The sequence below is a fragment of the Bradyrhizobium sp. USDA 4510 genome, assembly GCF_054059095.1.
Map to the genome: position 1 here is coordinate 6,747,988 of NZ_JBSSBT010000001.1, position 109,929 is coordinate 6,857,916.

Sequence of the window (109,929 nt, forward strand, 5' to 3'; positions counted from 1 at the left end):
GTGACCGGCTTGATGCCGTAGGCCTGCCGCTTCAACGCGACCTCGACCACCGGCACCGACAGGCCGATGCTCGGCGCCAGCTGCTCGGCAACGGCGTGGATATCGCCCTTGGCCCAGTCATCGACCTCGCTCAGCTGCGCCAGCACGAGCTCGACGATATTCGGATCGGCCTGCAGGAATTTCTTCGAGGCGAAGTAGAACTGATAGTTCGCAACGATGCCGGTGCCGTCGGCGACGGTGCGGGCGCCGGTCGCAGCCTCCGCCGCGGCCTGGAACGGATCCCAGATCACCCAGGCATCGACGGCGCCGCGCTCGAACGCCGCGCGCGCATCGGCCGGCGCCAGGAACACCGGCTCGATCTCGGAATATTTGACGCCGGCCTTCTCCAGCGCCTTCACCAGCAGATAGTGGACGTTGGAGCCCTTGTTCAGCGCGACCTTCTTGCCCTTCAGGTCAGCGACCGACTTGATCGCGCTGTCCTTCGGCACCAGGATCGCCTCGCCCTTCGGCGCCGGCGGCTCATAGGCGACATACTGGATCGGCGCGCTGGCGGCCTGCGCGAAGATCGGCGGCGCCTCGCCGGTGTTGCCGAAATCGATCGCGCCGACATTGAGCGCCTCGAGCAGCGGCGGCCCGGACGGAAACTCGGTCCACACCACCTTGGTGCCGACCACCTTCAGCTTTTCCTCGAGCGAGCCCTTGCTCTTGAGCAGCACCAGCTTGCCGTATTTCTGGTAACCGATGCGGACGACCTTCTCCTGGCCGTAGGAGGCGCTGACGGTTGCGGCGACGATGCTGAGCGACAGCACCGCGCGAGCGACCCAGCGTCGAAATAAACGCGTCATGGGACTATCCTCTGCATTGAAATGACCAAACGCGCGCCGATCAGGTCTGGGGATTGCGCCAGACGATGTCGCGGATCGCGATCTGCTTCGGGATCAGGCCGAGCTTGAAGAAGCGGTCGGCGACGCCCTGCTGGGTCGCGATGATGTCGTCGGTCACGGGTCCGACCGAGAAGCCCGCCCGCTTCGCCGCGATGGTCTGGATATCGAGCGGCACGCCGGTGACGGCGGCGAGCGATTTGGCGACCTCATCGGGATGCGCCTGCGCCCATGCCGCGCTCGACGTCGTGACATCGACGATCTGCTGCAGGATCGCGCCGCGATTGCGGGCGAAGTCGCGGTTGGCGATGTAGAACGAATTGGTCTTGGTGATGTCGCGCGTCTTGACCAGAATGCGACCGTTCTGCCTGGTCTCGGCGATCGCGAAATACGGGTCCCAGATCGCCCAGGCATCGATGCCGCCATTGGCGAAGGCGGGACCGGCGTCCGGCGGCGTCAGATAGACCGGCGTGATGTCGTCATAGGTGAGCCCGGCCTTCTCCAGCGTCTGGATCACGACATTATGCGCGCTCGATCCCTTGGTGAAGCCGACGCGCTTGCCCTTGAGATCGGCAATTGACGCGATCGCCGAATTCTGCGGCACCAGGATGCCGGAGCCATTGATGATGGGCTGAGCCGCGGCATAGACGATGGCCGCGCCCGCGGCCTGCGCGAAGATCGGCGGGGAATCGCCGACCGCGCCGTAATCGACGCTGCCGACATTCATCGCTTCCATCATCGGCGGACCCGAGGAGAACTCGACCCATTTCACGCCGATGCCCTGCGGCTTGAAATGATTTTCCAAAGCCTCGCGCTGCCGCGTGATAACGAGCACGCCGTTCTTCTGGTAGCCGATACGAATTTCCTTCGCGTCCGCCTGCGCCTTCGCACCGCGTGACAGCGCGGCGGCGGCTGTGACGAGCGACAGCTGGAGGAACTCACGACGCTTCATTCCAAACTCTCCTGACGATCAAGCGCGCTATCGCGCTGCACGATCATGCGATGTCAGGATGATGGGGCGCGCGAATGAAGCTGTCGAGCACCGCACAAAAATAGCGATGCCCGCACTTCGGTGCAGGCATCGCGCGTGCCGTTTCTTTTAAAGCTCCGAGCGCGTGTAGCGAATTATTTTCTTCACGCGATCGCGAGGCGGCTGCGCATTAATTGATCAGCCCGCAGCTGCTGCCTTCGAGCCGACATTGACAGCGAGTTTACCATAGCGGTCGGTGAACGCCTGGGTGTCGATCTCCTCGAGCTGGATCGAGCCGTCGAGCACGCCCTTCTTCCAGGCCTCGTGCTCGGGATCGTGCTGGAACTCCGGCATCACTTCCTTCGCGAACAGCTCGAGCGACTCGCAGATGTGCTCATGGGTGTTCTTGCCGGCCTGGTTGAGCAGGATCACCTGATCGATATGCGAGGCGCGGAAGCGCCGCAGCTTCTTGCGCAAGGTCTCCGGCGAGCCGATCAGGCCGCCGCGCAGCGCGGCCTCCTGCGCCTCCGGATTGTCGCGCTTCCACTTGTTATACTCGTCCCACATGTTGACGGTGCCGGGCGCCGGCCGCTGCCGGTTCTGTGCCTGGCCGTAATAGCGCAGCGCGAACTGGAAGAAGGTTGCGCCGTCGGCGCGCCGGCGCGCTTCCTCGTCGGTCTTCGCGCACATGAAGAACGAGACCAGCGCCATGTTCGGATTGATCTCGTAGTCGGCCAGCTTGTTCAGCCGCTTGGTGATCGCGTTGTAATAGGCGTGCACCCAGGCATGCGCCGCCTCGGCGCTGACGAACTGAAAGCCGAGCGCGCCAAACCCGTTCTGCCCGGCGCGTTCGATGGTCGGCAATTGCGAGCATGCCATCCAGAGCGGCGGATGCGGCTTCTGCACCGGCTTCGGCACGACATTGCGCAGCGGGATATCGAAATACTTGCCGTGATGCTCGGTGCCGACCTTGTTGAACATCGGGAAGATCGCTTGCACGGCTTCCTCGAACACCTCGCGCTTGGTCTCCATGTCGCGGCCGAACGGCGTCAGCTCGGTGATCGAGGCGCTCTCGCCCATGCCGAACTCGCAGCGGCCGTTGCTCAGGAGATCGAGCACCGCGACCCGCTCGGCGACGCGGGCGGGATGATTGGTGGTGAGCTGGAAGATGCCGTGGCCGAGCCGGATGTTTTTGGTGCGCTGGCTCGCGGCGGCAAGGAAGGATTCCGGCGCCGGCGAGTGCGAATATTCCTCGAGGAAGTGGTGCTCCACGACCCAGGCGTAGTCGTAAGCGAGCCGGTCGGCGGTTTCCAATTGCGTCAGCGCGTTCTGGTAGAGCCTGAGCTCGTCGCCGTCGTTCCAGGGGCGCGGCAGTTGCAGCTCGTAAAAGATGCCGAATTTCATGGAGTCACTCCCAAGGTCGCTTGCTCGACCACTTGTCGTGGTCTCGACCGCTTGTTGTTTTGGGGCAGTCTAGTGGCGCTCCGGATCAAGTCTAGCCTTGGGGGCGAAACCCCAATTCCGCGCAGCGGGAGACGGCTTGATCGGAACGCATGAATGTTTAGCTTGTGCTGGCCTGAGTCGCGGCGCTATCGGTCGCGCGCTCACTCTTCCGAAAGCCCATGACCACCTTCACGCCGCATCAGGACACTGCGCTGAAAGCCGTCGCCGACTGGCTGAAGGCCAAGCCCGGCCAGAACGGCACGCCGCCGGTGTTCCGCCTGTTCGGCTATGCCGGAACCGGCAAGACCACGCTCGCCCGCCACATCGCCGAAGGCGTCGACGGCGAGGTGAAGTTCGCGGCCTTCACCGGCAAGGCGGCGCTCGTCATGCGCAACAAGGGCTGCGACAGCGCCTCCACGATCCATTCCCTGATCTACCGCGCCCGCGAGTCCGGCGTCGAGCAGCCGAGCTTCGAGCTCTGGGACGATGCGCCGGCATCAAAGGCCAAGCTGATCGTGATCGACGAGTGCTCGATGGTCGACGCCGAACTCGGCCGCGATTTGATGTCGTTCGACTGCCCGCTGCTGGTGCTCGGCGATCCCGCGCAATTGCCGCCGATCCAGGGCGGCGGCTTCTTCACCGATGCCGAGCCCGACGCGATGCTGACCGAGGTGCACCGCCAGGCGCAGGACGATCCGATCGTGCGGATGTCGATGGACATCCGCGAGGGCCGCGAGCTCGAGATCGGCCGCCATGGCGAGAGCGAGGTGGTGTCGCGCAAGGAGCTCGATCCGGACCGCGTGATGAGCGCCGACCAGGTGCTGGTCGGCCGCAACAACACCCGCCGCGCCTACAACATGCGGGTGCGGCAGCGGCAGAACATCGAGGATCCGCTGCCGGTCGCCGGCGACAAACTGGTCTGCCTGCGCAACAACCGCAAGAAGGGCCTGTTCAACGGCGGCCTGTGGCGGGTCAAGGCGCGCGCGCAGTCCAAATCCAGGATCATCACCATGCGCGTGATGCCGGACGAGGATTTCGGCTACAAGGTCACCAAGGTCTCGGTGCGCGGCGAGTGCTTCGACGGCGGCGTCGAGGGCGTGCCGTGGGAGCAGCGCAAGCCCTATGACGAGTTCGACTACGGCTATGTGCTGACCGTGCACAAGTCGCAGGGCTCGCAATGGGACGACGTCGTGCTGTTCGACGAGAGCTTTGCCTTCCAGGACTCGCGCGCGCGGTGGCTGTATACGGGGATCACGCGGGCGGCGAAGCGGCTGAGCGTGGTGGTGTGACGTGCCGCGCACTTGTAGACCCGTCATCCTGAGAGACCGTGAATGTATGACTCTCGATGACGCAACATACCCGATGTCGTCCCGGCGAAAGCCGGGACGACGGGAGGAGAATCCCCAGCATTTCCCTCACGAAACCGTGTGGCCGGCGCCGTAACAAAACGCCTCCTCGCCCGTATTTTGAAGCGTCGGAGCCACCCGGCCTGATTGGCCAATGCCGGCTCCCGCTCTAGACTGGCCCCAATTGCGATCCCACGAGGAACCCATGCCCAAAAGCTCCCTCAGCCGCCTCTCGCTGTGCGCCGCCGCGATCGGCGCGCTGGCCGTCACAGCTTTTGCCGTTGCGCCCTCGCTTGCCGCCGAGGACGCCGTGATCATCCCGGCGCCGGCCGCGAGCGCGCCGGAATCCGGCATCAAGACCGCAGTGCTGGCCGGCGGCTGCTTCTGGGGTGTGCAGGGCGTATTCCAGCACACCGCCGGCATCGTCAGCGCGGTGTCCGGCTACTCCGGCGGCAGCAAGGCAAGCGCCGATTACGAGAAGGTCTCGACCGGCACCACCGGCCATGCGGAATCGGTCGAGATCAAGTACGACCCGCAGAAGATCTCCTACGGCAAGATCCTGCAGATCTTCTTTTCCGTCGTGCACGACCCGACCCAGCTGAACCGGCAGGGCCCGGATTCCGGCACGCAATATCGCTCGGCGATCTTCACCACCAGCGACGAGCAGAAGAAGGTCGCGGACGCCTATATCGTCCAGCTCAACGCGGCCAAGGTCTACAAGAAGCCGATCGTCACCAAGGTCGGCGCGCTCGAGGCTTTCTATCCGGCGGAGGGCTACCACCAGGACTATCTGACGCTGCACCCGAACCAGCCCTATATTGCGTATAACGACATCCCGAAGGTCGAGAACCTGAAGAAGATCTTCGCGGAGAACTACGTCGAGAAGCCGACGCTGGTGGGCAGCACCAAGGTCACCAACTGAGCATCTCGCAAAGGAGGTTGAATGTCCGATACCAAGACCGACGGCAAGGTCCGCAAGAGCGAGGCCGAGTGGCGCAAGGAATTGACGCCGATGCAGTACGCCGTGCTGCGCGAGAAAGCGACCGAGCGGCCCTTCACCGGCGAATACGAGCATGATCCCCGCAAGGGCACCTATGTCTGTGCCGGCTGCGGGCAGACGCTGTTCGAATCCGACCAGAAGTTCGATTCCGGCTGCGGCTGGCCGAGCTTCTCCAAGCCCGCGGTCGAGAGCCATGTCGACGAGGAGCGCGACATGAGCCACGGCATGATCCGCACCGAGGTGCTGTGCTCGAAATGCGACGGCCATCTCGGCCACGTCTTCAACGATGGCCCCGGCCCGACCGGCCTGCGCTACTGCATCAACTCGGCGGCGCTGAAGCTCGACGAGAAGAAGTGACGGCGCCCACCACGCCGCGCCCCACGCGACCAACAGGCCGGTCGCGTGGGGCTTTGTTTTGGCTCCGGCCCCAGCAACATCCTCGTGGATCGGCAAACGGCCTTAACGACTCGCAGGCCGGAATGTGCTTTGCTCGGTGTTCGCGGGGCCGTAGGCGTCTCGCCGTGCGGCTGCCGCCTGTTCTGAGGAGGGCGCCATGTCGCTTGGACTGATCCTCATCATCCTTTTGCTGATTATCCTGCTGGGCGGCTATAGCGGCCGAATTCGCGGCTATGGCTATGGCCTCGGCCACTCCGGAATGGGCCTTTTCGGGGTGATTTTGATCGTGGTCGCGATCCTGGCCTGGCTCGACAAGATTTGAGAGCCGTAAGTCATTGAAACAAAATGACTTATCTGGCCGGTGCCGGTGCTATGCGCGGATTCAGCATGTGCCCTGTCAGGGGCTCTTCTGGGGTCGCATTTTTGTCAAAGAGGCCTATATTAGGGGTCGAAATGACATGTACGGCGCGCCGCCGATAATAGGCCGCCGTCCCCCAAAATCCCTTTCGCAACGCCAACTGAAAAGAACACAAGAGGTCGTCGACCATGCGTCCCCTGCGTCCGTTCAACTATAACACATCCGCCGAACTGTTCCCCGCCGCGATCCGCAAGAAGAAGCGGGCGGGTTTCGCCTACCGCCGTTTCGGCACCGCTGCCGAGGCCGTGCAGTTCGCGATGGAGCAGCTGCCGGCGGACTCGCTGAACGGCGCCTATCTCCAGGTCGAGGAAGCCCGTTTCGACCAGAACGGCATCCGCTCGCTCTATGAGAGCGAGGCCTTCCCGCTGCCGCGTCGTCCGCGCCCGGCCGCCAGCCAGACCGACGCTGACGCCGCATAAGCTTTCTGCTCTTCGCTCAACGAAAAGCCCTCGGATCGATCCGGGGGCTTTTGTTTTTGAGGGTCACAATCTCGGCTGCTTGTCGAGCCAGCGCCGCAGCATCCGCACATTGCGGATATTGGCGCGGAACATGACGTCGAAGGCATCGCCCGCCACCGGCACCATGCCGATCACGCCGTCGACGGCGACGTTGGCGAGCATCCGCGCAGTGATGTGCCAGGGCGCGCCCAGCAACCGGGCCTCGCGCACCAGCCATAGCGAGATCGCGGTGGTGATGATATCGCCGACCACCGGGATCAGGCCGATCAGCCCGTCGATGCCGTAGCGCACATTGGTGCCCGGCACGATGAAGGCGACGTCGAGCAACTTTGCGATCGACTCCAGCCGCTGCAGCCGCTGCTCGCGAGTCAGATTGCCGAACGGGTTGGCGGTGGAGTTGCGGAAGTCGAACTGAAAGCCTTCCTGAAAACCTTGGAACTGCGGATGCAGCGGGCCATCGGCGAGCTCGCGCCCGTCCTGGTCGATGACCTTGCCGCGCGCCTGCGCGCCGCCAAAGGGCGGCCGCGATCGCGCGGCGTGGGGCGTGAAGATGTCGTCCTCGGTCATGGCCATCACATGGTAACGCAGGCAGGCGGTTCAAGTTGCGTCACATTACCACTGTGTCACCTTCAAGGCCTGTTACCTCGACGCTCTGCCGTGCTCGCTTCAGTAGACGCCCTTGTTCATCGTTCTGAGCCGCTGCGCCAGCGTCCTCATCACCTTCAGGGCAAAATGCGGCGTCTGGCTCACGAGGAAGAGAAACTGCTTTTCCGAGACCGGGACGAGTTCGACATCCGTGAGCGCCGTGGCGGTCGCACTCCTTGGCCCATTGTCGATCAACGCCATCTCGCCAAAGATCGTGTCAGGCGCGAGGTCCGCCATGGTCTTGTTGCCGACCTGAATGCGCACATAGCCGCTCTTGATCACGAAGAGCTCGTTGGCCTGCTCCCCCTCGCGAAAAATAATGCCGCCGGCTCGGACCAGGCGCGTTTCGATACTGTTGCCCGTCAGAAGGCTGAAGCTTGCATCTGCCACTCGAAATTCCTTTCCCCGAATCCGAAACGCAGATCCCGTACGTCCCGGTCGTCTGCAGCAACGGCTGAAATAAATGCGCGAACACAGAATGGAGCAGGCCCGGGATCGGCATCGCCACTGCCCCGGGCGGCCGCGGGTCGCGAGGACGAACGCGGACATGACATTGGGACTACGTTTGCATGACGATGATGTGACAGTTGTGTGAAGGTAGCCGGACCTCCGGCGTCTCGCGCGCTGATACGATTACTGCAAGGGGCGATCTATTCCGCGCCGGGCGTTGAGCGCGGCCCTTGTCCGATCGCGACGTGCTCATTTCGCGGTTGGGTCAGAAGTCGCCGAACGCGACTTCTGCTTTTCCCTTGGTACTGAGCACCTGCCCTAATGCTGGGAAGCCGGCTGCGCCGGCGCGTGCAGCTCTTCGGCATATTTGTGCGCCAGCCAGGACGTGATCACGCCCGGGATGAAGCCGACCATTCCGTACAGGATGAACTGCACCGCGCCGCTTTCGGAGCCGTGCGAGGCGTAGGTCAACGCCGCGCCGACGAACGCCACCGCACCAACGAGCAGCATCCGCACCACCGGCGCGATCCGCCTCACATGCATCAGGATGTCGTCGATCGCACCGAACATCAGCGACGGCACGATGCCGAACAGATAATTGTATTGCAGCGACTTCACGAACACGACGAGCAGCTTGGTCACCTCGCCGCCGCTGGTCTCGGTCCAGTAGCCGGACTGATAGGTGGTCATGAGCAGCAGCAGGAAGCCGCCGATGAACGGCCCGATGGCTGCGAAGATCAGATAGCGTTTCATGGCGTGCCCTTGCCCGACGTCAACCAAGTGTAACGCGGTCGCGCGACGGTTCTAGGGAAAAATCGAAAGTCGCGGCGATGTTCCGGAGCTCTGCACGTCGATGCGCTGCAACAGCCGCTGATCTTGCTGCGATACGGAATCGCCCGGACGAAGCCGGGCGACGACATTGCTGGCGACCGGGGCGAGAGCTAGGGCCGCTACTCACCCCACGCCGCGAACGCCTCGTTGAAGGCTCGCTCGCCGGGGGCGCCCTTTTCGATCGCGATGATGGCGCGGCGCTGGTTGGTGTAGACCAGCGGCACGTCGAACCACGAGCGCTCCTTCAAGAGTTGCAGATTGCGCGAGCGGTCGGCGTCGACATTGGAAAGGCCGACCAGGAAGAAGCCGTCGGTGACCTTGACCGCGAGCCCGGCCAGCGGCGTGCCGCGCGCCTGCTCGTTGGACTTCATCAGGATGCCCGGCACGTTGCCGACGCCGCCATTGGCGAAGTCCTGCGGCAGGATGAAGGTCAATTCCGCGGTATGGCTCGCCGGCAGCGATGAATCGGTGTTGCGGCGGAACGACATCGTCATCTTGAACTTGCGATCGGGAATGTCGATGTCGGCGCGCACGGCGATGTCGGGCTTCTGGTTGCCCGATCCCTTGACCTGCTCGGTGCGCCAGACCACCGAACCGACATACTGCTTGCCCTTCGGATCCGACGGGTCTTCGTCATACAGCACCACGCGCTGCGCCACCGGGGCGACCGTCTCGCCCGACGACGAGGGCTGGCCGACGCGGTCGGTGATCTTCTTGCTCGCAGGCGTCGACGCGGCATCCTTCGGCGCCTCGACCGGGGCCGAGGATTTGAACAGGCTGCTGACAAGGGTCATGGCCTGCTGCCGGAACAGGATGCCGGTGCCGACCAGGATCAGCAGGATGCCGATCACGATCGCGGTCTTGAACGGGAACATCGACCCGACGCGCGGCGGCTTCTTCGGCTCGCGCTCGCCGTTGCCGGCCCGCGACCGCTGCGGCGGCGGACCTTGCGGCGGCTGCGGGGTGTAGCGCTCGGCCTCCTCGATCGACTCGTCGTAGGAATACGGCGCCTCGGGATCGCCGCCGCGATTCTCAAGGCTCGGCTCGAGCCGATCGAATTCCGGCGAGGGCGACGGCACGTTGGCGTAGGTCTTGCGCGCGTTGCGGCTGGCTTGCGCCGCGGCACGGCCGAGATCGTCAGCATCGGCGGTGATGTCGCGGAAGCCGCGCACGCCCGGCGCGGCCGGCGGCACCGGCGGCGGCGCGCCTTCCGGACCGCGGCGGGGCGGGCCCGGCCGGGCCGGCGGCGCCTGGGTCTCGGGCGGGACCGGCGGGTTTTGCGGCCGCGGCGGGGCCGGCGGCGGCGCGTCGGGGCGCAGATTGCGCGGCGGACGGGGTTCGGCCGGGGGCCGCGGGCGCGCGGCAGTGTCGGCGGGACCGGGCTCGGGCGGCCGGGCATTGGCGCGGCTGCCGCGGACAGCGGCAGCGCCACCGGGACGCGAGGCCTCGCGGGCGCGCTGCGCGGCCTCGGACTCGACCTTGCGAACCGCCTCTTCCAGCGACAGCCGTTCGCGGGTGATCTCGGACTCGGAGAGCGGCGGCTGCACGCCGCGGAGCTGCTGGATCAACGCCGTTCGCGCCCGCGCATACAGCGCACGGCGGGCTTCGCCGGGGGCGTTGGGGTCCAATCCGGCGATGGCACGGGCGATCAGCGGGTAGTAGTCAGCCATTTCCACACAATTGGAGGGATATAGGTAATATCCCGTTAAGCCTCGAACGGATTCTGTACCAGAATAGTATCTTCACGCTCCGGGCTGGTGGACAGCAGGGCGATCGGACACCCCACCAGTTCCTCGACCCGGCGAACGTACTTGATGGCCTGGGCCGGCAGGTCCGCCCAGGACCGCGCATTGGCGGTCGGCTGTTTCCAGCCCTCGATGATCTCATAGATCGGCTCGACCCGGGCCTGCGCGCCCTCGCCCGCCGGCAGATGGTCGATTTCCTTGCCGTCGAGCTTGTAGCCGATGCAGACCTTGATGCTGTCGAACCCGTCGAGAATATCGAGCTTGGTCAGCGCCAGCCCGGCAATTCCGCAGGTGCGGACAGTCTGTCGCACCAGCATGGCATCGAACCAGCCGACCCGGCGCTTGCGCCCGGTATTGACGCCGAATTCCTTGCCGCGACGGCCGATTTCCTCGCCGATCTCGTCGTTCAGCTCGGTCGGGAACGGACCCTGGCCGACCCGGGTGGTGTAGGCCTTGCAGATGCCCAGCACATAGCCGACCGCGCCCGGGCCGAGGCCGGTGCCGGTCGCGGCCTGCGCCGCCACCGTGTTGGACGACGTCACATAGGGATAGGTGCCGTGGTCGACGTCGAGCAGCGCGCCCTGCGCGCCCTCGAACAGGATGCGCTTGCCCTCGCGGCGCTTGAGGTCCAGCAGCCGCCACACCGTCTCGGCATAGGGCAATAGCTTCGGCGCCATCGCCGACAGCTCGCTCAGGATGCTCTTGCCGTCGATCTCCGCGAGGTTGAGGCCGCGGCGCAGCGCATTGTGATGCGCCAGCAGGCGTTCGATCTTGTGCGGCAGGGTGTCGAGGTCGGCGAGATCCATCAGGCGGATGGCGCGGCGGCCGACCTTGTCCTCATAGGCCGGGCCGATGCCGCGGCGGGTCGTGCCGATCGAGGTGATGGCGTTGGACGATTCGCGCAAGGCGTCGAGCTCGCGATGCAGCGGCAGGATCAGCGTGACGTTCTCGGCGATCCGCAGATTGTCCGGTCCGACCGCGACGCCCTGCCCCTTCAGCTTGGCGACTTCGTCGAGGAAGGCCTGCGGATCGAACACCACGCCATTGCCGATCACCGCGAGCTTGTTCGCCCGCAGCACGCCGGAGGGCAGCAGCGCCAGCTTGTAGGTCTCGCCATTGATCACGAGCGTATGGCCGGCATTGTGGCCGCCCTGGAAGCGCACGACGATGTCGGCCTGTTCCGACAGCCAGTCGACGATCTTGCCCTTCCCTTCGTCACCCCATTGGGCGCCGACGACGACAACATTGGCCATTGCGAAGATGTTCCCTTCAGGTGTTTCAGACCATGATCGCGGCGAAAACGCGTCCGCCCACAGCGACCTGCATTGATATGCCCAGCCTAAATCGCGGCGCCCGGCCGCGCGCACGCAAGGCGCCTACCGGATAAAGGAAGCGGCTCGGCTGCGCAAGCAAGAAGGGGCTCGTTTACGCCTTTTAGACGACCTACAACCCTTTGATATCCCCATTAAATTCCATGCTGCGCCCGGCTGCGCCGGGCTGGCGGGAATTTAATGTTACGGCAACGTGACGCTGGATCTGCTGTGGATTGATCGCAGCTCCTATTACGGCGATCATTCACCTAGATTAACCGGCAGGGTCCATGCCCAATTCCACCCAAGCGACGATGGCGCTGCGCAAGCTCGGCATTGCCTTCAAGCTTCACACCTATGTCTACGATTCCAGCGCCGAGAGCATCGGGCTGCAGGCGGCCGAGGCGCTCGGCGTCGACCCGAATCGCATGCTCAAGACGCTGATGGCGGAGGTCGACGGCAAACCGGTCTGCGCCGTGGTGCCGTCCGACTGCGAGGTCAGCATGAAGAAACTTGCCGCCGCCCTCGGCGGCAAGTCGGCCAGGATGATGCGCCCGGCCGATGCCGAGCGGCTGACCGGCTATCATGTCGGCGGCATCAGCCCGTTCGGCCAGAAGAAGAAGGTGCCGACCGCGATCGACGAGACCGCCCTCACCCACGTCACGGTCTTCGTCAATGGCGGCCAGCGCGGCCTGCAGATCGAGATCGATCCGAACGACGCCGCGCTTGCCGCCGGCGCCACGATGAAGCCGCTGGTGGCGACGCAGGACTGAACCTACGCGAGACCGATCCTGCGCAAGACTGATCCGAAGACCGGTCGCCGCGATCAATGCGAGGATTTGTCCCTCATGAACTCCGCGCCGACGAAGTCGGACAGACCGGATAATTCCTCCGCCGTAATATCGTTGACGTTGAGCCGCAGCTGCATGATCGCGAGGTCGAGCAGATGCGCGGCGAAGCTTGCGCCGGCCGCCCTCACGATGCTGCGCTGCTCGATCAAGACAGCGATGACGTCGCGCAAACTGCGCATTTGCACTTGATCCATGGCCCTTTGCCCGGCGCTGGCCGTTGTTAGCTGAGTTGTCATTGGGATACCGATTGTAGTGTGCTGATGGACGCCGCACCCACGGTTGGGATGTACGGCAGATGCTCGGCTTCGTCGCCGAGATGCGGGATGCGCGGGCGCATCTCGCGGATTTCGATGTCGATGGTCATCGGCGGGGGAATCAGCGTCACCGAGGCTTTCGGCCACGGCGCCGGATTCGGGCTGACGCCGGTGAAGCGATAGGCCGCGGCGATCTCGAGCGCGAGCAGTTGCAGCTCGAGCATCGCAACCCCCATCCCGGCGCAGGCGCGCGGACCGGCGCCGAACGGGATGTAGGCGTCGGTGTTGTAGCGCCGCGTCAGCAGGAAGCGGTCCGGATCCTCGAAATGCCTGCCATCGCGCTGCAGCTGCCAGGGGCAGATCAACAGCGAGGTGCCGACCTTGAGATCGCGCCCACCGATCGTCACCGGCTGCATCACCTCGCGCGAGAACCACCAGGCGCTGGGGTAGAGCCGGCAGACCTCCTTGACCAACGTCGCGCTCAGATTGGCGCGCTTCACCGCCTCGAGCCGCAGCTCGCCGTCGTCGCCGAGGCACTCCGCCGCCTCGTCGGCAATCTCGTCCATCAGGGCGGGATTGGTGGCCATCTGGTAGAACATCCACGCCGCAGTCGAACCTGTGGTGTGATGGCCGGCCAGCAGCAATGTCAGGATCTCGTCCTCGAGATCGCGATCGGTCAGGCCGAGCGCCTCGAGATCGCGCAGCGCGCTGCTCGAGCCGGCCTTGCGGCGCAGGCGCTGCACCACCGTCGACATCGCAAGCTTGGCGCAGATCCGGTTCTTGCGCCGCCGATACCAGGCCACCGGACCGAACGGCAACGCGCGGAACATCTCTTCCGCAAGATCGTCCTCGATCGCGCCCACCGCCTGAACCAGGGCTTCCTCGTCGCCGGACGACATCACCTGGGAGCCGAAGATCGCGACGCAGATCGTCCGCAGCGCCAGCATCGCGGTGACATGGTGCGGATCGAACGATCCGAGCCGCGCCAGGCTGGCGCCGACCGCGCGGATCTCGGCGCACATATGCGGCAGGAATTTCTCGACGCTGCCCTTGGCCATGTGCTTCTGCAGCACCGCTCGGCGCCGCTTGTGCTCCTCGCCGCTCAGCATCAGCGAGCTGCGGCCGAGCACCGGCGTCAGCTTCTTGATCAGCTTGCCCTTTCCGATGTCGGTCTCCGGCGCCTTGAGAATCGGGCGCAGCAGATCCGGATCGTTCACCAGGAACACCGGCGCGGGACCGAGCTGCAACGGCACCAGCCCCAGCGCGGACTCGTTGCCGCGCGTCAGCAGCAGACGCAGCGGATCACGCTGGAATGCTCGAACGTCCGAGAACATGTGAAGCATCGTGGATCTCCAATTGCCGTCCAAGATCGAGGAATTTGGTCAGGCCGGGATTGGCGGCGAGACCGAGCGGAATTTCTCCGGCGAGCGCCGTCAGCGGGCGGCCCATGCGATCATTGCCGATCACCTGCGGCGGGCCGTAGCGGCGGGTGCGGATGTCCATGCGGGTGAGAAAACGCTCATAGGAGAGGTCGGCCAGCGCCACCAGCGCCTTCGCTCCGCGCAGCTCGGCGAAGCGGAACATCAGCGCGTAGGTCACGCGTGCGGCCTGCGACCTCGCAACGTTCGGCAGCACGCCGAAACGGCTGATCTCCCAGGCGTCGCGGCTGCTCGGAAAGCGACGCAGCGCAAGCTGCGGGAACACCGACCTGGTGAGATAGGGATAATCGGTGCGGATGGCCCGGAAGCCGCCGACGAGCTCGACGCCGGAGAACAACAGGCAGTGCTCGGTATACCAGCAGTCGAACTGATCGCGTTCGACATCCCCGACCGTGGTCAGAAGCCAGCCGCAATGGTCGACGAACAGGCGCTTGCGCAGCCGCAACATCGCCCCGACATGCGCCGGATCAAGCTCTTCCCTGGTAATGAGGGCGTGGTAGCCGTCCAATGAATGAAGCATTTGTCCCTTCCTCCAAATGCGGGAACATCTGGAACAAAAGGGGTTAACTGTGGTACCCCCTAAAACCGGGGGTTTTCGTCAATGGGCCTGGTAGACGCGATTTCGACCATCGAGGCGTCGGATACCATCGACGAGCTCAGCTCGTCATTGCATCGCGTTGTCCAGAATTACGGCTTCTCGGGCTTTGCCTTTGTCGATGCCGGCCGGCCCGACCTTGATCTGCCCTATCATATCGGCACATTTCCCGATGCCTGGAAGCGAGCGTATGTGCAGAACGAGTTCGTTCATGCCGATCCGGCGCTGGCGCGGTCACGACGTACCAACACGCCGTTCAGCTGGAGCAGCCTGAAGCTGCCGGAGCGAAGCGGACGCAAGCGACCGCCCGAGGTCAAGACGATGGATGCCGCCCGGGAGTTCGGATTCAAGGACGGCTTCGTCGTTCCCTTCCACTATCGCGACCGGCTCGGCGCGGTGCATTCGAGCTCGACGGTGTTCTTCTGGGAAGACGAGCCGCGCGACTTCGACAAGCTGTTCGTCTGCCATCGCCATGAACTGCATCTGTTGATGATCTACTGGGTGCAGCGGGCGATGGACATCGTCAACCGCGACCAGCGCAACGCGCCGACCATCCTCAAGCCCGCGGACGCCGCCGAAACCATCAAGCTCACCGGGCGGGAAAAGGAAGTGATCGCCTGGGCGGCGCGCGGCAAGACCGTGGCCGACACCGCGCAGATCCTCGGCATTTCACCGGAGACGGTGGAAGGCTTCATCAAGCAGGCGCTGCGCAAGCTCGAGGCATCCAACAAGACCCATGGGGTGGCCAAGAGCATCGCGCTCGGAATCATCGATTTGTGAGCGGCGCCGCGCAGCCATGGCGGCGCTCCCGGGGCTGCCGCCATGCCGACCGCATCGCCCTGCCAGGACCAGACACCGCGATATGTGGCGCGGTCACACATCCGGTTGGGTTCATCTTCCCGATCGCCCCCTGATTGCATTCGCGCACGGTCTTGATAATAAGGGCCGTGGCCGGATGACGCTGATGCGAGCATCCCAGACCAGGGTGCGCACTCCGGTGCCCGTCCGGCGCGACTGCCCGGCCGGCGTCGAGGCGCGGATCATCCTGCACGTTGCCCGGTACGGCAGGACCCGTTGTCCAGCCGCTTGATCCGTAGAAGTCCCATCGCGACGAACCGCCGGTTCATTTGCTACCAACTTTTGTAGCGGAAATGCTGTCCACGGACCTAGCTGGAGATGGTCTGAACGCATCATGAGCACATCACAGGACGACCAGATCGACCAATTGGTGCAGGCGCGCTGGCGCGCCATCGGGCTGTCGCAGGCGGATCTCGCCGAGATCCTGTGCGCAGGGGCCTCCCTGCAAAAGAACGGCGTCGACGGCACGGTGAAGATCGATACCGGTCGCCTGGCGACGGTCGCCGAGATGCTCGGAATCGCCGCCGACATCCTCAATCGCCGGCCGGTCACGGCAGTGCCGACGCAAGCCGGCCAGACAGCGGAATCGCTGCAGTCCCTGCTCGAACTGCGCATGCTGCGGGTGTTTCGCGACGTGCAGGACCCCGACACCAAGCGGATCCTGATCGAGCTCGCCGAGCAGATCGTCAAGCGCCAGACCACGCCGCCGGAGACCGGCTAGGACCAAGCGTTCGATTCCCTGCGCGACCGGCCCGGGGCTGGCCCGGCCAGGCGCCGTCAGGCTGCCTTGGTGAGGGGGCCTTCGCGCATGGTCGCGATGCGTCTATCCCCATTGATGGAATGACGAAATCCGTGTCTGTGATCCGAGCCGGGGAGATCCATACCGGCCCGGCGGTGCCAGCCGGGCAGGCCGCGGCGTCGTGAACCCGGGCCCTCTTCATGTCTGCCTCCGATTCCACCACATCAACGCCTGCGGCCGGCTCCTGGATCGCCAACCAGCCCTATCTGCTGCTCTGCATCACCGCGACGTGCTGGGCCGGCAATGCGATCGTCGGCCGCCTCGCCGCCGGCCACATTCCGCCGGTGACGCTGTCGTTCCTGCGCTGGTCGGCGGCATTCCTGATCATCCTGCCGTTTGCCTGGAAGCACCTCGTCCGCGACTGGCCGGTGATCCGCAACAATCTCGGCATCATGGTGCTGATGTCGATCACCGGCATCAGCGCCTTCAACACGCTGCAATACTGGGCGCTCGAGCACACCCAGGCGCTCAACACGCTGCTGCTGCAATCCGCGGCACCGCTGGTGGTCGCGCTGTGGTCGCTGATCCTGCTCGGCGCACGGCTGACGCTGGCGCAATTGTTCGGCGTGCTGCTGTCGCTCGCCGGCGTGCTGGTGATCCTGCTGCACGGTGATCTCACGACGCTGTCGAAGATCGAGTTCAACAAGGGCGATCTGATCTTCATCGTCGCATTGGTGATCTTCGCGCTGTATTCGGTGCTGACCCTGAAGCGGCCCAAGATCCACGGCCTGTCGGTCGCCGCCTTCACCTTCGGCTGCGGCGCGCTGGTCCTGATCCCGCTCTACATCTGGGAACTCGGCACGCGTCCGGTGATGCAGCTTACGATCAACAACCTGCTGTCGCTGTTCTATGTCGCGGTGTTCCCCTCGACACTGGCCTATCTGTGCTTCAACCGCGGTGTGCAGCTGATCGGCGCCAACCGGGCCGCACCGTTCTTCCACATGGTTCCGGTGTTCGGCACCATCATGTCGATCGTGTTCATCGGCGAGCATCCGCAGGCCTTCCACTTCATCGGCTTCGCGCTGGTGCTGGCCGGCGTGTTCGCGGCGTCGCGGAAGCAGTCGGCCTGATCCCCCGCGGAGCGCGGTGACTATCGGCGGCAAATCCGCTATCTCCTAGGGTCTGCTTCGCAGACGGGTTTTACGCATGGCGCGCGCCAGCAATCTCTTGATCGGCACCCTGACGCTGGCCCTGATCGCCGGCTCGCTCGGCGGCTGGCTCGGCTATCAGCGCTATGCCGGCATCAAGCGGATGGTGCCGTTCCGCGTCATCTTCGAGGGCTCGGCCTCCGGCCTGCGCCGCGGCGGCAGCGTCAACTTCGCCGGCGTGCGGATCGGCGAGGTGGTCTCGATCAGGCTCGACCGGCACCGCGTGGTGGCGATGACGCGGATCGAAGGCAACGCCCCGATCAAGAAGGATACCCAGGCCGGCCTCGAATTCCAGGGCCTGACCGGGATCGCCTCGATCTCCTTCACCGGCGGCACCGACGATGCGCCGCCGCCGACGCTCGGCGCCGACGGCATTCCCGAACTGACGGCCGACGCCGAAGGCACGATGGGGATCCAGGAGAAGCTGCGGGTCGCGCTGCGCAATGTCGACCGCGTCATCAGCGAGAACGAGGCCGACATCAAGGACTCGCTGCTCGGGCTCGAGAACTTCACCAACTCGCTGTCCGGCAATGGCGAGCTGATCGCCGGCTTCATCGACGCCGCCGACGACGGCATCAGCGCGGTCGACGCCAAGATGAACTCGGCCGACAAGTTCCTGAAAAGCTTCGGCAGCGACAAATATGGCGGCGAGCTACTGCCGACCGTGATCTCGCTGCGCGAGCTGATCCAGAGCTTCGACAAGAAATCCGGCGCCATGATCGCCGAGACCCGCAAGACGCTCAGCGACGTCAGCCAGTCCGTCAACAAGTTCAACGAGAAATTTGTCGGGCCCGCCGGCAGGCGCTAGATCATGATGCGTTTCCATGGAATCGCATCATGATCTCATCTCTTTGTTTGAGCATGATCTTTTCGGAAAACCGGTATCCACTTTTCCGGATCATGCTCTAGTCTGGCCTTCCGACCAAGAACCAAGAACAACGGAAACGCTCAACGTGCACGACCGGACCGCAGCCCCCTCTCCGCCTCCCGTAACCGTCAACCGCGCAGCACCCGCCGTACCGCGGCATCTGCGGCGCTATCTCACGCTCGACGATTTCGAGCCGCAGGCGCGCCGGCTGCTGCCGAAATTCCTCTACGGCTACATCTCCGGCGGCGCCGAGACCGATATGGCCCGCACCGACAATCGCCGGGCGTTCGAGGAATACGGCTTCGTGCCGCGGGTGCTGCAGGACGTCTCCGGCCGCGACCAGACGACGACGCTGTTCGGCAAGACCTACGCCTCGCCGTTCGGCATTCCGCCGATGGGCTCGTCCGCGCTTTGCGCCTATCGCGGCGACATCGTGCTGACGCGCGCCGCTTCTGCCGCCAACATCCCGATGATCCTGTCGGCCTCCTCGCTGATCACGCTGGAGGACGTTCGCGCCGCCAATCCTTCGGCCTGGTACCAGGCCTATCTCGCCGGCCTTCCCGAGCGGATCGAGCCGCTGGTCGACCGTGTCGCAGCCGCCGGCTACGACACCTTCGTCGTCACCGCCGACGTGCCGGTGCCGCCCAACCGCGAGAACAATATCCGCAACGGCTTCCAGGTGCCGCTCGAGATCACGCCGCGGGTGTTCTGGGACACCATCACCCATCCCGACTGGCTGCTCAACACCTGGGCGCGCACCGTGTTCAACCACGGCATGCCGCATTTCGAGAACATGGACGCCAAGCAGGGCCCGCCGGTGCTGTCCAAGAATTTGATGCGCAACATCGGCAGCCGCGACCAGCTGGCCTGGAAGCATGTCGAGCTGATCCGCAAGCGCTGGCGCGGCAAGCTCGTGGTCAAAGGACTGATCTCGCCGGAAGACGCCCGGCTGGCGCGCGAGCATGGCTGCGACGGCGTCATGGTCTCCAACCATGGCGGCCGCCAGCTCGACTACACCGTCTCCGGCTTGCGCACGCTGCCGGAGATCGCGGCGCAGAAGGGCAACATGACCGTGATGGTCGACGGCGGCATCCGCCGCGGCACCGACGTGATCAAGGCGCTGGCGCTCGGTGCGGATTTCGTCTGGGTCGGGCGGCCGTTCCTCTATGCCGCCGTGGTCGCCGGCGAGGCCGGCGTGGCGCGCGCGATCTCGCTGCTGCATGCCGAGATCGACCGCGACCTCGCGTTGCTCGGCATCCGCAGCCTGAAAGAGATCACCCCGGACCTGGTGCGGAAGTTCTAGAGCGTTTTCGAGCGAAGTGGATACCGGTTCGCGTGAAGAAAACGCGTCACAACAAGAGTCCAAAGCATGATCCGGAAAAGTGCGAAGCGGTTTTCCGAAAAGATCATGCTCAAACAAGGAGCTAAAGCGCGATGATGATTCAACCCAATCTCATCGCGCTTTAGAGCCCCGTTGCGATTCTACCGGAACGGGAAAGGCTCCAGGCTCACGCATAGCGCGCCGCGCCCATGCAGAGCGCGGTGATCGCGAGCAGCCCGGCGGCGATGCGCTGGGCGACCGCCAGGCGCGAGCGCGCGGCTGAGGTATCGCCCGCGCTGCTGCGCAGCTGCCGGACCGCGCCGCCGCCGACGATGACCTGCACGGCGATCGCGGCCAGCGCCGCGATCGCGCCGCCCGCCAGAATCTGCTCCGACAGCCCGAACGAGCCTTCGTGGACCAGGCGCCAGAGCGTGCCGCCGGTCACGATCGCGACCGTCGCGGCGCCGATTTGCGGAAACAGCAGCTTTTCGCCGCCGAGGCCGCCGGTGCGCGCCAGAGTGAAGCTCGAGCCGGCCCAAAACACCGATGACAGGACGTGAAGGGACAGCGCTATGATGAGGGCGGTCTGCATGATGTCGCTCCGGATGGGCATTGGAAATTAGATATACATAATGTATAGTCAATCTGACGAAAGCAAGGCAAACCGATGCCGCCGCGCAGCTATGTGAGCCCGGCGCGCAGCGCCGCCGCCGCCGAGACCCGCGAGCGCGTGATCGAGGCCGCCTCGCGCACATTGCGCGACGAGAGCATCGCGCGCTTCTCGCTGGATACGGTGGCCAAGGCGGCCGGCGTGACCCGGCTGACCGTCTACAACCAGTTCGGCTCGCGGCGCGGGCTGCTCGAGGCGGTGTTCGACGAGATCGCGCGCCATGGCGGGCTGCACCAGCTCGCCGACGCCATGACGATGGCCGATCCGCGCGCCGCGCTCGACCGGATGGTCGAGATCTTCTGCGGATTCTGGAGTCGGGATTCCGCGGTCGGCCGGCTGCACGACGCGATGGCGACCGATCCCGAATTCGCCGAGGCCGTGCGCGAGCGCAACGAGCGCCGCCGCCGCGGCGTCACCGCATTGATCGACCGCATCGCGGGCAAGAGCGCGTCACAGCAGGCCCGCAGCGACGCGGTCGACCTGATCTTCGCGCTGACGAGCTATCCGACCTTCGCCTCGCTGAGCGCGGGGCGGTCGAGCGATGATGTCTGCCGTGTCGTGCAGAGCGCCTGCCACGCGGCGCTGCAGCCGCTCGCAAACCCGTCATCCTGAGGGTCGCTGTCCATCAACCGTCATTGCGAGGAGCGTTAGCGACGAAGCAATCCATCGTTCCACTACGCAGTGAAATGAATTGCTTCGCTACGCTCGCAATGACGGGATGGGAGCCGGCTCGTCGGCTACCCCATCTTGAACTTGCTGTAGGCCTCGCGCGTCGCGATGATGACGTGCTCCTCGCAGCCGTTGCGGCGATGCGGGTCGCAGCGGTCTTCGTAGTCGGCCGAGGTCATCATGTCGATGAAGGCGGCGACGCTCGGGTAGTAGACCAGCGCGAGATAATCCCAGCTCTGGCCGGCCGGCTCGCCGAGGGCGACAGTCTCGGCGCTGCCGGTCCACAACAGCGTGCCGCCGCGCGCCTTGATCATCGGGACGGTGAGCGCGCTGTAGCGCAAATAGGCATCCCAGCCCGAGCCGTCGCCGTCGAGCGACCGCGCGCGAAACCGCATCAGATTGACCATCACGACCGGCGCCTCGCGGTCCAGCTCGTTCAAGCCTTTGACGTTCAAGAGATCGACACCCATCACCCGCTCCCGCCCAAAGCCCGTCACTCCCGCCACATCGGTCCGGCCGCAACGATTATGTCACATCGCGGGACTAGCCTGAAATACCGCCGCGCCGTAAGCTCAGGTCAGCTCTCGGAGGTCAAGGCCGTGATGACCCTTCCAGAACTAGCGGCCGACGCGCTCGGCAAGTTCCTCGGCGAATACATGCAGCGCCGGTTCGGCTCTTCGCAGACCCAGCTGGTGGAAATGGTGCCCTCGATCGCCCGGATCGCGCTCGAATGCATCGGCAACAGCGACGCGCTCTATCACAATGTCGAGCACACCATGCTGGTGACGCTGGCCGGCCACGACATCCTGCGCGGCCGCGCGCTGCACTCGCATATGAGCGCCGAAGACTATGCCCATGTCATCATCGCCTGCCTCACCCATGACATCGGCTATGTGCGCGGGCTGTTCGAGGCCGACGGCCAGGACGGCTATCTGGTCGAGGCCGACGGCCGCAAGATCATCCTGCCGCGCGGGTCGTCGGATGCGGCGCTGATGTCCTACCACGTCGACCGCTCCAAGATCTTCGTGATAGAGCGGCTCAAGGGCGTCACCCTGCTCGACAAGGAGCGCATTGTGCGTGCCATCGAAGGCACCCGCTTTCCGCTGAGCGCCCCTGATGACGACGAGGATTTCGGTGAAGAGGCCACCCTGCTGCGGGCCGCCGATTTGATCGGCCAGCTCGGCGATCCCCACTACATCCGCAAGGCCAACGCGCTGTACATCGAATTCGAGGAGGCCGGACTGAACCGCCAGCTCGGCTACGATTCGCCGGCCGATCTCGTCGACCGCTATCCGCGGTTCTACTGGGACAGCGTCGCCCCGCATGTGCAGAAGGCGATCCGCTACCTCAACATCACCTCGAGCGGACGGCAATGGATCGCCAATCTCTACAGCAACGTGTTTCGCGCCGAGCGCGACATCTCGCTGTCGGGGCCGCAGAAATAGGCAGGGATGCAGCGCAATCTCTCCGCTCGTCGTCCCGGCTTTCGCCGGGACGACATCGAGTATGTTGCGGCATCGAGAGGCATTCATTCACGGTCTCTCAGGATGACGGGTTCTGTTATTCCGCGGCAGTGTGGCTTCCGCGTCAGATTGAGCGCCCGCGCATGGCTCCAATCCGCTCTTTCGTCTTGTCGCGGCGCCGGATTCGGGCACAACATCCGCCCGATAATGACCGCCTTGCCCGCACCTGCCACAACCCCACGCCGCTCGCCGCTCAGCTGGCTCAATAACCAGCCCTATCTGCTGCTCAGCCTGACATCGCTGTTCTGGGCCGCCAACATCGTGCTGGCGCGGCATGTCGGCAGCCATGTGCCGCCGGTCACGCTGACCACGATCCGCTGGTTCGGCGTCTTCCTGATCCTGTTGCCGTTCGCCTGGCCGCATCTGAAGCTGGACTGGCCGAAGCTGCGCGGCGCCCTGCCGCTGATGCTGCTGCTGTCCGCGGTCGGCTTCGCCTTCAACAACGCGATCTCCTACTGGGCGATGCAGTATACCGAGGCGCTCAACGCGCTCTTGATCCAGTCGGCGGGGCCGCTGTTCGTGGCGCTGTGGTCACTGATCCTGTTCGGCGTGCGGCTGACGCCGGCGCAGCTGGCCGGCATCGCGATCTCGCTGGCCGGCGTGCTGACCATCATCCTGCGCGGCGACTTCTCCGCGCTCGCCGGCATCAGCTTCAACCGTGGCGACATCATGTTCGGCGCCTCGCTGGTGTCGTTCGGACTCTATTCGGCGCTGATCCCGCGGCGGCCGAAAATCCACCAGCTCTCGCTGATCTCGTTCACCACCTGCTGCGGTGCGCTGATGCTGCTGCCGGTGGCGGCCTGGGAGTTCGCCAACGGCGTGACGCTGAAGTTCGACTTGCTGACCGGCGCAACGCTCGCCTATGTGCTGATCTTCCCGTCCACGCTCGCCTATCTGTTCTTCAACCGCGGCGTCGCGCTGATCGGTCCGAACCGCGCCGCGCCGTTCTTCCATCTGGTGCCGGTGTTCGGCTCGGCGATGGCGATCCTGCTGCTCGGCGAGACGCTCGCGCCGTTCCATCTGATCGGCTACGCGCTGGTGCTCGCCGGCGTCATCATCGCCTCGCGGCAAGGATCGGCCAAGACGTCGGCGAAGCGCGAGGCCGTGAACCCATAAATCTGCCGGGCGGACAGCTTGCCAAAGTCTGCTATAGCACCGATAGCGACCAAATTCTGCAGCGCAGCTAAATGACGCGATGGGCCAATAGGCAACTTCGGTACATTTTGACGTACCGCCCAAAGGAACGACATCTCCGTGGACGCGTTTGAAGATGGGCGTCGTGGAGCTAAAACATGGATCGACAAGCCGAAGTCGAACACCTTGCGCAGTCCGACAGGCATATCGCGACCGCCGAGCAACACATCACGAAGCAACGACTTTTACTTGATAATTTGCGGGCGGAAGGTCACGACACCAAAGTTGCGGAGGAGATGCTCACGGGCTTTGAGCACAATCTAAAGACGCTGCGTGAGCATCGAGCGATAATTGTCAAAACGATTGAGCAGATCGACGAGGGGCTGGCTTGATCACCGGACGTTACGGTTCGGCCGAATCGGCTCCCTGTTTTCCCCATGCGGGAGCTGGCCAACTAACAAGGTTGCCTTGAAGCCCTTCCTCGGTCTCCTCGATGGCCCTAACGATAAGCTCGCGGTGTTCTTGCATTACCTGTAGATTGGCCTCGAATACCCGCAACGTTTCCTCCGCGAGCTTCGTGTCTTGGCCGCTGCATCGTAGGTTCTCGATCAAGGCCACTTGCTCCCTGATCACGCATTCAGCCTTTGCTACGTGTTTATTGGCAATAGATAGCTGTTGCCGCTCAAAAGAGCGCCGCTCCTGCGCCTTCCTTTTTCTATCGATAGCTGCTTGCATCCGAAAGCCGTGAGGCTGCTGAGGTAATGGTTTTTTGATCTCGCGCTGCTTGGTTTTTGGAATGTTTGGTCGAGGATTTTCCGAAAGCACTTTGCGGCCCAGCGCAATGGCTGCGCGTCCCGACGCCAGGTGACGAGCGTCGTGCTCTCTGTCGAGCGACGAGAGACGGAAAAAGCGGAAACCTGGCAACACCATCCCGGCGCTCCCTGTCGTAGGCGGAAGCGCGACCGGCCCCAGTCGGGGGGACGCGGAACCGCCGCCGACGACAAGGGCACTTTACTGGAATTAGGGCACTGAATACAGCGAAGCGGGCGGCAGTTCACTTGAGGCGCCTTCGCCGGAACGGCGCCCCCCCCCCCCGCGTTATCTGGCATGGCACAGGACCTTGAGACACTGTTCGCGCGTGCCGACGCCGCTATACAGCGTTCCAGACAGCTGGCGGAGGCTGTTTCTGCAGCGCATAAACGCCTGCTGGACCAAATATCCGCGCGACGACTATTGGGCTTCAGTCCCGCTGATCGGAAGGTGAGGTACCCGCAGGATTTTCCTGAAACGCGCCCTGCCTCTCAGCCGTTTCCAGCCCAAGCTGACGATAGCGGGACCTAGCGCTTTCGGCACGAACGATAGTAGCTCTCACCTCCCGGGCTACCCTTTGGGCCCGTATAAGGTGCTCTATCGCTTCTTCCTTGACGCGATAGCTATCCTCAATAGCGCGGTCGGCGCGCTTGAGCAGATCGTCCATCGCACGTAAAAGCCATGCGGAATGGATTGTTCCTATCGGCCCGGGGCGTTCCTAAAGTCCGTTGCGGGTCATCCGCGACCGGGTCGAGCCAGTAGCAAGTCCGGCCCAGTCCGCTGTGCCGCCGAAAGCGGAAGTCAATTCAGAGCATTAGCGACACGGCACGGGGCGTTGCCAGTTGATGGCGCTGCCCGAGACGTGATTCAAGCTCCGAAAACCGGAGCCTCGGAGCATGCGCGGCGAACTCAGCGACTACGAGTGGACCGCCATCAAACCGATGCCGAACAAGCCGCGCGGTGTTCGGCGTGCAAATGACCGTCGCGGGCATACGGCAAGTAAGACCGCCTCAGCTGGCGGCCTATTCTCATCCAGCGCACGATTAATTTCCTAGCAGTGGCACAAACTGCACTTCGGTCGCCAGTCATCCCGAGCTAGATTTCAACCCCACGCAGGGGTTGTATCATGACTAGTGAGCTACTTTATAGGGCGAGCATTGTAGCGTTGGGGCTGAGCCCCATCGCTCTGGTTGCCATCGTTCTATTTGTTTGAGATCGAGACCGCCCCAGTTTGATGGCCTCTTTCACTTTGCGCGTAACGCGCAACTTCACCGTAATCGACGGTGGGCGCTCTTGGGAGCGCTCCAAAGAAGCAGCCCCAGCGAGGCGACTGGCTGGGGCCGATTTCCCGTGGATTCGTCCATGCGCTGTGGGCAGGTAGTCAGCAATGGACGTTGCGGTAACCGGGATCCACGTCGGCCGTTCCTATCCAAAGAAATGGCCCCGGCGAGGGGGTACACGCTGAGGCCAAGGCGGTTGGATCAATCCATGAGATGACAGGTTCATCACATAAACAGGACGCCGACAACAGGACGCCGACGCCTACGATGAGCGCTACGAACGATATCGCCGCCAACGCCATAAAGGTGTACTCGACGCCATCGTAGTGACTGAGCCTGAACATGGCGCCCAGTCTGCGCCCGGTTCCGAGCCACCGCATTCGCATAGGCAAGTCAGCGAACTGCCTAACGGCAAAAGAAACGGCCCCAGCACCCTTGGAGGTGATGCTGAGGCCGCTCCTCATTCCATTGCTTGCCGAGCCGCCGCGTCGGTAATCGGGCTAGCCCCTCTGGGCCTGAAAAAATTGTCCTTAATGAAACCGCCTTGCCCAGTGCGGGAATGATCGAATCAAAGCGTGTGCCAGTCAATTAACTTGAGTGAATCAAAGGTAAACAAATCGTCCGGATGCTTAACGGTCGGGGTGTCCTGGTCCGCGCTGCGTGCTAGGACAGCACCATCTATCGAGAGAGCAAGAGCCCTCACCCGGATTGCACTGGACGATGCTTCGCATCGCCAGGCGCAATCCGACCTCTCCCCAACGGGATAGGTGAACCGAGAGCGCGCCAAGCCAATCCAACCAAACCCATCCCGCTCTAGCAGACGCCGAGGAGATGGCTAGCTGACCTTGCGCAAGCCGGCGGATTTGCGTGGCGAATATGGCTTTGCCGCCAGCGTGTCCGTGATGAAGTCGATAAACCGCCTCACCTTCGCCGGCACGTGGTTACGCGAGGCGTAATAGACGTAGAGCGGAAAACACTCGTCGGGCCAGTCCGGAAACAGCTCGATCAGCGCGCCGCTCCTCAGGTGATCGTCGAGGCCGAGATCGATCACCTGCGCGATGCCGAAGCCGGCCAGGCAAGCGCCGAGCTTGGTTCCTGAATCGGTTACGGTGAGCCGCCCGTTGACCGCGACCGGCACGACCTCGTTGCCGCGCCGAAACTCCCAATCGAAGGGACGCCCGGTCGCCGCATCGATTGCATGGATGCACTGATGGTCGCGGCTTGCCAGCTCGCGCGGATCAAGCGGCCGGCCGTGTCGTTCGAGATAGATCGGCGAGGCCACGGTGAGCACGCGCGCATCGAGCACGCGGCGCGCAATCAGCGCCGACGGCACCGGCTCGCCGAAACGCACCGCCAGATCAAAACCGTCGCTGACCAGATCCGCGATCCGGTCGCGGGTCTCGATACGCAGCTCCATGCCTGGATTCTGCAGCAGGAACTCGCTCAGCTTCGGCGACAGCACCATGCGGGAGAACAGCGGGTCGACATTGACCCGCAACCTGCCGCGGACCGCATCGCGCGATTTCGAGGTCTCCGCCGCCGCTTCGCCGATCCCGGCCAGATGCGCAGCAACCCGCTCGCACAGCGCGCGTCCTTCCTCGGTGAGCTCGACGGCGCGGCTCGTGCGGTGAACCAACCTGGCATCGAGGCGCGCCTCGAGCTTGGCGATCGCCTTGCTGACCCCGGATTGCGTCATGCCGAGCCGTTCGGCGGCCCGGCCAAAACTGCGCGCATCCGCCAGCGCCGCGAGGACCACCAGGCCGCCAACCAGCCGACCGTCAACTTCGTCCATGCCGATGCCCTTCAGTCATCCAAGAGATGACCGCCCAGTCGTAGCACTCCGCCGCCATATCGGCCACTGTCGGCGCAGATCACCGGTTCGATCCGGTGCGGTCACCGCCACATCAACCGCCAAGGAGATTTTGCAATGAGCGACATCCAGGCCATCGCATCCGCGATCGATGGATATTTCAACCTGATGTACGACGTCGACGATAGCCGGTTCCGCGACGTCTTCTCCGATGCCTGCATCGTGCACGGCATCCGGGACGGCAGGCACACGGTGCGGTCGGCCGCCGAATTCCGCGACTTCATCCGCAGCCGTCCCTCGCCGGCGTCGATGAAATCGCCGCGCGAGGAGGCCATCATCAGCATCGACCAGACCGCGTCCGACCTGGCCATCGCCAAGGTGCGCGTCAGGGCCGGCCAAACCGGCTTCATCGATCATCTGGTGTTTCATCGGATCGACGGCCGGTGGCTCATCACCACCAAGGCGTTTCACGTCGCGCAGGTCTTTCCGGCGGGATCGTAACGCACTCACGGCCGACTTTCGGAATATTAGAAATATGACACTGATTTGCCCGACGTGTCAAGCTGCCTGGTCGAGCGCCGGCCGCCACCGGCTCCTTTGCATGGGGTTGTTTTCGATATTTTTGGCAGCGCGCCCCTGCGAGGCCCGGGAGTAGCCATGCGGCGAAAGGCTGCTCCCGGCACGGCTTCCGCGGCCATGGCGGCCGGGTTAGCTTCGGCCGCAATGGGCCTGTTCAGGGCCTGCGCGGGGGGACGACGACATGATCATGGGATTGAGACGATACTGCTGCCTGGCGGCCGCAGCCACCGCCGCGCTTGCGGCGATATCCGGGGCGGCACTTGCCCAGACCTATCCCACCCGCAACATCACGCTGGTGCTGCCGTTTGCCGCCGGCAGCGGCACCGACACCACGACGCGGCTGATCTCCAAGGAGCTCGGCGTTGCGCTCGGCGTCGGCATGGTGATCGACAACCGGGCCGGCGCCAACGGCTCGATCGCGGCGAACTATGTCGCCCGCTCCGCCCCCGACGGCTACACGCTGTTCGTCACCACGAACACGACGCACTCGGCCAATCCGTATCTGCTCAAGACCATGAACTACGATCCGATCAAGGATTTCACGCCGATCGCGCGCACCGGCGACCTGCCCTTCATGCTGGTGATCCATCCGGACATCCCGGCGAACTCGGTCGCCGAGCTGATCGCGCTCGCCAAGAAGGAGCCGGGCAAGTACAGCTACGCCAGTGGCTCGTCATCGGCGAGCGTCTCCGGCGCGACCTTCGCGCGCCTCGCCGGCATCGACCTGCTGCATGTGCCCTACAAGAGCTCACCGCCGGCACTGACCGACGTCATCGCCGGCCGCATCTCGATGATGTTCATCGACGTGCCGACCGGGCTGCCGCACGTCAACGCCAAGGTGCTGAAGCCGCTCGCCGTCACCACCAAACGGAAGTCGGCACTGCTGCCGGACCTGCCGACGATGGACGACACCGTGAAGGGCTTCGATATCACCTCCTGGCAGGGCTATCTCGGCCCCGCCAACATGCCGAAGGACGTCGTGGTCAGGCTGAATGCGGAGATCCGCAAGATCGTCGAGCGGCCGGACATCAAGAGCCAGCTCGCCGAGCGCGGCATGGAGGCATTCTCCGGCACGCCCGAGGAGTTTGAGGCATTCCTCAAGGAGCAGCTCGTGCTGTGGGAGAAGCTGATCGCCGACGCCGGAATCGAGAAGCAGTAGGCCCCGGTCGTTGCGAGCGAAGCGACGCGACGAAGTCTGCCAACTCCGTCATCCTGAGGAGGCCGCAACGCGGCCGTCTCGAAGGATCGACGGCCCCACTGGTGGCCGTGCATCCTTCGAGACGCGCGCAAGAGCGCGCTCCTCAGGATGACGGGGGATGCGGAATCGTAGGGTGGCGTAGCGTCGCTACCCCACCCTACGCGGCTCGCTTACGCCGCGCGCACCTTTTGCAGGAACTCGTCGACCGCGTTGCGCAGCATGCCCGATTGCGTGTCGAGCTCGCGGGCATTCGACAGCACGTCGCCGGCCGCGGTGCCGGTGGCGGCGGCCGCTGACGTGACGCCGCCGATATGGGCGGAGATCTCGCTCGAGCCGGCCGCGACCTGCTGGATGTTGCGCGCGATCTCGCGCGTCGCATCGCCCTGCTGGTCGATCGCGGTCGAGATCGAGGCGGTGATCTCGCTCATCTGCGCGATCGTCGCTGTGATGCCGCCGATCGAGGTCACCGCCTCGCCGGTGGACGCCTGCATCGCGGCGACCTGCGCCGAGATCTCCTCGGTCGCCTTCGCGGTCTGGTTGGCCAGCGCCTTCACTTCGGAGGCGACCACCGCGAAACCGCGGCCGGATTCGCCGGCGCGTGCCGCCTCGATGGTGGCGTTGAGCGCGAGCAGGTTGGTTTGGGCTGCGATCGAGTGAATCAGCTTGACCACCTCGCCGATCTTCTCGGCGCCGGTGGAGAGCGCCTGCACGGTCGCGTTGGTGCGCTCGGCATCGGCCACCGCCTGGCTCGCGACCTCGCTGGAGCGCGCCACCTGGCGGGAGATCTCCGCAACCGAGCTGGAGAGCTCCTCGGCGGCAGCGGCGACGGTGCCGACATTGTTGGAGGCGCTGTCGGACGCAGCGCCGACGGTCGCGGCCCGCGCGCTGGCGTCGCTTGCGGTCGCGGTCATCGACTGCGCCGTGGTCTGCATGCCGGCGGCGGCGGAGGCCACCGTGCGGACGATGCCGTTCACGCTGCGCTCGAAATCGTTGGCGATATTCTCCATCGCACCACGGCGCTCGGCCTCCGCGCGTGCTTTGGTCTCGGCCTCGGCCTGTTCCAGGCCGCGGATGCGAACCGCGTTGTCCTTGAAGACCTGAACCGTGGCCGCCATTCCGCCGACCTCGTCACCGCGGCCGACGCCGGGGATGTCACCGTCGAGCTTGCCGTCGGCGATGTCGCGCATGCGAGCGCCGAGGAGGTTGAGCGGACGGGAGATGCTGCGGCCGATCAGCCAGGCGACCGAGCCGGAAACGATGCCGATGCCGAGGATCGCGAGGCCGAGCAGCCAGGCAATCGGCCGCATCTTGGCATCGATATCGTCGAGATAGGCGCCGGTGCCGAGATACATATCGAAGCCGGGGACCGCGACGGCGTAGCCGAGCTTGCGGATCGGCGTCTCCTGGCCGGGCTTCACATAATCATAGAACAGCAGGATCTCGCCCTTGGCCTTCACGCCGTCCATCAGTTCCTGCGAGAGCTTGCGACCATTGGTCACGATGTCCATGCGATTGGTTCCGACCTGCTTCGGATCGGGCGCCAGCACCGTGATGCCGCTGTAGTCGGTGCCGAACAGATAGCCGGCGCCGTTGTCGTAGGTCAGGGTGTTGGCGCGCTTGCCGAACTCGGCCAGTGCCGCTTCCTTGGTCAGCTTGCCGGCGTCGACATCCTTCTTCAGGCCCGCCGCCATGTTCTTCGCCATCTCGACGATGGCCTTGGCCTGGTCGATGCGCGCATTCATCATCTCCCGCTGCATCAGGTGACCGGCGAGGATGCCGGCCGTGCACAGGCCAAGGAGGGTCACCCCCACCAGAATGCCGAGCTTGGGGGTGATCTTCAGATTTGACAGCTTCACGGGGGTCTCCAGAAGAGGCGGGGAACGCGACGCGATTGGCGGATTGATTCCGCGCACCGTAATGTGAGACCCTTTACCTGATGGTTACGGAGGTTCCCCGTAGAAGCCCGGAGAATCAGGCCGCGGACCAACCGGCAATTGTGGAGAGAACAGCGCGGCTCGCGTACAAGCATGGGAAGGCGGCGACCCAGCCGCGCTCCAAGAAGCAAGAAGAATCAAGATCAAGAAGCAAACCAGCAAGAAGCAAGAACAGCAGACTCACATCGGGAGCAGACAATGTCGAAATTCAGGGTGGTCACGCCGAAGGGCGCGAGCTTCACGGTCGCCGGCGGCGGCTACGATTATGAGCGCGAGGCGCTCGATCCGATCGGCGCCGAGATCGTCGAGGCGCCGGCCAACGAGGCCGAATTCATCGCGGCGGCACGCACCGCGGACGCGATCTACGCCAAGGGCATGCCGATCACCAAGGCGGTCATCGACGCGCTCGAGAACTGCAAGGTGATCACGCTCGGCAGCGTCGGCGTCGACTCGGTCGACGTCAAGGCCGCGACCGCCCGCGGCATTCCTGTCACCAACATCCCCGACACCTTCATCGAGGAGGTCGCCGATCACGCCATGATGCTGCTGCTCGCCGGCTTCCGCCGCCTGATCGAGCAGGACAAGATGGTGCGCACCGGCCGCTGGGCCGAGGGCCGCCCGGCGCTTTTGAAGATTCCGCGGCTGATGGGCCAGACGCTCGGCTTCATCTCGTTCGGCCGGGTCGCTCGCGCTGTGGCCAAGCGCGCCGCGCCGTTCGGCCTCAGGATGGTGGCTTACGATCCCTTCATCCAGGAAACCCTGATGTACGACCACGGCGTGATCCCCTCGACGCTGTCGGAGGTGCTGTCTCAGTCGGATTTCGTCTCGATGCACGCCCCGGCGCGGCCCGAAGTGCACCACATGCTGACCGAGAAGCATTTTCGCCAGATGAAAAAGTCGGCGATCTTCATCAACACCGGCCGCGGCGCCACGGTCGACGAGGAATCGCTGATCAAGGCGCTGCAGGAGGGCTGGATCGCCCACGCCGCGCTCGACGTGCTGGAAAAGGAGCCGCCGTCGCACAACAATCCGATGCTCGGGATGGACAATGTTACCTTGACCGCCCATGTCGCGTCGGCGTCGGCACGTTTTGACGAGGCGCGCAAGCGCCGGGTGGGCTACGAATTGTCACTAGTGCTGCAAGGCATGTGGCCGGTAAGCTGCGTCAACCCGTCGGTGCTGCAAAACACCGCGTTGCGCCGCTGGCAGCCCGTCAGCATGGATCGCGGTCCGAACAGCTAGGGCGGGAATGCGTTTTTCGTGCGGGGCCCGTCTCTTGCGGGCCCTTTGCGCGGCAGGCGCCGAGACCAAGACACCTTCACCGGCGGCCAAACGCCGGGAAGGAAAAAACAACGAAACAATAAGAACGGGAGTGCGAACGACATGAAGTACGAGATCACGCGTCGCGACGCGCTGGTGCTGGGGGCTTCCGCGGCGGCGCTGGCGGTTACCGGCGCTTCGGCGCAGGAGGCGTCGAAGGTGAAGGCAGCCGACGTGGCGGCGCCGTCGCTGCCGATCGAAAAGGACGCCACCTTACGCATGCTGCGGCCGGTGCGCTTCGTCCAGGCCGACGAGGACGTGTTCCGCGCCAATGCCAAGAAATTCACCGACAAGACCGGCGTCGACATCAAGGTCGACTTCGTCGGCTGGGAGGACATCAACCAGCAGACCGCCGTGACCTCGAACTCCGGCGCCGGCCCCGACATCATCATCGGCTTCGGCGACGCGCCGCACATCTATATCGACAAGCTGATCGAGCTGACCGATGTCGCCGACTATCTCGACAAGCGCTATGGCGGATGGCTCACGCTGGCGCGCCGATACGGCATGCGCTCGAAGTCGAAGAGCTGGGTCGGCCTGCCGTTCGGCGCCTCGGGCGGCCCGCTGGTCTACCGCAAGTCGCTGGTCAACGCCGCCGGCTTCGACAAGGTGCCGGAGGACCACGCCGGCTTCCTCGAACTCTGCAAGAAGCTGAAGGCGGCCGGCAAGCCCGCGGGCTTCGCACTCGGCAACGCGGTCGGCGACGGCAACGGCTTCGCCAACTGGCTGTTGTGGTCGCACAACGCCGCGCTGCTCGATGAGGAAGGCAACATCATCATCAACAGCAAGGAGACGATCGCGGCGCTGAAATATCTGAAGGAACTCTATCCGACCTTCATCGCCGGCACCCCGTCCTGGAACGACGTCTCCAACAACCGCGCTTACTCGTCGCAGGAGATCGGCCTGACCGCAAACGGCGTCTCGCTGTATTTCTCGCTGAAGAACGATCCCGCGACCAAGGCGATCGCCGACGACACCGCGCATCAGTTCCTGATCAAGGGGTTGGCTCCCACCTCTCCGATGTCCGGCCTGACCTTGAACGCAATGGTGTTCAAGCACAGCAAGTATCCCAACGCCGCGAAGGCGTTCTTGCAGTTCATGCTCGAGCACGAACAGTACGAGCCGTGGCTCAACGCCAACTCCGGCTACTGGTCGCAGCCGCTGGCGGCCTATGCCGACGCCGCGGTGTGGTCGAGCGACCCCAAGGTCGCGATCTTCAAGGACACGATGCGGAGCCCCTACTACAACGGCTACAAGGGGCCGATCTCGACCGCGACCGGCGCCGTCAACGCCGACTATGTGCTGGTGCAGATGTGCGCCTCGGTCGCGACCGATGCCGCAACGCCCGAAGCCGCAGCCGCCGAAGCCGAACAGCGCGCCAAGCGGTACTTCCGGCGGCAGGGCCGGTAAGATCGACCTCAAGCCGCTGTCATTCCGGGGCGATGCGTAGCGTCGAATCCGGAATCTCGAGATTCCGGGTCTGGTGCTAACGCACCATCCCGGAATGCCCCTGGAAGTCGGACCGAGACAAGAACCTGATGTCTGTCACCACCCTCCCCTCACGCAGCGCGGCGCTGCACCAGCCGGGCTGGCTCGCGCGCCTGTTCGACTACAAGCCGTTCCTGATCGTGATGTGCCTTGCGCCCGCGATCGGCCTGCTGCTGGTGTTCCTCACCTATCCGCTGGGCCTCGGCATCTGGCTTGCCTTCACCGACACCACGATCGGCCAGCGCGGCATCTACATCGGACTTGAGAACTTCCAGTATCTGCTCAAGGATCCGTTGTGGTGGAACGCGGTGTTCTATTCGATCTTCTACACCGCGATCGCAACTTTCGGAAAGTTCGCGCTCGGCTTCTGGCTGGCGCTGCTGCTCAACAACCATTTCCCGTTCAAGAGCCTGATCCGCGCCATCGTGCTGCTGCCGTGGATCGTGCCGACGGTGCTCTCCGCGCTGGCGTTCTGGTGGATCTACGATCCGCAGTTCTCGATCATCTCCTATCTCCTGGTCGACGTGCTGCACTGGCGCGACAGCAATGTCGACTTCCTCGGCTCGCCCTGGCCGGCGCGGTTCTCGCTGATCGCCGCCAATATCTGGCGCGGCATCCCGTTCGTCGCGATCTCGCTGCTGGCGGGGCTGCAGACCATCTCGCCCTCGCTCTACGAGGCGGCGATGCTCGACGGCGCCACCTCCTGGCAGCGCTTCCGCTACATCACCTTCCCGATGATGATGCCGATCCTGGCGATCGTGATGACGTTCTCGATCATCTTCACCTTCACCGACTTCCAGCTGGTCTACGCCATCACCCGCGGCGGCCCGGTCAACTCGACCCATCTGCTCGCGACACTGGCGTTCCAGCGCGGCATCGCCGGCGGCGAACTCGGCGAGGGTGCCGCGATCGCCGTCTCGATGATCCCGTTCCTGGTGTTCGCAACATTGTTCAGCTACTTCGGCCTCGCGCGCCGCAAATGGCAGCAGGGAGAAGCCAATGACTGACGTTGCAGCCCAATCCTCCAACGTCGCCAGCGCCACGCCCGATACGATGGCGTGGGACTCCCGCGCCCGGCGCGTGGTGATGATCTATCTGCCGCTCGCCTGCTTCATCCTGATCCTGCTGTTTCCGTTCTACTGGATGGCGGTCACCTCGTTCAAACCGAACGCCGAGCTGCTGAACTACAAGGAGCACAATCCGTTCTGGATCACCTCGCCGACGCTCGCGCATATCAAGCATCTGTTGTTCGACACGGCCTATCCGCGCTGGCTGAAGACCACCATGCTGGTCGCGATCGGCTCGACCTTCCTGTCGCTGTTCGCCTCGACGCTCGCCGCCTACGCGATCGAGCGGCTGCGCTTCCGCGGCAGTCCCTATGTCGGCCTCGGCATCTACCTCGCCTATCTGGTGCCGCCGTCGATCCTGTTCATTCCGCTCGCCACCGTGATCGTGCAGTTCGGCCTGTTCGACTCGCCGCTGGCGCTGATCCTGGTCTATCCGACCTTCCTGGTGCCGTTCTGCACCTGGCTGTTGATCGGCTATTTCAAGTCGATCCCCTACGAGCTCGAGGAATGCGCGCTGGTCGACGGTGCGACGCGGTTGCAGATCCTGTGGCGGATCACGCTGCCGCTCGCGGTGCCCGGCCTGATCTCGGCCGGCATCTTCTCCTTCACGCTGTCCTGGAACGAGTTCATCTACGCGCTCGCCTTCATCCAGAGCGGCGCCAACAAGACGGTGCCGGTCGCGATCCTGACCGAGCTCGTCACCGGCGACGTCTACCAGTGGGGCGCGCTGATGGCCGGCTCGCTGCTCGGCTCGCTGCCGGTCGCGCTGTTCTACTCGCTGTTCGTCGACTACTACGTGTCGTCGCTGACGGGGGCGGTGAAGGAGTAACTGGGCACAGGTACGCGCAATTCGCTCTATCTCCGTCATCCTGAGGTGCGAGCTTTTTCGGCGACCCTCGAAGGATGCACGGCCCCGCCGGTGGCCGATTCATCCTTCGAGGCTCGCTCCGCTCGCACCTCAGGATGACGGGGAAGGAAGCGCGGCCTGGATCAACAAGAATCTGACACTACCGCAGCACAAACGCGACCGGCACGGAAAAACCCATCGAGCCTTGCGTGATCTCGGACGGAAACGCCGGAAACGGCTGGGCCTGGCGCACCATCGCCAGCGCGCGCGCGTCGAAGGTCGGATTGCCGGAGGAGCCGCCGAGATGGCTCGACAGCACCTGCCCGCCGCGGCCGAGCGTGAACACCAGGCGGACCACCCCGCGCTGGCCGTTGCCGCCTGCGGGATAGGAATGGAAGCGCAACAGATGCGCGCGGACGCGGGCGTTATAAGCGGCGATCGCTGACGCGGCCGCGCCGGCACTGATCGCGGACGCAGCCGGCGCCTGCCGTTCGGCGCGGCTTGGTGCGATGGTGCGCGGTGCCGGGGTTGCCTCGGACGGCTGCTTTGCTTCCCGACGAACCACTTTCGGCTTGACCGGTTCGACCTTCGTCTCCGGAACGACTTTCGCGGGCTCGGGTTTCGGCGGCGTGATCTGCTGCTTCTGTTCCGGCGGCGCGACGACGTCGGGCTTCTCCTGCATCGGCGTCGGCGCGATCTCCTGCGGCACTGGCTGCGCGGCGGCAGGCTCCGGCGGCGACGCGTCGGCCTCCTGCATCGCCGGCCCCGGCGGCAGCTCGGTCTCCGAAATCTCCGGCGCCGAGGTGATCGGCGTCAGATCGACCAGCACCGCCGGCACCGCAACGCCGGGCGGCGGCGCCGGGACCCAGCTCGTGCCAACCGCGAGCACTGCCGCATGCGCCGCCAGGATCGCAGCCACCGACAGGCCCCAGCGCCGCAGCCAGATCTCGTCGCCCGCATCATGAAGCGCGTACGCATTCATGGATCAGCTACGCCCGTCGAGGCCAACCAGCGCAATCTTGAGATAGCCGGCGTTGCGCAGCAGGTTCATCACCTCCATCAGATCGCCATAGCTGACCGCCTTGTCGGCGCGCAGGAAGATGCGCTCGTCCTTCCTGCCTTGTGTGGCGCCATCGAGCGTCGACGTCAGCGTCTCGCGCGCGATCACGTCCTCGCCGACCGCGACGGAGAGATCGGACTTCACGGTGACGAACACCGGCTTGTCCGGCCGCGGCTGCGGCTCGGCGGTCGAGGCCGGCAGATCGACGCCGAGATCGACGGTCGCGAGCGGCGCCGCCACCATGAAGATGATCAGCAGCACCAACATCACGTCGATGAACGGGGTGACGTTGATCTCATGCGCCTCGACCAGATCGTCGTCGCCACGACGCCGGCCGCCGAATGCGCCGCCAGTGCCAAGCTTCGCGCCCATCGCCTACTCCGCAGCGCGTGCCAGCCGGAACAGGCTGCGATCGCCCTCGCGGCTGACCAGCAGCATCACCATGGCGGAGGCGTCGCCGAGCAATGCGCGGTAGGACGCGATCGAACGGGTCAGGTGATTGTAGATCACGACCGCCGGGATCGCGGCGACCAGGCCGAGCGCGGTCGCAAGCAGCGCCTCGGCGATGCCGGGCGCGACCACCGCGAGATTGGTGGTGTGGGCCTCGGAGATGCCGATGAAGGCGTTCATGATGCCCCATACCGTGCCGAACAGGCCGACGAACGGCGCGGTGGCGCCGATCGTCGCCAATACGCCGGTGCCGCGCGCGATCTGCCGCGACATCGCCGCCTCGACCCGCTCCAGCCGCAGCGCGGTGCGCTCCTTGAAGCCGTCGTCGAACATCCCGCCGGACAGCGCAGCCTCGCGCGAGGCCGATTGCACGATCTGCGCTACCGCATCGCTGCCGTCGCGGCTCGCCTGCTCGACCTCGGCAAGCTGGGTGTCGCGCTCAAGGAGGCCGATCCGCTGCCGGGCGAGCGCGGTCTTGCGGCGGATCTCGACGGTCTTGGCGAGCCAGACCGTCCAGGTGACGAGCGAGGCGAAGGCGAGCCCAACCATCACCGCCTTCACGACGATGTCGGCGCTTTCGAACATGCCCCAGGGCGAGAGGTTGCGCGGCAGCAGTGCGGCGTCGGATGCGGCAAGGCTACTGCTTGGGAGAGATGCAGTCACGACCGCAATCAACTGGACGACGATTGATAGCTGGCTACTTCTGCCAAACGTGCGAATTAGCATACTCACCTCCAACCGCATCTCACCTCGCCCCGCCTGCGGGGAGAGGTCGGATCGCATCGCAAGTTGCGAGCCGGGTGAGGGGGACTCTCCACGAGCACGGTGCCCGGAGGGTCCCCTCACCCCGACCCTCTCCCCGCAAGCGGGAGAGGGAGAAGAAATCTTCAGCCCGCGTTCGGTGCGAGGCGGTCCGCCAGCGCATGAAAGCGCACCAGCTGATCGCTACGCAGCGCGCGCGTCTCGTCGCGGCCGACGAACACCTTGAACATGATGCCGCCGTCGCGATTGATGAAGGCGATGAACGCCGACACCTTGCCCATGAAAGGCCGCTCGACGAACGCGATCGCCGCGCAGCGATCGTGCCTCAGATGGCCGTGCAAGCCCTTCGGCTGCATCAGGTTGAAATAGCCGCGACCGACCGCGCCGTTCGGAATGGCGCCGGTGAACTCGAAGATCGCGTCATCGGTATGCACGATCAGCGTCACCTCGCCCCACTCCGCGATGTCCTGCATCGCGGCGGCAAATTCACCGGCGCCGATCCGCACCATGCTCTCGGGGAGCGCCTCGAGCACCGCGCGCGGCGTCACCTTGCGCTCGCGCGCGACGTCCTCGATGACCGTGCCGGGATTGTCGGCCATATAGGCCTTCAATCCCGCAAGCTCCGCGTTCTGCACGGCCGTCTCCGTCATGCCGGGCTCTTCGCGCGCTCGGTGATCAGCACCTCAAAACCCTCGAATTTGGGATGGCCGAGATAGAGGCTGCCGCCGGTCTCGTTGCCGGCGCGCGAATGGGCGCGGCGGAACGCATCGGATTTCGTCCAGTCCTCGAACGCCGCCTTGCTGGCCCAGACGGTATGGGTCGCATAGAGCGTGTGGTCCTCGGCCTCGGGTCCCTTCACCAGATGAAATTCGATGAAGCCCGGCAGATCGCCGAGATAGGATTCGCGCGTCTTCCAGACCGTCTCGAACGCCTGCTCCTTGCCCTTGATCACCTGGAACCGGTTCATTGCGATGAACATGAAAACTCTCTCCTGTTTGACGGCGGATGCCCGGATCCTGCCGGTTGATCTCGTTAATAACATGAACGCGCCAAGGAATACGCCAAGGCCGCGCTGGGGGCACCAGCGCGGCCGGAGCAACCTGGATGGAATGATCGGCGTCTCGCGTTACGCTCCACCTAGGTGAATCCTGAGTCCGGCCTTGTAAACGGTGCCCGGACCGGGGCTCGAGAACAGCACGTCGTTCTGCGTCGTGCCGTCGGTCGAGGAGCCCGGGATCGCATAAGGCCGGTAGTACTGGTTCAAGAGGTTGTCGACCGATGCCGTGAAGGTGATGTCCTTGGTGGCGTTCCAGGTCAGATAGAGGTTGACGAGCTCGTAGCCGGTCGAGGGCAGATAGCCCGCCGGCAGGTCGTTGTTGGCGCCGAACGAGGACCATTGCGCGGCAACGATCAGCGAACGGTCGAGCAGGCGGACGCCGCCCGTCGTCGTCACCTTGCGCGGCGTGATGGTGGCGAGCCCGACATTGGTCTGGGTGTTCCGGCCGCGCATCAGATGGCCGGCGACGCCGACGAACCAGTCGCCTGCATCATACATCGTCTCGAGCTCGAAGCCCTCGATGCGGGCGTGGGCGATGTTCTGGTACTGGTAGAACTGGCTGAACCGCCCGAACGGCGTCAGGGTCGGCGCCGAGGCGACGAGGTCGATATAGCCGTCGACGTCGTTACGGAACACGTTGACCTTGCCGCGGAACGAGTCGCTCGCGGTGAAGATGCCGTCATATTTCAGGTTGATGCCGGCTTCCTTGTTCTTGCCGACCTCCGGCCGCAGCGCTGCATTGGGCAGGAAGCAGAACAGGCCGCTGGTGCCGTCAGGGCAGTTGAACAGCGCCGGCCCGCCGCCGGTGGCGTGGCCGCCCGCGATCAGCGTCTCGGTGATGGACGGCGCGCGATAGCCTTCGGCATAGCTCGCATAGGGCGTGAAGCCGGCAACCGGCGTGACGCCGAGCGTGATCTTCGGCGACAGCCGGTCGCCGCTGGTCGTGGTGTTGATCGAATTGAGTTCGTAATGGTCGTAGCGGACAGCGCTGATCAGCTCGAGCCAGGTCGAATAGTTCTGCTTCAGCTGCACGAAGCCGCCGGACACGGTGCGCTGGCCGCCCGGCGTCGTGATGTTGGAATTGCCGCGCGAATCGAACGTCTCGACATCGTCGCGGAAGGCGTCGAAACCGTAGGTCACGGCGTTGCGCCAGTCGCCGAAATTGAAGCGCGAGGTGTTGTTGACGTCGACACCAACCGTATCCAGCAAATAGCCGCGCTTGTCGCCGACGCAGCCGGAGATGTTGTTGCCGGGATTGGCGAGCGTGCAGACCCCGCCGCCGGTGGTGATGCGGTTGCTGTAGGTCTTGACCTGGTCGTTGTCGGTGCGGTTGCCGTAGACCGAGATATTCCAGTCGAACAGCATGTCGTCGGGCTTGGAATATCGCCAGCTCAAGGTGCCCGTGTAGTTCTTGGCGTCGGAGGCATAGACCGAGGAGCCCGCGATCGCGGCGAGCGGTGCCGCCGCCGTGGTCGGGCCGCGGTTCGGCTGACCGATATTGTATTGGTAGTCCTGGAAGATGCCGCCGATCTTGAACTCGTGGCCTTCGGCCGGGCGGAACGTCACCTTCATCAGGCCGGCCGCGATATCGTTGCCGGTGTTACCGATCTCGGTGCCCGCGCCGTCCTTGTAATTGCCCTGGGTGCGATAAACCGCGCCGCCGAACACATCGACATTCGGATCGACGCGTACACCGCCGAACACGGAGCCCATGCCGCGGTCCTTGTTGGTGCCGTAGGACCCCGACATGTCGACACCCCAGCGCTCACCGGGACGCACTACGTCGTCGATGTCCTTGGTGCGGAATGAGACCACGCCGCCGATCGCGCCGGAGCCGTAGATGTTCGCGGTCGGGCCGCGCACCACGTCGACGCCGCCGATCAATTCGGGATCGAGGAAGAACGAGCCGTTGGCGTTGTGGCCGGTGCGCTGATAGTTCTGCCGCGCGCCGTCAACGACAACAGCGACACGGCCGAAATCCTGCAAGCCGCGGATGTTGATGACGGTTGCCGGATCGTCGCCGCGCTCCTGAACCGAGACGCCGGGCACGTTATAGAAAATATCGGAGAGCCGGTTCGGCTGCAGGCCCTGGATCTTCTCCAGCGTGACGGAGCTGACCGGCGCCAGCGCATCGATCGCGCGCTCCTCGGTCTTGGAGGCCACCGCCGTGATGGTGTCGAGCGATTGCACCGGCACCGCGCCGATCTGCGCGCGCGCATTCATCGCCGCCGACGCCGCCTGAGCTTCGGCCGCCGGCTTCGGCTTCCGCTTGGCCTGCTTCAGCCGCTCGGTAGAAGGATGCGCAGCCGACGGATCGGCGGTCTGCGCGAAACCGCGTTCCGGCAGTGCTGCCGCAAATGAAAACACCGACGCGCCCAAAATCAGGGCGCGCGAAACCCTAGCCCCATCAGCCATTCTAGCCCCAGCCTGATCATCGCTTTTCTGGTTTGGCTGGCGTGCGCTCCGACGAGCGGCTTGCTGGCTACATCGCGATGCAAGTCACCCGCCTGCATCGCGTGAGGATTGGTTACGAGCCGGCAACAAAACGGTCAAGAATGCGGCAGCGCTGTTTATATCGATTGTAAAGTGCCGCCGTTGGAATGCGCCTTCGTCCGCTTATACAAGCAAACACCATTTGAAAATTTTCGCAGGCGCAGCACCACAATATGTCCGCAGCTTCCGAAGACAATATCGACGCAGCCGGAAAGCAGACCGAGCCTGCATCCGGCGCGGCCAAAACGCTGATCATGCGCGGTAATCGTCTCGACAGCCGCGACCTGTTCGCTGCGGAGCGCGAGATCATCATCACGCACGGCGAAGAACATTACCGGTTGCGGCTGACCTCGCAGAACAAGCTGATCCTGACCAAGTGACGGCCCCGATGACAATTTGTCGCACGCTCGCTTTGCTCGCCTTCTCCTGCCTGCTGCCGATCGAAGCCGTGACGGCCGAGGGCATCACCGTGCATGACGCGCGCGACCGCGACGTCGTGATCGACAATCCGTCGCGGATCGTCTCGATCGGCGGCGCGATCACCGAGATCCTCTACGCCCTCGGCTTCGAGGACCGCATCGCCGGCGTCGATGCGACCAGCCTCTACCCGCCGGCTGCGCTGCGCGAGAAGCCCGACGTCGGCTACATGCGTCAGCTGTCGCCGGAGGGCGTGCTTGGCCTGCACCCGTCGCTGGTGCTCGCGGTGCAGGGCTCAGGGCCGAAGGAGACCATGGACGTGCTCGAGGCGGCCAAGGTGCCGCTGGTGCTGGTGCCGGAGACGTTCTCGGAGGCCGGGCTGGTCGAGAAGATCAGACTGGTGGGCCACGCCATGGGCGCCGATCCGCGCGCCGCCTGCCTGACCACGGCGGTGGAGAGCGATCTCGCGCAACTGCGCGCGCTGCGTGCCAAGGTAACGAAGCCGGTGCGCGTGATGTTCGTGATGTCGCTGTTGAACGGCCGGGCGATGGCGGCGGGCCACAAGACCGCGGCGGACGAGATCATCCGGCTTGCCGGCGGCGTCAACGCCATCGATGGTTACGACGGCTACAAGCCGGTCAATGACGAGGCCATCGTGGCGGCGAAACCGGATGTCGTGCTGTCGATCGATCGCGGCAAGGATTCGCTGACGTCGGATGCCGTGTTCGCGCATCCGGCCTTCGCGCTGACGCCGGTCGCGGCCAACAAGGCCTTCATCTCGATGGAAGGCCTTTATCTGCTCGGCTTCGGACCGCGCACCGCGGCCGCGGCACGCGACCTCTCGGTCAAGCTTTATCCGGCGCTGGCGCCGGAGGCCGACTACTTCAAGCCGGCAGCGCTGACCGCGAATTGCCGGCAATGAGCGTGCTGGCCGAACGCCGCCGGCGTGCGAAACGACGGCGCGCCGGCATGTCGCTGCGGCCGGCCGCGACACTCACCCTGCTCTGCCTGCTTGCGGCGCTCGCAGGCACCGCCCTCGTCGCCCTGACGGTCGGGGCTGCCGGCATTCCAATGGCTCGGCTTCCGGCGGCGCTTGGGCTTTGGGCTGATCGTGTCGCCAACCCGCTGCTCGCACGCGACCAGCTCGTGGTGTGGTCGATCCGCATCCCGCGGATCGCGGCGGCGGCGATGGTCGGCGGCCTCCTTGCCGTATCAGGCTCGATCATGCAGGGCCTGTTCCGCAATCCCCTTGCCGACCCCGCGCTGGTCGGCGTCTCCTCCGGCGGCGCGTTTGCCGCGGCGGCCGCGATCGTGTTCACCGACAGCCATCTCGGCGAAAGCCTGCGCTTCCTGCAACACCAGCTGCTGCCGATCGCGGCCTTTGCCGGCTCGCTGATCACGACCGTCGTGCTTTACGGCATCGCCAGCCGCGGCGGCCGGACATCGATCGCGATCTTCCTGCTGGCCGGGCTTGCGATCGCCGCGATCGCCAATGCCGGCATCGGCCTTCTGGTGTTCGTCGCCGACGATCGCCAGCTTCGCGACATCACCTTCTGGCTGCTCGGCTCGCTCAGCGGTGCGACCTGGAGCAAGCTCACGGCGCTGGCGCCGGTGCTGGCGGTCGCGCTGGTCGCCTGCCTCTCGATCTCGCGCGGGCTCGACGTGCTGGTGCTCGGCGAGGCGGAGGCGTTCCACAGCGGCGTCGACGTCGAACGGCTGAAGCGGATCTCGATCGTGCTGGTGTCGGCGATGACCGGGGTCGCGGTCTCGGTCTGCGGCGTGGTCGGTTTCGTCGGCATCGTGGTGCCGCATCTGTTGCGGCTGGTGATCGGGCCCGCGCATCGGCTGCTGCTGCCGGCCTCCGCGCTGCTCGGCGCCATCCTCCTGGTCGGCGCCGACACCGTGGCGCGCACCATCGTGGCACCCGCGGAAATGCCGATCGGCATCCTGACGGCAGCGATCGGCGCGCCGTTCTTCCTCGCTATGCTGCTGCGGCAGCGCGGGCTGGTGTCGCTATGACGGCCCTGCTCGAAGCACAGTCGGTATCGATGACGGTCGGCGGCGCGACGCTGGTCGATGCGGTGTCGCTGCAGATCGGTGCCGGCGAGATGGTCGCGATCGTCGGTCCCAACGGCGCCGGCAAATCGACCCTGCTGCGGATGCTGTCGGGCGACCTGCGCCCGTCGCGCGGAGCGATCAGGCTGAGGCAGCGCGACCTGCAGGTTTACGGCCCGCGCGCGCTGGCGCAGCACCGCGCGATGCTGTCGCAGCACGTCAACGTCACCTTCCCGTTCACCGTCGAGGAAATCGTCAGCATGGGCGCCGGCGAAAGCCCGCGCGCGGTGGCGCGCGCGCTGGTCGAGGCGGCGCTCGACGAGGTCGGGCTCGCGCGTTTCCGTTTCAGGCAATTGCCGACGCTGTCGGGCGGCGAGCAGCAGCGGGCGCATTTCGCCCGCGTGCTGGTGCAGCTCGCCTGCGGCGAAGCGCTGCATGGACCGGGACTGTTGCTGCTGGACGAGCCGACCTCGAGCCTCGATCTGCGGCACCAGATCGACCTGGTCGAAACGGCCCGGCGGCGCGCCGCCCGCGGCACCGCGGTGATCGCGATCCTGCACGACCTCAACCTCGCGATGCGGTTCGCCGACCGCATCCTGCTGCTGCACCGCGGCCGGCTTGCCGTCGACGGCGACCGTACGGCGGCGATGAAGGCCGAGACGCTGCGCGAGATCTTCGAGATCGACGCTGCGATCGCCTATACCGGAGGTGGCGTGCCGTTCCTGCTGCCGCAGACGATGCAGCCGGCGGGCAAGGCGACGTAACGCCGCAAGCCTTATCCCGCCGCAACATCCGCGGTTCACAAAACTGTCAGCCGGCTGTAACAGGCGGCTCGGAGAACACCGCATCGTTTATCCTTTGGGAGATCAACCATGCGCCTGTCCCTGCTCTGCTCCGTCGCCTCGATCCTGCTCGCCACATCGGCATTCGCGCAGGGTGAGGGCGAATTCCCGGCGACGCTGGCGGGACACGCCGTGATGCCGGCGGAGAGCTTCATCGACGCGCCCGCCGACGCCCCTGATGATCTGAAGACCTCGGGCAAATACACCACCGGCAAGCGCGTCGACGCCATCGGCACCGTGATGGGCAAATCGTACGAGCGGCCGACCGGCGTGTCGCTGCCGTTCAAAGGCCAGCCGCTGCAGGGCCATTCCGGCATCAAGGTGATGCCCGACGGCTCGTTCTGGGTGATCACCGACAACGGCATGGGCTCGCGCTACAACTCGGCAGACTCGATGCTGTACCTGAACCGGCACAAGATCGACTGGGCGAGCGGCAAGATCGAGCGTCAGGAGACCGTGTTCCTGCACGATCCCGACAGGAAGGTGCCGTTCCGCATCGTCCACGAGGACACCGCCAAGCGCTATTTGACCGGTGCCGATTTCGACACCGAAGGCTTCCAGATCATCAACGACATTTTCTGGATCGGCGATGAATTCGGGCCCTACATCCTCAAGGCCGACAAGACCGGCAAGATCCTCGCCGTGTTCGAGACCGTCGCCGACGGCAAGCCGGTGCGCTCGCCGGATCACTGGGCGGTGCAGTCGCCCGGCGCGCCCGGCGCCAGCTACACCAACGTCAACCTGCGCCGCTCCAAGGGCTATGAAGGTTTTGCTTCCTCCAAGGACGGCAAGTTCCTTTACGGCCTGCTCGAGGGGCCGCTGTGGGATGCCGACAAGAAGGATTGGGAGAAGGTCGACGGCAAGGAAGCCTCGCGCATCCTGGAATTCGACGTCGCGGCGGAGAAGTTCACTGGACGCTACTGGCAATATGCGTTCGAGCAGAACGGCAATGCGATCGGCGACTTCAACATGATCGATCCGGCCCAGGGCCTCGTGATCGAGCGCGACAATGGCGAAGGCACCGCCGACAAGGCCTGCCCGCAAGGCCAGCGCGGCGAGAACTGTTTTCCTGACCTCGCCAAGTTCAAGCGCGTCTACAAGATCGAGCTGTCCGATGCCAATGTCGGCAAGCCGGTGCGCAAGATCGCCTATATCGACCTGATGAAGATCCGCGATCCGAACAAGAAGGCGCGCAAGCCGCTCAACGACGGCGTCTACACCTTCCCGTTCTTCACCATCGAGAATGTCGACCGGGTCGACGAGACCCACATCATCGTCGGCAACGACAACAACCTGCCGTTCTCCTCCAGCCGCGACCCGAACAAGGCCGATGACGACGAGTTCGTGCTGCTCGAGGTCGGCGAGTTCCTGAAGGCGAAGTGAAGGGCTGCTTTCGCCGATCACACGCGTGTCGTTGCCCGGCTCGGCCGGGCGACCCGGTATTGCAGAGACGTCCGAACTTAGTGGATGGGCCGCGGCGTACTGGATGCCCCGCTCAAGGCGGGGCATGACAGCGAATATGCGGATAGCGTGATGCTCATCCCGGCACGACAGCCATTCCGTCCTCCCCGCGCAAAGGCTACGCCTTTGTCGCTGGAGGTGCGAGCCTTGCGGCGCAATTGCGCCGCTGGGTGAGCCTCGAAGGATGCACGGCCCCCGATGCAGCCGCGCGGAGAGCCGGGCTGCCGCCCTTCGAGACGGCCGCTTTGCGGCCTCCTCAGGGTGACGGTGATACAGCTCAGCGCGCGGCTTGCGTGATCGTCACTCCTTCTTCGTCCGGTAATCTCCGAACGTCGTGTCGCGCTGGTCGAGCTGGGCCTTCACGCTGCCGCCGTCGCGTCGGAAGCCTGCCATGTAGGCCTTGCTGGCCTCGGTGGTGAAGGCCAGCGCCTGGATCTCGGTGCCGGCCCGCATCGCGGCGCGGGCACCCATGATTTCCATCGCGCGGTGGACGCTACGCTTGTTGAGCTGCTGAAGCTCGATCGGCACCTTCGCCGCGCGCTCGGCGAAATCCAGCGTCTTCGCCTCCAGTTCGGTGAGCGGAAACGACCGGGTCGCATAGCCCCATTCGGCGGCCTCGCGGCCGGACATCGCGTCGCCCGTCAGCATCAATTCCATCGCGCGTCGCATGCCGACCAGCCACGGGTGATACTGCATGTCGGGCGGGCTCATCAGCCGCACCGGCGGATAGCCGATCTGGGCGTCGTCGGCGACATAAACCACGTCGCAGGCGGTCGCGAGCTCGGTGCCACCGGCGAGGCAATAGCCGTGCACCTGCGCGATCACGGGCTTTGCGAGATCCCAGATCGAGAACCAGCCCTCGACGACATGGCGCGACCACTGGCCGGGGCCGGATGCCGAATGATAGGGCTGGTCGACGCGGTTGTCGGCGGAGAGATCGTAGCCCGCCGAGAAGCAGGGTCCGGCGCCGCGCAGGATCGAGATCGAAATTTCGGGATCGCGGTCGGCCTGCTCCAGCACCTCGAAGATCTCGCCGCGCAGGCGATTGTTCAGCGCGTTGCGCTTCTCGGGTCGGTTCAGCGTGATGCGGCGGACGCGCGGACGCGGATCATCGACGATGATGTGCTGGTAGCTCATGGATCCTCCCGATCTCAGGCTTTGTTGCCTTTGGCAAAGTGATGCCCGAGATCGGGAGGGTTGTCATCGGCAGATGACGCAGGTCCTCAAAGCGTTTTCAAGCGAAGTGGGTTCCGGTTCGTGTGAAGAAAACGCGTCAAGCAACAACGCTAGAGCCCCGGCACGGGCTCTAGCCCGCCGGCACCATCACGACGCCCTTGTCCTTGGGCCAGCGCATTCGCCAGGCGAAATTGATGTCCCTGATATCACCGGCCTTGGCCTCGAACGCCCATTCCAGCACGCCGCGCTTGTCGCGCAGATTGGTGGTCGTGGCAGGCGTCGACGACGGCAGCATCTCCACCACGATATCGTCGTTCTCGCTGACCGGGAGCTGATCCTGGACCGCGACCTTGATCGGGAAGTCGTGGCCGTTGCGCACCGTGGTCTTGAAGGCGCGCTCGTCGGTCTTCGACGTGGTCACGATCAGGCCGGCGGAGCCCTCGTTGCGCTTCACCACCGTGCGTTCGATCTTGACCTTGTCGTCGGCGCCGAAGCCGAGCCGCACGGTCTCGTCCTTGGCGGCGGTGGCCATCCGGCTGCGGCCGACAAAGATACCGTCGCGGTAGATCGAGATTTGCCCCGGCAGCAACGGCGCATCGTCGGCCTGCACGAAGCTCGCTTCCAGGAACGCGGTCGGGTCGATCACCGGAACGGCGCGAACCGCGAGATCGGGGGTGATGGTCGCCGTCGAGATGCGCAGGCTCTTCGCGCCCTCATTGGCGGCAACGCTGACGCGGCCGGGAATCTTGAAGGTGGCCTGGAAGGCGCCGACCTCGGCGGTGGCTTCCAGTTCGTCCATGCGTCCCCCACCAAAGCGGAATTGCTGAACCGCGTCGGCGGCCGGCGCGGGTGCCAGCGCCTCGCGCGACCGCATGCTGGCCTCTCCCGAAAGCTTCGCCAGCGGCCGCGGCGGCTGCGGATATTGCACGATCAGCGAGCGGAGGTCGGGCGCATTGCCGCCGCGCGCGACCCGCACGGTGGAGACGACGAGCGCCACGCTCGACCAGTCCTCGCCGGTCGACTGGGTGATCTCGGCGCGGCGGACCAGTTCGATCGCGGGCTTGCGGTCTTTGGCGCCGGTGTCGAGCCGGGCGTCATAGAGCGGCGTCCAGCGCGCGTTGGGAACCGCATAGGTGACCCGCAAGGTCGCCTTGGTCGCCGCCTGCGAGGCGACATCGATCCGCACCTCGACCTTGCTCGGCGGCTTGCTGGTGCGATCGGCTGCGAGCTGCGCAAGATCGCGGTCGATCACGCGGATCTTGCGCTCGGCGTCACGGATCGCGCTGTCGGCGGTTGCGACCTCGTCGGCCACCGCCGAGAACGCCGCGCGCCACTCGCTGAGCGGACGCGCCTCGCCCTTTTCGCCGAGGCCCGCGGGTGACGCCTCGGCAAACCGCTCGGCAAATTTGCGCCGCGCCTCGGCCGCGCTGATCAGTCCCTGCAAATCGGCGCGCTGATCGTTCAGCGCCTCGATGCGCTTGTCGATCTCGGAGAGATTTTGCGGCAGCAGCGGCCCCGGCAGCTTGGTGTCGATCGCGCCTATCGTGAGCTTCGCTCCGCCCTCGCCTTCGACCCGCAGCGAGGACGGATCGAGCCCGATCGGGAAATCCCTAGCGATGAGGGTGTTGTCGCCGGCAGGCAGATCCAGCGTGATGACGCGGGTGACGCTCGCGCCATCGGGATAGACGGTCACGGCATCGACCTGCGAGGCCGCATCGAGATTGGCCGCTTGCAGCGGCCCGGCAACCAGCGCACCCGCCAGCACCAGGCTGGTGGTCACAAGATAATTCGCAATCCTACACATGACATCCCTCCAGAAAAAAACGCCGCATCGCGCGCGAGACGAACGGCGCGCCGGGCTCGACTGCGCGCCGTTTCTCGTGGTGAGACGCAGCGAGGAAGGGACTGGTTCGATTGAGGTTTCCCTGCGGCGCGACGATGGCGCCGCCGCGGCTGCCGCATGGCGCGGCGATGTCTTTCGGGCGTTAGCGATCTGCCTTGCGCCGGATGAACAGATAATTCGGCACGAAGCCGGCCAAGGTGATCGCGATCATGATCCACCAGCCGCGCTGAAACGCTGCGATCCGCTCGGTCATCGAGACCGGCGTTGCAAGGATCGCCACAAAGATCGCGACGCCGATCGCCAGTGCCGCCTGCCGGATCATGTTGATGACGCCGGAGCCGGTGGCAAACGACGACGGCGGCAGCGCGCCGGCGCCGACGCCCATCAGGGTCGGAAAGGTCAGCCCGACGCCGATACCGATCAGCATCACGCCCGCGACGACGGCAGGCGCATTCGGGTCGGCCCCGAGCAGCGTCGCCCAGATCGCGAGGCCGGCCGCGAACAGTAGGATTCCGGCGGAGACGACGGCCGCGGCGCCAAACCGCGCAATCAGCCGGCCGGCAAACAGCAGCGAGGTGATCGGCACCATCAGCGGGCCGGGAGCGATCGCAAGGCCGGTCTTCAACGCCGACCAGCCCCATACCGTCTGCTCCCACAAGACGCAGGACAGCAGCATGGCGCCGAAGGCCGCCGAATAAGGCGCCATCACCAACGACGCGCCGGTGAACGGCCTGACCGCGAACAGCGCAGGATCGACGAAGGGATTCCTCGATCTGAGGCAATGCCACGCGAAGGCCGCGAGCGAGACGGTCGCGACGGCAAAGCCAAGCACGACGCCGCGCGAACTCCATCCCCAATCGTTCGCCTTCACGATCGCAAATGTCAGCGCACCGATACCGGAGGTCACCAGCAGCGCAGCCCATGAACTCGGACGCGGCACGTCGTGACCGGGCACTTCGGGCAATTTTAGCCAGCCGACGATCAGCGCGACGACGCCGATCGGGACATTGACGATGAAGATCCAGCGCCAGTCGAAGGTGACCAGCACGCCTCCCGCGAGCGGGCCCAGTGCGGCGGCAAGGCCGCCGATCGCCGTCCAGGTGCGCACCGCCCCGGCGCGTTGCTCGGGCGGAAACGACGCCAGCAGCAGGCCGATCGAGGTTGGCGTCATCAATGCCGCACCGGCCGCTTGCGCCACGCGGGAGACGACCAGGAACTCGACACTGGAGGCCAGCGCACATGCCGCCGACGCGGCCGTGAACAGCGCGACGCCGAGCAGGAAGCTGAGATTGCGGCTGTGGCGTTCGGCGAGCCGGCCGAAGAACACCAGCAACGCCGCGTAGGCAATGGCGTAGGCATTGAGGATCCAGGACAAATCCTCAAGCGAGGCGGCGCGAAATTCCTGCGCGATGTTCGACAGCCCGACATTGACGATGAACAGATCGAGATTGGCGAGGCAAATTCCGACCGACACGATCGCAAGCACCTGGCGCGGGGTTGCGGTGGCGACGCAGGACCGCGGCCGCGCATCAGGTTCGACGACCAGATCGATGGTCTCCGCCTCTACCTCCGACATCACACCCTCCGAAATACGTGCATATGCATCTATTGCCATTAGGTGCATATGCATGTATCTGTCAAGTCCTCGGAGGCAGCGATGGCGAAAACGGAACCCAGCCGGTGTAATCTCACGGCGTTGCGCAAGGCGACGCGGCGGGTGTCGCAGCTCTACGATCAGGTCCTTGCGACATCCGGCCTGCGCGGCACGCAACGGGCGATTCTGGTCTATGTCAGGCGGTCGGGCGCGCCGACGATGGGCGAGCTTGCCGCAGCCCTGGTGCTCGACCGCACCGCGCTGAACCACAACCTCAAGCCGCTCGAGCGCGACGGTCTGTTGACCATCACCGTCGACAAGAGCGACCGGCGCAGCCGGCTGGTGCGGCTCACCAAGCGCGGCGAAGCCAGGCTCGAGGAATCACAGGCCGCATGGCTCAAGGCGCAGGAGCGCTTCGAGACCGCCTTCGGCGCAAGGCAGGCCGCCGATCTCCGGCAGACGCTCGAACTGATTGCCTCGCTCGAGTTTGACGAGCGCGCGCTTACCTCACCGGCGAGCTAGCCGGCTCCAAATGAAAAGCGGCCCGGCGTTGCCGCCGGGCCGCTCGTTCGCACACGATCAGTGTCGATCGCGCTTAGCTGTAGATCTCGAACAGGCCGGCGCCGCCCTGGCCGCCGCCGATGCACATGGTCACGACGCCCCACTTGGCCTTGCGGCGACGGCCCTCCTGCAGCAGGTGGCCGGTGAGCCGGGCGCCGGTCATGCCGAAGGGATGGCCGATCGCGATCGAACCGCCATTGACGTTATACTTCTCGGGATCGATGCCGAGCTGGTCGCGCGAATAGAGGCACTGGCTGGCGAACGCCTCGTTGAGCTCCCAGAGATCGATGTCGTCCACCTTCAGGCCGTGGCGCTTGAGCAGCTTCGGCACCGCAAACACCGGACCGATGCCCATCTCGTCGGGCTCGCAGCCGGCCGAGGCCCAGGCCACGAAGCGGCCGAGCGGATTGAGGCCGCGCTTCTCGGCGTCCTTGGCCTCCATCAGCACCACGGCGGCGGCGCCATCGGAGAGCTGGCTGGCATTGCCGGCGGTGATGAACTTGCCCGGGCCCTTGACCGGCTCGAGCTTGGCGAGGCCTTCCAGCGTGGTCTCGGGGCGGTTGCACTCGTCGCGATCGACCACGTAGTCGACGATCGACTCGGCCTTGGTCGCCTTGTCGACCACCTTCATCTTCGTCTTCATCGGGACGATTTCGTCCTTGAACTTGTTGGCCTGCTGCGCGGCGGCCATGCGGCGCTGCGACTCCAGCGAATACTCGTCCTGGTATTCGCGGCTGAGCTTGTAGCGCTCGGCCACGATGTCGGCGGTATCGATCATCGCCATGAAGATGTCGGGCGCGGTCTTGAGCAGCTCGGGATCGATCGATTCCTTCGGCGAGCCGCCGCCGGGAATCGAGATGCTCTCGACGCCGCCGGCGACGATGCAATCGGAGCCGTCGGAACGGATCGAGTTGGCGGCCATCGCGATGGTCTGCAGGCCCGACGAGCAGAAGCGGTTCACGGAGACGCCCGCGGTCGACTTCGGCAGGCCGGCGAGCAGCGCCGCCTGGCGGCCGATGTTCGGCGCGCCATGCGCGCAATTGCCGAGATAGCAATCCTCGACATATTCCTTGTCGACGCCGGCGCGGTCGACCGCGTGCTTGATGGCGTGCGCGGCGAGCGACATCGGCGGGGTGATGTTGAATCCGCCACGGCCGGACTTTGCCAGGCCGGTGCGCGCGTAGGAAACGATTACGGCTTCACGCATTGTTTTCTCCCTCTGAGATGACGGTCATTGTGGCGCGTCGTGGCCCGTTCGTACACATTTTTCGGCGGGCGCAACAGCAATACCGGACGCCCCGGAACGACAAACGCCGCCTCCGGGACCGGAGACGGCGTCATGTTCCGCAGATCGGAATATGGACTGCTTGAGCGGTATCTTCCTTCCGTCATGCCGGGCGTTCCGGGCGATGACGAGGACCGCTCAAACAGCGTTTGAAACGCCAGCGCCTTTAAAACGTCAGCGGCTCAGAACGTCAGTGCCTTGGCCTGCTTCACCTGCGGCAGTGTCTGTACCTTGGCGAGCAGCTCCGCCGGCACCGCGCCGTCGACCTCGACCAGCGCAATGGCATCGCCGCCCTGCTTGACGCGGCCGAGATGGAAGGTCGCGATATTGATTTTCGCATCACCCAAGAGGCTCGCGAACGCGCCGATGAAGCCCGGCTTGTCCTCGTTGGTCACGTAGATCATCGACTTGCCGAACTCGGCGTCGACACGGATGCCCTTGATGTCGACGAGACGCGGCTTGCCGTCGGCGTAGACGGTGCCGGACACCGAACGCTCCTGACGCTCGGTGGTGACTGTGACCGTGATCAGGCTTTCATAGTCGCTCTGCGCGGCGCGGACGACCTCGTCCACCACCATGCCGCGCTCCTTGGCGACGACCGGCGCCGAGACCACGTTGACCTCGCCCAGCATCGGCCGCAGCAGGCCCGACAGCACCGCCGAGGTGATCGCCTTGATCTTCATCTCGGCGACGTGGCCCTCATAGGTGATCTCAGTCTTGAGGATGCCGCTCTCGGTGAGCTGGCCGGCGAACGAGCCGAGCTTCTCGGCGAGCTCGATGAACGGCTTCAGCTTCGGCGCCTCTTCCGCGGTGATCGAGGGGAAGTTGACCGCGTTGGAAATCGCGCCCGACAACAGATAGTCCGACATCTGCTCGGCGACCTGCAGCGCGACGTTTTCCTGCGCTTCGGTGGTGGAGGCGCCTAGATGCGGGGTGCAGATCACGTTGGGATGGCCGAACAGCACGTTCGAGGTCGCCGGCTCCTCGACGAACACGTCGAAGGCGGCGCCCGCGACATGCTTGGAATTCAGCGCGTCGACCAGCGCCTGCTCGTCGACCAGGCCGCCACGCGCGCAGTTGATGATGCGCACGCCCTTCTTCATCTTGGCGATCGCGGCCGCATCGATCACGTTGCGGGTCTTCTCGGTCAGCGGCGTATGCAGCGTGATGAAGTCGGCGCGCTTCAAGAGATCGTCGAGCTCGACCTTCTCGACGCCGATGTCCTTGGCGCGCTCCGGCGACAGGAACGGATCGAACGCGATCACCTTCATGCGCAGGCCGAGCGCGCGGTCGGCGACGATCGTGCCGATATTGCCGCAGCCGATCACGCCGATGGTCTTGGCGGTGATTTCGACGCCCATGAAGCGGTTCTTCTCCCACTTGCCGGCCTGGGTCGAGGCGTCGGCCTGCGGAATCTCGCGCGCCAGCGCCAGCATCAGCGTGATCGCGTGCTCGGCGGTCGTGATCGAATTGCCGAACGGCGTATTCATCACGATGATGCCCTTGGCGGTCGCGGCCGGGATCTCGACATTGTCGACGCCGATGCCGGCGCGGCCGATCACCTTGAGCCTCGTCGCCTTCTCGATGAGCTTGGCGGTCGCCTTGGTGGCCGAGCGGATCGCGAGGCCGTCGTAATTGCCGATGATCTCGGCGAGCTTTTCCTTGTCCTTGCCGAGGTTGGGCTGGAAGTCGACCTCGACGCCGCGATCCTTGAAGATCTGGACGGCGGCGGGAGACAGCGCGTCGGAAATCAGAACTTTGGGTTTTGTCATCTCGATTGTTCCTTTGCCCTGCCGCGGGCGGGTCTCCTGGACCGATCTGGTGAAGTCTCTGATCACTTCTCCCTCTCCCGCTCTTGCGGGGGAGGGTTGGGGTGACGGCAGCCACGGGCGAGGAACAAGCCGAAAGGGCCCCTCACCCGGATCGCTCAGGCGCGCAATTGCGCTGCCGAGCAATCCGACCTCTCCCCGCAAGAACGGGAAGAGGTGACAAGAGAAAGCTTATGCCGCCTTGGGCAACGCTGCCTTGGTCTCGGCAAACGCCCAGTCGATCCACTGCGTCAGCAGCTCGACATCCTTGGCCTCGACGGTGGCGCCGCACCAGATCCGCAGACCCGCCGGCGCATCGCGGTAATACGCGAAGTCGAAGCCGGCGTTCTCCTTCTCCACCAGCGCGACCAGCTTCTTGCAGAAGTCGGCCTGTGCGTCCGATGGAAGCGAGGTGATCGCGGGATCGGTGAACTTGAGGCACACCGAGGTGTTGGAGCGGATCGCGGGATCCTTGGCCAGGAAGTCGATCCACGGCGTCTTCGCCTTCCAGTCGGCGAGCGCCTTGGTGTTGGCATCGGCGCGGGCGATCAGCGCCTTCAGGCCGCCGATCGACTTCGCCCAGTTCAACGCATCGAGATAGTCCTCGACGCAGAGCATCGACGGCGTGTTGATGGTCTCGCCTTCAAAGATGCCCTGGTTGAGCTTGCCGCCCTTGGTGAGGCGGAAGATCTTCGGCAGCGGCCAGGCCGGCTTGTAGGTCTCGAGCCGTTCCACCGCGCGCGGCGACAGGATCAGCATCCCGTGCGCGGCTTCACCGCCGAGCGCCTTCTGCCAGGAGAAGGTGACGACATCGAGCTTGGCGAAATCGAGCGGCTGCGCGAAGGCGGCCGAGGTCGCGTCGCAAATCGTCAGGCCTTCGCGATCCGCGCTGATCCAGTCAGCGTTCGGCACGCGCACACCCGAGGTGGTGCCGTTCCAGGTGAAGACGATATCCGACTTCGGATCGACCTTGGAGAGATCGGGGATTTCACCATAAGCCGCGTTGAGCTTGGTGACGTCCTTCAGCTTCAATTCCTTGACGATATCGCTGACCCAGCCCTCGCCGAAGGATTCCCAGGCGAGCGTGGTGACGGGCCGCGCGCCGAGCAGCGACCACAGCGCCATCTCGACCGCGCCGGTGTCCGACGCCGGCACGATGCCGATCTTGTAATCGGCGGGCACCTCAAGCACCTCGCGCGTCAGTTCGATCGCGAGCTTGAGCTTGAGCTTGCCGACTTTCGCGCGATGCGAGCGGCCGAGGGCAGCGTCCTTGAGATTGTTGGGGTTCCAGCCGGGGCGCTTGGCACAGGGGCCGGAGGAAAAATGCGGCACTTCAGGCCGCGAAGCGGGCTTCGCTGCAGTCATAATCTACCCTTCCAGATAGCTGCCTCTCGGTGGGGAGAGGTTTCCCGCAGTCGGGGATAGTGGAAAGGTACCCAAACGTCAAGAAAGTTCGGACTCGTCTGGAACAATCCGGGCATCACGGCTGATTGATGGGGCGTCCTCGACCTGCTGGATCGTCTCCTGATCGAGCAAATCTGCCGCCAGAGTCATGATCTTAACTGCCCTGCGCCGGCTCGATACTTTCAGAATGCGCTTCTCGCCGGCCTGCACGATGTATTCGTTGCCGACCCGCACGATCGAATAATCCGACATTCCAATCCCCAGTTGCCCGCCGCCCCGTGGGAGACGTCCGACATACCGGACTCGTTCCGACCCGTAAAATCACAGAGACCGGCTTAGTTTATTGGCTGTTAACCGGATCGCAGACTATCCGCTGCTGCAGGTATTGCCTGGTAGATGGCACAACTTCTTGCACGCGTTTCAAAAGCGAATCGTCATCCCGACATGGCTGCGCGCGAACCCGAGCCTTTCATAGAAGCGCTGCGCATCGACCGGCGTCTGATGCGTCAGCAACTCGACGAGCATGCAGCCTCGCGCGCGCGCCTCCATGACTGCCCACTGCACGAGCTTCTCGCCGATGCCGCGGCTGCGGCAATGCTTTGCAACGCGAACGTCCTCGAGCAGGCCGCGCGAGCCGCCTTGCGAGCTGATGCCCGGCAGAACCGCGAGTTGCAGACAGCCGACGACGACGCCGTCCCCGTCGACGGCGACGACGAGCTGCAAATTGGGATCGCGCTCGACCCGCGCGAAGGCCTCGTAATAGCTTTGCGGCAGCGGATCCTCGATCCGCTCGCGCGCACTGCCGAGCGGATCGTCCGCAAGCATGCCGACGATGGCGGCGACGTCTTCGCGGCGAGCGCGGCGGATCGTGATGGATGAAGCTTCAGTCATGGCGGCATTCACCTGAGGTCAGCGGACCGGCGGCAGCGCGAGCACGCGCTCGGCATCGGCGATCCAGCGACGGATCACGGGATAGCGCGCGAGCTCGAGGCCGCCATCCTCCGCGACACGCGTATAGGCGAGCAGCGAGACGTCGGCGAGCGAGAACGCGTCTCCGACCAAAAATTGCGTCCCCGCAAGATGCCGCTCCAGATGATCGAGCGCGACATAGCCGCGCTTGACGAGGTTCGGATCGATCTCCGAGATGGCCTTGCCGAGATACACGGCCTGAAAGCGGCAGACGGCCACATAAGGCTCGTGGCTGTTCTGCTCCCAGAACATCCAGGCATCCATCTGCGCCGCGCGATAGGGATCGCTCGGGATCAGGTCGCTGCCGCGCGCGAGATAGCGGATGATGGCGTTGGATTGTGCCAGCGTGCGGCCGTCATCCAGCTCCATCGTCGGCACTTGGCCCCAGCCGTTTCGCTTGAGGAATTCCGCGGTCCGGCTGCCGCCCTTCATGGTGTCGATCTCGACCCATGTGTACGGCAGCGCCAGCCTGTCGCACACCCATTTCACCTTCAGGCAGTTGCCTGAATTGGCGTCGCCGTAGATTTTCATGTGATCGCGCTCCGCACCGTGTGGCGACAGAGCAGCAGTCGCTCCCCGGTCTGTCAACCGTCGCCGGCTACGGCAGCGGCGATCAGAACTTGTAGCCGGCGCCGACCCGGAAGCTGTTCATGTCGACGGCGATATTCTTGACCGCCGCGAAGCGCACATATTCCCACTCGCCGCGGAGAAACAACCCGCCGACCACGCAATATTCAAGCCCGAGGCCCGCGGTCCAGCCGACCGCATAGTTGTTCACCCGCTGCTCCGTCTGGGCGGCGCTGCCTGAGCCCAGGTAGTCGTTATGCTGAATTGTAACGGTGTTGTTGCCGACCGTCTGGGTCTCGGCCCAGGCATCGTACTTGTCAAACGACACCGTCGCCGAACGCGACACGGACATGCGTCCCACCGCAACACCGCCGAACATGTAAGGCAAGAAGTTGCCTGCCGCCCATCCGGCGCGTCCACGGAAGGTCGTGACGTCCTTGACCTGCAAGGCGGCGCTCCCCGACAACGTGGTGTTGTAGGTGTAGGTGTGCCCGCTCGGAGGAGTCTCGCCCTTGGGATTCACGATCTGCCGCGTCATCGAGTCGCCCGCCGAACTTTCGAGGCCGTTCAGGTAATTGTAGTTGGCCTCGACGCCGAGCACGACGTCGTCCCATTGCCAGTTGCGGCCGACGAACGCGCCGAACCCGTTGCTCTGCGCATGGTTCTTCGGCAGCAGGGCCCAACCCGAAACCGGGTCGGCCAGAACGCTCTCGCGCAGCATGAAGGAGGTCATCGCGCTTGGCGCGTGGCTGAAATCGATGTCGCCGGAGGAATAGCCGATCTGGCCGCCGACGTACCATCCTTCCCAGTTCCCGCTCCTGCTCGGTGCATCGACATAGGAGCCGCGCAGGATCGGAAAGTCCGGCAGGTCGGCAGCCTGCGCGCCGGTCACCGTTCCAATCATCATCGCCGCCAGCACCAACCTACGCATTGCAACGCTCCATCCACCGCACCGATTTCGCGCTGATCATCGCCTGTTAACCTTAACCAATCGTTGTCGCCGCCCGTTTTCGAGCATGCAAGTTGCAGAAGTGCGCGACATGACGCGGCAAGTTCGCGACATGACGCGGCAAAGAAAAACGGCGCGGGATGGTCCCGCGCCGTTGCAATCGTTAACCGTGAAGGCCCGAAATTAACCCTTGCGGATCAGCGGCGGCGGAGGCGGCGGCACGTCGCAGCACGGCAAGTTGAAGCGCACGCCGAGCTTCACGTCCTGCGAGGTGATGTCGCGGTACTGGAAGCTCGAGGGACCGGCCGGCGTGCCGTCGAAGAAGTGACCTTGGCCGTGGGCGGCAGTGCCCATGTCGAGGTAGCGATAGGCCAGTTCAACCGTGAAGTTGTTGGTGACCTTGTAGGCGACACCGGCATGCAGCGCCCAGGCGAAGTTGGTCTTGGTGGCGCCATCGGCGATGAAGGAGCTGGTGAGGCCCGACCCGCTCGGGAACGTCGCGACGTCGGAGAAGGCCGAGGTCTTGATCGTCGCGGCACCGACACCGGCACCGATGAACGGGGTCAAACAGCCCCAGGTGCCGAGATCAGCGTAGACGTTGACGAGGCCAACCCAGCTCTGGATGCCGCCATGATAGGCGTCGCTCAGCGGGCTGGGCCCGGGGAACGTGAAGAAATCGGTGCCGTTGAAGCTCACCTTCGAGCGATACTCACCGGTGATGTCGGCGCGGAACCAGCTGTTGAACTGATAGCCGACGCCGATGCCGTAGAGCACGCCGCCGTCGAAACCGTGGCCATACTGGTTGAAGGCAGTGCCGGCCGGCAGTGTGTCGTAGGCGTTGACGTGCAGCTTGGCCTGGGTGTTGGTCATGCCGATGTCGCCGCGCAGATACCAGCCGCCGAAATCCTGGACCGGCGGAGGAGCATACGCCATCGGAGGTGGCGGCATGATGGGCATGTCGGCGGCGAACGCCGCCGAGGACAACAGAGATGCCGCACCGGCGGCAATCAGGGTCTTTACGCTACGCATTGGCTTCGTCCTTTTGGGCCAAGTGAGGCGACACGAAAGCCCCACGTCTGAAACTCACGGCCCGGACGATGGCAGGAAATGTTTAAGCGGCACTTAACCCTAATTTTTAAGGTTGATTTTCTCTCACCTTTCTCTGCGGCTGTCGCTTATGGGTCCATAAATGACGCAGGTTGGCGACGAAACATCGCGATCCCGCCAAAAGTGCTAATGAAGCGTTGACGCATCCGCGCCGTTCGCAAGGCACGCGGGCCGGGTGTGTTAGCGAATGCTTAACGCGGGCGTCGCGTCCGCGGCCGGGCGTTCAGCGCACGGCCCGCGGCATCCTCGGCAGGAACACCGCGAGCAGGCCGATCGCCGGCAGGAAGGCGCACAGCTGATAGACGAAGGCGATCGAGGTGTGGTCGGCGAGCTTGCCGAGCACGGCGGCGCCGAGACCGCCGATCCCGAAGGCGACGCCGAAGAACACGCCAGAGATCATGCCGAAGCGATGCGGCATCAATTCCTGCGCGAACACGATGATCGCCGACGTCGCCGACGAGATGATCAAACCGATCACCACCGTCAGCACGGCGCTGGCGAACAGGCCGGCATAGGGCAGCGCCAGCGTGAACGGCAGCGCGCCGAGGATCGAGAACCAGATCACGTATTTGCGGCCGAAGCGGTCGCCGAGCGGACCGCCGATGAACGCACCCGCGGCGTTGGCGGCAAGGAAGACGAACAGATAGAGCTGCGCCGCCTGGGTCGAGACACCGAACCGGTCGATCAGATAGAAGATGTAATAGCTCGACAGGCTCGAGACATAGAGCTGCTTGGAGAACAGCAGCGCGACCAGCACGATGAGCGCGATCTTCACGCGCCGCTGATCCGGATGGTCGGGATGCCGCGCGCTGGCGGCCGTCTTCTTGCCCGATATCTGCGGTTTGTACCAGACGCCGATGCGCCAGAGGATCACGATGGCAAGGAACGCGATCGAGGAGAACCAGGCGATCGAGGGCTGACCGAACGGCACCACGATCAGTGCTGCGAGCACCGGCCCCATCGAGGTGCCGAAACTGCCGCCGAGCTGGAACACCGATTGCGCGAAACCGTAACGTCCGCCTGACGCCAGCCGCGCGATACGCGACGATTCCGGGTGGAACACCGCGGAGCCAAGGCCGACCAGCGAAGCCGCAATCAGGATGACCCCATAGGTATGCGCAACGCTGAGCAGCAACAGACCGAAAAAGGTGAAGCCCATGCCGATCGCAAGCGAGAACGGCTGCGCCTTCTTGTCGGTGAAATGCCCGACCAGCGGCTGCAGCAGCGACGCCGTGAACTGGAACGCCAGCGTGATCATGCCGATCTGCGCGAAGTCGAGCGCGTAATTGTCCTTCAGGATCGGATAGACCGAAGCGATCAGCGACTGCATCGTGTCGTTGAGGAAGTGCGAGAAGCTGATGCCGGCAAGCACGACATAGGCCGGCCCCGCAGCGGCGGCAACCTTCGCGGCCGTCAGCTCCGGCACCGCCACCGGCTCGCCCAGCGCCTGTTTGCTCACGACGGGTTTGTTCAATGCAGCATTCCCGGACAGATTCGCAAAAATACCTCCGTGTCGTACGACGCGGAGGTGAGGCAAACCAGTTGCGTTAGCCGATGGCAGCGATGCGCTGTGTGGCCAGCCGGCGGCCAAACTCTATCCCCGTCACCCTGAGGAGCGCCAACGGGTCCGCGCAAAGCGCGGCCCGATGACAGGCTCCGCGCGTCTCGAAGGGTCCACGGCCCGGCGCTCGCCACATTGCGACAATGGGCCGTGCATCCTTCGAGACGCGCGCAAGGGCGCGCTCCTCAGGATCACGAGCTGACGAGGCCGGACGGGGCTTAAGCCGCGGCGGCGTGGCCGAGTGCGCTGACGATGTTGTCGACGACCTCTTCCACCAGGATACGATCGTCGCCCTCGCCCATCACGCGGATCACCGGCTCGGTGCCGGAGGGGCGGATCAACAGACGGCCATGGCCGTTGAGGCGCTTCTCGCCGTCGGTGATCGCGGACTTGACCTCGGCGTCGTCGAGCGGCTTGCCGCTGCGATAGCGCACGTTCTTCAGGATTTGCGGCAACGGGTCGAAACGCCGGCAGATCTCCGACACCGGGCGGCGCAGCTTCTGCACCACGGCCAGCACCTGCAGTGCCGCGACGAAACCGTCGCCGGTCGTCGAATAGTCCGACATGATGATATGGCCCGACGGCTCGCCGCCGAGATTGTAGCCGCCGCTCAGCATCTGCTCGAGCACATAGCGGTCGCCGACCGGCGTGCGGACCATCTGCAGCCCGAGGCCCTGCAGGAAGCGCTCCAGCCCGAGATTGGACATCACGGTCGTGACGATGCCGGGCTTGGCGAGGCGCCCCTCCTCCTTCCAGCTCTGCGCTATCACCGCGAGCAGCTGGTCGCCGTCGACGATGTGGCCGCGCTCGTCGACCAGGATGACGCGATCGGCATCGCCGTCGAGCGCGATGCCGATGTCGGCGCGCATCTCGCGCACCTTCCGCGACAGCGCTTCCGGCGAGGTGGAGCCGCATTCCTTGTTGATGTTGAAGCCGTCGGGTTCGACCCCGATCGGCACCACGTCGGCGCCGAGCTCCCACAGCGCTTCCGGCACCACCTTGTAGGCGGCGCCATTGGCGCAATCGACCACGACGCGCAGGCCGTCGAGCGAGAGATCGCGCGGCAGCGTGCGCTTGGCGAATTCGATGTAGCGGTCATGGACGCCGTCGATGCGGCGGGCGCGGCCGAGGCTCGCGCTCTGCGCCAGGCGGCGGTCGAGCGATTCGTCGAGCAGCTGCTCGATCTGCTTCTCGACATCGTCCGACAGCTTGAAGCCCTGCGGGCCGAACAGCTTGATGCCGTTGTCTTCGAAAAGATTATGCGACGCCGAGATCATGACGCCGAGATCGGCGCGCATCGACTTGGTGAGCATCGCGATCGCCGGGGTCGGCATCGGGCCGACCAGCAGCACGTCCATACCGACCGAGGTGAAGCCCGCGACCATGGCGTATTCGATCATGTAGCCGGACAGCCGCGTGTCCTTGCCGATCACGACGCGATGGCGATGATCGCCACGCTGAAACACCAACCCTGCGGCCTGCCCCACCTTGAGCGCGAGCTCCGGCGTGATCAGCCCATTGGCGCGGCCCCGAATTCCATCGGTCCCGAAATATTTGCGGCTCATGTAACCCCCAAGACGGACCTCTCGAACCACCCGGCGAGAGAGTCCTGAACGCCTACCAGTCTAGCGTGCATCGGCCTTATAGACTGCCAGGCGCTAAAAGGACTTCAAAAAATATGATGAATCATTACCGGGGCTAAACCCCGTGCCTCTACATTAAGGCACTGAAAGATATAACATTATTACTCTTTCGGCAACCTGGGGAACGAACGCCGTCCCCTACCCTTTGCCGTTGCGCTTGACGTGCTGGTCGCCCTTGCTGGGGGCCGGCTGGGTGACATTGACGGGGTCGGAACCGGGAAACGTCTCCTCAAGCCCCTCTTCCAGGGCCTCGTCGAGCCGGCGCTTCTCGGCGTTCTCGTCTGCTTTCGGTTTGGAGCCTGATTGGGTCATCGCGCTCTCCCATCCGTCTTCGATTTGGCAGGCCTCCCATCCATGCTAGATGACGGCAAGATCGAACACCCGCAAGACTTGCTGCCTAAAACAAGGCTCGCGATATCGAACTTGCGACACAGAAGAAGGGCCGGGACCGTCCATGAAGCACATTACCTGCATCGAAGATCTGCGCCAGCTGCACAAGCGCCGGGTGCCGAAGGCGTTTTTCGATTATGCGGACCGCGGCTCCTACACCGAGGACACGCTGCGCGCGAATTCGGAAGATCTGCAGCAGATCAAGTTCCGCCAGCGCATCCTGGTCGATGTGTCCAAGCGCACCCTGGCGACCACGATCCTCGGCGAGCCGGCCGCGATGCCGCTGATCCTGGCGCCGGTCGGCCTGCTCGGCATGCAGCATGGCGACGGCGAGATCTATGCCTGCCGCGCCGCGCAGGCGGCCGGCATTCCCTTCACCCAGAGCACGATGTCGATCTGCTCGATCGAGGACATCGCCGCCGCCGTCGACAAGCCGTTCTGGTTCCAGCTCTACGTCATGAAGGACCGCGGCTTCATCAAGTCGCTGATCGAGCGCGCGATCGCGGCGAAATGCTCGGCGCTGGTGTTGACCGTCGACCTGCAGGTGATCGGCCAGCGCCACCAGGACATCAAGAACGGCATGACGGTGCCGCCGGAATGGTCACTGTCGAAGCTGATCGACTTCGCGACCAAGCCCGCCTGGGTATCAGGCGTGCTGCAAGGCAAGCGCCGCACCTTCGGCAACATTGCCGGCCACGTCAAAGGCACCGAGGATCTGACGAAACTGTCGGAATGGACCGCCTCGCAGTTCGACACCTCGCTGAACTGGAAGGACATCGACTGGATCCGCAGCATTTGGCCGGGCAAGCTGATCCTTAAAGGCATCCTCGACGTCGAGGACGCCGAGCTTGCCGCCAAGACCGGCGCCCAGGCGATCGTGGTCTCCAACCATGGCGGCCGCCAGCTCGACGGCGCGCCGTCCTCGATCGAGGTGCTGCCGGAGATCGTCGATGAGGTCGGCTCGAAGCTCGAGATCATGTTCGACGGCGGTATCCGCACCGGCATGGACGTCATGCGGGCGCTCGCGCTCGGCGCGAAGTCCTGCATGATCGGCCGCGCCTATGCCTATGGCCTCGGCGCCGGCGGCCAGGAAGGCGTCGCCAAGGCGATCGATATTCTGGGCAAGGAGCTCACCACCACGATGGGACTGTGCGGCGTCAACACCATCGCCGAGATCGACGATCACGTGCTGGCGGTTTAGCGCGGAGCGGCAGCCTCTCTCAACACGTCGTCCCGGGCAAGCGAAGCGCGACCCGGGACCCATAACCACCGATGGCCGTCGTTTCGCAACGCCGCGGCGACAGCGCGCTTCAACAACTCAACCCTGTGGTTATGGGTCCTGCTTTCGCAGGGACGACAGCGGAGCCTGCTCTGCCTCACATCGGCGGCGCAATCCCGTCGCGGCCGACATTGACGCGGTTGGCTTCCAGCGTGCCGTCATCCTTCTTCAGCGCGCCGAAGATGATGATCTTGGCGCCCGGCTTCAGCTCCGACTTGTCGCCGGCGACGAAGGTGACGACCGGGGTGCCCGGCGGCACCACGACTTTCTTCTCGCCGTCCTTGTACTTCACCGTGATGTTCTGGCCGTCGGTGCCCTTCACGGTCTCGGCGACGGTGGCGTTGGTCATGGTCGAATTGGCGCGCAGGTCCCAGGGGCGGAAGCCTTCGGCGGCGCCGCGCTGGTTCTCCGGGAAGATGTGAACCGCGATCGCCTTCTGCGTTCCGTCGGGCTCGGGCATCGCGGTGACACCGATATAGGAACCGGGCTTGATCTCCGACAGATCGGTCTTGGCGACGCCGAACACCGCGACGTTGTCAGTGGTCCGCACCTTCATGTCGGCACCGTCGCGCGACTTGATCGACAGCATCGCGCCGTCGACGGCCTCGATGGTGCCTCGGATACGCACCGCCGGCGGCTGCTGCGCGGATGCAGCCGAGGCAAAGGCAACGAGAAGCAATGCGGCGAACAGCGTCGATTTCGGCATGGTGTCCCTCATGGGTTGGGCTGGCGAATCAGGGAACACCGGGGAGTTGAAGGTATTCCGTGCGGCTACCTCCCGTTCGCGGGAAAGGTGACCGTTCAACAACTACGGACCGGATGAGGGGGCCGTTACTGCGATAACGGACAGGTGATGCGTTTGCATGTTCTGCCGTAGCCCGGATGGAGCGGAGCGCAATCCGGGGACCGCCTTCCTGGGAAGATTCCCGGATTTCGCTCCGCTCCATCCGGGCTACGCGCTGCGCGTCACATCGGCGGCGTAAGCCCGTCGCGGCCGACGCTGACGCGATCGGTTTCAAGCGAGCCGTCTGGCAGTTTCTTCATGAAGGCGATGACCTTGGCGCCGGCCTTCAGGTCCGCCTTGTCGCCGGGAACATAGGTCACGACCGGTGTATCGGGTGCGACTTCCACCTTCTTCTCGCCGTCCTTGTATTTGACCAGCAATGTGTGGCCGTCATTGCTGACGACGGATTGCGCGACGGTCGCATTGGTCATGCTGCTGTTCGGCTTCAGATCGTACGGCCGCGAGCCTTCGCCGGTGCCGCGCATGTTCTCCGGGAAGACGTGCACCTCGACCGCCTTCGGCGTGCCGTCGGGGCCGGGCACGGTGGTCGTGCCGATGAAGGAACCAACCTTGATGTCGGACAGCGCGATCTTGGTGAGACCGAGCACCACCATGTTGCCTGCCATGTGCAGCTTGACGTCCTCGCCGCTGCGCGACTTCACCGCGAGCGTATCGCCGTCGACGCTCTCGACGGTTCCACGCACCCGCGTCGGTGTCGGCGGCTGCTGCGCGAGCGCGTAGAGCGTGGACACCGTCACCATCGCAAGCGCGATGAACGGCCGAATGAGATGGGAGCGGCTGGCAGGCATGACTGATCTCCGGAGGGAACGCGGGGGGACTAACACCAGACCCCGTTCCGGAGATGCTATTCCAGGCCTCAAGTCTTTGTGAGATCGGCCTCAACAAGCGTGCGCAGCTCCGGCGTGACCTGCGGACGCCGCCCGAACCACAATTCGAAACCGCGCACCGCCTGGTGCAACAGCATGCCCAGTCCATCAGCGGTCTTCAGACCACGCGCCTCTGCCGCCGCAAGCAGCGGCGTCACCAGCGGCACATAGACGAGATCGGAAACGACCGCGTGTTGCGGCAGCAGGCCGACATCGATCTCGAGCGCGGGCTGACCATGCATGCCGAGCGAGGTGGTATTCACCAGCAGGCCGGCGCGCGGCAGCAGCTCATCAACCTCGTCCCATGTCGCGGGATGAACCCGCGCGCCGAATTGCCCGGCCAGCGCGCGGGCGCGATCGATGCTGCGGTTGACCAGATGCACGCGCGCGATGCCGCGCTCGATCAGGCCGAACACCACCGCACGTGCCGCGCCACCGGCGCCGAGCACCAGCGCGTCCTCCGTCTTGTCCCAGCCGGGCGCGCAGGCGTCGAGATTGTTGATGAAGCCTTCGACATCGGTGTTGGTCGAGCGCAGCTCGCCATCGGCGAACCACAGCGTGTTGGCGGCGCCGACGGCGCGGGCGCGCGCATCCGGTGCCGACAGCGCCAGCGCGCGCTCCTTGTGCGGAATGGTGACGTTGGCGCCGACGAAGCCGCGCAGCGACAGGCGGAACAGGAAATCCTTGAAGTCCTCCGGCGGCACCGCCTCGATCACATAACCGCCCTCGATGCCGAGCGTGCGCAGCCAGTAATGATGGATCAACGGCGAGCGGGAATGCGCGGCGGGCCAGCCGATCAGGCACGCGGCGCGGGTTTTGCTTGAGGACGTCATGATCGTGACATCGGCCAAGGCGGGCGCGCTGTCAATGCGTCCGCTTCGCGGTTGCGGCAACCAGCGCGCTGAGGGCGAACGCGGCGGCTGCGGCGAACCAGATCGCGGCGAGGTTGATCCAGCCATAGACCAGCCCGCCGGCGAGCGCGCCCGCGACCAGCGCCGCCCACAGCAGCAGGTTCGGGAGCCAGGCCCAGCCCGCACCGCCTGTGAGCGCGGCGGCGATCAGCTGACCGGCCTTCACCAGCGCCCCGGTGACATAGGTGAGGCCGAGCCCGGCCCCGCCTTCGAGCTGGAATACGGCGTTCTCGAGCCCCATCGCCAGCACGATGGCGGCGACCGCGGCGTTCGACAGGCCATAGGCATAGGCCACCGCCGCCGCCGTGAGCAGCCACGCCTCGATGAGCAGGAGCAGGGGCTGGCGATGCACCAGCGCGCTGAGCACGATCAGGCTGCCGGCTGCGGCGCCGGCGACGAACAGCACGATCAGCTCCAGCGCTTCCAGGGCGTGCTGCCAATGCCCCTCGGCCAGCGTCACGCCAAGCCGCGTCGAGTTACCGCTCATGAAGGAGACGAACAGCCCGCCGAGATGCAGATAGCCGATGCCGTCGACATAGCCGGCCATTGCGCTGAGCGCGCAGGCCAGCGCCAGGTTACGGCGGGATTCAAGCATGCTGGCGGAAACTGCGTCATAGGAAGGGAATCACGGGCGCTATCTTGGCCCGTCATTCCGGGGCGATGCGACAGCATCGAACCCGGAATCTCGAGATTCCGGGTCTGGTCCTTCGGACCATCCCGGAATGACAATTCGATCACGCCGCGTCGCGATGCGCGGCGATGATCTGGTCGGCGGCGCGGCCCGTCACTTCGGCCATGCGGTCGAACTGGCGGGTGAAGGTGCCGGCGCCGGCCGTGGCGGAGCGCAGTTCGACAATCAAGTCGCCGATCTCCGATTCCGGCATCGTGGCGCGGACGCAATCCCAGCCGATCCAGCCGTCGCGGGTGTCGAAGCCGAGGATCTGGCCGCGGCGCGCCGACAGGATCGCGTTGATCTTGGCGGTGGCGTCGGTCGGACAGACGATCTCGACCATATGGATCGGCTCCAGCAGCACCGGCTGGCACTGCGGCAACCCTTCGCTGACCCCGATCCTCGCCGCGGTACGGAACGCGAGATCGGACGAGTCGACGCTGTGATAGGAGCCGTCGGTCAGCGTGACGTCGACGTCGATCACGGGGAAGCCGAGCGGGCCGCGCGCCAGCGCGTCGACAACGCCCTCTTCCACCGCGCCGATATAGTTGCGCGGCACCGCGCCCCCGACCACTTTCTCGTGGAATTCGAAGCCTGACCCGCGCGGCTTCGGCTTGATGTCGAGCACGACGTCGCCGAACTGGCCATGGCCGCCGGACTGCTTCTTGTGCCGGCCGCGCTGGGTGATCGGCTTGCGGATGGTCTCCTGATAGCCGATCGCCGGCGGATGCGATTTGACGTTGACGCCGTAGCGGTCCTTCAGCCGCTCCTGCGCCACGCGCAGATGCATCTCGCCCTGCCCCCACAGCACGGTGTCGTGGGTGCGCGGGTTCTGGATCATCGTCAGCGAGGGATCTTCCTCGTTCAGCCGCAGCAGCGCCTGGCCGAGCTTGACATCGTCCTTGCGGTCGGTCGCGGCAATCGAGATCGACAGCACGGCCGCGGCCGGCTCGACCTTGACCAGCGAGGCCGGCGCCGTCTTGCCGCTCGAGACCGTATCGCCGGTCTTGATCGCATCGAGCTTGCCGAGCGCGACGGTGTCGCCGGCCTCGGCCTGCGGCCGCTTGCTGTCATGCCCGCCCGAGACCGCGAGGATGCCTGAGACGCGTCCGCTCTCGCCGCTTGAGGATTGCAGCGTCGCGCCGTCGTCGAGCCGGCCCGCAAGCACGCGCGCCAGCGACAGCTTGCCGCCGTGCTGCAAGTGCACGGTCTTGAACACGTAGGCCAGCGCATCCTTCTGATCCTTGATGCCGAGCCGATCGGCGGTCTCGGCGACGCCGGGCGCCTCATGGCGCAGCGCCTTCATCAGGCGCAGCACGCCGTTCTCGCGGCTCGCAGCGCCGAGCAGCACCGGACAGATCTGCCCTTCGCGCAGTTCGCGGGCGAGATCGTCGAACACGGCATCGCGCGGCGGCTGGATATCCTCCAGCAACTGCTCCATCAGCGCGTCGTCGTGGTCGGCAAGCTTCTCCAGCATCGAGAAGCGGGCTTCCTTCTCGCGATCGAGATTGCCGCCCTCGAGCGCCATCACCTCCGACGGCTTGTGCTCGCGATAGACGAAGGCGCGCTCCAGCGCGAGATCGACAAAGCCTTCGATCAGATCGCCGTTCCAGATCGGGATCTGGCGCAGCACCAGCGGCACGCGCGAGGCCGGCTGCAGCGTCGCAAGCGTCTCGCGGACGCGCTTGTTGGCGCGGTCGATCTTGTTCAGGAACAGGAAACGGGGAATTCCGAGCTCCTCGAGCTCGCGCAGGATGATCTGCAGCTGCGGCAGCTTTTTCTCGTCGGCTTCGCAGACCACGACCGCGGCATCGACCGCCGGCAACGCTGCACGCATATCGTGCGCGAATTCGATCGAGCCGGGACAATCGATAAAGGTGTAGCTGTCCCCCATAAAGGTGGTGGTGGCGGCGGTCAGGCCTACGCCCATCTTGTGCTGACGCGCCTCGGGGCTGGCATCGCCGACGGAGGTTCCGGCATCGACGCTGCCGGCAGTTTTAATGGCGCCAGTGCGCGCCAGGATCGCTTCCAGAAGTGTGGTTTTACCGCTTTGGAAAGGGCCCACCAATGCGATGCACCGTGGACCTCGGGGACTTCTGACGTCTTGTCCCATTGCCGCCTCCTCGTTTTGGAGCTCGGCCCATGATTGGGTCGGCGACCGTTTATGCTCTGCCTGCGTTTGACATTTGGCAAGCGGGAAAACGTCGCTGCGGTGCGGCGTCGCGGAGGTTTGCAATTCCGAGCCATCGTCCGGACAATTGCATCCGCTGCGTCAGTTCCTTCGCGCAAGTCCCGGAGCAATCTCGCGCCAGCGTGTCGCAAGGTCGAGCAGACGCTGCACGGCGGGCGAGACATCTTCTTCACGCCACGCAATCGTGAGCGGCGCCGTCACCGCCGGCGCGGCCAAGCGGACATACGCCACGCCGCGACCGGTCTGCGCGCGTGCCGCGGCCTCCGGGACGAGCGATACACCGACGCCGGCGGCGATCAGGCCAATCGCGGTTTGCAGATGCAGCACCTCCTGCGCGAGTCGCGGCGTGAATCCGGCGGCCTGGCACGCGGCGACGATCAGGCCGGTGACCGATGGCTCCGGCCGCGCCGGATAGAGCACGAAGGCATCATCGGACAATTCGGCAAGCGCAATGTCGTCCCTCTCGGCAAGCGGATGCGCGCGCGGCAACGCCGCGATATAGGGCTCCTCCAGGATCAGGCGCTGGGCAAGACCCGCCTCCGGCAATAGCGCCGGGCGTGCGAAGCCGACATCGATCCGGCGTCGCCGCAGCGCTTCGGCAATCTCGGCCGCCAGCATCTCGTCAAGCACGAGCTCGACGTCGGGACAGGCGTCGCGATAGCTGCCTATGATATCGGGCAGACCGGCGAACATCGCGGAGCCGACGAATCCGATCGCGAGCTTGCCGGCCTGGCCGCGCCCGACGCGCCGCGTGTCCGCAACCGCGGCCTCGAAATTTGCGAGCAGGGAGCGGGCGCGCGCAAGCAGCAGCTCGCCCGCCTCGGTGAGCCTGACAGGACGGCTATTCCGCTGCAGCAACGTCACGCCGAGTTCGTCCTCGAGCTGACGGATCTGCTGGCTTAGCGGCGGTTGCGCGATGTGCAGCCGCTCGGCCGCGCGGGTGAAGTTCAATTCCTCGCCGAGCGCCACGAAATATCTGAGATGTCGCAATTCCATGCCGTCGGTATAGCACGGCGGCGGGTGCCGTCAGTCATACGCAACAGCTCTGCAACCGTATCGAACGAGTATTGGACCGGACGCGCGAACGCGGACAGCCTGCGGCAAAGCACAGGGAGTCCTCATGACGGCGCTGGAAAAAGCCTTCGCGGAAGCAGCCGCGGCAGGCATCACACAACAGAAGATCGATATCGGCGGCCTGCGCGTCAATGTCGCGCGCTTCGGCAAAGGGCCGCCGCTGCTCCTGCTTCACGGCTGGCCGGAGTTCTGGCTGGTGTGGCGCCCGCTGATGCTGCGCCTCGGCGACAGTTTTGAACTGATCGCGCCCGACTTGCGCGGCTGCGGCGACACCGGCAAGCCGACACCGGGGCCCGATGCGTCCGCCACCGCTGAGCGCCACGCGCTGGACATGTTTGCCGTCATGGACGCGCTCGGTCATGACGGCTTCGGCGTCATCGGCGGCGATCTCGGCGCCTATGTCATGCAGGCGATGTCGCATCGTCAGCCGCAGCGGCTGACCGGCACGCTCTATCTCTGCACGCCCTATCCGGGCCTCGGCCATCGCTACGGCCAGCCCGGCCACCTGATCGAGGTCTGGTATCAATACTTCCAGCAGCTGCCATGGGCCGCGCAATTGGTCGGAAGCTCGCGCGAGTCATGCCGGCTCTACTTCCGGCATTTCCTCGACCACTGGTCGGGCGACGATCCCGCGGTGTTCGGCGACCTGCTGGAAGCCTATGTCGACAACTTCATGAAGCCGGGCAACATCCAGGGCGGCTTCGACTGGTATCTCTCGTCCGCGCCCAATCGCCGGCTCTGGCTGGAAGGCAAGCTGCCGGCGCAGCCGCGCATCGACGTGCCGTCGCGCTTTCTCTGGGGCCGCCGCGATCCGTTGATCGCGCCCGAATGGTCGGACAGGTTGAAAGACTATTGGAGCGAACCTTCGATCAGGTTCGTCGAGACCGGGCACTATGTTCACGCCGAGGCGCCCGGGATCGTTGCCGAAGAAGCAAGCGGCTTCTTCGGCAAGCTGATCAACCGCACGGGCGCGCGTTAGCGGCCCGGACGCAGCTCCAGGCTCTCGAGGCCGGCGGCGATGTTGATGCCGACCTGGCCCTGCACGCTGAGCGGCTGCAGGGCGATCGTGTTGTCGGAGCCGCCGACCAGCACGTTGCCGCCGACGCCGACACCGAGCGTCGCGCTGCCCTGCGCGCCGGCATAGTTGCCGGAGAGCGCACCCGGCCCGAGCCGCTCCACCGGCGCATAGACGCCCCAGGCCAGCGCCGATTCCTGGGTGATGCCGAGATCGATGCCGACCTTCTGGATGGTCGCGATGTAGCGATCCTCAGGCAGACCATTGGCGCGCAGCACGCAACCGAGATGGGTCACGGAACCGACGATGAAGCCGACGCTCGCGCCGCCGCGGCATTCAAGGACGCCGACCTGCACGCGCTGGATCGGCTGTTGGGCGCTGGCGCCAACGATTGCGGTCAGCGTGGCGATGGCGGCACCGGCGAGGAGAGTGAAGCGACGCATGTTGGGGAGTCTCCGGCTGAGAGGCATGACGCGAGCAGAGAACAGAACGGCGCCGTGTCTGCGGCGCCGTTCGCATCCTATGCCACAACATCGAACGTCCAGCCAGAATTTGCGGTGCCCGGCCACCGATTGTCAGGAGATGTTGCGGCGCTGCTGTTCCTTTCGGTCTGCCGATTGATCGAGCAATGGACAGCAAACAACAGACAACAAAAAAGAGGCCCGCCTTCGCGGGCCTCTTTGATCGAACACCGACCAGCCTAGAGCGTTTTCGAGCGAAGCGGATACCGGTTCGCGTGAAGAAAACGCGTCAAAACAAAATCTAGTGGTGGTGATGATGACGGTGGTGACGATGATGACGGCGCGGACCGCCGTAGGCGACCGGCTCGAGATCGATCCCGGCGATGCCGGCCGCGACGTTGAGGCCGGTCTGGCCCTGCACGCTGACCGGCTGCAGCGCGTAGGCATTGTTCGGGCCGCCGAACAGGAAGTTACCGCCGGCACCGAGGCCGACCGAGGCGTTGACGCCGACGCCGCCGTAGCTGCCGGCCAGCGCACCGCGCGGAAGCTGCGTGGTCGGCGCGCTCACGGCCCAGGCGAGCTGGGTCGTCGCGGTGACGCCGAGGTCGACGCCGATCCGCTTCACGGTCGCAACATAGGGCTCGGGCCGACGGCCGCCGCTCTGAAACACGCATTCGAGGCGCGCGACAGAGCCGACAACGAAGCCGACATTCTCGCCGCCCTGGCATTGCAGGACCCCGGCTTGAACCTGAGGCGCCGCGTTGGCGGTGGCGAACTGCGCCAGCAACGCAAGCGCTGCAAGGGTGAGGGTCGAAAGTCGCATTGAACTGTCTCCGCAAGGTGAACTGAATTGAATTCGCGCGGCGGACAGGAAGGAAGGCTCGTGTCCAAAACAAGGCAGCGCGCAAAGACGCCGTAAAAACTTCCCGCGTGTGGCATCGATGTTCGCACACACGCGCGTGAGGTGAGCAGGATGTGATTTGACTCGTCGAATCTACCGGCGCGATTTCAGCACACAAACAAAAACGCTCCCGCACCAGGTGCGGGAGCGTTTCTTGATTTCGGATCGACCTACCGCAGATTACCGCAGAAGCGCTGGATGCGCTTGCAGGCATCCTCGAGATCGGAAGTCTTGGTGGCGTAGGAGATGCGGAACGCGGGGCCGAGCCCGAATGCCGATCCCTGCACCACGGCGACGCCTTCGCTCTCGAGCAATTCGGTGACGAACGCCTCGTCGTTGTCGATCAGCTTGCCCGACGGCGCCTGCTTGCCGATCGTGCCGGCGCAGGACGGATAGACGTAGAACGCGCCTTCCGGCCGCGGGCATTCGATGCCGCTCGCCTGGTTGAGCATCGACACCACGAGGTCGCGACGCTCCTTGAACACCTTGTTGTTCGCGGCGATGAAGTCCTGCGGACCGTTGAGCGCCTCGACCGACGCCCATTGCGCGATCGACGACGGGTTCGAGGTCGACTGCGACTGGATCGTCGCCATCGCCTTGATCAGCTGCGCCGGGCCGCCGGCATAGCCGATGCGCCAGCCGGTCATGCAGTAGGCCTTCGACACGCCGTTCACGGTCAGCGTGCGATCGTACAGGCTCGGCTCGACCTGCGCCGCCGTGGTGAAGACGAAGTCGTCATAGACGAGGTGCTCGTACATGTCGTCGGTCATCACCCAGACATGCGGATGCTTGACCAGCACGTCGGTGATCGCCTTGAGCTCGCTCTTCGTATAGGCCGAGCCGGTCGGGTTCGACGGCGAGCACAGGATCACCCACTTGGTCTTCGGCGTGATCGCCTTCTCGAGATCTTCCGGACGCAGCTTGAAGCCGGTCGAGGCCGGGCACACCACCGGCACCGACTCGCCGCCGGCGAGCGCCACCATCTCGGGATAGCTGACCCAGTACGGCGCCGGGATGATCACCTCATCGCCCGGATTGATGGTCGCCATCAGCGCGTTGTAGAGCACCTGCTTGCCGCCGGTGCCGACGATGACCTGGTTCGGCTTGTAGGTCAGGCCGTTCTCGCGCGCGAACTTGTTGATGATGGCTTCCTTGAGCTCCGGAATGCCGCCGACATCGGTGTACTTGGTCTTGCCGGCCTCGATCGCGTGGATCGCTGCCAGCTTGATGTTGGCGGGCGTATCGAAGTCAGGCTCGCCGGCGCCGAGGCCGATGACGTTGCGGCCCGCGGCTTTCAGCGCGCGTGCTTTGTCCGTGACCGCGATCGTCGCGGACGGCTTCACACGGTCGAGCGCAGCGGACAGGAAGGCCATTATCATCTCCTGGCAAACGTCGTGAGCCGTAGGGCCACGACTTGATTTGAATGGGATCGCGGCACCCTAGGCCTGTCGCCGCTGCACCGCAAGAAGCTTGGCGGTAAAGCACGAAAACTTTCGCGCATGGCTCGCGGCGCGCGCAATTTTCCGCAAGTTCCGGCACCGGATGACTCATATCCGGCAAGGCCGGCGACCATAGCTCCGGTCTTGCCGGCGGGCCCTTCGGCGGCATGCGCCAGCGCGGATTGCTCCGAGGACAATGCCGCGCGGCAACCTGCCTGACGGCGCTAACGGCGGGTCGTCAACGCAGACCGGCGCGCGTCGTGCCGCCAAGGACGCGCGTTAAGGTTTGTGAATTGCAGCGCGCCGGCCATGGTCGCGACCTTGGCGATCGACCGCCACCGTGCAGAGCGTCGCGCAGGCGTGATCCGAGTTGTTCTGCCGTGTGGATGGAATCGTTCTGCACGTGTGCAGTGCAGTAGACGTTTCGACTTTTTCCACACTGCAGGGCTTGCGACGCACCCCCGTCAGCATCATTGTTTAGCGGCGTTGCGGTGTGACAGGCCGCGCAATTTTTAAGCGTACCGTCTCCCTGACCGAGTGAACCACGACGCAATGTACAAGCTCTATTCGATGCAGCGCTCCGGCAACAGCTACAAGGTCCGGCTGGCGCTTGCCGTGCTGAACACGCCGTACGAGGCGATCGAGATCGACATCCTGCGCGGCGAGAGCCGCACGCCGGAATTCCTGGCCAAGAATCCGAGCGGCCAGGTGCCGCTGCTCGAGGTCGCCGAGGGCCGCCATCTCGCCGAGTCCAATGCCATCCTCTGGTATGTCGCGATCGGCACGCCGCTGGCGCCGGAGTCGCGGATCGAGCGCGCCGAGGCGCTGCAGTGGATGTTCTTCGAGCAGCACGCGCTGGAGCCGAACATCGGCGCTGCCTATTTCTGGCTGTCGCTGGTCAAGGGCGGACGCGACCTGCAGACGCACGCGCTGGAGGACTGGATGGAGCGCGGCTATGCGGCGCTGCAGGTGATGGAAAATCACCTCAAGGAACACGCCTATTTCGCCGCCGGACAGCTCACCGTCGCCGACATCGCCCTTTACGGCTACACCCACGTCGCCGACCGCTGCGACTTCGACCTGGCGACCTTTCCGTCGATCCGCGCCTGGCTCAAGCGGGTCGAGCAGACCCCCGGATTTGTCTCGATGGACTGGCAGCCTGGTACCGAGGCCGAGCCTGAGCCTCGCCTCGCGGCCGGCGTCTGAACGGCCGGGTGTGAATCCAGGGAATAACGGGGAAACTGCCCAAATAACGGGCAAAACTCGCGCCACCGCCGTATTTTAGCCATTTTTGGACGGCGCCGCCGCCGCAATGTTGCCGGTGACAACCGGCAGATTCGCGCGGATGTCGCGAGTGATTCGCTCGCGGCCTGAGGGATTTAGACCATGAAACGGTGGTCCGGCACGGCAGGCTTCGATGGCCGCCCTGCCCCGGTGGCATCATCCCGGCTGACGAACGCGATCGCCGCGTCGCTCGCGCTCGGCGCGCTGACGTTGTGCCTGGTCGTCGCCGTGACGGTGCTGTCGAGCAACATCACCATGGCAACGGCGATCCCGGCGTAATCAAGCAATTTCCGGTTGGCACCTGATCCGCGGCAAGGCGCGGGAGAGACAGCGGCGCGACATGATGAAGACCCCCGTCGGACTGGTGACCGTGACGCTGTCGGCGGCGATCCTGCTGGCGGCATCGCTCCTGATCGTGACCGGCACGCAAGGCGAAGACCGCGCACGCCCCGCGCATGTCACGACGCCGACCGCCAAGCCGGCCCCGCACCACTAAAGCGCAATGAGATCAGGTCGAACCGCGGCGGCAGTGTGCTCCCTCGCCCCGTTCTTACGGGGAGAGGGTTGGGGTGAGGGGCTCTTTCCGCGTATTCGGAGATCGCTGCATTTGCGGAGAGTCCCCCTCACCCGGAACGCATCTAACGATGCGTTCCGACCTCTCCCCGCACACGGGGCGAGGTGAAGCATTAGCCCCATTTGTGGAAGATCAGAAACGCGCCGGCGGCGATGAAGGCAAATCCGAGCGCGTGATTCCAGCCCAGCGGCTCCTTCAGGTACAACACCGAGAAGGCGGCGAACACGACCAGCGTGATCACCTCCTGCATGGTCTTGAGCTGCGCCGCCGAGTAGACCGCGCTGCCCCAGCGATTGGCCGGCACTGCCAGCCAGTACTCGAAGAAGGCGATGCCCCAGCTCACCATGATGACGATGGGGAGCGAGTGATCCTTGAACTTGAGATGGCCGTACCAGGCGAAGGTCATGAAGACGTTCGAGGCGAACAGCATCAGGATCGGCAGCAGCGACGGCGAAATGGCGGGCATCGAATGTCCTCTTGCAAGCAAAGCACGCGGTAACCCGCAGGCACGGAACCGGGTTCCGTGCCGATCTGCATATCATTTGATTTGAAAGCAGCGAAAGCTGGTTCGGCCCCCGCAACGCCCGCTTAACGGTCGGGACGGAAATGCCGGCGCGGTTGCGGCCCTGTCGTCAAACTGCGGCTTTATCGTTCGTTTGATAGATAGCGAGAACGCGCATGCGGTTCGACTGGCGTGCAATTTCAGGTCCGGCCCTGACGGCGATCACGGCATCCGCCGCCTTCCTGCTCGATCGCCTCGTTGTCGCCGTCCCCAATCCCGCGCCGCTGTTCGTCTGCATCGTGGCGCTTGCGAGCTCGATCAGCGGCATCACCTCCGGGCTGATCTCCGCCGCGATCGCGGTGGCCGCCTCGGCGCTGTTCTTCCTCAATCATCGCGCGCTGCCCGGTTACGACACCGCCGACGTCGCGCGGATGCTGATGCTGGCGGCGACCGCGGCCGGCACCGCCGTGATCACCGGAATGCTACGGCAGAAATGGATCGACGCCTTTGCTGCGGACCAGCAGCATCACGCCACCGCGGAGCGGCTCGCAGCCGCGCTCGACCAGGTCGACATCGGCATCGTGCTGCTCGACGCCGACACCCGCGCCGAATTCATCAACCGCGCCTTCCGCGACTATTTCGCGCTGTCGGATGCGCAGGCCGAGAGCAAGCCGCCCTTCGTCGCACTGATGTATCACGGCCGCGACACCGGCGCCTATGAACTGCCGGAAGACGAGCTGAGCGCATTCATCGCCGAGCGCATCGCGATGATGCGCGCCGGCGACTCCACGCCGATCAATCTCAACCTCGCCGACGGCCAGGTGCTGCGCTTCAGCTGCACCGCACTGCCGGACGGCGGCCGCATGCTGAGCTACACTCCGGTCACCGACCTCGTGCGGCACACCGACGATCCCGCCAAGGCCGATGAATATCGGGCCCAGCGCGCCGGGCGCGAGCGCCGTCTGGCGCGGCTGCTGCGCGCCGCCGAGTGAGGCGCGACCTCGTCCGCAATTGATCCTGCGAGATAGCGACGGTAGAACCTTGCGAGCGGTGCGGAGACATCGCCCGCAACGCAGGATCATCCAGGAATCCTCCATGGCCGACGACGTCACCATCCGCTTCGTCACCCGCGACGACTACGCCCAGTGGCTTCCTCTGTGGGACGGCTACAATGCCTTCTATGAGCGATCCGGGCCGACCGCGCTCGCGCCCGAGATCACCGCGATGACGTGGGAACGCTTCTTCGATGCCTATGAGCCGGTGCACGCGCTGGTCGCCGACGCCGGCGGCAGATTGCTCGGGCTGACGCATTATCTGTTTCACCGCTCGACCACCGCGATCGCGCCAACCTGCTATTTGCAGGATCTGTTCACCAGCGAAGCCGCACGCGGCAAGGGCGTTGGCCGCGCGTTGATCAACGGGGTTTACGCGCAGGCCAAGCTCGCGGGATCGCCACGCGTCTACTGGCAGACGCATGAGACCAACCACACCGCGATGCAGCTTTATGACAAGGTCGCAGACAAGCCGGGCTTCGTCATCTATCGCAAGATTGTCTGAGCGGATCTTCGCGGCCTGTGGATTGAATAGAGGTGTCACCGGCACGTTACAAAGCCCGGCTAGGCTTCCGCTCGCGCAGATCAGGCCCCCCGTCTCAGATCTTCGCCAAGCGGTCCCCGTCAGTCGCCGCGTCTGACCGGGACCGCTTTTTTTGCGGCATCTCATTTTGCGACATCGTCATGCGTGATCGGCGGTAGGACGGCGCCTTGCCGGGCCCTAGTGTGCTTGTCACAATACGCGGCACCGCTCGCCTATCCCACAGGATTGTCTCATGGAAATTCGTAATCTCGGCGGCTCCGGGCTGCGCGTGTCCGCGGTCGGCCTCGGCTGCAACAATTTCGGCCAGCGCACCGACCTCGAGACCTCGCGCAAGGTAATCCACAAGGCGATCGATCTCGGCATCACGCTGTTCGACACCGCCGACATCTATGCCGGCATGGGCGGCTCGGAGACCGTGCTCGGCACCGTGCTGGGCGACCGCCGCAAGGACATCGTGCTCGCCACCAAATTCTCCAAGCCGATGGCGACCGACGGCACCAAGCAGGGCGCCTCGCGGCGCTACATCATGTCGGCGGTCGAAGCGAGCCTCACTCGCCTGAAGACCGACTATATCGATCTCTACCAGCAGCACGACTACGATCCGCTCACCCCGATCGACGAGACGCTGCGCGCGCTCGACGATCTCGTCCGCCAGGGCAAGGTGCGCTACATCGGCAACTCCAACTTCCCGGCCTGGCGGATCGCCGAAGCCGAGTACGTCGCGCGCCAGATGAACATGAACCGCTTCGTGTCCTGCCAGGACGAATACAGCCTCCTGGTGCGCGGCATCGAGAAGGACCTGCTGCCGGCGGCGCAGCAATACAATCTCGGCCTGCTGCCGTTCTTCCCGCTCGCCAGCGGCCTGTTGACCGGCAAGTACCAGCGCGGCGCCGCTGCACCCGCCGATACCCGCTTCGCCAAGGCGCCGGCCCTGAAGGATCGCTACGTCACGCCGCGCAACGAGGACATCGTCGAGAAGCTGCAGGCGTTTGCCAGGGAGCGCGGCCACGCCATGCTCGAGCTCGCCTTCTCCTGGCTCGCCGCCCGCCCGCAAGTCGCAAGCGTCATCGCCGGGGCGACGCGTCCCGAGCAGATCGAGCAGAACGTCAAGGCGATCAGCTGGAAGTTCTCCGCGGAGGAGATGGCGGAGATCGATGGGATAACGAAGGCGTGAAGCGAACGGCACTCTCTCCGCTCCCTGTCCCCGTCCTTCACGGGGAGAGGGTTGGGGTGAGGGGCATCTATCCGCGCAACTCAGTCTGAATTGTAATCAACACACCCTCGACGTTGCCGAGCACATCGTTGTTCCAGAAGCGAAGCACGCGATAGCCCTCCCCGGTGAGATACCAGTCCCGGACCACGTCTGCAGCTGAGTCCGCGTGCTGACCGCCATCCACTTCGATCACGAGCCGTCGCTCGCGGCAGACGAAGTCGCAAATGTAACTCCCGACCGGCACCTGCCGTGCGAACTTATGGCCATCAATCTGGCGATTGCGGATGCGATTCCAAAGCACGGTCTCCGCGTCCGTTTGATTGGCGCGCAGCCCTTTCGCGAGTCGGATAGGTGTTTCCTTGCGGCCACGCATTGCCCTGCCCCTCACCCGGAAGCAACGCGATGCGTCGCTTCCGACCTCTCCCCGCAAAGAGCGGGGAGAGGTCGAGGAAGTCAAGCCACCAGCCCCTTCATCGGCTTTACCGGGGCGCTGTCCGGAAACACGGCATCGGCCAGCACGCGCTCGCCGAGGCCGAACTGGTCGTGCAGCACGCCCTTGATCACGGCGCGCAGGTCGGTGGTCGGGGCGAGGTCGCGGGCCTGGTAGAGATTGGCGGGCTTGAGGCCGGGCCAGTCGGTGATCATGCGGCCGCCATTCACCGCGCCGCCGGCGAGCAGCGCGATGGTGCCGGTGCCGTGGTCGGTGCCCTCGGTGCCGTTGATGCGCGCGGTGCGGCCGAACTCGGTCGCGACCACGATCACGGTGTCGCGCCAGCGCGCGCCGAGGCCGCTCTGGAATTCCGCCAGCGCGCCGTCGAGGCCGCCGAGCAGTTGCGCGAGGCGGCCGACCGGCCCGCCTTCATTGGCATGGGTATCCCAGCCGTCGAAGGCGAGCGCGCCGATCCTCGGGCCGTCATCGGCCGCCATCAATTTCGCGGCGCCCCGCGCCACGAGGCGCATCGCCGCCACGCCGCCCGCCCCGGGCTTCGGCTTCATCTCCTCGCCCTGCGCCTGCTTCTCGAGCTGCAAGCCTTGCGTCAGCGCGCTCGCCAGCGCCGGATCGCGGTGCTGATAGAGATCGAGCAGCCGCATCGCGGTGTCGTCGGCGGCTTGCGGTAGCGCGGTCGGGGCCCAGCCGACGGTCGGCGCCGCGCCGCGCAGCACCAGCGGCGTGGTCGGGCCGACCGCGAGCGCGCTCGTCACCCGCTCGCCTTTCGGCAAGGCTTCCAGCGCGCGATTGAGCCAGCCGGACTGCACGCGGCCCGGACCGGGGAAGCCGCTTTCCAGCACGTCCTGACCGTCGAAATGCGAGCGATCGCGATAGGAGGTCGCCACCGCATGAACCACCGCGGCCTGCTTGGCGCGATACATCCGCGAAAATTCCGGCATCGCCGGATGCAGGGCGAAGAACTGATCCAGCATCACCGCCGCGTTCGGGCCATCGGGGCGCAGCGCGATCGCGCCGTGCAAGCCGGCATAATCAGGATCGCCGACCGGTGCGACCGTGGCGAGGCCGTCGAGTGCACCGCGCAGGATGATGGTGACGAAGCGCGGATCGCGGCCATCGGCGGCGCGCGCGAATTTCGGGAGGTAGGCCCAGGCCGCAAAGGAGGCGCCGCCGAGCAGCAGCGCGCGCCGCGACGTCGCCTGCAGCATCAGGCTCTCGGAGCATTCCATCGTCATCTCCTCTGGAACTCGGGCGACATCAACAGCAGCGCCAGCGCCTGCTGCCGCGATTCCGCGCGCTCGATGGTGCGCCGCGTCTCGGGCGAGGCTGCATCGGCGGCAATGAGCTCGAGCAGGTCGCGCGGGTCGAACCGGTCGGCGAGCTGGGAGGCGACTTGCGCCGAAATGTCGAGCCTGAGCTTGATGCCTTCAGGCGCCGCCCAGGCCGCGGCGGTGTCCGAAAATCCGTTCGGCCCGGCCGGCGACCACAGCGGCTGGCCGAGCACATTGAGGCCATTGAGATAGCGGCTCGGATCCTCGGGATTGCGCGCCAGCAGGCGGCCGGAGGCGACCAGGAATTCGTAAGGCGAACGCATCTTTGTCAGCGGCGCCTGCCAGGCCTCGCTGGACTGAACGAGCGCGGTGGCCAGCGCCCTGAGATCGCCGTCCGTTTTCGTGAATGTATCCTGCAGCCTCGCCACCAGCGCCGGCGGCGGATCGTCGGCAACGAAGTGGCGCGCGAACTTGGTCGCGATGAATTTTGCGGTCGAGGGATGCCGCGCGATGTCCGACAGCACGGCCTCGCCCTGCGCAACGCCCGCCTGCGCGTAGGTCTTGCCGAGCACCTGCTGCGGTCCGGGCTGGTGCGCATTGGCGTTGAACACGAAGCTGCCGGGCACACCTAACTGCCCACGGCGGCCGGCAAAGGTCCAGCCGGTGATGACGCGCGCCAGCGAGGTCACGTCGTCCTGGGTGTAGCCGCCGCCGACGCCGAGCGTATGCAGCTCCATGATCTCGCGCGCGAGGTTCTCATTCAGGCCGCGATTGCGGTTGATGCCAGCGCGCGACTCCGGGCCGAGCGATTGCTGATTGTCGAGAAAGAACAGCATCGCCGGATGCTGCTCGACGGCCTTCAGCATGTCCGGGAAACGGCCGAGCACATGCGGACGGATCGCCTCGCGCTCGAACGAGCCGGCCCACATCCGCGCCAGCGCGCCCTTGTTGGCGGAGACGCAGAAGTGGTTGGACCAGAACACCACGAGCCGTTCGACGAAGCCGCAATCGGCGACCACGCCGCGCTGCAGGCGCGCCAGCGCCTCGGCGCGGAACGTCTTCTGGATGATGTTGAGCGGTTGCGCCGGCGGCTTGGGGGGACCGGGCACCGTCTGCATCGTCGGAGGCTGCATCGGAGCCGACGGCGTCATCGCCGCGTTGGCGCCATCGGCGCCCTGCGCCTGCATCGCCGGATCCTTGCCGGCGATCTCCTTGGCGGCCGTGGACAGCGACAGATTGCGCCGCTGCGCCGGCTTTGCGTCGGACCCTTGCGGCGGTGTCTCGCTCGCGCCTTGCTGCGCGACCTTCGCGGCATTGCGCGCCTGCTGGATCTCGAACTGATAGTCGAACACCTGCTTGCCGAGCTCCGGCGTCGAGAGCAGGCCCGGCACTTCGAGCAGCGCGCCGTTCGGACGCGCCAGTTCCGCCAGCACGAAACCGCGCGGATCGGAGGCGGCGTTGATGAAGTCGCCGGACGCCCCGCCGCGGGCACCGAATCCAAACCGGTTGAGAGCAACCAGCGCGGCTTGCGAATCACGGGCCATCAGAATTCCCTTAACGGCCTATCCCGGCTATATCAGTTGCCTGGCATCATAGCGCGGTCCGGGATGAACCCGAGATTAATTCGCGCATTAAATCGCGGTTAGAATGGACCTCTCGTCAAACGATCGTTCCAAACCAGCATCTCCGCGCCAGCTTGCCTGCACGGCATGCGGCAGCGAATTTTCCTGCTCGCTCACCGGAGCATGCTGGTGCTGCGATGAGAGTTTTCGCCTGCCGATGCCGACCGATGGCGGCGACTGCCTGTGCCCCGCATGCTTGCGGAAGCTCGCGGAACAGCAAGCAGCGGTGAGCGCCACGTGAACGCACGCTGGACCGTCGACGCCGTCCTGCTCGACATGGACGGCACGCTGCTCGACACCGAGAAGGTTTACTTCGACAGCCTGGTCGCGGCGCTGAACGTGTGCGGCTACACCGACGACGTCGTCGCGCTGTGCCACTCCATGGTCGGGCTTCCCGGCCCGGTCTGCGAGGCGATGCTGCGCGACCATTACGGCGCGGCGTTTCCGCTCGCGGACGTCAACCAAGCGTTTCTCGAACATCGCGATCGGATGATGCGGTCGGGCCTGCCGCTCAAATCAGGCACGCTCGCTCTGCTCGATGCGCTCGCGCTTGCGGAGCGCCCGATGGCGATCGTCACCTCGTCATCGCGCCGTTCGGCCGAACGCAACCTCACCCTCGCCGGCATCCGCGCGCGCTTCGACACGCTGCTGACGCTTGACGATGTCGCGCAGGGCAAGCCGGATCCGGAGCTCTATCTCAAGGCCGCCGCGCGGCTCGGCGTGAGGCCGGCGTCCTGCATCCCGGTGGAAGACTCCAACCACGGCGTGGCGGCGGCGCACGCCGCCGGCGCGATCACGCTGATGGTGCCGGACATGGCGCCACCGACCGACGAGACCCGTGCGAAATGCGCAGCCGTGTTGCCGGATCTCAACGCCGTGCTGGCGCTGCTGCAGGAGCGCGGCGCGCTTTAATCGTCATTGCGAGAAGGTCTCGCCGCAGGCTGCTGCACCTCTCTCGCGTGCGGGGAGGTCGTATCGCATCGAAGATGCGATTCGGGTGGGGGCTCTCTCCACGATGTGACTCGTGGAGAGAGCCCCCACCCCAGCCCTCTCCCGCTTGCGGGGCAGGGAGCGCACCGCCTTCGCGACTACCATTCAACCTACTCTCGTCATGTCCTAACCCCGCTTAAGCCCTGCTTCCCCAGCGCCGTCTCGATCAGTGTGCGCGCGGCCTCGCCGGCGGTCTCCATGTAGCTCGGGTCGCGATGCAGCAGCACCACGGCGAACGATCCGTCCAGCAGCAAGAGGATCTGCCGCGCCAGTTTGAGCGGATCGGCGATGCCCTGCTCCGCGAAGGTCGCGCGCAGCCAGTCCTCGAACTTCTTCTTGTGCGCGGCGCCGATCCTGATCGCGGGATGCCCGGGCATGTTGGCGAGTTCGGCGGAGGTGCGCAGGAAGCCGCAGCCCTTCCACTTCGGATGCCGCGCCGAGCGCGCGAGGTTCCTGAAGATCGCCTCGACCTTCACCGGCAGGCCACCCTCGGCCTCCGCGAACCACTTTCGGAACAGCGCGAGATTGGGCTGGTCGCGCGCGGCGAGATAGGCAGCGACCAGATCGTCCTTGCTCTTGAAGTGATAGTACAGCGTGCGCTTGGTGAGGCCGGCCTTGGCGGCGACCTCGTCGACGCTGACGCGGCGAATGCCTTCATTGTAGAACAGCGCGCTCGCCGCCTGGACGATGCGCTCGCGGGTGGGCTCGGAGGGTCTGGGCATGGCGCGTATGTATACTAACCAGTGAATATATACAAATTGCGGCTGGCCCTACATTCGGCCCGACACACAATTGCTGGAGACTGCATCATGCCCGCCCCCATCCTGCTCGAGATCACCGACGCGATCGCCCTGATCACCCTGAACCGTCCGGAGCAGCTCAACGCGCTGAACTACGCGCTGATCGATCAGCTGATGGCCGCGCTCGACCGCATCGAGGGCGACGCTGAGGTGCGCGCCGTGATTTTGACCGGGGCCGGCGAGCGGGCCTTCTCGGCCGGCGCCGACATCAAGGAGTTTTCCGAGAGCGTCAAGCAGGGCTCCGCCGTCGCGGTGCGCGACTTCGTCCGCCGCGGCCAGGCCATGACCGCGCGGCTCGAGGCATTCAAGAAGCCCGTGATCGCCGCGATCAACGGGCTCGCCTTCGGCGGCGGCTGCGAGATCACCGAGGCGGTGCATCTCGCTGTCGCCAGCGACCGCGCGCTATTTGCAAAACCCGAGATCAAGCTCGGCATGCCCCCGACCTTCGGCGGCACGCAGCGGCTGCCGCGGCTGGCCGGACGCAAGCGCGGACTTGAATTGCTGCTGACGGGCGATCCGTTCCCGCCCGAGCATGCGCGCGAGATCGGGCTGGTCAATCAGGTCGTGCCGCACGATCAGCTGCTGACCGCCGCGCGCGAACTCGCCGGCCGGATCACCAGGCATTCGCCCGGATCGGTCGCCGGCACCATCACCGCGGTGACTCGCGGGCTCAACATGCCGATTGCCGAGGGCCTTTTGGTCGAGAGCGAGCAGTTCGCCGCGCTGGTGCCGGGCCGCGATCTCGCCGAGGGGCTCTCGGCGTGGAAGGAACGGCGGCCGGCGAGGTATGTCGGGGCTTGAAAACCCGCGAGTGCTACATCCGTCATTGCGAGCGAAGCGAAGCAATCCATCGACCCGCATACGCGGAAAGATGGATTGCTTCGTCGCTTCGCTCCTCGCAATGACGGAGGAGTTCGCCCTACCGCACCACCGCCGCGGTCTGCCCGAACAAGAGCTTGCGCTCTTCCTCGGTGCGGATCGCGGGCTGGCCGAAATTCGGATTGACCTCCTTCGCCTTGGCATAGGCGCGCACGGTCGCCGGGCGCTTGCCGATCGTCTCCAGCCAGCGCTTCAGATGCGGGAAATCGTCGATCTCCTGGCCCTGGTTCTTGTAGGGCACGACCCAGGGATAGCTCGCCATGTCGGCGATCGAGTAGTCGCCGGCGACGAATTCGCGGTCGGCGAGCCGCTTGTTGAGCACGCCGTAGAGCCGGTTGGTCTCGTTGACATAGCGGTCGATCGCGTAAGGCAGCTTCTCGACGGCGTAGTTGCGGAAATGGTGGTTCTGCCCGGCCATCGGCCCGAGCCCGCCCATCTGCCAGAACGTCCACTGGATCGCGTCATAGCGGCCATGGATATCGGCCGGCAGGAATTGTCCGGTCTTCTCGGCGAGATAGAGCAGGATCGCGCCGGACTCGAACAGCTGTAGCGGCTTGCCGCCGCCTTTCGGCGCGTGATCGAGGATTGCGGGGATGCGGTTGTTCGGCGCGATCTGCAAAAAATCCGGCTTGAACTGATCGCCCTTGCCGATGTTCACCGGGAAAATCTTGTACTCCAATCCGGTTTCCTCAAGGAACATCGTTATCTTGTGACCGTTCGGCGTGGACCAGTAGTGAAGGTCGATCATGGGCGTGATCCTGCATTGCCAGGGACTGCCGATGTCGTGCATCGGCGAGAAAGATGCGAATGCATTGACTTGGGCGCATAACCGCAGCCAAGTCAATGGCGCCCGCATTGCAGCGCGCGCGAATGTGATCTGCGGCCAGCGCAAGTGCCCGATTGAGCCGCGTCCCGATTGCTCCTAGGCTCAACGTGTTTGGTATTGAAAAGTTTTCAAAACACGGGGATTGCGATGACACGGGATTTGGCACGGCGTGATTTCCTGAAAGGTTCGGCCGCGATCGCCGGCGCAGCAGCCGCGGGCGCCTTCTCTTGCGTCGAGATCGCGAGCGCCGCACCGATCGAGGTGCCGACCGTCGACAAGCTCTCGATCCGCGTGCTGGTCGATTCCAGCTTCGATTTGTTCTTCAAGCCGAAGCAGTCGGGCGGCGTCACCATCGCGCCGCCGCCGCGCTCCGCCGACTACCAGAAGTCGCTGCACAACGAATGGGGCCTGTCGCTGTGGCTGGAGTCGGAAGCCAAGGGCGCACAGCGCACGCTGATGCTCGACTACGGCTACACGCCGGAGGTGCTGCTCAACAACATGGCGCTGGTCGGCGTCGATCCGGCGAAGCTCGATGCCCTGATCGTGAGCCACGGGCATTACGACCATTTCGGCGGCCTCAACGGCTTCCTCGACAAATTCCGCGACAAGCTGCCGGCCGACGTGAAGCTCTATGCCGGCGGCGAGGACAATTTCTGCCACCGCGTCAGCGCAACGCCGACCAAGGGCCAGTTCAACGATTTCGGCACGCTCGATCGCCGCCAGCTCGCGGCGCAGCGCGTCACCACGGTGCTGTGCGAGACCCCGACCGTGATCGCGGGCCATGCCTTCACCACCGGCAAGATCACCCGCCGCAGCATCGAGCGTGTGCTGCCGCAGACCTGGGTCGAGTTCGGCATCAAGGACGGGCTCGGCTGCAATGCCAGTCACTATCTGCCGGCCGAGATGGACGGCAAGATCGTGCCCGACGAGCACATCCATGAGCACGCCACCTGCTTCAACGTGCGGGACTTCGGCCTCGTCGTGATCTCGTCCTGCGGCCATGTCGGCATCGTCAATTCGGTGAAGCAGGCACAGGAGGTCTCCGGCATCCAGAAGGTTCACGCCATCGTCGGCGGCTTCCATCTCGGGCCGGCGCCGAAGGACTACCTCACCGAGGTGGTCGCCGAGATCAAGAAGCTCGACCCCGATGTGCTGATCCCGATGCATTGCTCCGGGCTCAACTTCGTGCAGGAGGCGACCGCGCAGATGGGCGACAAGGTGCTGGTCACGACGACGGGCAGCCGCCTCTCCTTCGGCATATGATCGCGCCGGTCCTGCGCGTCATTGCATTCGCTGGCGCGGGCTTGGCATTCGCTGGCGCGGGCCTGGCATTCGCTGGCGCGGGCCTGGCATTCGCCGGCGCCGGCCTGTGGCTGACGCTGGCGCTGGTGCTGGCCGCCGATGCGCCGCCGCAATCGGCGCGCTCGGCCGCCGAGATCATGGACATCCTGATGTGGAACAGGGAGCCGGTCGGCGGCCCGTTCGCGCTGACCGATCAGGCCGGCCATGAACGCACCGACAAGGAGTTTCGCGGCAAGCTGATGCTGATCTATTTCGGCTTCACCACCTGCCCAGACGTCTGCCCGACCGATCTGCAGGCGATCGCCCTGGCGCTCGACAAGCTCGGCCGCGACGGCGGCCAGGTGCAACCGATCTTCATCACGGTCGATCCCGAGCGCGACACCGCGGCGCATCTCGCAGACTACGTGCCGATGTTCCACCCGCGCCTGATCGGACTGACCGGCAGCGGTGATGCGATCCGCAAGCTCGCTGATGCCTACAAGGTCTACTTCGCGCGGGTGCCGCTGAAGGATGCCGGCGACTATACCGTCGATCACACCGCCTACATCTATTTGATGGACCGCGAGGGCAATTATCTCGGCTTCTTTCCGCCGGGGACATCAGCCGACCGGATGGTCGAGATCATCCGGCCACGGCTCGCCGAACCGGTACGCTGACATCAGAGATTGGCAATTCCAGCCGCGTCAATACTGCGCCCCCTCTCCCGCTTGCGGGTGAGGTGAAGAAAGCAGTTCGGCAGGCGGATCGGACAAATCGCCGGACTCAATGTATCCGCCCATGCGCGCGCAAGAATGTCTCACCGGTTTCCGTCACCGTTACCCGCATGCCCTCAACCGAGGGTCGGCGCGCGACATAGCCGCGGTCGACGGCGTCCTCCCAGATCGTCAGCCGCGGGCATGAGGTGCGCCAGACCTCGAGCACCTCGGCATAAGGCCGCGGCTCGCGCGCCACCCATTCCACGAGATCGAGCACCAGGGCGTCTGTGGTCTCTGTCATGTGGTCCTCGCCGGGATCAGCAGGGATTCATTGTCTCCGGTATTTCTGCGCCGCTTGGCCTCTTCCGGCAAACTGAGTTATCTTGACCTTGCATCAGTTTTCCTGAGGGTTCATGCGGCGGCTGCTCTTTCTCAACGGCATCAAGGCGTTCGAAGCCGCGGCGCGGACCGGCAGCTTCGCGGCGGCGGGCAGCGAGCTCAATGTCTCGGCCGCCGCGATCAGCCGGATGGTGCATCTGCTCGAGGAGCGGCTCGGCGTCGCGCTGTTCGAGCGCAAGGCCAACCGCCTCGTCACCACGCCGGCGGGCCGCGCCTATCAGGGCGGGCTGACGCCGATCTTCGACGCGCTGGCGAGCCTCACCGCGCAGGTCACGGCATCCGCGAGCGCGCGGGTGCTGACCGTCGGCGTCGGACCGACCTTTGCGCTGAAATGGATGATCCCGCACCTCGCCGAGTTCCGCAAAGCGGAGCCCGACATCGAGGTGCGGATCACGACCGGCGGCATGGCGGTGCCGTTCGCCGACGACTGGAGCTGCGGCATCCAGCTCGGCGACGGCCAGTGGCCGGGCCTCGTCGCCGAGCCGCTGTTCGCCGCCGATCTGATGCCGGTGTGCACGGCGCGGCTCGCCAACACCCTGAAGCGCCCCGCCGACCTCAAGGGCCCGAGCCTGATCCGCGTCGCGCATTCGCCCGACGACTGGCCGTCCTGGCTGAAGGCGGCGGGCGTGCCGCGCCTGACCGCGCGCGGGCCGGAATTCCAGTTCTACGGCCAGGCGCTGCAGGCAGCTAGCGACGGGCTCGGCATCGCGATGGGCATCCGGCCCTATATCGACGACGATCTCGCCGCCGGCCGGCTGGTGGCGCCGTTTGCGCTCAGCGTGCCGAAGGGCATGCGCTGGTATCTGGTCTATCGCGGCTTCCACGCCGAGCAGCGCGATTTCGCCGCGTTCCGGCGCTGGATCATCCGCGCCGCGGCGGAGCCCGCGGCCCGCCGCAAGGGAACGCGCAGTGCCTGACGAGACCGTCGATACGCTGGTGATCGGCGGCGGCCAAGCCGGGCTCACCATGAGCCATCGGCTGAAGCAGCGCGGCATAGCCCATCTGGTGCTGGAGCGGGGGCGCATCGCCGAGCGCTGGCGCAGCGAACGCTGGGACGGCCTCATGTTCCAGTTTCCGAACTGGTCGGTGCGGCTGCCGGATTTCGCGTTTCCGCACAGCGATCCCGACGGCTTCTCGGACACCGCCGCCATCATCGCCTTCATCGAGGACTACGCCGCGTTCATCGCGCCGCCGATCCGCTGCGGTGTCGCGGTCACCAGGCTGCGCCACGACGCCGGCGGTTTCCTCGCCGAATTTGCCGGCGGCAGCATCGCAGCCCGCAACGTCGTCATCGCCACCGGTCCCTATCAACGGCCGCTGCGGCCCGCGCTGCTGCGCGATCACCCCGGCCTGTTCCAGGTCGATGCCGCCGGCTACAAGAATCCGGCGCAATTGCCTGACGGCGCAGTGCTGGTGGTCGGTGCCGGCGCCTCGGGCGCGCAGATCGCCGAAGAGCTGATGCGCGCCGGCCGTGATGTCTTCCTCTCGGTCGGACGTCACAACCGCCTGCCGCGCCGCTATCGCGGCCGCGATCTGATCTGGTGGCTGGCCGAGATGGGCATCGACCGGACGCCGGTCGAGCAGCGCGGCCCGTCGCGGCTGCTGCCGGTGATTTCCGGCGCCCATGGCGGCCACACCGTCGATTTCCGCCGCTTCGCCGCCGGCGGCGTGACCCTGCTCGGCCGCGTGACGGCGGCGCGCGACGGCGTGCTCGAGATCGCGCCCGATCTCGCCGCCAACATCGCCAATGGCGACGCCTATTACGCGACGTTCCTCGGGATCGTCGACGACTTCGTCGCGGCGCGCGGCCTCGATCATCCCGATGATCCCTTGGCGCGCCTCCGCCTGCCCGATCCGCCGTGCCTCACCGCGCCGCTCGACGCGATCGACCTGCGCGCCACGCGGATCAGGAGCGTGATCTGGGCCACCGGCTACGGTCTCGATCTGAACTGGATCGACATACCGGTGCTGGATGCCGCCGGGGCCCCGCGCCACCGCCATGGCGTCTCCGAAGTGCCGGGCCTCTATTTCCTCGGCCTGCAATGGCTGTCGAAGATGAAATCCTCGTTCCTGTCAGGCGTCGGCGACGATGCCGCGGTGCTCGCCGACCACATCGCCGGCCGCGGCTAGCTCCGGGTTCCTTTGCTGCGCGGAAATAAACCCGGCGAGTTGTGAACTGCTTCACATTTAGCGCAACGCGCTCGTGCTTCCTATGAGAAGGGCATTTCGAGGTCGCACATGATTTACAGCGGTTTTGAGATCAAGTCGTTCGAAGTGGGGAAGGGGCAATGGCACGCCAGGGTTCAACGGGTCGATCAAAGGCCGGTCGTCATCGATGGCATGCTGTTTCCGACGCTCGACATCGGCTTTGCGTGGTCCGATCCGGATGCGGCGATCGCCGACGCGAAGCGGGCTATCGACCGGTTCCCGCAACGCTATGGCATGACAATGCCGGCGGCCGAAGCGTCGGCGTGACCGGTAACGTCGTGGTCGCCGCCGTCCCGCAATGCGAGCCGGATCCGGTCTGGCCGGCGCAGGTCCGCACCAGCTGCCCGGAATGTGCCGCATCGCTTTCGCTGCTGCGCGTGATCCCCGGCCGCGCCGCCGAATACTGGACCATGCGCTGCGACGGCTGCGGCGGGATCCATCTCGACATCGTCGACCTGCCGCGGGCGTAAAGTCCGCGAAGCCGCCGCCTGCTGACACCCTGCTGTCAGCAGCCTTGCCCGAGCAGCGATCCGGCCGCCGTTTGCCCTTTTCTCGCTGCCGGACTCGTCCCATATTCGGGGCATGGCGAAGACACCGAACACTCCGAAAAAGCCCGGCAAAACCCCCAAATCCAAAGCACACCGGCCCCAGGTCCTCCCGATCGGGCCCGCGCTTGCCGAATTGCTCAATCCGGCGATCAACCGCGGCGATGCCGGCATGGGTTCGGGCACCGGCCTGCAGCCGCCGCCGGACAATTCCTGGGACCGTCGCGCCGGCGGCGAGGCCGCCGCGCATCGCGCGCGGGCGTCGACGCGCGAGACCAGCGAGGGCGTCGCGAAGCGCGATGCTTCCGGGCTCGAGGAGGCCCCGCAGGCGAATTACGGAACCTCGGCCACGATCCCGACCCTCGATCCGGAACTGGCGCGGCAGCTCGGCCTGCCGACCGCCGAGGACGACGACGAAGCCCTGGCGCGGCCGCCGCGCAGCAAGATGGAGGCGCTCGGCGTCAAGGCGACTGCCGACGCGCTGGAGAACCTGATCCGCGACGGCCGCCCGGAATTCCGCAAGGACGACGGCTCGATGCGGGTGTGGACCCCGCACCGCCCGCCGCGCCCGGAAAAATCCGAAGGCGGCGTGCGCTTCGAGATCAAGTCCGACTACCAGCCGAAAGGCGACCAGCCGACCGCGATCGCCGAGCTGGTCGAGGGCATCGACCGCAACGACCGCACCCAGGTGCTGCTCGGCGTCACCGGCTCGGGCAAGACCTACACCATGGCCAAGGTGATCGAGGCGACGCAGCGCCCGGCGCTGATCCTGGCGCCGAACAAGACGCTGGCCGCCCAGCTCTATGGCGAGTTCAAGAACTTCTTCCCCGACAACGCGGTCGAGTATTTCGTCAGCTATTACGACTACTACCAGCCGGAAGCCTACGTCCCGCGCACCGACACCTATATCGAGAAGGATTCCTCGATCAACGAACAGATCGACCGCATGCGTCACTCGGCGACGCGCGCGCTGCTCGAGCGCGACGACGTCATCATCGTCGCTTCCGTGTCCTGCATCTACGGTATCGGCTCGGTCGAGACCTACACCGCGATGACCTTCGCCTTGAAGAAGGGCGAGCGCATCGATCAGCGGCAGCTCATCGCCGACCTCGTTGCTCTCCAGTACAAGCGCACCCAGGCCGACTTCACCCGCGGCACCTTCCGCGTCCGCGGCGACGTCATCGACATCTTCCCGGCGCACTATGAGGACCGCGCCTGGCGGGTGAACCTGTTCGGCGACACCATCGAAACCATCGAGGAGTTCGATCCGCTCACCGGCCACAAGCAGGACGAGCTCGAATTCATCAAGATGTACGCCAACTCGCACTATGTGACGCCGCGCCCGACGCTGGTGCAGGCGATCAAGTCGATCAAATCGGAGTTGAAGCAGCGCCTCGACCAGCTCAACGACCAGGGCCGCCTCTTGGAGGCACAGCGACTCGAGCAGCGCACCACCTTCGATCTCGAGATGATGGAGGCGACCGGAAGCTGCGCCGGCATCGAGAACTATTCGCGCTATCTCACCGGGCGCCGCCCCGGCGAACCGCCGCCGACGCTGTTCGAATATGTACCGGACAACGCGCTGATCTTCGCCGACGAGAGCCACGTCACCGTGCCGCAGATCGGCGCCATGTTCCGCGGCGACTTCCGCCGCAAGGCGACGCTCGCCGAATACGGCTTCCGCCTGCCCTCCTGCATGGACAACCGGCCGCTCCGCTTCGAGGAGTGGGACATGATGCGGCCGCAGACGGTTGCGGTGTCGGCGACGCCGAGCGGCTGGGAGCTGAACGAAAGCGGCGGCGTGTTCGTCGAGCAGGTGATCCGTCCGACCGGCCTCATCGATCCTCCCGTGGACATCCGCCCTGCCCGCACCCAAGTCGACGATCTCGTCGGCGAGGTGCGCGCCACCGCGGCGGCCGGCTATCGCTCGCTGATCACGGTGCTCACCAAGCGCATGGCGGAGGACCTCACCGAATATCTGCACGAGCAGGGCATCCGCGTCCGCTACATGCACTCGGATATCGACACCATCGAGCGCATCGAGATCATCCGCGACCTCAGGCTCGGCGCATTCGACGCGCTGGTCGGCATCAACCTGTTGCGCGAGGGCCTCGACATTCCCGAATGCGCGCTGGTCGCGATCCTCGATGCCGACAAGGAAGGCTTCCTGCGCAGCGAGACCTCGCTGATCCAGACCATCGGCCGTGCCGCGCGCAACGTCGACGGCAAGGTGATCCTCTATGCCGACAGCATGACCGGCTCGATGGAGCGCGCGATGGCCGAGACCACGCGGCGCCGCGAGAAGCAGGTCGAGTACAACGAGGCCAACGGCATCACGCCGGAGAGCGTGAAGAAGTCGATCGGCGACATCCTCAACTCCGTCTACGAGCGCGACCACGTGCTGGTCGAGATCGGCGACGGCGGCATCGCCGACGACGTCATCAGTATCGGGCATAATTTCGAGGCCGTGCTGAGCGATCTCGAAACGCGGATGCGCGAGGCCGCGGCCGATTTGAACTTCGAGGAGGCCGCGCGACTGCGCGACGAGGTCAAGCGGCTGCGCGCCACCGAGATGGCCGTGGTCGACGACCCCACCGCCAAGCAGCGCAACGTGCAGAAGCAGGCCGGCGCCTATGCCGGCACAAGAAAATACGGCGATGCCGCCAACCTGCCGGTCAGCGCATTGAAGAACAAGTCGGCGCAGACCTCGCTCAAGGCGAGCCGCGGCGGCAAGTCCGGCTCACGCATCCACAAGCCCGATCTCGACGAGATGCACGGCCCGGAATCGCTGCCCTTCCGCCCCAGCGGCGCGCTGCCCGCAAAGCCGTTCGGCACCACGAGCCGCATCATCCAGCCGACCGACTCGCGGCAGTCGGGGCCGGAGTTCGGCCCGTCGCCGCGGTCGAGCGGCGGCGCGCCGGGCAAGCGGGGCGGGTGGAAGAAAAGGTAGATCATGACGCGCGCCGAGCTTCTCGCCTTCCTGCGGGTGCATCGGCTCGCGGTGGTCAGCACGGCTCACGACGGCGCGCCCCAGGCGGCGGTCGTCGGGATCGCGGTCAGCGACAATCTCGAGATCTTCTTCGACACGCTGACCACCTCGCGCAAATACCAGAACCTCCGCGCCGATCCGCGCGCGGCATTGGTGATCGGTTGGGACGCCGAACAGACCGCACAGGTCGAGGGCATCGCAGACTTCCCGAGCGGCGCGGAGCTCATCGCCTGCAAGCAGGTGTATTTCGCGGCGTGGCCCGACGGGCCGGAGCGCGAGACATGGCCGAACATCGGCTATGTGCGGATACGGCCGAACTGGGCCCGGTTCAGCGATTTTGGCGCGGTGCCGGCGCGGATCGAGGAAATGACTCTGCCGTAAGCCACGTCGTCTTGAGGCGGTACCTGATCACGTCACATCGAACGCCGCATGGTACTTCACATCCCCCTTCGGCGGATCGCCCTTCAGCACCAGCCGCTGAAAGTACGGGCTGGGCTCGCCGCCATAGGTCAGCGCGGGATCGCTGACAAAGCCGAAGCGGCTGTAATAGGCGGGATCGCCGAGCAGGACGCAGCCGTCAGCATTCATCGCCGCGAGGCGAGCAAGTCCCGCGCGGATCAGCGCGCCGCCGGTGCCCTGCCGTTGCAGGTCGGGTGCGACCGAGACCGGGCCAAGCCCATACCAACGTCCTACTACACCTTCGATCCGGACCGGCGAGAACGCGACGTGGCCGAAGATGCTGCCGTCGTCGGATACAGCGACCAGAGAAATCGTCAGCGCGTCAGCCTGGCGCAGCGCCTCGACGATGCGGGCTTCGGTGCCGCTGCTGTGCGGCGCTGTTGCGAATGCTGCCGCCGTGATGCGGCTGATCGCGGCGGCGTCTTCGGGGCGTTCGTCCTTGATCTGCATGCTCGCAGATAAGGCCGATCGGGAACGGCGCGCAAGGGAAACGCAAAGCTCGGGCAGATCATGTCGCGAGAATGCGGAGGTATGACTCACCGGCCGAACCACATATTCGGTGTCGTCCCTGCGAAAGCAGCGACCCATAACCACGGACGATCATCGTGAACGACGGTGGAGCGACGAATCCCGTTCACGACATCCGCCGCGGGTTATGGGTCCCGGCCTTCGCCGGGACGACGGCGGAATATGCTCGCCTTGCGTCTAACCCGATCGCTTGTTGCTGGTGTTCTGGGTCAGATTGCCGTGCGCGGCCTGCTCGCGGATGTTGTGCTTCTCGTCGTCGCGATGCCCCTTGGTGGTGTCGATGGGAACGCTGGGGCTGCTGCCGGGGCCCTTGTGGCTCTTGTTGTCGTCGGGAACGGGCTGGATGGTCTTTGTCTTTGGTTTCGTCATCATCGTCTCCGTTACGCATGGAGACAACGCGGCCAGCGCGGGCGGCGTTCCCGGAACGAGACTTCATTCCCGGAGCGTGGCTTCACAACCGACCCTACAGCTTCTCCTGCTGCGCGGGCTGTGACTGCGGCTGCTGCTGGCGCTGCTGTTTGGCGTGATGGCGGCCATAGAGGCAACCGGCGGCGGCGCCGAGCATGCCGTGATGGCCGGCATAATGACCGGCGACGCCGCCGACGATCGCACCCTTGATGCAACCCTTGGCGTCGGCAGGCGACGCCAAGGCAAACCCGCTGACGGCAATGACGGACGCGAGGACAATCGATTTCATGATACGGCTCCAATGCAATGCTGCCGCATCAACGGCGCAGCGGCACGGCCGGTTCCGGGAAGACGAAGCGGTTCACCATCGACCCCGCCGCCGGCAACGCGGCGCCGTCGGATTAGCTGTTGTCGAACGCACCGCGACAGCGAGCCGGCGCGATTTCACCGGCCGGCCCCGGAGGAGCTCAAGGCCTCGTGTCCGGTGTCGACGCCGGCTCACCGTCGCGCGGTGCGCGCTCGCATGATTTATTTGGAGACAACCAGGGCGGCGACGGCAAGCGGCATGGTGTTTCTCATACGGAACTCCTGATCGCGGATGCGTCGCCCACGCCGAACCAACCGGGGGCGCGGGCGGAGGTTTCATTAACTCGCGGACAGCTACTCGCCGCATGCTCCGCGTCTGCGAGACGCGGCCGGTTTGGCCGATCAGTTCAGTTTCTTGCCGCCGTCGGTCACGCCGTCGAGGAACACGCCGGTCTCGCGGTTGAGAAACTCGACATCCGCCGGGAAGAAACCGCCGGCCGAGGCGTGGCCGGTCACGGTGCCCGGGCTGATCGTCTTGATCGTCACGCCGGGAATGTCCTTTGCCATCTGGTTCGGCTCGAATTCGGGATTGAGCAGGTCCTTGGTGCCGGTGAGGATCAGCGTCTTCGCCTTGATCGAAGCCAGCGCCTTCGCCGTGTCGCCGCCGAACCCGGCCGTGGTGCCGACATCGTGCCGGTCATAGGCCCAGCTCTGGTAGATCCAGTCGTTGGCGTCGAACAGCTTCCATAGCGCGGTCTCCTGCTCGGCCATCCAGGGCAGCACGTCGGGGCCGGACTTGAACTGCGCCGCATACATATCGGGCGTGCGCGCCGCGAGCAGCGCGACGATATCGCGGAACAGCTTGAGGCCCTTCTCCGGCGGCGCCTCGTAATTGCCTTCCTTCCACGCCGGATCGTTCATGATCGCCTTGCGCGAGGCCTCCATCACCGCGACCGACCAGGCCGGCGTCTTCGCAAGCGGCACCATCGCAACCAGCGCGTCCATGAAGTCCGGATGGCTGACGCCCCATTGCAGCGCCTGCATGCCGCCCATCGAGGGGCCGACCACGGCGACGACATGGTCGATGCCGAGCTTCTCCTTCATCAGCCGATACTGCGATTCCACCATGTCGCGGATCGCGAATTTCGGAAACTGCATCCGCGGCTGCGCCTTCGAATTGCTCGGCGACGTGGTCAGCCCGTTGCCGATCGCGTCGGTGCAGACGATGAAATACTTGTCGGGGTCGAGCGCCTTGCCGGGGCCGATCATGAAATCGAGCCGGTGATGATTGCCCGAGATCGCGGTCACCATCAGGATGGCGTTCGACTTCTTCGCGTTCAGCGTGCCGTGGGTGACGTAGGAGATCGAGAAATCCTTGATCGCCTCGCCGCTCTCGAGCTTCAGGTCGCCTTCGTTGTAGAGCTGGTGGGCAGGCTGCTGCGGCGTGTGTGCGAAGGCGGGCGGGATCGCCGGGCATGCCAGCAGCGACAGGATCGCGGCGAAGTGGGTGATGCGCTTCATTGGTCTCTCCCCATCGAGGCGGCTCTGTTCGGCCGCCTTCCGCCGCGAAGCATACGGGCCGGCGGCGCCGCGGCAAGGCCGCGGGCGCGAAGATTTAAGCGGCGCAGGCGCGGAATAAACCGCCGCCTGCACCGCGACAGCCGCCCGTCGTCGCATTGAGCGAACCGGCGCGCCGCATGCATTTTGCGCCACAATGCACGCGCTGGTTGCCGAACCTAATCGCGTCTCGCGCGTCAAACATATGTTGTTTGATTGTGGAATGCTCCGGTTCACAATGCCGGGCCAGAGCGAGTCGGACCGGCGGAGTCGATCATGGGCGAGGATTTGAACCGGCAGCGCGTCTTGAACTTCCTCGACGTTTATTATGCCGGCGGCATCGAGGGCGCGCTCGATCGCTGCAGCGACGACGTCGCGTTTCTCGCCAACGCCCCGATCGACATTCTTCCGCATATGGGCCAGCACCGCGGCAAGGCCGCGCTGCGCCAGATGTGGACCACGATCCACGAGCGCTATTCGGACATGCGCTATGAGGCGCCGATCGTGGTGACCCAGGGCGACAGGGTCGCCGCGCAGCTGCGCGTGTTCTTCCGCAAGCGCAACAACGCCCGCGTGGTGCAGTTCGATGTGGCGGTGTTCTACACGCTGCGCGACGGCAAGATCACCGAGATCCGCGAGATCATCGACACCTTCGACCTCGTCCAGCAGGTGCTGGAGCGCGACGTCGCGGCGGCGCTGACCGGGCACGACGACATCGTGCAGGCAAATTCGCAACGCCGGCGTTGAACCTCGACAGCCCGGCGCTGACTTATTACCGGGCTTGTTGCGGTCGGGGCTGAAATCACCATGAAAATCGCATTGCTCGCTGTGCTTGGCCTGGCGCTGGGCGCCCTTGGCGGCGCCGCCTTCGGCATCGGAGCCGGCCTTAGCTGGATCGGATTGGCCAGAACCTCGGGTATCGACAGCGGAACGCTGGTGTTTTTCACCTTCATGCCGCTCGGCGCCGCGATCGGCGGCATCGGCGGCGCACTGCTGTTCGCGGTGGTGGCGATCCGCGACGCCGAAATCGTGATCGAGCGGCAACCGGTGCGGCAGCGCGACCGCTGAATTGCGGCGACCGGAGCCTTTTCGCGCGAAGCCTGCTCCCCACGTGATGCGGGGTGGATGCCGGTTCGCGACAAAAAAGCGCGTCAGAACCAGAATCCAGAGGTCGGCGGTCACGTTCCGGTAAAATTCCGCGCAATTGTGCATTGCAAAAAAGTCATTTGCGTTTTTGCCGTTCGGCACTATTTCAGGCCGCAATAGCGATGTGCAGCAACCTGGCAAGGCGTCGGCGCTGACCCCCTGCCATCCGTTTGCGTTTGAAAATCCAGTTTCAGGACAAGGCCAAAATGACAGAGCATAGTCTCTGGCGTTTTTCGCGCGCATTGCATCGCGCGATCAACGAACGCCAGCTTGCAGATATCGAGCCGCTGCTCGACGACGAGGTCGAATGGTCCATCTATGGGCCGATCGACCTGTTTTCCTTTTTCGGCGCGCGCCGCGGCAAGGCCGCGGTGCTCGAGGTGATCCGGCAGATCGGCGAGAACCTCAGGGTTCACCGCTTCGACCGGGAACAGATCATGCTCGGCGTGGATTCCGCAGCCTCGATGCTGCGCTATTCGCTGACGGCACTCGACTCCAACAAGCCGATCTCGCTCCGGATCGCGCATTTCGCGCAGTTCAGGGCCGGCAAGCTGACGAGCTTCCGCGTGCTGGTCGACAGTTTCGACCTCGTCGAGCAGACCGTCGGCTACCCGATCCATCTGCCGCGCATCGCGGTCTGACGGCTTTTCACGCCTTCGTCATGTCCGGGGCGCTAAAGCGCGAAGCGCGTCTTCGCGTTCAGGCGCCCCGGCAGCGGCGGCCTGTTTTGCCAGCCCCGAACGGCCGCGCTCGGGACGCGCCGCGCGAACGCGCTGCGCGTTTGTCCCGGACATGACGATCACGCGTTGATCACTTGCTTTCAGAGCGCCGATGCCACAATTTTGCGCCACGGCAATGCATGCTGCGGCTCTGGAATTTGCGGGCTGGGAATGACTTTCACATTACGATTTGGCTGGGCAAGGCTGCAGGTGCTGGCGGCCGGCTTCAGCCTGGCGATGGCGCAGCCGGCCGCCGCGCAAACCCCGCCGTGGCAGATCGCTCCCGCAGCCCAGGATACCGCAGCTGATAACGCCGAGGCTGCGGCCGACGAGGAGCCGCCGGCGGCCAATGCCAATGACGCCGACATCCTGAAGGACATCGACGAGAGCAAGCTCGACTGGAGCCAGCTCGACACCGATTCTACGAGCCTGCCCACGCTGGCGCCGAAGCGTGCGGCCAGGCCCGCCAGCGTCGCCGGCAAGGATCCATCCTGGTCGACCAACTACAACGCCAATGGCTCGTCGGCGGTGTCGGTCAAGCAGTCGATCTCGCCATTCCTCGATACCCGCATCGGCGCCGACATGACGGTCGCGAGGCAAGGCACGATGACGACGTCGGAGCAATTGTCGGAGCGGCTCGCCAATGGCGGCAGCCTGCCGCAGTCCGGCGGCTCGGCCTGGGCCGCGATCTCGACCGGCGGCGTGGCCTCGATCTGGGACAAGACCTCGGTCGAGGCGCGGGTCGATCCCTCCGCCGACCAGAGCAAGGTCGGCACCTCCTTGAGCAAGTCGGTGCCGCTGTCGGAGCAATATTCGCTGACGCTGCAGAACGGCTACAACCTCATCCAGCAGGGCGTGGTCCCGGTGCCCGGCATCATCAACCACTCCTCGCGCAGCTACGACACCGATCAGTCGGCGAGCCTGTCGGTTAACGACACCGGCACCAGCATCACGGCAGGCCAGACGCTGTCGACCTCCGACGACAGATGGCTGCGCCGGATCGGTGCCGAGCAGAAGCTGTTCGACGGCGTTACCGTCTCCGGCTCGGTCGGCGAGACCTCCCAGGGCACCACCAGCAAGAGCATCAGCGCCGGCTACAAGCGCTCATGGTGAACGGTCTGTTAGCTCTATCGCGCTAAATGATCAGGCATTGCCGCAACTTGGCCCAGATGCGGTCAAATTCGGCGGCACTGATAGGTCCGTAACTTCATCAATTCGTCGTGCGGGGGACAAGCCGCGCTTCGCCATTGCGAACAAGGGGAAAGCCGATGAACGCCACCAACCGTACCGAGGAAGCCGAAGTCGAAACGACGTCCGAGGTCGACACCAACCTCGCCGCCGTCTCGGAAGTCGAAGCCGGCATCCGCGACTTCGTGCGCAACGATATCGCCTATCTGCGCCGGCCGGTGGCGAGCCCGGAGACCGCGCCGACCGACTCCAACACCGATGCCACCGTCAGCAACGTCAACTCGCTGATCCAGCGCGTCGCCGGCACCTCGCTCGCCGAGATCGAGAAGCTGATCGGCGAGCTCGAGAGCCTGCGTGACCTGCTGCATGCCGAGGGCCAGCGCGTCCAGCGCGAGATCTCCGGCTATGCCCAGCTCAGCCAGGCCGCGATGAAGTCGACGCGCATGATCGCCGACAACGTCTCGCAGTGGAAGCGCGCCGCCGACGGCCTGCGCAACAGCTGATACTTCAGTTTTCCAAACTGATCGCCGCCGCCTCCTGAACAGGGGGCGGCGGCTTCGCTTTGCGGCCTGATTCAGCGCGGAACGATTCGTTATTCAGCGCGGTGTAAACTCCGCGACGTCAATTTTTTGCAGAAGCCGATTTGAACTGGGGATGTCGAGCCCGCGTCCAATCCGGAATTCGCGTCCGGACCGCGCCTAGTGTGCTGAATGCGAAGTTTGTGCGATTTCGCGGCAGCCACTTTCACGAACTTCGCATTCATAAAGCACACTAGAATCAAAGGTTTGCTAGTGTCCTTATCGAATCCGAAGTTCGCTCCGAAGGTGCGGCAAATGATGCGAACTTCGGATTCGGGACACTAGCCGGGCATCCATTTGGAGGCGAAGTCATGCAGAGCGTCCGGCCGGATAACGCCGCCGATCCGATTCCGCTGCGCCAGCCGCAGCAGGGCATCGGCACGATCATGATCCGCTTCATCGGCATATTGGCAGCCGCGACGGTCGTGATGGTGCTGATCTGGAATCGTTAGACTGAAGCTTGGAAGAAATGTGACGCAGCCTGCCGACAGATCACATTGAAAAGCGCAAATGCACGCCACCTGCGCTCCCTCGAGCGCCGGGAGTTACAGACGGTCAATCAGCGGTCGATGCTCGCGGTGGTCTCGAAGGAATAATTGCCGTCGGCAAAGCCCTTCACGACCATTCCGGTGGCCAGCATCACCACAACCGTTACCGTCGCGAAGATAATGCCGACGAGTTTCAGCGCGCTGCGATCTGCCATGGTATCCCCAGTCATTCTTGCCAGATGTCCGTGCCCTCAAACCATAAGGCAGGGACAAAGGTTCAGAATGCGTTAGCAAAAACTGAGTTCCACGCAACGCACAACTGCGTCGGCAGCAGAAGTCATTCGCTAACCATGGCGTCCGGGCAACATCAGAGGCGCGCGGGCAACATCAGGAACCGGGATTCCGCCGCGGCACGAAAGCGGTGGCGAGGAACGAGAACACCACTTCGTTGCGCTGATTGACGCCGGTGTTGCGGGCCTGAAGGATGCCCCATTCGGGCCGCTTTTCGGACGTGCGCTTGGTCTCGACCTGGTTGGTGAAGCTGATGGTATCGCCTGCCAGCACCGGGCGGATCCAGCGCAGTTCGCGAAAGCCCGGCGACGGCCCCCAGACCGCGACCTCCTCGCCGCGCGCGGCGGCTTCCGCGGCGAGCCGCTTGCCGTCGGCGACGAGCAGCTTCATGCAGACGCTGGCGACATGCCAGCCCGATGCGGCGAGCCCGCCGAACAGCGAGTTGCGCCCCTCCTCCTCGTCGAGATGGAAGCGCTGCGGATCGAACTGCGCGGCGAACCGCTTGATGTCCTCGGGCGTGAAGGTGAAGGAGCCGAACTCGCGCCGCGCGCCGATCTCGATATCTTCAAAAAAGCGCATGACCCATCCTATGCGCTCGCGCCGTCGCGGCGGCTGACGATGATCGGCGACTCCATCTCGCACAGCATCTCGCCGCGCGCGTTACGGATGGTGCCCTTGAAGGTGACGATGCCGGTCTCGGGCCGGCTCTTCGAGACGCGCGCCTCGACGACGTCGACATCCAGCGTCAAATCGTCGCCCGGACGCAGCGGCGCCACCCAGCGCATCTCGTTGACCCCGGGCGAGCCGAGCGAGGCGGTGCGGCCGATGAAGCCGTCGAACAGCATCCGCATCATCAGCGAGCCGAGATGCCAGCCCGAGCCCGACAGGCCGCGGAGCATCGATTTCTTCGCCGCCTCCTCGTCGAGATGCATCGGCTGCGGGTCGAATTCGGCGGCAAAGGCGAGGATCTCCTCGCGTGAAACATGGCGCGGGCCGAACGTGCCGAAGCGGCCGGGCTTGAAGTCTTCGAAGGTCAGCGTGGTCATTGGGTGAGGATATGCCGGAGGGAAGCCCGATTGTGGCCGTTATTTGCGGCAATCACAACCGGCCCACTCGCATAGCTCGCCCCTGGACTGCCGGCGCCCGGTCCGGGGCTCGCGCAGGCGAGATGGTTTGGGGTTCTGCGTTATCGATCCCTCTGGTCGCGGAGGCGCTTTGGCGCCGCCCGAACCATTGGCCCGGCAAAAGGCCTCGTCCTGACGGACGCCTGCGGCGCAGGGTTCCGGGATGAAGTGATCACGCCGGCGGTCACGCAGTAGGATGAACGAGACGCGAATCATATTTCGGCTGGCCGGGAGAACCATGATGTTCGATTTCCAGGATCTGTTTCAGTGGGACCGCTTCATCACGCCCACGATCATCAAGACGTTCTACTGGCTGGTGATCGCGGTCATCGTGCTGTTCGGGATCTCCGGCATCCTGTGGAGCCTCACGGCGATGGCGATCAGCCCGTTCGTCGGATTCATCCAGCTGCTCGCGTCGATCGCCAGCGTCTTCGTCGGCATCGTGTTCTCGCGCATCGCCGCCGAGTTCATCCTGATCGTATTCCGGATCAACGAGCATCTCGGCGCAATCCGCGATCGGGACGGAGCAATGCACTGAGGCGAACGACACCCGGCCGAACGCGGCCCGCCGCCCATGCCGTGGTTAATCCGAAGTAGCACCCGCGCGCAAATGCCCGCGAAATTCCGACCGGGATCTTAAATCCGCTCGCGTACAGCCTTCCGCATTGCCAAGACCAGCGCGGGGGCGTCGTGAATTCGAGGAATGGCTTTGTTGCCGTGAGGCCGGGTGCCGAGCCGGGCTTTACGACCGAGGATATTTTATGGGCTGTCGGCATCTGGTCGGTGATCCTGACCCTGGCGCCGGTGATCGTGTTTTATTTGCTGATGGTGGCGTGAGGGCATCCCCTCCGTCATTCCGGAGCGATGCGTGAGCATCGAATCCGGAATCTCGAGATTCCGGGCTCATGCTTCGCATGCCCCGGAATGACTCCAATATTCTCGACGACAAAAAACGCGCGGGAGCCGCGCGTTCTTTCCATTTCAAACCAAAACGGCGTTGTTACGCCGCCTGCTTGTGCATCGTACCGGACGCCGACGCCGTGCCGCGGATCGCCTTGATCGAGCGTTCGATCGCGGCCCACAGCCGATTGATCTCGGCGGCGGCGCGGCCTTCCGCATAATATTCGCGGGCGCCTTCGCCCTGGCCGAGCGCCATCAGAAGATCGGCGCGGTTGGTGATCTGGCCGCTCCACACCGGTGCGCGGAATTTCGCCAGCGCCTCACGCGCGATCGCGACGATGCGGCTTTCGGCGCCGTCACGCTGCGCGGGCGCGCCGTTGATCACGACGGCATAGGGCTTGCGCATCGAGCGGCAGGTCTGGATGGTTTCCTGCACGGCGTTGACGTCGAACACGCCGGGCCGCGCCGGAATGATCACCATCGTGGCGTTCTTGATGGAGTCGTCGACCACGGCCGAGAGGTTCGGCGGCGTGTCGATGAACACCCACTCGATGCCGTCACGCTTGGCCTGGGCAATGATCCCGCTGACCGAGTTCACTGCCGTCTTGATCGCCGGCTCGTTGGTGCCGCGCAGCTTGTGCCAGAGAGTCAGCGAGCCCTGCGGATCGGCATCGATCAGCAGACAGGGCTTCGTTGCCTTGTGCACTTGCGCGGCGAGGTGAGCAGCCAGGGTACTTTTTCCCGAGCCCCCCTTACGCGAAGCGAAAACAATCACGTTCATACGTTGGCCTCCAGATTGACCCCAGGAGGCGAAAATGAATCAGCACGCTGATTCGCGAAAGAAAAAATTTCTTGCAATCCGCAAAGTGGCCAAGATTACCGGTGCGTTTTGCTTTTTGAGTCACACCGAACTTATGACGCAACCGCAAATGGAAGCCCTAAGCGTTTGATATGACTCGGTGCCTAGCGTTTTCCGGCAGCTTTCGCGCGCTCGCGCTCGATCCACTTGCGCTCGATCCAGCCGAGCAATTGCGCGGTCGGTTTCTGCAGGAACGGAACGTCCTGCGCGAACAAAAGGAGTCCGAGCGGCAGCATCCAGAGTCCGAGCACCGGCAGGAAGCTGAAGATGCCGCCGATGATCAGGAGGATCGCGAGCGGAATCCGCACATAGCGCGACGACGGCTTGCGCAGCCACGCGACGAAGCGCGCCGGCTTTTCCGGCAGCTTGGCTTCGAACCAGGCGAAGTGCCGATCGATCTCTTGTTTGTAGTATTCGCTCACGCGTCCCGCTCCATCCGTTCCACAAGCGGAACAGATTTGGCTGACAATACAAGCCCCAGAGATGATGCTGCGTGACAGCGTCACAAGGCGTCAGTCTGTCGCGCATCGCAACCTTGAAATCGCATGGAGGCGATCCACCGCGCGATGAGATTGCGTTGACCGCGATGGCGCTGCGCTCCCTCTCCCCGTTCTTACGGGGAGAGGGTTGGGGTGAGGGGCTGTCTCCGCGTGGATGGCGATAGTTGCGCTTGTGGAGACTCCCCCTCACCCGGAACGCATCTGACGATGCGTTCCGACCTCTCCCCGCACGCGGGGCGAGGTGAAGCGCACAGCGGTCCGCTCGACGAGAATGCGCCAAGTTAGCCGCGTGCGCGCGATGGGAATCATTTAGTGGATGGACTTCTTCGCCCTGTGCGATTTGGCGGCCTTGTGCTTGGCAGGACGCCGTTCCACGCGCTCGCTCGCTTCACGCGGCTCGGGACCACCGCGGAAGAACACCCGGCAGGCCGGCGAGAGCTGCGCCTTGTTCCTGATCATGCAGGCCGTGATGCGATCGACGTCGGGAATCTCGGGGCCGCAAAGCCTGAACGCATCCGGCGTACAGGCCTGCTGCTGGTCTTGCGTATAGGCCTCACTTCGGCCCGGCAGCAGCAGCGCCGCAAGAGCGATGCTTGATATCAACGCAAACGAAAAACTCCTTGAACAGGCGATCCCCATGCATCCCCCCAAAGGTGTCACTAGGCGTCGTTAAGGCGTCGTGTCAGCCAGTTTGGGTGACGGGACAGAGAAGTGCAAGCGGACGCGATGACACGCCGGGCGATAAGGGCGAGCGACCTTGCGATGGCCGGATTTTGCGATGTCGCGCTGACTGATCTTGCGGATGGTACAGTTGGGTGGGCTCGAACCACCGACCTCCTGTTCCACAGGGAGGCCTGCTTTTCGACCATTAGGGATCATTGGCGACCATCGGGGATGTCAACGCCAAAATCTACAGCATTTTCATATACTTATATTCAACTAAACCAACTCAACTGATATCATCGGGCATCATCGGGGAGATCGATTTCCGTGTCGATCACAACCTAAACGGTACCCAAATCGATCTCAGGGGAGCGCGTTTTGAGCGAAAGGACATCGGACGGCCGGAAGCCGAAGGAGAGCCGGAAACATCGTCTCAGCGACACGTGGATCAGCCGTTACAAGCCCGCGCTCCCTCAAGAGGATTGGTTCGATCAGGGCTGCACCGATCTCATCCTGCGCATCAGTTATGGCGGAGCCCGGACGTTCCGAGTCCGTTACAGGGACGCCGACGACAATTCACGGACCCTCAAGCTCGGCCGATGGGACGCGAAGAAGTTCAATGTCGAAGCCGCCCGCCAAGCCGTCAGAGACTTCGACCGTGACGCCCACCTTGCAGCGAAGCGATCCCCCACCGAGGGCATGTCAGAGGACAAGGCGTGGTGGGTCACGGCCACATTTGCTGACGTGCTCGAGAAATACATCGCCGAGGTCGTTTCTGGGTTCCGGACTCGGAAAGAGGTGGAACGCTGCTACAGGCGCTACGTCATCCCTGTGCTCGGCCAAAAGCGGTTCGTGGAACTGGAGCAAGACGACGCTGGGCAGCTCCGACGCAACATGCGGAAGGAAAACGGGCCACGACAGGCTGACACCGTGTTCGGCCTAATTCGTGCCGTCATGGCTTGGGTCGAAGACGAGGGGGTCATCAAGAACTACGCGAGCCCAGTCCGCTATCGACCGAAACGACGGCGCAAGAGTGATCGCGGAGGCCGGGAACGCGTCCTTGATGACGCTGAACTCCGCATGGTCTGGGACGCAGCGACCAAGATGGGCGGCCAGTATGGCGCAATCGTCCGGCTCCTCCTGCTTACGGCGCAGCGTCGTCAATGTCTGACGACTGCCCTGTGGTCTGAGATCACCGGGGACACGTGGTCCATCCGCGAAGAGGACGGAGCCAAGGGCACCGGACAGGTCCTGCGCCTCCCTCCCCTCGCCCTGGACATCCTCAAGGGCCTCCCCCGCATTAAGGGCTGTCCGTTTGTCTTCGGCGTGGAGCATGACGGCGAGTTCAAGCCGTTCAATTCGTTCTCTCAGCGGAAAGAGGAACTGCTTGCTCTCCTCCCGCGTCCGATCCCACGCTGGACGTTGCACGATCTCCGACGCACAGCGCGAACCCGATTAGAAGATATCGGCGTGGACATGCAGACCGGAGAGGTCGTCATCGGACATGCCCTCCCCGGCGTCAAGCGAACGTACATCCGTTCGACGTTCATGGAAAAACGCGCGGATGCTCTCCTCCGTCTGTCCGAGCACATCGCGCATGTCGTGGGCCTCTCCCCGGATCAAGGGACGCCATCCAGCCCGGCCCCGTCGAATGTCGTCCCCATAGGACGATCCCGACGCGCGTAGGAAGCAGCACGAGCGCTCCCTGTGCGATGAAGCGCGCCGACACGTCCCAGATGCGGGAGAACAGCATGGACCTCTCCCTGCTGTTCGTTGCGCTTGCTCGTAACGAGTTCTCACATCTAGGACAACGCGCGTCCCCTGAAACGTCTCTTTGGGGGATGATCCTTGAGGGGGCGACAGGGTGCAGTACGAGCGCTCCCTGTGCGCTGGATCGCGTTCCGGAGGGGGAGATAGGGGGCCGACGCGCACGGCGCTCATGCTGTCTCCCAGCGCGGCGTCCAACGGGCATCATTGGGATTGACGACAATTTCGCGATTTGCAATTCTAATCTTGCGGTGCCCATCTGACAAAAAGCAATAAGAGGATGGACCACTCCGATCGGGCCCGATGTAGTCCCGAGGAAGGTTGGAGGCCTCGTCGTCTAGGTGCTCCACATCCGGCCAGGCATGAAAAGCCGGTCCTGGTCCACATCGCCAGAGGTTCGCTGGAAAACGCGGGCCGTAGCGATTTGGACCAACCAATGTCAGACGTCATCTCAATCAACGCTACCAAACCCGTTGCACCTCAAGGGCCTCTTCTTGTGTCACGCAAGGCCGCCCAGCAGATGCTCGGCGGCATCAGCGTCTCCCATCTTCGCCGGCTAATGAAAGCCGGGGAGATACATCCGGTCTTCCTGAATTCAAGCCGATCTCCGCAGCGGAGTGGGAAGTTGTTCTTTCGTGTCAGCGATCTCGAAGCGCTCGTCGAGAAATTCGCAAAGCATTCCGTGAAGTGAGAACGCAACGACCCCGCTCTGTTGACGCAGGGCGGGGCCGCATGTTGCGCGCTCAACAATGAAATCACGAACAACCCGTCCAAGGCAAGCTCATGAATGAGCGATCATCACTAGGGAAGATCGTCAATGTTGATCTTAAGGGACCTTCACGAACGCAACAAGCCGCCTGTTCTCCGGCCGATCTTCGATTGTT

At 64.9% G+C, this 109,929-nt stretch carries 120 protein-coding genes (2 of these 120 cut by a window edge); 58 read left to right on the plus strand and 62 right to left on the minus strand.

Features of this window, described 5'->3' with window-relative positions; all coding sequences use genetic code 11:
* The 3 genes from ACVMDN_RS31465 to ACVMDN_RS31475 all read right to left on the minus strand — a co-directional run.
* Positions 1–845, minus strand: the 5' portion of a protein-coding gene (locus ACVMDN_RS31465; RefSeq protein WP_076830001.1) for a sulfonate ABC transporter substrate-binding protein. 109 nt of this gene lie to the left of the window's left edge; 845 of the gene's 954 nt are visible here — the first part of the coding sequence; the start codon lies at positions 843–845; its stop codon lies beyond the left edge, outside the window.
* Between the two features lie 40 nt (positions 846–885).
* Positions 886–1,833: a sulfonate ABC transporter substrate-binding protein gene (locus ACVMDN_RS31470; RefSeq protein ID WP_141342577.1), complete on the minus strand. Its 948-nt coding sequence runs from the start codon at positions 1,831–1,833 to the stop codon at positions 886–888.
* A 216-nt stretch (positions 1,834–2,049) separates the two neighbouring features.
* Positions 2,050–3,255, minus strand: coding sequence for an LLM class flavin-dependent oxidoreductase (locus ACVMDN_RS31475; protein ID WP_076829994.1), 1,206 nt, complete (start codon positions 3,253–3,255; stop codon positions 2,050–2,052).
* A gap of 218 nt (positions 3,256–3,473) precedes the next feature.
* Between ACVMDN_RS31475 and ACVMDN_RS31480 the strand changes: the two genes are divergently transcribed.
* The 5 genes from ACVMDN_RS31480 (at position 3,474) to ACVMDN_RS31500 (ending at position 6,873) form a co-directional block, all read left to right on the plus strand.
* A complete protein-coding gene (locus tag ACVMDN_RS31480) occupies positions 3,474–4,583 on the plus strand; it encodes an ATP-dependent DNA helicase (RefSeq protein ID WP_057017316.1) in 1,110 nt (369 codons plus the stop codon).
* 262 nt (positions 4,584–4,845) lie between these two features.
* Positions 4,846–5,562 (plus strand): peptide-methionine (S)-S-oxide reductase MsrA, encoded by a 717-nt coding sequence (msrA, locus tag ACVMDN_RS31485; RefSeq protein ID WP_076829991.1) that lies wholly within the window; start codon positions 4,846–4,848, stop codon positions 5,560–5,562.
* A 21-nt stretch (positions 5,563–5,583) separates the two neighbouring features.
* Positions 5,584–5,997 (plus strand): peptide-methionine (R)-S-oxide reductase MsrB, encoded by a 414-nt coding sequence (msrB, locus tag ACVMDN_RS31490; RefSeq protein WP_057017314.1) that lies wholly within the window; start codon positions 5,584–5,586, stop codon positions 5,995–5,997.
* A gap of 196 nt (positions 5,998–6,193) precedes the next feature.
* The gene (locus ACVMDN_RS31495; RefSeq protein WP_016844323.1) at positions 6,194–6,358 is read left to right on the plus strand and encodes a DUF3309 family protein; all 165 of its coding nucleotides are present in this window, start codon (positions 6,194–6,196) and stop codon (positions 6,356–6,358) included.
* 224 nt (positions 6,359–6,582) lie between these two features.
* Positions 6,583–6,873, plus strand: a complete 291-nt coding sequence (locus ACVMDN_RS31500) for a hypothetical protein (protein ID WP_016844322.1) — start codon at positions 6,583–6,585, stop codon at positions 6,871–6,873.
* 63 nt (positions 6,874–6,936) lie between these two features.
* On the opposite strand, the gene ACVMDN_RS31505 is transcribed toward ACVMDN_RS31500, so the two are convergent.
* The 5 genes from ACVMDN_RS31505 to ACVMDN_RS31525 form a co-directional block, all read right to left on the minus strand.
* Complete coding sequence (locus ACVMDN_RS31505; protein ID WP_076829988.1) at positions 6,937–7,485, minus strand: DUF4112 domain-containing protein; 549 nt, start codon at positions 7,483–7,485, stop codon at positions 6,937–6,939.
* A gap of 93 nt (positions 7,486–7,578) precedes the next feature.
* On the minus strand, positions 7,579–7,947 hold the full coding sequence (locus ACVMDN_RS31510; protein WP_244558901.1) for a Crp/Fnr family transcriptional regulator: 369 nt from the start codon (positions 7,945–7,947) through the stop codon (positions 7,579–7,581).
* 378 nt (positions 7,948–8,325) lie between these two features.
* Positions 8,326–8,760: a DUF5413 family protein gene (locus ACVMDN_RS31515; protein ID WP_028343492.1), complete on the minus strand. Its 435-nt coding sequence runs from the start codon at positions 8,758–8,760 to the stop codon at positions 8,326–8,328.
* 197 nt (positions 8,761–8,957) lie between these two features.
* The gene (locus ACVMDN_RS31520; protein WP_456782586.1) at positions 8,958–10,508 is read right to left on the minus strand and encodes a hypothetical protein; all 1,551 of its coding nucleotides are present in this window, start codon (positions 10,506–10,508) and stop codon (positions 8,958–8,960) included.
* Between the two features lie 35 nt (positions 10,509–10,543).
* Entirely contained in the window at positions 10,544–11,836 is a 1,293-nt protein-coding gene (locus ACVMDN_RS31525; RefSeq protein ID WP_076829982.1) for an adenylosuccinate synthase, read from the minus strand.
* A gap of 347 nt (positions 11,837–12,183) precedes the next feature.
* On the opposite strand from ACVMDN_RS31525, the gene ybaK reads away from it, so the two are divergent.
* Complete coding sequence (gene ybaK, locus ACVMDN_RS31530; protein WP_076829980.1) at positions 12,184–12,666, plus strand: Cys-tRNA(Pro) deacylase; 483 nt, start codon at positions 12,184–12,186, stop codon at positions 12,664–12,666.
* 53 nt (positions 12,667–12,719) lie between these two features.
* Here the strand turns inward: ybaK and ACVMDN_RS31535 are convergent, their stop codons facing one another.
* From ACVMDN_RS31535 to ACVMDN_RS31545, 3 genes are read right to left on the minus strand one after another with little or no spacing between them, the layout of a single operon-like run.
* A complete protein-coding gene (locus tag ACVMDN_RS31535; RefSeq protein ID WP_244558900.1) occupies positions 12,720–12,923 on the minus strand; it encodes a hypothetical protein in 204 nt (67 codons plus the stop codon).
* A gap of 53 nt (positions 12,924–12,976) precedes the next feature.
* Complete coding sequence (locus tag ACVMDN_RS31540; RefSeq protein WP_246786783.1) at positions 12,977–14,341, minus strand: cytochrome P450; 1,365 nt, start codon at positions 14,339–14,341, stop codon at positions 12,977–12,979.
* Positions 14,301–14,957 (minus strand): acyl-homoserine-lactone synthase, encoded by a 657-nt coding sequence (locus tag ACVMDN_RS31545; RefSeq protein WP_076829968.1) that lies wholly within the window; start codon positions 14,955–14,957, stop codon positions 14,301–14,303. Before ACVMDN_RS31545 ends, ACVMDN_RS31540 begins: the two co-directional genes overlap by 41 nt.
* A gap of 81 nt (positions 14,958–15,038) precedes the next feature.
* Between ACVMDN_RS31545 and ACVMDN_RS31550 the strand changes: the two genes are divergently transcribed.
* The 5 genes from ACVMDN_RS31550 to ACVMDN_RS31570 all read left to right on the plus strand — a co-directional run bounded on the left by ACVMDN_RS31550 (position 15,039) and on the right by ACVMDN_RS31570 (position 20,008).
* Complete coding sequence (locus ACVMDN_RS31550) at positions 15,039–15,812, plus strand: helix-turn-helix transcriptional regulator (protein WP_016842683.1); 774 nt, start codon at positions 15,039–15,041, stop codon at positions 15,810–15,812.
* 412 nt (positions 15,813–16,224) lie between these two features.
* Positions 16,225–16,611 carry a hypothetical protein gene (locus ACVMDN_RS31555; protein ID WP_076829965.1) on the plus strand — a complete coding sequence of 129 codons (387 nt, stop codon included), beginning with the start codon at positions 16,225–16,227 and terminating at the stop codon, positions 16,609–16,611.
* A gap of 218 nt (positions 16,612–16,829) precedes the next feature.
* A complete protein-coding gene (locus tag ACVMDN_RS31560; protein WP_057015611.1) occupies positions 16,830–17,759 on the plus strand; it encodes a DMT family transporter in 930 nt (309 codons plus the stop codon).
* 76 nt (positions 17,760–17,835) lie between these two features.
* Positions 17,836–18,645, plus strand: coding sequence for an MlaD family protein (locus tag ACVMDN_RS31565; protein WP_057015610.1), 810 nt, complete (start codon positions 17,836–17,838; stop codon positions 18,643–18,645).
* A gap of 145 nt (positions 18,646–18,790) precedes the next feature.
* Positions 18,791–20,008: an alpha-hydroxy acid oxidase gene (locus tag ACVMDN_RS31570; RefSeq protein ID WP_307720399.1), complete on the plus strand. Its 1,218-nt coding sequence runs from the start codon at positions 18,791–18,793 to the stop codon at positions 20,006–20,008.
* Positions 20,009–20,213: 205 nt separating this feature from the next.
* On the opposite strand, the gene ACVMDN_RS31575 is transcribed toward ACVMDN_RS31570, so the two are convergent.
* Positions 20,214–20,618 carry a hypothetical protein gene (locus ACVMDN_RS31575; RefSeq protein WP_076830096.1) on the minus strand — a complete coding sequence of 135 codons (405 nt, stop codon included), beginning with the start codon at positions 20,616–20,618 and terminating at the stop codon, positions 20,214–20,216.
* Between the two features lie 75 nt (positions 20,619–20,693).
* Between ACVMDN_RS31575 and ACVMDN_RS31580 the strand changes: the two genes are divergently transcribed.
* On the plus strand, positions 20,694–21,308 hold the full coding sequence (locus ACVMDN_RS31580) for a TetR/AcrR family transcriptional regulator (protein WP_076829962.1): 615 nt from the start codon (positions 20,694–20,696) through the stop codon (positions 21,306–21,308).
* A gap of 125 nt (positions 21,309–21,433) precedes the next feature.
* On the opposite strand, the gene ACVMDN_RS31585 is transcribed toward ACVMDN_RS31580, so the two are convergent.
* Positions 21,434–21,835 (minus strand): DUF1330 domain-containing protein, encoded by a 402-nt coding sequence (locus ACVMDN_RS31585; protein WP_076829959.1) that lies wholly within the window; start codon positions 21,833–21,835, stop codon positions 21,434–21,436.
* A 129-nt stretch (positions 21,836–21,964) separates the two neighbouring features.
* Between ACVMDN_RS31585 and ACVMDN_RS31590 the strand changes: the two genes are divergently transcribed.
* From ACVMDN_RS31590 to ACVMDN_RS31600, 3 genes are all read left to right on the plus strand, one after another.
* Positions 21,965–22,810 (plus strand): metal-dependent phosphohydrolase, encoded by an 846-nt coding sequence (locus ACVMDN_RS31590; RefSeq protein ID WP_076830093.1) that lies wholly within the window; start codon positions 21,965–21,967, stop codon positions 22,808–22,810.
* 225 nt (positions 22,811–23,035) lie between these two features.
* Positions 23,036–24,004: a DMT family transporter gene (locus tag ACVMDN_RS31595; RefSeq protein WP_076829957.1), complete on the plus strand. Its 969-nt coding sequence runs from the start codon at positions 23,036–23,038 to the stop codon at positions 24,002–24,004.
* 176 nt (positions 24,005–24,180) lie between these two features.
* Positions 24,181–24,414, plus strand: coding sequence for a hypothetical protein (locus ACVMDN_RS31600; RefSeq protein WP_057015605.1), 234 nt, complete (start codon positions 24,181–24,183; stop codon positions 24,412–24,414).
* Positions 24,415–24,424: 10 nt separating this feature from the next.
* Here the strand turns inward: ACVMDN_RS31600 and ACVMDN_RS31605 are convergent, their stop codons facing one another.
* Complete coding sequence (locus ACVMDN_RS31605; RefSeq protein WP_141342808.1) at positions 24,425–24,952, minus strand: hypothetical protein; 528 nt, start codon at positions 24,950–24,952, stop codon at positions 24,425–24,427.
* 1,995 nt (positions 24,953–26,947) lie between these two features.
* Positions 26,948–27,904 carry a LysR family transcriptional regulator gene (locus tag ACVMDN_RS31610; protein WP_076829948.1) on the minus strand — a complete coding sequence of 319 codons (957 nt, stop codon included), beginning with the start codon at positions 27,902–27,904 and terminating at the stop codon, positions 26,948–26,950.
* Between the two features lie 135 nt (positions 27,905–28,039).
* Between ACVMDN_RS31610 and ACVMDN_RS31615 the strand changes: the two genes are divergently transcribed.
* Both ACVMDN_RS31615 and ACVMDN_RS31620 read left to right on the plus strand, forming a co-directional pair.
* The gene (locus tag ACVMDN_RS31615) at positions 28,040–28,423 is read left to right on the plus strand and encodes a nuclear transport factor 2 family protein (RefSeq protein WP_076829947.1); all 384 of its coding nucleotides are present in this window, start codon (positions 28,040–28,042) and stop codon (positions 28,421–28,423) included.
* Positions 28,424–28,688: 265 nt separating this feature from the next.
* On the plus strand, positions 28,689–29,660 hold the full coding sequence (locus ACVMDN_RS31620; RefSeq protein WP_229160502.1) for a Bug family tripartite tricarboxylate transporter substrate binding protein: 972 nt from the start codon (positions 28,689–28,691) through the stop codon (positions 29,658–29,660).
* Positions 29,661–29,869: 209 nt separating this feature from the next.
* Here ACVMDN_RS31620 and ACVMDN_RS31625 read toward each other — a convergent pair whose 3' ends face one another.
* Positions 29,870–31,555 carry a methyl-accepting chemotaxis protein gene (locus tag ACVMDN_RS31625; RefSeq protein WP_057015598.1) on the minus strand — a complete coding sequence of 562 codons (1,686 nt, stop codon included), beginning with the start codon at positions 31,553–31,555 and terminating at the stop codon, positions 29,870–29,872.
* 276 nt (positions 31,556–31,831) lie between these two features.
* Between ACVMDN_RS31625 and ACVMDN_RS31630 the strand changes: the two genes are divergently transcribed.
* The 4 genes from ACVMDN_RS31630 to ACVMDN_RS31645 all read left to right on the plus strand — a co-directional run bounded on the left by ACVMDN_RS31630 (position 31,832) and on the right by ACVMDN_RS31645 (position 36,337).
* Positions 31,832–32,875, plus strand: coding sequence for a C-terminal binding protein (locus tag ACVMDN_RS31630; protein ID WP_028340530.1), 1,044 nt, complete (start codon positions 31,832–31,834; stop codon positions 32,873–32,875).
* Between the two features lie 141 nt (positions 32,876–33,016).
* Complete coding sequence (locus ACVMDN_RS31635; RefSeq protein WP_016840581.1) at positions 33,017–34,363, plus strand: ABC transporter substrate-binding protein; 1,347 nt, start codon at positions 33,017–33,019, stop codon at positions 34,361–34,363.
* Between the two features lie 128 nt (positions 34,364–34,491).
* A complete protein-coding gene (locus ACVMDN_RS31640; protein ID WP_076829942.1) occupies positions 34,492–35,448 on the plus strand; it encodes a carbohydrate ABC transporter permease in 957 nt (318 codons plus the stop codon).
* A 46-nt stretch (positions 35,449–35,494) separates the two neighbouring features.
* Positions 35,495–36,337 (plus strand): carbohydrate ABC transporter permease, encoded by an 843-nt coding sequence (locus ACVMDN_RS31645; protein ID WP_016840579.1) that lies wholly within the window; start codon positions 35,495–35,497, stop codon positions 36,335–36,337.
* 178 nt (positions 36,338–36,515) lie between these two features.
* Here ACVMDN_RS31645 and ACVMDN_RS31650 read toward each other — a convergent pair whose 3' ends face one another.
* The 6 genes from ACVMDN_RS31650 to ACVMDN_RS31675 all read right to left on the minus strand — a co-directional run bounded on the left by ACVMDN_RS31650 (position 36,516) and on the right by ACVMDN_RS31675 (position 42,099).
* A complete protein-coding gene (locus tag ACVMDN_RS31650; RefSeq protein ID WP_076829939.1) occupies positions 36,516–37,337 on the minus strand; it encodes a TonB family protein in 822 nt (273 codons plus the stop codon).
* A gap of 3 nt (positions 37,338–37,340) precedes the next feature.
* Positions 37,341–37,787: a TonB system transport protein ExbD gene (gene exbD, locus ACVMDN_RS31655; RefSeq protein ID WP_076829938.1), complete on the minus strand. Its 447-nt coding sequence runs from the start codon at positions 37,785–37,787 to the stop codon at positions 37,341–37,343.
* Positions 37,788–37,790: 3 nt separating this feature from the next.
* On the minus strand, positions 37,791–38,528 hold the full coding sequence (exbB, locus tag ACVMDN_RS31660; RefSeq protein ID WP_371852156.1) for a tonB-system energizer ExbB: 738 nt from the start codon (positions 38,526–38,528) through the stop codon (positions 37,791–37,793).
* Positions 38,529–38,752: 224 nt separating this feature from the next.
* Positions 38,753–39,277 (minus strand): heme utilization cystosolic carrier protein HutX, encoded by a 525-nt coding sequence (hutX, locus tag ACVMDN_RS31665; protein ID WP_244558898.1) that lies wholly within the window; start codon positions 39,275–39,277, stop codon positions 38,753–38,755.
* Complete coding sequence (locus ACVMDN_RS31670; protein ID WP_021080657.1) at positions 39,274–39,606, minus strand: antibiotic biosynthesis monooxygenase family protein; 333 nt, start codon at positions 39,604–39,606, stop codon at positions 39,274–39,276. The genes hutX and ACVMDN_RS31670 overlap by 4 nt, the downstream gene beginning before the upstream one ends.
* 147 nt (positions 39,607–39,753) lie before the next feature.
* Complete coding sequence (locus ACVMDN_RS31675) at positions 39,754–42,099, minus strand: TonB-dependent hemoglobin/transferrin/lactoferrin family receptor (protein WP_141342807.1); 2,346 nt, start codon at positions 42,097–42,099, stop codon at positions 39,754–39,756.
* Between the two features lie 251 nt (positions 42,100–42,350).
* Between ACVMDN_RS31675 and ACVMDN_RS31680 the strand changes: the two genes are divergently transcribed.
* The 5 genes from ACVMDN_RS31680 to ACVMDN_RS31700 all read left to right on the plus strand — a co-directional run bounded on the left by ACVMDN_RS31680 (position 42,351) and on the right by ACVMDN_RS31700 (position 46,874).
* Positions 42,351–42,557, plus strand: a complete 207-nt coding sequence (locus ACVMDN_RS31680; RefSeq protein WP_076829930.1) for a hemin uptake protein HemP — start codon at positions 42,351–42,353, stop codon at positions 42,555–42,557.
* Positions 42,558–42,565: 8 nt separating this feature from the next.
* On the plus strand, positions 42,566–43,516 hold the full coding sequence (locus tag ACVMDN_RS31685; RefSeq protein WP_076829927.1) for a heme/hemin ABC transporter substrate-binding protein: 951 nt from the start codon (positions 42,566–42,568) through the stop codon (positions 43,514–43,516).
* Positions 43,513–44,613 (plus strand): FecCD family ABC transporter permease, encoded by a 1,101-nt coding sequence (locus ACVMDN_RS31690; protein ID WP_076829924.1) that lies wholly within the window; start codon positions 43,513–43,515, stop codon positions 44,611–44,613. The genes ACVMDN_RS31685 and ACVMDN_RS31690 overlap by 4 nt, the downstream gene beginning before the upstream one ends.
* Positions 44,610–45,413 (plus strand): heme ABC transporter ATP-binding protein, encoded by an 804-nt coding sequence (locus ACVMDN_RS31695; protein ID WP_076829921.1) that lies wholly within the window; start codon positions 44,610–44,612, stop codon positions 45,411–45,413. Before ACVMDN_RS31690 ends, ACVMDN_RS31695 begins: the two co-directional genes overlap by 4 nt.
* Before the next feature lie 108 nt (positions 45,414–45,521).
* Positions 45,522–46,874, plus strand: a complete 1,353-nt coding sequence (locus ACVMDN_RS31700; protein ID WP_057015588.1) for an esterase-like activity of phytase family protein — start codon at positions 45,522–45,524, stop codon at positions 46,872–46,874.
* Positions 46,875–47,252: 378 nt separating this feature from the next.
* Here ACVMDN_RS31700 and ACVMDN_RS31705 read toward each other — a convergent pair whose 3' ends face one another.
* From ACVMDN_RS31705 to ACVMDN_RS31715, 3 genes are all read right to left on the minus strand, one after another.
* The gene (locus tag ACVMDN_RS31705) at positions 47,253–48,089 is read right to left on the minus strand and encodes an enoyl-CoA hydratase-related protein (RefSeq protein WP_076829918.1); all 837 of its coding nucleotides are present in this window, start codon (positions 48,087–48,089) and stop codon (positions 47,253–47,255) included.
* Between the two features lie 169 nt (positions 48,090–48,258).
* Positions 48,259–49,932: a mucoidy inhibitor MuiA family protein gene (locus tag ACVMDN_RS31710; RefSeq protein ID WP_076829916.1), complete on the minus strand. Its 1,674-nt coding sequence runs from the start codon at positions 49,930–49,932 to the stop codon at positions 48,259–48,261.
* 181 nt (positions 49,933–50,113) lie between these two features.
* The gene (locus tag ACVMDN_RS31715) at positions 50,114–51,547 is read right to left on the minus strand and encodes an MFS transporter (RefSeq protein ID WP_083715110.1); all 1,434 of its coding nucleotides are present in this window, start codon (positions 51,545–51,547) and stop codon (positions 50,114–50,116) included.
* Positions 51,548–51,628: 81 nt separating this feature from the next.
* Here ACVMDN_RS31715 and ACVMDN_RS31720 point away from each other — a divergent pair, with 81 nt between their 5' ends.
* A complete protein-coding gene (locus tag ACVMDN_RS31720; protein WP_076830085.1) occupies positions 51,629–52,087 on the plus strand; it encodes a MarR family winged helix-turn-helix transcriptional regulator in 459 nt (152 codons plus the stop codon).
* Positions 52,088–52,160: 73 nt separating this feature from the next.
* On the opposite strand, the gene ACVMDN_RS31725 is transcribed toward ACVMDN_RS31720, so the two are convergent.
* From ACVMDN_RS31725 to ACVMDN_RS31775, 11 genes are all read right to left on the minus strand, one after another.
* Positions 52,161–53,333: a thiolase family protein gene (locus ACVMDN_RS31725; RefSeq protein ID WP_057017940.1), complete on the minus strand. Its 1,173-nt coding sequence runs from the start codon at positions 53,331–53,333 to the stop codon at positions 52,161–52,163.
* Between the two features lie 260 nt (positions 53,334–53,593).
* On the minus strand, positions 53,594–55,183 hold the full coding sequence (gene serA, locus ACVMDN_RS31730; protein ID WP_076829913.1) for a phosphoglycerate dehydrogenase: 1,590 nt from the start codon (positions 55,181–55,183) through the stop codon (positions 53,594–53,596).
* Between the two features lie 228 nt (positions 55,184–55,411).
* A complete protein-coding gene (locus ACVMDN_RS31735) occupies positions 55,412–56,584 on the minus strand; it encodes a phosphoserine transaminase (protein WP_076829910.1) in 1,173 nt (390 codons plus the stop codon).
* 78 nt (positions 56,585–56,662) lie between these two features.
* On the minus strand, positions 56,663–56,875 hold the full coding sequence (locus ACVMDN_RS31740) for a hypothetical protein (RefSeq protein WP_050382779.1): 213 nt from the start codon (positions 56,873–56,875) through the stop codon (positions 56,663–56,665).
* A gap of 168 nt (positions 56,876–57,043) precedes the next feature.
* On the minus strand, positions 57,044–57,514 hold the full coding sequence (locus ACVMDN_RS31745) for a GNAT family N-acetyltransferase (RefSeq protein WP_456834711.1): 471 nt from the start codon (positions 57,512–57,514) through the stop codon (positions 57,044–57,046).
* A gap of 18 nt (positions 57,515–57,532) precedes the next feature.
* Positions 57,533–58,123 carry a glutathione S-transferase family protein gene (locus ACVMDN_RS31750; protein ID WP_076829905.1) on the minus strand — a complete coding sequence of 197 codons (591 nt, stop codon included), beginning with the start codon at positions 58,121–58,123 and terminating at the stop codon, positions 57,533–57,535.
* An 82-nt stretch (positions 58,124–58,205) separates the two neighbouring features.
* Entirely contained in the window at positions 58,206–59,090 is an 885-nt protein-coding gene (locus ACVMDN_RS31755) for an outer membrane protein (RefSeq protein ID WP_229190707.1), read from the minus strand.
* A gap of 201 nt (positions 59,091–59,291) precedes the next feature.
* Positions 59,292–60,137, minus strand: a complete 846-nt coding sequence (locus tag ACVMDN_RS31760; protein ID WP_057017933.1) for an outer membrane protein — start codon at positions 60,135–60,137, stop codon at positions 59,292–59,294.
* 301 nt (positions 60,138–60,438) lie between these two features.
* Entirely contained in the window at positions 60,439–61,689 is a 1,251-nt protein-coding gene (locus ACVMDN_RS31765) for an MFS transporter (protein WP_057017932.1), read from the minus strand.
* Positions 61,690–61,994: 305 nt separating this feature from the next.
* Positions 61,995–63,341 (minus strand): phosphoglucosamine mutase, encoded by a 1,347-nt coding sequence (glmM, locus tag ACVMDN_RS31770; protein WP_016846677.1) that lies wholly within the window; start codon positions 63,339–63,341, stop codon positions 61,995–61,997.
* 216 nt (positions 63,342–63,557) lie between these two features.
* On the minus strand, positions 63,558–63,731 hold the full coding sequence (locus tag ACVMDN_RS31775; RefSeq protein WP_162832399.1) for a hypothetical protein: 174 nt from the start codon (positions 63,729–63,731) through the stop codon (positions 63,558–63,560).
* A 142-nt stretch (positions 63,732–63,873) separates the two neighbouring features.
* On the opposite strand from ACVMDN_RS31775, the gene ACVMDN_RS31780 reads away from it, so the two are divergent.
* Entirely contained in the window at positions 63,874–65,010 is a 1,137-nt protein-coding gene (locus ACVMDN_RS31780; RefSeq protein WP_016846679.1) for an alpha-hydroxy acid oxidase, read from the plus strand.
* 175 nt (positions 65,011–65,185) lie between these two features.
* On the opposite strand, the gene ACVMDN_RS31785 is transcribed toward ACVMDN_RS31780, so the two are convergent.
* From ACVMDN_RS31785 to ACVMDN_RS31810, 6 genes are all read right to left on the minus strand, one after another.
* On the minus strand, positions 65,186–65,794 hold the full coding sequence (locus ACVMDN_RS31785; RefSeq protein ID WP_057015947.1) for a single stranded DNA-binding domain-containing protein: 609 nt from the start codon (positions 65,792–65,794) through the stop codon (positions 65,186–65,188).
* A 260-nt stretch (positions 65,795–66,054) separates the two neighbouring features.
* Entirely contained in the window at positions 66,055–66,633 is a 579-nt protein-coding gene (locus ACVMDN_RS31790) for a hypothetical protein (protein WP_194295382.1), read from the minus strand.
* 116 nt (positions 66,634–66,749) lie between these two features.
* Positions 66,750–67,592 (minus strand): shikimate dehydrogenase, encoded by an 843-nt coding sequence (locus tag ACVMDN_RS31795; protein WP_076830082.1) that lies wholly within the window; start codon positions 67,590–67,592, stop codon positions 66,750–66,752.
* 31 nt (positions 67,593–67,623) lie between these two features.
* Complete coding sequence (locus tag ACVMDN_RS31800; protein WP_076829899.1) at positions 67,624–68,265, minus strand: YoaK family protein; 642 nt, start codon at positions 68,263–68,265, stop codon at positions 67,624–67,626.
* 139 nt (positions 68,266–68,404) lie between these two features.
* Entirely contained in the window at positions 68,405–70,453 is a 2,049-nt protein-coding gene (locus ACVMDN_RS31805; RefSeq protein ID WP_076829896.1) for an elongation factor G, read from the minus strand.
* Between the two features lie 159 nt (positions 70,454–70,612).
* Entirely contained in the window at positions 70,613–71,527 is a 915-nt protein-coding gene (locus ACVMDN_RS31810) for a LysR substrate-binding domain-containing protein (protein WP_076829893.1), read from the minus strand.
* A gap of 124 nt (positions 71,528–71,651) precedes the next feature.
* Here ACVMDN_RS31810 and ACVMDN_RS31815 point away from each other — a divergent pair, with 124 nt between their 5' ends.
* The gene (locus tag ACVMDN_RS31815; protein WP_083715109.1) at positions 71,652–72,584 is read left to right on the plus strand and encodes an alpha/beta fold hydrolase; all 933 of its coding nucleotides are present in this window, start codon (positions 71,652–71,654) and stop codon (positions 72,582–72,584) included.
* On the opposite strand, the gene ACVMDN_RS31820 is transcribed toward ACVMDN_RS31815, so the two are convergent.
* From ACVMDN_RS31820 to ACVMDN_RS31830, 3 genes are all read right to left on the minus strand, one after another.
* The gene (locus ACVMDN_RS31820) at positions 72,581–73,063 is read right to left on the minus strand and encodes a DUF992 domain-containing protein (protein WP_028336066.1); all 483 of its coding nucleotides are present in this window, start codon (positions 73,061–73,063) and stop codon (positions 72,581–72,583) included. The two genes, ACVMDN_RS31815 and ACVMDN_RS31820, sit on opposite strands and share 4 nt — an antisense overlap.
* Positions 73,064–73,382: 319 nt before the next feature.
* Positions 73,383–73,904 (minus strand): DUF992 domain-containing protein, encoded by a 522-nt coding sequence (locus tag ACVMDN_RS31825; RefSeq protein ID WP_076829891.1) that lies wholly within the window; start codon positions 73,902–73,904, stop codon positions 73,383–73,385.
* A gap of 248 nt (positions 73,905–74,152) precedes the next feature.
* Positions 74,153–75,355 carry a pyridoxal phosphate-dependent aminotransferase gene (locus ACVMDN_RS31830; RefSeq protein WP_076829889.1) on the minus strand — a complete coding sequence of 401 codons (1,203 nt, stop codon included), beginning with the start codon at positions 75,353–75,355 and terminating at the stop codon, positions 74,153–74,155.
* 618 nt (positions 75,356–75,973) lie between these two features.
* On the opposite strand from ACVMDN_RS31830, the gene ACVMDN_RS31835 reads away from it, so the two are divergent.
* The 3 genes from ACVMDN_RS31835 (at position 75,974) to ACVMDN_RS31845 (ending at position 77,201) form a co-directional block, all read left to right on the plus strand.
* Complete coding sequence (locus ACVMDN_RS31835; RefSeq protein WP_057015955.1) at positions 75,974–76,627, plus strand: glutathione S-transferase family protein; 654 nt, start codon at positions 75,974–75,976, stop codon at positions 76,625–76,627.
* A 180-nt stretch (positions 76,628–76,807) separates the two neighbouring features.
* Positions 76,808–76,984, plus strand: a complete 177-nt coding sequence (locus ACVMDN_RS31840; protein ID WP_168859259.1) for a hypothetical protein — start codon at positions 76,808–76,810, stop codon at positions 76,982–76,984.
* Between the two features lie 61 nt (positions 76,985–77,045).
* Positions 77,046–77,201, plus strand: coding sequence for a hypothetical protein (locus ACVMDN_RS31845; protein WP_168859260.1), 156 nt, complete (start codon positions 77,046–77,048; stop codon positions 77,199–77,201).
* Positions 77,202–77,391: 190 nt separating this feature from the next.
* Here ACVMDN_RS31845 and ACVMDN_RS31850 read toward each other — a convergent pair whose 3' ends face one another.
* Entirely contained in the window at positions 77,392–77,745 is a 354-nt protein-coding gene (locus ACVMDN_RS31850) for a DMT family protein (RefSeq protein ID WP_076829887.1), read from the minus strand.
* 212 nt (positions 77,746–77,957) lie between these two features.
* On the opposite strand from ACVMDN_RS31850, the gene ACVMDN_RS31855 reads away from it, so the two are divergent.
* The 3 genes from ACVMDN_RS31855 to ACVMDN_RS31865 all read left to right on the plus strand — a co-directional run bounded on the left by ACVMDN_RS31855 (position 77,958) and on the right by ACVMDN_RS31865 (position 80,551).
* A complete protein-coding gene (locus tag ACVMDN_RS31855; RefSeq protein ID WP_076829885.1) occupies positions 77,958–78,773 on the plus strand; it encodes a PAS domain-containing protein in 816 nt (271 codons plus the stop codon).
* A gap of 103 nt (positions 78,774–78,876) precedes the next feature.
* Positions 78,877–79,338: a GNAT family N-acetyltransferase gene (locus ACVMDN_RS31860; protein ID WP_076829882.1), complete on the plus strand. Its 462-nt coding sequence runs from the start codon at positions 78,877–78,879 to the stop codon at positions 79,336–79,338.
* 271 nt (positions 79,339–79,609) lie between these two features.
* Entirely contained in the window at positions 79,610–80,551 is a 942-nt protein-coding gene (locus tag ACVMDN_RS31865) for an aldo/keto reductase (RefSeq protein ID WP_076829881.1), read from the plus strand.
* Between the two features lie 67 nt (positions 80,552–80,618).
* Here the strand turns inward: ACVMDN_RS31865 and ACVMDN_RS31870 are convergent, their stop codons facing one another.
* The 3 genes from ACVMDN_RS31870 to ACVMDN_RS31880 form a co-directional block, all read right to left on the minus strand.
* Entirely contained in the window at positions 80,619–80,963 is a 345-nt protein-coding gene (locus ACVMDN_RS31870; protein WP_057015131.1) for an endonuclease domain-containing protein, read from the minus strand.
* Between the two features lie 80 nt (positions 80,964–81,043).
* Positions 81,044–82,273, minus strand: a complete 1,230-nt coding sequence (locus ACVMDN_RS31875) for a DUF1501 domain-containing protein (protein WP_076829878.1) — start codon at positions 82,271–82,273, stop codon at positions 81,044–81,046.
* A complete protein-coding gene (locus ACVMDN_RS31880) occupies positions 82,270–83,853 on the minus strand; it encodes a DUF1800 domain-containing protein (protein WP_076829875.1) in 1,584 nt (527 codons plus the stop codon). The genes ACVMDN_RS31875 and ACVMDN_RS31880 overlap by 4 nt, the downstream gene beginning before the upstream one ends.
* A gap of 315 nt (positions 83,854–84,168) precedes the next feature.
* On the opposite strand from ACVMDN_RS31880, the gene ACVMDN_RS31885 reads away from it, so the two are divergent.
* Positions 84,169–84,843 carry an HAD family hydrolase gene (locus ACVMDN_RS31885; RefSeq protein ID WP_076829870.1) on the plus strand — a complete coding sequence of 225 codons (675 nt, stop codon included), beginning with the start codon at positions 84,169–84,171 and terminating at the stop codon, positions 84,841–84,843.
* A gap of 197 nt (positions 84,844–85,040) precedes the next feature.
* Here ACVMDN_RS31885 and ACVMDN_RS31890 read toward each other — a convergent pair whose 3' ends face one another.
* Positions 85,041–85,643: a TetR/AcrR family transcriptional regulator gene (locus tag ACVMDN_RS31890; RefSeq protein ID WP_076829867.1), complete on the minus strand. Its 603-nt coding sequence runs from the start codon at positions 85,641–85,643 to the stop codon at positions 85,041–85,043.
* A gap of 87 nt (positions 85,644–85,730) precedes the next feature.
* Between ACVMDN_RS31890 and ACVMDN_RS31895 the strand changes: the two genes are divergently transcribed.
* Positions 85,731–86,522: a crotonase/enoyl-CoA hydratase family protein gene (locus ACVMDN_RS31895; protein WP_076829865.1), complete on the plus strand. Its 792-nt coding sequence runs from the start codon at positions 85,731–85,733 to the stop codon at positions 86,520–86,522.
* A 118-nt stretch (positions 86,523–86,640) separates the two neighbouring features.
* On the opposite strand, the gene ACVMDN_RS31900 is transcribed toward ACVMDN_RS31895, so the two are convergent.
* Positions 86,641–87,348, minus strand: a complete 708-nt coding sequence (locus ACVMDN_RS31900) for a glutathione binding-like protein (RefSeq protein ID WP_057019046.1) — start codon at positions 87,346–87,348, stop codon at positions 86,641–86,643.
* Here ACVMDN_RS31900 and ACVMDN_RS31905 point away from each other — a divergent pair.
* The 3 genes from ACVMDN_RS31905 to ACVMDN_RS31915 are packed head-to-tail and all read left to right on the plus strand — an operon-like array spanning position 87,347 to position 89,384.
* A complete protein-coding gene (locus ACVMDN_RS31905) occupies positions 87,347–87,526 on the plus strand; it encodes a hypothetical protein (protein WP_057019045.1) in 180 nt (59 codons plus the stop codon). The two genes, ACVMDN_RS31900 and ACVMDN_RS31905, sit on opposite strands and share 2 nt — an antisense overlap.
* Before the next feature lie 47 nt (positions 87,527–87,573).
* Positions 87,574–88,689 carry an MBL fold metallo-hydrolase gene (locus ACVMDN_RS31910; protein WP_057019044.1) on the plus strand — a complete coding sequence of 372 codons (1,116 nt, stop codon included), beginning with the start codon at positions 87,574–87,576 and terminating at the stop codon, positions 88,687–88,689.
* Entirely contained in the window at positions 88,686–89,384 is a 699-nt protein-coding gene (locus ACVMDN_RS31915) for an SCO family protein (RefSeq protein ID WP_083715108.1), read from the plus strand. The genes ACVMDN_RS31910 and ACVMDN_RS31915 overlap by 4 nt, the downstream gene beginning before the upstream one ends.
* 106 nt (positions 89,385–89,490) lie before the next feature.
* Here the strand turns inward: ACVMDN_RS31915 and ACVMDN_RS31920 are convergent, their stop codons facing one another.
* On the minus strand, positions 89,491–89,724 hold the full coding sequence (locus ACVMDN_RS31920) for a hypothetical protein (RefSeq protein WP_076829863.1): 234 nt from the start codon (positions 89,722–89,724) through the stop codon (positions 89,491–89,493).
* Positions 89,725–89,836: 112 nt separating this feature from the next.
* On the opposite strand from ACVMDN_RS31920, the gene ACVMDN_RS31925 reads away from it, so the two are divergent.
* The 6 genes from ACVMDN_RS31925 (at position 89,837) to ACVMDN_RS31950 (ending at position 95,945) form a co-directional block, all read left to right on the plus strand.
* Complete coding sequence (locus ACVMDN_RS31925; RefSeq protein WP_018273588.1) at positions 89,837–90,739, plus strand: LysR substrate-binding domain-containing protein; 903 nt, start codon at positions 89,837–89,839, stop codon at positions 90,737–90,739.
* Positions 90,732–91,952 carry an NAD(P)-binding domain-containing protein gene (locus tag ACVMDN_RS31930; RefSeq protein ID WP_076829861.1) on the plus strand — a complete coding sequence of 407 codons (1,221 nt, stop codon included), beginning with the start codon at positions 90,732–90,734 and terminating at the stop codon, positions 91,950–91,952. The genes ACVMDN_RS31925 and ACVMDN_RS31930 overlap by 8 nt, the downstream gene beginning before the upstream one ends.
* A gap of 108 nt (positions 91,953–92,060) precedes the next feature.
* Positions 92,061–92,297 carry a hypothetical protein gene (locus tag ACVMDN_RS31935; RefSeq protein WP_038377734.1) on the plus strand — a complete coding sequence of 79 codons (237 nt, stop codon included), beginning with the start codon at positions 92,061–92,063 and terminating at the stop codon, positions 92,295–92,297.
* Positions 92,294–92,500, plus strand: a complete 207-nt coding sequence (locus ACVMDN_RS31940) for a hypothetical protein (RefSeq protein ID WP_371852155.1) — start codon at positions 92,294–92,296, stop codon at positions 92,498–92,500. Before ACVMDN_RS31935 ends, ACVMDN_RS31940 begins: the two co-directional genes overlap by 4 nt.
* Before the next feature lie 112 nt (positions 92,501–92,612).
* The gene (gene uvrB, locus ACVMDN_RS31945; protein ID WP_456834709.1) at positions 92,613–95,525 is read left to right on the plus strand and encodes an excinuclease ABC subunit UvrB; all 2,913 of its coding nucleotides are present in this window, start codon (positions 92,613–92,615) and stop codon (positions 95,523–95,525) included.
* A gap of 3 nt (positions 95,526–95,528) precedes the next feature.
* A complete protein-coding gene (locus ACVMDN_RS31950) occupies positions 95,529–95,945 on the plus strand; it encodes a pyridoxamine 5'-phosphate oxidase family protein (protein WP_076829856.1) in 417 nt (138 codons plus the stop codon).
* 27 nt (positions 95,946–95,972) lie between these two features.
* Here the strand turns inward: ACVMDN_RS31950 and ACVMDN_RS31955 are convergent, their stop codons facing one another.
* The 4 genes from ACVMDN_RS31955 to ACVMDN_RS31970 all read right to left on the minus strand — a co-directional run bounded on the left by ACVMDN_RS31955 (position 95,973) and on the right by ACVMDN_RS31970 (position 98,786).
* Entirely contained in the window at positions 95,973–96,473 is a 501-nt protein-coding gene (locus tag ACVMDN_RS31955) for a GNAT family N-acetyltransferase (RefSeq protein ID WP_141343020.1), read from the minus strand.
* 255 nt (positions 96,474–96,728) lie between these two features.
* A complete protein-coding gene (locus ACVMDN_RS31960) occupies positions 96,729–96,923 on the minus strand; it encodes a hypothetical protein (protein WP_057019038.1) in 195 nt (64 codons plus the stop codon).
* Positions 96,924–97,014: 91 nt separating this feature from the next.
* On the minus strand, positions 97,015–97,248 hold the full coding sequence (locus ACVMDN_RS31965; protein WP_057019037.1) for a hypothetical protein: 234 nt from the start codon (positions 97,246–97,248) through the stop codon (positions 97,015–97,017).
* Between the two features lie 419 nt (positions 97,249–97,667).
* Positions 97,668–98,786, minus strand: a complete 1,119-nt coding sequence (locus ACVMDN_RS31970) for an alpha/beta fold hydrolase (protein ID WP_057019036.1) — start codon at positions 98,784–98,786, stop codon at positions 97,668–97,670.
* Between the two features lie 312 nt (positions 98,787–99,098).
* On the opposite strand from ACVMDN_RS31970, the gene ACVMDN_RS31975 reads away from it, so the two are divergent.
* The 6 genes from ACVMDN_RS31975 (at position 99,099) to ACVMDN_RS32000 (ending at position 102,905) form a co-directional block, all read left to right on the plus strand.
* Complete coding sequence (locus ACVMDN_RS31975; RefSeq protein ID WP_057019035.1) at positions 99,099–99,569, plus strand: nuclear transport factor 2 family protein; 471 nt, start codon at positions 99,099–99,101, stop codon at positions 99,567–99,569.
* Between the two features lie 60 nt (positions 99,570–99,629).
* Entirely contained in the window at positions 99,630–99,890 is a 261-nt protein-coding gene (locus ACVMDN_RS31980) for a hypothetical protein (protein ID WP_028336038.1), read from the plus strand.
* A 284-nt stretch (positions 99,891–100,174) separates the two neighbouring features.
* Positions 100,175–100,609 (plus strand): nuclear transport factor 2 family protein, encoded by a 435-nt coding sequence (locus tag ACVMDN_RS31985; RefSeq protein ID WP_026193357.1) that lies wholly within the window; start codon positions 100,175–100,177, stop codon positions 100,607–100,609.
* A 249-nt stretch (positions 100,610–100,858) separates the two neighbouring features.
* A complete protein-coding gene (locus tag ACVMDN_RS31990) occupies positions 100,859–101,800 on the plus strand; it encodes a hypothetical protein (RefSeq protein WP_076829850.1) in 942 nt (313 codons plus the stop codon).
* Between the two features lie 155 nt (positions 101,801–101,955).
* Positions 101,956–102,378, plus strand: coding sequence for a hypothetical protein (locus tag ACVMDN_RS31995; RefSeq protein WP_076829847.1), 423 nt, complete (start codon positions 101,956–101,958; stop codon positions 102,376–102,378).
* 386 nt (positions 102,379–102,764) lie between these two features.
* Positions 102,765–102,905, plus strand: coding sequence for a hypothetical protein (locus tag ACVMDN_RS32000; protein ID WP_167350365.1), 141 nt, complete (start codon positions 102,765–102,767; stop codon positions 102,903–102,905).
* A 107-nt stretch (positions 102,906–103,012) separates the two neighbouring features.
* On the opposite strand, the gene ACVMDN_RS32005 is transcribed toward ACVMDN_RS32000, so the two are convergent.
* The 3 genes from ACVMDN_RS32005 to ACVMDN_RS32015 all read right to left on the minus strand — a co-directional run bounded on the left by ACVMDN_RS32005 (position 103,013) and on the right by ACVMDN_RS32015 (position 104,278).
* On the minus strand, positions 103,013–103,156 hold the full coding sequence (locus ACVMDN_RS32005; RefSeq protein ID WP_016841369.1) for a hypothetical protein: 144 nt from the start codon (positions 103,154–103,156) through the stop codon (positions 103,013–103,015).
* Between the two features lie 172 nt (positions 103,157–103,328).
* Positions 103,329–103,811 (minus strand): MaoC family dehydratase, encoded by a 483-nt coding sequence (locus tag ACVMDN_RS32010; RefSeq protein WP_076829845.1) that lies wholly within the window; start codon positions 103,809–103,811, stop codon positions 103,329–103,331.
* Positions 103,812–103,819: 8 nt separating this feature from the next.
* On the minus strand, positions 103,820–104,278 hold the full coding sequence (locus ACVMDN_RS32015) for a MaoC family dehydratase (RefSeq protein ID WP_057019033.1): 459 nt from the start codon (positions 104,276–104,278) through the stop codon (positions 103,820–103,822).
* A 319-nt stretch (positions 104,279–104,597) separates the two neighbouring features.
* Here ACVMDN_RS32015 and ACVMDN_RS32020 point away from each other — a divergent pair, with 319 nt between their 5' ends.
* Both ACVMDN_RS32020 and ACVMDN_RS32025 read left to right on the plus strand, forming a co-directional pair.
* Positions 104,598–104,894: a DUF4282 domain-containing protein gene (locus tag ACVMDN_RS32020; protein ID WP_028340592.1), complete on the plus strand. Its 297-nt coding sequence runs from the start codon at positions 104,598–104,600 to the stop codon at positions 104,892–104,894.
* A gap of 152 nt (positions 104,895–105,046) precedes the next feature.
* Positions 105,047–105,193, plus strand: a complete 147-nt coding sequence (locus ACVMDN_RS32025) for a hypothetical protein (protein WP_162832441.1) — start codon at positions 105,047–105,049, stop codon at positions 105,191–105,193.
* Between the two features lie 163 nt (positions 105,194–105,356).
* Here ACVMDN_RS32025 and ACVMDN_RS32030 read toward each other — a convergent pair whose 3' ends face one another.
* Complete coding sequence (locus tag ACVMDN_RS32030) at positions 105,357–106,037, minus strand: ParA family protein (protein ID WP_028336032.1); 681 nt, start codon at positions 106,035–106,037, stop codon at positions 105,357–105,359.
* 34 nt (positions 106,038–106,071) lie between these two features.
* Here ACVMDN_RS32030 and ACVMDN_RS32035 point away from each other — a divergent pair, with 34 nt between their 5' ends.
* Positions 106,072–106,206: a hypothetical protein gene (locus tag ACVMDN_RS32035; protein ID WP_256521274.1), complete on the plus strand. Its 135-nt coding sequence runs from the start codon at positions 106,072–106,074 to the stop codon at positions 106,204–106,206.
* Between the two features lie 13 nt (positions 106,207–106,219).
* On the opposite strand, the gene ACVMDN_RS32040 is transcribed toward ACVMDN_RS32035, so the two are convergent.
* Together ACVMDN_RS32040 and ACVMDN_RS32045 are read right to left on the minus strand one after the other, a co-directional pair.
* Positions 106,220–106,537 carry a hypothetical protein gene (locus tag ACVMDN_RS32040; RefSeq protein WP_016841357.1) on the minus strand — a complete coding sequence of 106 codons (318 nt, stop codon included), beginning with the start codon at positions 106,535–106,537 and terminating at the stop codon, positions 106,220–106,222.
* 387 nt (positions 106,538–106,924) lie between these two features.
* Positions 106,925–107,218 (minus strand): hypothetical protein, encoded by a 294-nt coding sequence (locus tag ACVMDN_RS32045; protein WP_371852154.1) that lies wholly within the window; start codon positions 107,216–107,218, stop codon positions 106,925–106,927.
* A gap of 438 nt (positions 107,219–107,656) precedes the next feature.
* Here ACVMDN_RS32045 and ACVMDN_RS32050 point away from each other — a divergent pair, with 438 nt between their 5' ends.
* The 3 genes from ACVMDN_RS32050 to ACVMDN_RS32060 all read left to right on the plus strand — a co-directional run.
* Positions 107,657–108,964, plus strand: coding sequence for a tyrosine-type recombinase/integrase (locus tag ACVMDN_RS32050; RefSeq protein WP_456834708.1), 1,308 nt, complete (start codon positions 107,657–107,659; stop codon positions 108,962–108,964).
* A gap of 517 nt (positions 108,965–109,481) precedes the next feature.
* Positions 109,482–109,736, plus strand: a complete 255-nt coding sequence (locus ACVMDN_RS32055) for a helix-turn-helix domain-containing protein (RefSeq protein WP_456834707.1) — start codon at positions 109,482–109,484, stop codon at positions 109,734–109,736.
* A gap of 126 nt (positions 109,737–109,862) precedes the next feature.
* A protein-coding gene (locus ACVMDN_RS32060) for a hypothetical protein (protein WP_456834706.1) crosses the window boundary here: on the plus strand, positions 109,863–109,929 show its beginning. The gene runs 830 nt beyond the window's last position; 67 of the gene's 897 nt are visible here — the first part of the coding sequence; the start codon lies at positions 109,863–109,865; its stop codon lies beyond the right edge, outside the window.

Coding starts and splice junctions, on each gene's coding strand:
- ACVMDN_RS31470 (WP_141342577.1), bottom strand. CDS start 1,833: ATGAAGCGTCGTGAGTTCCTCCAGCTGTCGCTCGTCACAGCCGCCGCC.
- ACVMDN_RS31475 (WP_076829994.1), bottom strand. CDS start 3,255: ATGAAATTCGGCATCTTTTACGAGCTGCAACTGCCGCGCCCCTGGAAC.
- ACVMDN_RS31480 (WP_057017316.1), top strand. CDS start 3,474: ATGACCACCTTCACGCCGCATCAGGACACTGCGCTGAAAGCCGTCGCC.
- msrA (WP_076829991.1), top strand. CDS start 4,846: ATGCCCAAAAGCTCCCTCAGCCGCCTCTCGCTGTGCGCCGCCGCGATC.
- msrB (WP_057017314.1), top strand. CDS start 5,584: ATGTCCGATACCAAGACCGACGGCAAGGTCCGCAAGAGCGAGGCCGAG.
- ACVMDN_RS31495 (WP_016844323.1), top strand. CDS start 6,194: ATGTCGCTTGGACTGATCCTCATCATCCTTTTGCTGATTATCCTGCTG.
- ACVMDN_RS31500 (WP_016844322.1), top strand. CDS start 6,583: ATGCGTCCCCTGCGTCCGTTCAACTATAACACATCCGCCGAACTGTTC.
- ACVMDN_RS31505 (WP_076829988.1), bottom strand. CDS start 7,485: ATGGCCATGACCGAGGACGACATCTTCACGCCCCACGCCGCGCGATCG.
- ACVMDN_RS31515 (WP_028343492.1), bottom strand. CDS start 8,760: ATGAAACGCTATCTGATCTTCGCAGCCATCGGGCCGTTCATCGGCGGC.
- ACVMDN_RS31520 (WP_456782586.1), bottom strand. CDS start 10,508: ATGGCTGACTACTACCCGCTGATCGCCCGTGCCATCGCCGGATTGGAC.
- ACVMDN_RS31525 (WP_076829982.1), bottom strand. CDS start 11,836: ATGGCCAATGTTGTCGTCGTCGGCGCCCAATGGGGTGACGAAGGGAAG.
- ybaK (WP_076829980.1), top strand. CDS start 12,184: ATGCCCAATTCCACCCAAGCGACGATGGCGCTGCGCAAGCTCGGCATT.
- ACVMDN_RS31535 (WP_244558900.1), bottom strand. CDS start 12,923: ATGCGCAGTTTGCGCGACGTCATCGCTGTCTTGATCGAGCAGCGCAGC.
- ACVMDN_RS31540 (WP_246786783.1), bottom strand. CDS start 14,341: ATGCTTCACATGTTCTCGGACGTTCGAGCATTCCAGCGTGATCCGCTG.
- ACVMDN_RS31545 (WP_076829968.1), bottom strand. CDS start 14,957: ATGCTTCATTCATTGGACGGCTACCACGCCCTCATTACCAGGGAAGAG.
- ACVMDN_RS31550 (WP_016842683.1), top strand. CDS start 15,039: ATGGGCCTGGTAGACGCGATTTCGACCATCGAGGCGTCGGATACCATC.
- ACVMDN_RS31555 (WP_076829965.1), top strand. CDS start 16,225: ATGAGCACATCACAGGACGACCAGATCGACCAATTGGTGCAGGCGCGC.
- ACVMDN_RS31560 (WP_057015611.1), top strand. CDS start 16,830: ATGTCTGCCTCCGATTCCACCACATCAACGCCTGCGGCCGGCTCCTGG.
- ACVMDN_RS31565 (WP_057015610.1), top strand. CDS start 17,836: ATGGCGCGCGCCAGCAATCTCTTGATCGGCACCCTGACGCTGGCCCTG.
- ACVMDN_RS31575 (WP_076830096.1), bottom strand. CDS start 20,618: ATGCAGACCGCCCTCATCATAGCGCTGTCCCTTCACGTCCTGTCATCG.
- ACVMDN_RS31580 (WP_076829962.1), top strand. CDS start 20,694: ATGCCGCCGCGCAGCTATGTGAGCCCGGCGCGCAGCGCCGCCGCCGCC.
- ACVMDN_RS31585 (WP_076829959.1), bottom strand. CDS start 21,835: ATGGGTGTCGATCTCTTGAACGTCAAAGGCTTGAACGAGCTGGACCGC.
- ACVMDN_RS31595 (WP_076829957.1), top strand. CDS start 23,036: ATGACCGCCTTGCCCGCACCTGCCACAACCCCACGCCGCTCGCCGCTC.
- ACVMDN_RS31600 (WP_057015605.1), top strand. CDS start 24,181: ATGGATCGACAAGCCGAAGTCGAACACCTTGCGCAGTCCGACAGGCAT.
- ACVMDN_RS31605 (WP_141342808.1), bottom strand. CDS start 24,952: ATGGTGTTGCCAGGTTTCCGCTTTTTCCGTCTCTCGTCGCTCGACAGA.
- ACVMDN_RS31610 (WP_076829948.1), bottom strand. CDS start 27,904: ATGGACGAAGTTGACGGTCGGCTGGTTGGCGGCCTGGTGGTCCTCGCG.
- ACVMDN_RS31615 (WP_076829947.1), top strand. CDS start 28,040: ATGAGCGACATCCAGGCCATCGCATCCGCGATCGATGGATATTTCAAC.
- ACVMDN_RS31620 (WP_229160502.1), top strand. CDS start 28,689: ATGGGATTGAGACGATACTGCTGCCTGGCGGCCGCAGCCACCGCCGCG.
- ACVMDN_RS31630 (WP_028340530.1), top strand. CDS start 31,832: ATGTCGAAATTCAGGGTGGTCACGCCGAAGGGCGCGAGCTTCACGGTC.
- ACVMDN_RS31635 (WP_016840581.1), top strand. CDS start 33,017: ATGAAGTACGAGATCACGCGTCGCGACGCGCTGGTGCTGGGGGCTTCC.
- ACVMDN_RS31640 (WP_076829942.1), top strand. CDS start 34,492: ATGTCTGTCACCACCCTCCCCTCACGCAGCGCGGCGCTGCACCAGCCG.
- ACVMDN_RS31645 (WP_016840579.1), top strand. CDS start 35,495: ATGGCGTGGGACTCCCGCGCCCGGCGCGTGGTGATGATCTATCTGCCG.
- ACVMDN_RS31650 (WP_076829939.1), bottom strand. CDS start 37,337: ATGAATGCGTACGCGCTTCATGATGCGGGCGACGAGATCTGGCTGCGG.
- exbD (WP_076829938.1), bottom strand. CDS start 37,787: ATGGGCGCGAAGCTTGGCACTGGCGGCGCATTCGGCGGCCGGCGTCGT.
- hutX (WP_244558898.1), bottom strand. CDS start 39,277: ATGACGGAGACGGCCGTGCAGAACGCGGAGCTTGCGGGATTGAAGGCC.
- ACVMDN_RS31670 (WP_021080657.1), bottom strand. CDS start 39,606: ATGTTCATCGCAATGAACCGGTTCCAGGTGATCAAGGGCAAGGAGCAG.
- ACVMDN_RS31675 (WP_141342807.1), bottom strand. CDS start 42,099: ATGGCTGATGGGGCTAGGGTTTCGCGCGCCCTGATTTTGGGCGCGTCG.
- ACVMDN_RS31680 (WP_076829930.1), top strand. CDS start 42,351: ATGTCCGCAGCTTCCGAAGACAATATCGACGCAGCCGGAAAGCAGACC.
- ACVMDN_RS31685 (WP_076829927.1), top strand. CDS start 42,566: ATGACAATTTGTCGCACGCTCGCTTTGCTCGCCTTCTCCTGCCTGCTG.
- ACVMDN_RS31690 (WP_076829924.1), top strand. CDS start 43,513: ATGAGCGTGCTGGCCGAACGCCGCCGGCGTGCGAAACGACGGCGCGCC.
- ACVMDN_RS31695 (WP_076829921.1), top strand. CDS start 44,610: ATGACGGCCCTGCTCGAAGCACAGTCGGTATCGATGACGGTCGGCGGC.
- ACVMDN_RS31700 (WP_057015588.1), top strand. CDS start 45,522: ATGCGCCTGTCCCTGCTCTGCTCCGTCGCCTCGATCCTGCTCGCCACA.
- ACVMDN_RS31705 (WP_076829918.1), bottom strand. CDS start 48,089: ATGAGCTACCAGCACATCATCGTCGATGATCCGCGTCCGCGCGTCCGC.
- ACVMDN_RS31710 (WP_076829916.1), bottom strand. CDS start 49,932: ATGTGTAGGATTGCGAATTATCTTGTGACCACCAGCCTGGTGCTGGCG.
- ACVMDN_RS31715 (WP_083715110.1), bottom strand. CDS start 51,547: ATGTCGGAGGTAGAGGCGGAGACCATCGATCTGGTCGTCGAACCTGAT.
- ACVMDN_RS31720 (WP_076830085.1), top strand. CDS start 51,629: ATGGCGAAAACGGAACCCAGCCGGTGTAATCTCACGGCGTTGCGCAAG.
- ACVMDN_RS31725 (WP_057017940.1), bottom strand. CDS start 53,333: ATGCGTGAAGCCGTAATCGTTTCCTACGCGCGCACCGGCCTGGCAAAG.
- serA (WP_076829913.1), bottom strand. CDS start 55,183: ATGACAAAACCCAAAGTTCTGATTTCCGACGCGCTGTCTCCCGCCGCC.
- ACVMDN_RS31735 (WP_076829910.1), bottom strand. CDS start 56,584: ATGACTGCAGCGAAGCCCGCTTCGCGGCCTGAAGTGCCGCATTTTTCC.
- ACVMDN_RS31740 (WP_050382779.1), bottom strand. CDS start 56,875: ATGTCGGATTATTCGATCGTGCGGGTCGGCAACGAATACATCGTGCAG.
- ACVMDN_RS31745 (WP_456834711.1), bottom strand. CDS start 57,514: ATGACTGAAGCTTCATCCATCACGATCCGCCGCGCTCGCCGCGAAGAC.
- ACVMDN_RS31750 (WP_076829905.1), bottom strand. CDS start 58,123: ATGAAAATCTACGGCGACGCCAATTCAGGCAACTGCCTGAAGGTGAAA.
- ACVMDN_RS31755 (WP_229190707.1), bottom strand. CDS start 59,090: ATGCGTAGGTTGGTGCTGGCGGCGATGATGATTGGAACGGTGACCGGC.
- ACVMDN_RS31760 (WP_057017933.1), bottom strand. CDS start 60,137: ATGCGTAGCGTAAAGACCCTGATTGCCGCCGGTGCGGCATCTCTGTTG.
- glmM (WP_016846677.1), bottom strand. CDS start 63,341: ATGAGCCGCAAATATTTCGGGACCGATGGAATTCGGGGCCGCGCCAAT.
- ACVMDN_RS31775 (WP_162832399.1), bottom strand. CDS start 63,731: ATGACCCAATCAGGCTCCAAACCGAAAGCAGACGAGAACGCCGAGAAG.
- ACVMDN_RS31780 (WP_016846679.1), top strand. CDS start 63,874: ATGAAGCACATTACCTGCATCGAAGATCTGCGCCAGCTGCACAAGCGC.
- ACVMDN_RS31785 (WP_057015947.1), bottom strand. CDS start 65,794: ATGCCGAAATCGACGCTGTTCGCCGCATTGCTTCTCGTTGCCTTTGCC.
- ACVMDN_RS31790 (WP_194295382.1), bottom strand. CDS start 66,633: ATGGTGACGGTGTCCACGCTCTACGCGCTCGCGCAGCAGCCGCCGACA.
- ACVMDN_RS31795 (WP_076830082.1), bottom strand. CDS start 67,592: ATGACGTCCTCAAGCAAAACCCGCGCCGCGTGCCTGATCGGCTGGCCC.
- ACVMDN_RS31800 (WP_076829899.1), bottom strand. CDS start 68,265: ATGCTTGAATCCCGCCGTAACCTGGCGCTGGCCTGCGCGCTCAGCGCA.
- ACVMDN_RS31805 (WP_076829896.1), bottom strand. CDS start 70,453: ATGGGACAAGACGTCAGAAGTCCCCGAGGTCCACGGTGCATCGCATTG.
- ACVMDN_RS31810 (WP_076829893.1), bottom strand. CDS start 71,527: ATGGAATTGCGACATCTCAGATATTTCGTGGCGCTCGGCGAGGAATTG.
- ACVMDN_RS31815 (WP_083715109.1), top strand. CDS start 71,652: ATGACGGCGCTGGAAAAAGCCTTCGCGGAAGCAGCCGCGGCAGGCATC.
- ACVMDN_RS31820 (WP_028336066.1), bottom strand. CDS start 73,063: ATGCGTCGCTTCACTCTCCTCGCCGGTGCCGCCATCGCCACGCTGACC.
- ACVMDN_RS31825 (WP_076829891.1), bottom strand. CDS start 73,904: ATGCGACTTTCGACCCTCACCCTTGCAGCGCTTGCGTTGCTGGCGCAG.
- ACVMDN_RS31830 (WP_076829889.1), bottom strand. CDS start 75,355: ATGGCCTTCCTGTCCGCTGCGCTCGACCGTGTGAAGCCGTCCGCGACG.
- ACVMDN_RS31835 (WP_057015955.1), top strand. CDS start 75,974: ATGTACAAGCTCTATTCGATGCAGCGCTCCGGCAACAGCTACAAGGTC.
- ACVMDN_RS31840 (WP_168859259.1), top strand. CDS start 76,808: ATGAAACGGTGGTCCGGCACGGCAGGCTTCGATGGCCGCCCTGCCCCG.
- ACVMDN_RS31845 (WP_168859260.1), top strand. CDS start 77,046: ATGATGAAGACCCCCGTCGGACTGGTGACCGTGACGCTGTCGGCGGCG.
- ACVMDN_RS31850 (WP_076829887.1), bottom strand. CDS start 77,745: ATGCCCGCCATTTCGCCGTCGCTGCTGCCGATCCTGATGCTGTTCGCC.
- ACVMDN_RS31855 (WP_076829885.1), top strand. CDS start 77,958: ATGCGGTTCGACTGGCGTGCAATTTCAGGTCCGGCCCTGACGGCGATC.
- ACVMDN_RS31860 (WP_076829882.1), top strand. CDS start 78,877: ATGGCCGACGACGTCACCATCCGCTTCGTCACCCGCGACGACTACGCC.
- ACVMDN_RS31865 (WP_076829881.1), top strand. CDS start 79,610: ATGGAAATTCGTAATCTCGGCGGCTCCGGGCTGCGCGTGTCCGCGGTC.
- ACVMDN_RS31870 (WP_057015131.1), bottom strand. CDS start 80,963: ATGCGTGGCCGCAAGGAAACACCTATCCGACTCGCGAAAGGGCTGCGC.
- ACVMDN_RS31875 (WP_076829878.1), bottom strand. CDS start 82,273: ATGACGATGGAATGCTCCGAGAGCCTGATGCTGCAGGCGACGTCGCGG.
- ACVMDN_RS31880 (WP_076829875.1), bottom strand. CDS start 83,853: ATGGCCCGTGATTCGCAAGCCGCGCTGGTTGCTCTCAACCGGTTTGGA.
- ACVMDN_RS31890 (WP_076829867.1), bottom strand. CDS start 85,643: ATGCCCAGACCCTCCGAGCCCACCCGCGAGCGCATCGTCCAGGCGGCG.
- ACVMDN_RS31895 (WP_076829865.1), top strand. CDS start 85,731: ATGCCCGCCCCCATCCTGCTCGAGATCACCGACGCGATCGCCCTGATC.
- ACVMDN_RS31905 (WP_057019045.1), top strand. CDS start 87,347: ATGGGCGTGATCCTGCATTGCCAGGGACTGCCGATGTCGTGCATCGGC.
- ACVMDN_RS31900 (WP_057019046.1), bottom strand. CDS start 87,348: ATGATCGACCTTCACTACTGGTCCACGCCGAACGGTCACAAGATAACG.
- ACVMDN_RS31910 (WP_057019044.1), top strand. CDS start 87,574: ATGACACGGGATTTGGCACGGCGTGATTTCCTGAAAGGTTCGGCCGCG.
- ACVMDN_RS31915 (WP_083715108.1), top strand. CDS start 88,686: ATGATCGCGCCGGTCCTGCGCGTCATTGCATTCGCTGGCGCGGGCTTG.
- ACVMDN_RS31920 (WP_076829863.1), bottom strand. CDS start 89,724: ATGACAGAGACCACAGACGCCCTGGTGCTCGATCTCGTGGAATGGGTG.
- ACVMDN_RS31925 (WP_018273588.1), top strand. CDS start 89,837: ATGCGGCGGCTGCTCTTTCTCAACGGCATCAAGGCGTTCGAAGCCGCG.
- ACVMDN_RS31935 (WP_038377734.1), top strand. CDS start 92,061: ATGATTTACAGCGGTTTTGAGATCAAGTCGTTCGAAGTGGGGAAGGGG.
- uvrB (WP_456834709.1), top strand. CDS start 92,613: ATGGCGAAGACACCGAACACTCCGAAAAAGCCCGGCAAAACCCCCAAA.
- ACVMDN_RS31950 (WP_076829856.1), top strand. CDS start 95,529: ATGACGCGCGCCGAGCTTCTCGCCTTCCTGCGGGTGCATCGGCTCGCG.
- ACVMDN_RS31955 (WP_141343020.1), bottom strand. CDS start 96,473: ATGCAGATCAAGGACGAACGCCCCGAAGACGCCGCCGCGATCAGCCGC.
- ACVMDN_RS31960 (WP_057019038.1), bottom strand. CDS start 96,923: ATGATGACGAAACCAAAGACAAAGACCATCCAGCCCGTTCCCGACGAC.
- ACVMDN_RS31965 (WP_057019037.1), bottom strand. CDS start 97,248: ATGAAATCGATTGTCCTCGCGTCCGTCATTGCCGTCAGCGGGTTTGCC.
- ACVMDN_RS31970 (WP_057019036.1), bottom strand. CDS start 98,786: ATGAAGCGCATCACCCACTTCGCCGCGATCCTGTCGCTGCTGGCATGC.
- ACVMDN_RS31975 (WP_057019035.1), top strand. CDS start 99,099: ATGGGCGAGGATTTGAACCGGCAGCGCGTCTTGAACTTCCTCGACGTT.
- ACVMDN_RS31980 (WP_028336038.1), top strand. CDS start 99,630: ATGAAAATCGCATTGCTCGCTGTGCTTGGCCTGGCGCTGGGCGCCCTT.
- ACVMDN_RS31985 (WP_026193357.1), top strand. CDS start 100,175: ATGACAGAGCATAGTCTCTGGCGTTTTTCGCGCGCATTGCATCGCGCG.
- ACVMDN_RS31990 (WP_076829850.1), top strand. CDS start 100,859: ATGACTTTCACATTACGATTTGGCTGGGCAAGGCTGCAGGTGCTGGCG.
- ACVMDN_RS31995 (WP_076829847.1), top strand. CDS start 101,956: ATGAACGCCACCAACCGTACCGAGGAAGCCGAAGTCGAAACGACGTCC.
- ACVMDN_RS32000 (WP_167350365.1), top strand. CDS start 102,765: ATGCAGAGCGTCCGGCCGGATAACGCCGCCGATCCGATTCCGCTGCGC.
- ACVMDN_RS32005 (WP_016841369.1), bottom strand. CDS start 103,156: ATGGCAGATCGCAGCGCGCTGAAACTCGTCGGCATTATCTTCGCGACG.
- ACVMDN_RS32010 (WP_076829845.1), bottom strand. CDS start 103,811: ATGCGCTTTTTTGAAGATATCGAGATCGGCGCGCGGCGCGAGTTCGGC.
- ACVMDN_RS32015 (WP_057019033.1), bottom strand. CDS start 104,278: ATGACCACGCTGACCTTCGAAGACTTCAAGCCCGGCCGCTTCGGCACG.
- ACVMDN_RS32020 (WP_028340592.1), top strand. CDS start 104,598: ATGTTCGATTTCCAGGATCTGTTTCAGTGGGACCGCTTCATCACGCCC.
- ACVMDN_RS32030 (WP_028336032.1), bottom strand. CDS start 106,037: ATGAACGTGATTGTTTTCGCTTCGCGTAAGGGGGGCTCGGGAAAAAGT.
- ACVMDN_RS32035 (WP_256521274.1), top strand. CDS start 106,072: ATGAATCAGCACGCTGATTCGCGAAAGAAAAAATTTCTTGCAATCCGC.
- ACVMDN_RS32055 (WP_456834707.1), top strand. CDS start 109,482: ATGTCAGACGTCATCTCAATCAACGCTACCAAACCCGTTGCACCTCAA.